General features: G+C 62.3%; 102 protein-coding genes, 4 pseudogenes and 1 riboswitch (1 of these 107 cut by a window edge). Of the genes and pseudogenes, 41 read left to right on the forward strand and 65 right to left on the reverse strand.

The features are described 5' to 3' along the window. On the forward strand, positions 1-1,100 hold the end of the coding sequence (mobF, locus tag ACFVWT_RS18495; protein WP_390250366.1) for a MobF family relaxase. Its footprint begins 3,505 nt before the window's first position; only the last 1,100 of its 4,605 coding nucleotides appear in the window; its start codon lies beyond the left edge, outside the window; the stop codon is at positions 1,098-1,100. Positions 1,101-3,093: 1,993 nt separating this feature from the next. On the opposite strand, the gene ACFVWT_RS18500 is transcribed toward mobF, so the two are convergent. Further along, complete coding sequence (locus ACFVWT_RS18500; RefSeq protein ID WP_390250368.1) at positions 3,094-3,261, reverse strand: hypothetical protein; 168 nt, start codon at positions 3,259-3,261, stop codon at positions 3,094-3,096. 298 nt (positions 3,262-3,559) lie between these two features. Here ACFVWT_RS18500 and ACFVWT_RS18505 point away from each other — a divergent pair, with 298 nt between their 5' ends. Both ACFVWT_RS18505 and ACFVWT_RS18510 read left to right on the forward strand, forming a co-directional pair. Continuing rightward, positions 3,560-4,549, forward strand: a complete 990-nt coding sequence (locus ACFVWT_RS18505; RefSeq protein WP_390250370.1) for a hypothetical protein — start codon at positions 3,560-3,562, stop codon at positions 4,547-4,549. Then, on the forward strand, positions 4,536-5,759 hold the full coding sequence (locus ACFVWT_RS18510) for a hypothetical protein (RefSeq protein WP_390250372.1): 1,224 nt from the start codon (positions 4,536-4,538) through the stop codon (positions 5,757-5,759). Before ACFVWT_RS18505 ends, ACFVWT_RS18510 begins: the two co-directional genes overlap by 14 nt. 48 nt (positions 5,760-5,807) lie before the next feature. On the opposite strand, the gene ACFVWT_RS18515 is transcribed toward ACFVWT_RS18510, so the two are convergent. The 6 genes from ACFVWT_RS18515 to ACFVWT_RS18540 all read right to left on the reverse strand — a co-directional run bounded on the left by ACFVWT_RS18515 (position 5,808) and on the right by ACFVWT_RS18540 (position 11,643). Then, a complete protein-coding gene (locus ACFVWT_RS18515; protein WP_390250374.1) occupies positions 5,808-6,554 on the reverse strand; it encodes a hypothetical protein in 747 nt (248 codons plus the stop codon). Between the two features lie 135 nt (positions 6,555-6,689). Then, entirely contained in the window at positions 6,690-7,838 is a 1,149-nt protein-coding gene (locus ACFVWT_RS18520; RefSeq protein ID WP_390250376.1) for a tyrosine/phenylalanine carboxypeptidase domain-containing protein, read from the reverse strand. A 106-nt stretch (positions 7,839-7,944) separates the two neighbouring features. Then, entirely contained in the window at positions 7,945-8,265 is a 321-nt protein-coding gene (locus ACFVWT_RS18525; protein WP_390250378.1) for a hypothetical protein, read from the reverse strand. Between the two features lie 15 nt (positions 8,266-8,280). After that, entirely contained in the window at positions 8,281-9,009 is a 729-nt protein-coding gene (locus tag ACFVWT_RS18530) for a hypothetical protein (RefSeq protein ID WP_390250380.1), read from the reverse strand. 211 nt (positions 9,010-9,220) lie between these two features. Then, a complete protein-coding gene (locus ACFVWT_RS18535) occupies positions 9,221-10,621 on the reverse strand; it encodes a hypothetical protein (RefSeq protein WP_390250382.1) in 1,401 nt (466 codons plus the stop codon). A gap of 59 nt (positions 10,622-10,680) precedes the next feature. Continuing rightward, the gene (locus ACFVWT_RS18540; protein WP_390250384.1) at positions 10,681-11,643 is read right to left on the reverse strand and encodes a hypothetical protein; all 963 of its coding nucleotides are present in this window, start codon (positions 11,641-11,643) and stop codon (positions 10,681-10,683) included. A 677-nt stretch (positions 11,644-12,320) separates the two neighbouring features. Between ACFVWT_RS18540 and ACFVWT_RS18545 the strand changes: the two genes are divergently transcribed. After that, on the forward strand, positions 12,321-12,803 hold the full coding sequence (locus ACFVWT_RS18545) for an HAD domain-containing protein (protein WP_390250386.1): 483 nt from the start codon (positions 12,321-12,323) through the stop codon (positions 12,801-12,803). A gap of 1,193 nt (positions 12,804-13,996) precedes the next feature. On the opposite strand, the gene ACFVWT_RS18550 is transcribed toward ACFVWT_RS18545, so the two are convergent. Then, positions 13,997-14,179: a hypothetical protein gene (locus ACFVWT_RS18550; RefSeq protein WP_390250388.1), complete on the reverse strand. Its 183-nt coding sequence runs from the start codon at positions 14,177-14,179 to the stop codon at positions 13,997-13,999. A 553-nt stretch (positions 14,180-14,732) separates the two neighbouring features. On the opposite strand from ACFVWT_RS18550, the gene ACFVWT_RS18555 reads away from it, so the two are divergent. Further along, positions 14,733-17,177 carry a hypothetical protein gene (locus ACFVWT_RS18555; RefSeq protein WP_390250390.1) on the forward strand — a complete coding sequence of 815 codons (2,445 nt, stop codon included), beginning with the start codon at positions 14,733-14,735 and terminating at the stop codon, positions 17,175-17,177. A gap of 1,045 nt (positions 17,178-18,222) precedes the next feature. Next, positions 18,223-18,543, forward strand: a pseudogene (locus tag ACFVWT_RS18560) (helix-turn-helix domain-containing protein); the annotation flags it as partial. A 335-nt stretch (positions 18,544-18,878) separates the two neighbouring features. Here the strand turns inward: ACFVWT_RS18560 and ACFVWT_RS18565 are convergent. Both ACFVWT_RS18565 and ACFVWT_RS18570 read right to left on the reverse strand, forming a co-directional pair. Then, a complete protein-coding gene (locus tag ACFVWT_RS18565; RefSeq protein WP_390250392.1) occupies positions 18,879-19,052 on the reverse strand; it encodes a hypothetical protein in 174 nt (57 codons plus the stop codon). A gap of 51 nt (positions 19,053-19,103) precedes the next feature. Then, entirely contained in the window at positions 19,104-19,406 is a 303-nt protein-coding gene (locus ACFVWT_RS18570; RefSeq protein ID WP_390250394.1) for a hypothetical protein, read from the reverse strand. Positions 19,407-20,283: 877 nt separating this feature from the next. Between ACFVWT_RS18570 and ACFVWT_RS18575 the strand changes: the two genes are divergently transcribed. Next, a complete protein-coding gene (locus ACFVWT_RS18575) occupies positions 20,284-20,994 on the forward strand; it encodes a hypothetical protein (RefSeq protein ID WP_390250396.1) in 711 nt (236 codons plus the stop codon). 375 nt (positions 20,995-21,369) lie between these two features. On the opposite strand, the gene ACFVWT_RS18580 is transcribed toward ACFVWT_RS18575, so the two are convergent. From ACFVWT_RS18580 to ACFVWT_RS18625, 10 genes are all read right to left on the reverse strand, one after another. Then, on the reverse strand, positions 21,370-22,140 hold the full coding sequence (locus ACFVWT_RS18580; RefSeq protein ID WP_390250398.1) for a hypothetical protein: 771 nt from the start codon (positions 22,138-22,140) through the stop codon (positions 21,370-21,372). 442 nt (positions 22,141-22,582) lie between these two features. After that, positions 22,583-22,855, reverse strand: coding sequence for a hypothetical protein (locus ACFVWT_RS18585; protein WP_390250400.1), 273 nt, complete (start codon positions 22,853-22,855; stop codon positions 22,583-22,585). A 69-nt stretch (positions 22,856-22,924) separates the two neighbouring features. Continuing rightward, a complete protein-coding gene (locus ACFVWT_RS18590) occupies positions 22,925-23,950 on the reverse strand; it encodes an ATP-dependent 6-phosphofructokinase (RefSeq protein WP_028271809.1) in 1,026 nt (341 codons plus the stop codon). A 94-nt stretch (positions 23,951-24,044) separates the two neighbouring features. Further along, a complete protein-coding gene (locus ACFVWT_RS18595; protein WP_043438973.1) occupies positions 24,045-24,296 on the reverse strand; it encodes a hypothetical protein in 252 nt (83 codons plus the stop codon). Between the two features lie 20 nt (positions 24,297-24,316). Continuing rightward, on the reverse strand, positions 24,317-25,339 hold the full coding sequence (gene galE / locus ACFVWT_RS18600) for a UDP-glucose 4-epimerase GalE (RefSeq protein ID WP_028271808.1): 1,023 nt from the start codon (positions 25,337-25,339) through the stop codon (positions 24,317-24,319). Then, positions 25,336-26,313, reverse strand: a complete 978-nt coding sequence (locus ACFVWT_RS18605) for an aldose 1-epimerase family protein (RefSeq protein WP_321201500.1) — start codon at positions 26,311-26,313, stop codon at positions 25,336-25,338. The genes galE and ACFVWT_RS18605 overlap by 4 nt, the downstream gene beginning before the upstream one ends. Then, a complete protein-coding gene (locus tag ACFVWT_RS18610) occupies positions 26,310-29,441 on the reverse strand; it encodes a glycoside hydrolase family 2 TIM barrel-domain containing protein (protein WP_390250403.1) in 3,132 nt (1,043 codons plus the stop codon). The genes ACFVWT_RS18605 and ACFVWT_RS18610 overlap by 4 nt, the downstream gene beginning before the upstream one ends. Beyond that, entirely contained in the window at positions 29,438-30,343 is a 906-nt protein-coding gene (locus ACFVWT_RS18615; RefSeq protein ID WP_028271805.1) for a carbohydrate ABC transporter permease, read from the reverse strand. Before ACFVWT_RS18615 ends, ACFVWT_RS18610 begins: the two co-directional genes overlap by 4 nt. Then, positions 30,340-31,299 carry a carbohydrate ABC transporter permease gene (locus tag ACFVWT_RS18620; RefSeq protein WP_028271804.1) on the reverse strand — a complete coding sequence of 320 codons (960 nt, stop codon included), beginning with the start codon at positions 31,297-31,299 and terminating at the stop codon, positions 30,340-30,342. The genes ACFVWT_RS18615 and ACFVWT_RS18620 overlap by 4 nt, the downstream gene beginning before the upstream one ends. Then, complete coding sequence (locus ACFVWT_RS18625; RefSeq protein ID WP_028271803.1) at positions 31,296-32,636, reverse strand: ABC transporter substrate-binding protein; 1,341 nt, start codon at positions 32,634-32,636, stop codon at positions 31,296-31,298. The genes ACFVWT_RS18620 and ACFVWT_RS18625 overlap by 4 nt, the downstream gene beginning before the upstream one ends. Before the next feature lie 122 nt (positions 32,637-32,758). On the opposite strand from ACFVWT_RS18625, the gene ACFVWT_RS18630 reads away from it, so the two are divergent. Further along, on the forward strand, positions 32,759-33,418 hold the full coding sequence (locus ACFVWT_RS18630; RefSeq protein ID WP_028271802.1) for a TetR/AcrR family transcriptional regulator: 660 nt from the start codon (positions 32,759-32,761) through the stop codon (positions 33,416-33,418). Positions 33,419-34,580: 1,162 nt separating this feature from the next. On the opposite strand, the gene ACFVWT_RS18635 is transcribed toward ACFVWT_RS18630, so the two are convergent. From ACFVWT_RS18635 to ACFVWT_RS18645, 3 genes are all read right to left on the reverse strand, one after another. After that, a complete protein-coding gene (locus ACFVWT_RS18635; RefSeq protein ID WP_390250406.1) occupies positions 34,581-35,378 on the reverse strand; it encodes a carbohydrate ABC transporter permease in 798 nt (265 codons plus the stop codon). A gap of 88 nt (positions 35,379-35,466) precedes the next feature. Then, positions 35,467-36,417, reverse strand: coding sequence for a carbohydrate ABC transporter permease (locus tag ACFVWT_RS18640; protein WP_390250408.1), 951 nt, complete (start codon positions 36,415-36,417; stop codon positions 35,467-35,469). Then, positions 36,410-37,696, reverse strand: coding sequence for an ABC transporter substrate-binding protein (locus ACFVWT_RS18645; protein ID WP_390250410.1), 1,287 nt, complete (start codon positions 37,694-37,696; stop codon positions 36,410-36,412). Before ACFVWT_RS18645 ends, ACFVWT_RS18640 begins: the two co-directional genes overlap by 8 nt. Before the next feature lie 662 nt (positions 37,697-38,358). Between ACFVWT_RS18645 and ACFVWT_RS18650 the strand changes: the two genes are divergently transcribed. From ACFVWT_RS18650 to ACFVWT_RS18700, 11 genes are all read left to right on the forward strand, one after another. After that, a complete protein-coding gene (locus tag ACFVWT_RS18650) occupies positions 38,359-38,646 on the forward strand; it encodes an antibiotic biosynthesis monooxygenase family protein (protein ID WP_390250412.1) in 288 nt (95 codons plus the stop codon). A 13-nt stretch (positions 38,647-38,659) separates the two neighbouring features. After that, positions 38,660-39,292 carry an NADPH-dependent F420 reductase gene (locus ACFVWT_RS18655; RefSeq protein WP_390250414.1) on the forward strand — a complete coding sequence of 211 codons (633 nt, stop codon included), beginning with the start codon at positions 38,660-38,662 and terminating at the stop codon, positions 39,290-39,292. 24 nt (positions 39,293-39,316) lie between these two features. Continuing rightward, positions 39,317-39,733 (forward strand): cupin domain-containing protein, encoded by a 417-nt coding sequence (locus ACFVWT_RS18660; protein ID WP_390250738.1) that lies wholly within the window; start codon positions 39,317-39,319, stop codon positions 39,731-39,733. A gap of 41 nt (positions 39,734-39,774) precedes the next feature. Beyond that, on the forward strand, positions 39,775-40,581 hold the full coding sequence (locus tag ACFVWT_RS18665; protein ID WP_390250416.1) for an amidohydrolase family protein: 807 nt from the start codon (positions 39,775-39,777) through the stop codon (positions 40,579-40,581). Between the two features lie 11 nt (positions 40,582-40,592). Further along, positions 40,593-41,717, forward strand: coding sequence for a Gfo/Idh/MocA family protein (locus ACFVWT_RS18670; protein ID WP_390250418.1), 1,125 nt, complete (start codon positions 40,593-40,595; stop codon positions 41,715-41,717). A 2-nt stretch (positions 41,718-41,719) separates the two neighbouring features. Then, entirely contained in the window at positions 41,720-42,523 is an 804-nt protein-coding gene (gene tpiA / locus ACFVWT_RS18675) for a triose-phosphate isomerase (RefSeq protein WP_390250420.1), read from the forward strand. Between the two features lie 22 nt (positions 42,524-42,545). Next, entirely contained in the window at positions 42,546-43,373 is an 828-nt protein-coding gene (locus ACFVWT_RS18680; RefSeq protein WP_390250422.1) for a phosphoenolpyruvate hydrolase family protein, read from the forward strand. A 2-nt stretch (positions 43,374-43,375) separates the two neighbouring features. Continuing rightward, positions 43,376-44,623: a Tm-1-like ATP-binding domain-containing protein gene (locus ACFVWT_RS18685; RefSeq protein ID WP_390250424.1), complete on the forward strand. Its 1,248-nt coding sequence runs from the start codon at positions 43,376-43,378 to the stop codon at positions 44,621-44,623. 26 nt (positions 44,624-44,649) lie between these two features. After that, on the forward strand, positions 44,650-45,141 hold the full coding sequence (locus tag ACFVWT_RS18690; protein WP_390250426.1) for an RpiB/LacA/LacB family sugar-phosphate isomerase: 492 nt from the start codon (positions 44,650-44,652) through the stop codon (positions 45,139-45,141). Positions 45,142-45,888: 747 nt separating this feature from the next. Beyond that, positions 45,889-46,920, forward strand: a complete 1,032-nt coding sequence (locus ACFVWT_RS18695; RefSeq protein ID WP_390250428.1) for a LacI family DNA-binding transcriptional regulator — start codon at positions 45,889-45,891, stop codon at positions 46,918-46,920. Positions 46,921-47,007: 87 nt separating this feature from the next. Continuing rightward, positions 47,008-47,205 carry a hypothetical protein gene (locus tag ACFVWT_RS18700; RefSeq protein ID WP_390250430.1) on the forward strand — a complete coding sequence of 66 codons (198 nt, stop codon included), beginning with the start codon at positions 47,008-47,010 and terminating at the stop codon, positions 47,203-47,205. Positions 47,206-47,698: 493 nt separating this feature from the next. Here ACFVWT_RS18700 and ACFVWT_RS18705 read toward each other — a convergent pair whose 3' ends face one another. The 14 genes from ACFVWT_RS18705 to ACFVWT_RS18770 form a co-directional block, all read right to left on the reverse strand. Next, the gene (locus ACFVWT_RS18705) at positions 47,699-47,941 is read right to left on the reverse strand and encodes a hypothetical protein (RefSeq protein ID WP_390250432.1); all 243 of its coding nucleotides are present in this window, start codon (positions 47,939-47,941) and stop codon (positions 47,699-47,701) included. 41 nt (positions 47,942-47,982) lie between these two features. Beyond that, the gene (locus tag ACFVWT_RS18710; RefSeq protein WP_390250740.1) at positions 47,983-48,165 is read right to left on the reverse strand and encodes a putative quinol monooxygenase; all 183 of its coding nucleotides are present in this window, start codon (positions 48,163-48,165) and stop codon (positions 47,983-47,985) included. Between the two features lie 233 nt (positions 48,166-48,398). Beyond that, a complete protein-coding gene (locus ACFVWT_RS18715) occupies positions 48,399-49,421 on the reverse strand; it encodes a carbohydrate kinase (protein ID WP_390250434.1) in 1,023 nt (340 codons plus the stop codon). 296 nt (positions 49,422-49,717) lie between these two features. Beyond that, complete coding sequence (locus ACFVWT_RS18720; RefSeq protein WP_390250436.1) at positions 49,718-50,809, reverse strand: glycoside hydrolase family 172 protein; 1,092 nt, start codon at positions 50,807-50,809, stop codon at positions 49,718-49,720. 39 nt (positions 50,810-50,848) lie between these two features. After that, entirely contained in the window at positions 50,849-51,736 is an 888-nt protein-coding gene (locus tag ACFVWT_RS18725) for a carbohydrate ABC transporter permease (protein WP_390250438.1), read from the reverse strand. After that, on the reverse strand, positions 51,733-52,638 hold the full coding sequence (locus tag ACFVWT_RS18730) for a carbohydrate ABC transporter permease (RefSeq protein WP_390250440.1): 906 nt from the start codon (positions 52,636-52,638) through the stop codon (positions 51,733-51,735). Before ACFVWT_RS18730 ends, ACFVWT_RS18725 begins: the two co-directional genes overlap by 4 nt. 83 nt (positions 52,639-52,721) lie before the next feature. Then, a complete protein-coding gene (locus ACFVWT_RS18735; protein WP_390250442.1) occupies positions 52,722-54,035 on the reverse strand; it encodes an ABC transporter substrate-binding protein in 1,314 nt (437 codons plus the stop codon). 96 nt (positions 54,036-54,131) lie between these two features. Then, positions 54,132-55,244: a LacI family DNA-binding transcriptional regulator gene (locus ACFVWT_RS18740; protein WP_390250444.1), complete on the reverse strand. Its 1,113-nt coding sequence runs from the start codon at positions 55,242-55,244 to the stop codon at positions 54,132-54,134. A gap of 668 nt (positions 55,245-55,912) precedes the next feature. Next, entirely contained in the window at positions 55,913-56,917 is a 1,005-nt protein-coding gene (locus ACFVWT_RS18745) for a LacI family DNA-binding transcriptional regulator (protein WP_390250446.1), read from the reverse strand. Between the two features lie 362 nt (positions 56,918-57,279). Next, a complete protein-coding gene (locus ACFVWT_RS18750; RefSeq protein ID WP_390250448.1) occupies positions 57,280-58,629 on the reverse strand; it encodes a hypothetical protein in 1,350 nt (449 codons plus the stop codon). 113 nt (positions 58,630-58,742) lie between these two features. After that, positions 58,743-59,792 carry a ribose ABC transporter permease gene (locus ACFVWT_RS18755; protein ID WP_390250450.1) on the reverse strand — a complete coding sequence of 350 codons (1,050 nt, stop codon included), beginning with the start codon at positions 59,790-59,792 and terminating at the stop codon, positions 58,743-58,745. Further along, positions 59,785-61,317 (reverse strand): sugar ABC transporter ATP-binding protein, encoded by a 1,533-nt coding sequence (locus ACFVWT_RS18760; protein ID WP_390250452.1) that lies wholly within the window; start codon positions 61,315-61,317, stop codon positions 59,785-59,787. The genes ACFVWT_RS18755 and ACFVWT_RS18760 overlap by 8 nt, the downstream gene beginning before the upstream one ends. A 70-nt stretch (positions 61,318-61,387) precedes the next feature. Continuing rightward, on the reverse strand, positions 61,388-62,350 hold the full coding sequence (locus tag ACFVWT_RS18765; RefSeq protein ID WP_390250454.1) for an ABC transporter substrate-binding protein: 963 nt from the start codon (positions 62,348-62,350) through the stop codon (positions 61,388-61,390). 346 nt (positions 62,351-62,696) lie between these two features. Continuing rightward, on the reverse strand, positions 62,697-63,752 hold the full coding sequence (locus tag ACFVWT_RS18770; protein WP_390250456.1) for a LacI family DNA-binding transcriptional regulator: 1,056 nt from the start codon (positions 63,750-63,752) through the stop codon (positions 62,697-62,699). Between the two features lie 592 nt (positions 63,753-64,344). Between ACFVWT_RS18770 and ACFVWT_RS18775 the strand changes: the two genes are divergently transcribed. After that, on the forward strand, positions 64,345-64,485 hold the full coding sequence (locus ACFVWT_RS18775; protein ID WP_390250458.1) for a hypothetical protein: 141 nt from the start codon (positions 64,345-64,347) through the stop codon (positions 64,483-64,485). A gap of 136 nt (positions 64,486-64,621) precedes the next feature. Here the strand turns inward: ACFVWT_RS18775 and ACFVWT_RS18780 are convergent, their stop codons facing one another. Then, the gene (locus tag ACFVWT_RS18780) at positions 64,622-65,188 is read right to left on the reverse strand and encodes a recombinase family protein (RefSeq protein ID WP_390250460.1); all 567 of its coding nucleotides are present in this window, start codon (positions 65,186-65,188) and stop codon (positions 64,622-64,624) included. Positions 65,189-65,595: 407 nt separating this feature from the next. Here ACFVWT_RS18780 and ACFVWT_RS18785 point away from each other — a divergent pair, with 407 nt between their 5' ends. From ACFVWT_RS18785 to ACFVWT_RS18815, 7 genes are all read left to right on the forward strand, one after another. Further along, entirely contained in the window at positions 65,596-66,651 is a 1,056-nt protein-coding gene (locus tag ACFVWT_RS18785) for an SIR2 family protein (protein ID WP_390250462.1), read from the forward strand. 47 nt (positions 66,652-66,698) lie between these two features. Next, positions 66,699-68,372, forward strand: coding sequence for an ATP-binding protein (locus tag ACFVWT_RS18790; protein WP_390250464.1), 1,674 nt, complete (start codon positions 66,699-66,701; stop codon positions 68,370-68,372). Between the two features lie 383 nt (positions 68,373-68,755). Then, positions 68,756-69,709, forward strand: a complete 954-nt coding sequence (locus ACFVWT_RS18795) for a tyrosine-type recombinase/integrase (protein ID WP_390250467.1) — start codon at positions 68,756-68,758, stop codon at positions 69,707-69,709. Continuing rightward, the gene (locus ACFVWT_RS18800; protein ID WP_390250469.1) at positions 69,706-69,879 is read left to right on the forward strand and encodes a hypothetical protein; all 174 of its coding nucleotides are present in this window, start codon (positions 69,706-69,708) and stop codon (positions 69,877-69,879) included. Before ACFVWT_RS18795 ends, ACFVWT_RS18800 begins: the two co-directional genes overlap by 4 nt. Beyond that, positions 69,872-70,225 carry a helix-turn-helix domain-containing protein gene (locus tag ACFVWT_RS18805; RefSeq protein ID WP_390250471.1) on the forward strand — a complete coding sequence of 118 codons (354 nt, stop codon included), beginning with the start codon at positions 69,872-69,874 and terminating at the stop codon, positions 70,223-70,225. Before ACFVWT_RS18800 ends, ACFVWT_RS18805 begins: the two co-directional genes overlap by 8 nt. Then, positions 70,218-70,892: a hypothetical protein gene (locus tag ACFVWT_RS18810; protein WP_390250473.1), complete on the forward strand. Its 675-nt coding sequence runs from the start codon at positions 70,218-70,220 to the stop codon at positions 70,890-70,892. Before ACFVWT_RS18805 ends, ACFVWT_RS18810 begins: the two co-directional genes overlap by 8 nt. Then, a complete protein-coding gene (locus ACFVWT_RS18815; RefSeq protein ID WP_390250475.1) occupies positions 70,889-71,692 on the forward strand; it encodes a hypothetical protein in 804 nt (267 codons plus the stop codon). Before ACFVWT_RS18810 ends, ACFVWT_RS18815 begins: the two co-directional genes overlap by 4 nt. Positions 71,693-71,746: 54 nt before the next feature. Here the strand turns inward: ACFVWT_RS18815 and ACFVWT_RS18820 are convergent, their stop codons facing one another. After that, a complete protein-coding gene (locus ACFVWT_RS18820) occupies positions 71,747-72,025 on the reverse strand; it encodes a hypothetical protein (protein ID WP_256247976.1) in 279 nt (92 codons plus the stop codon). A gap of 683 nt (positions 72,026-72,708) precedes the next feature. Then, entirely contained in the window at positions 72,709-75,078 is a 2,370-nt protein-coding gene (locus tag ACFVWT_RS18825) for a SulP family inorganic anion transporter (protein WP_390250477.1), read from the reverse strand. A gap of 450 nt (positions 75,079-75,528) precedes the next feature. Between ACFVWT_RS18825 and ACFVWT_RS18830 the strand changes: the two genes are divergently transcribed. After that, positions 75,529-78,216, forward strand: a complete 2,688-nt coding sequence (locus ACFVWT_RS18830; protein WP_390250479.1) for an AMP-binding protein — start codon at positions 75,529-75,531, stop codon at positions 78,214-78,216. A 115-nt stretch (positions 78,217-78,331) separates the two neighbouring features. Here the strand turns inward: ACFVWT_RS18830 and ACFVWT_RS18835 are convergent, their stop codons facing one another. The 4 genes from ACFVWT_RS18835 to ACFVWT_RS18850 form a co-directional block, all read right to left on the reverse strand. Beyond that, the gene (locus ACFVWT_RS18835) at positions 78,332-78,556 is read right to left on the reverse strand and encodes a DUF3188 domain-containing protein (RefSeq protein ID WP_390250481.1); all 225 of its coding nucleotides are present in this window, start codon (positions 78,554-78,556) and stop codon (positions 78,332-78,334) included. A 408-nt stretch (positions 78,557-78,964) separates the two neighbouring features. Further along, positions 78,965-79,387 (reverse strand): DUF3105 domain-containing protein, encoded by a 423-nt coding sequence (locus ACFVWT_RS18840; protein WP_390250483.1) that lies wholly within the window; start codon positions 79,385-79,387, stop codon positions 78,965-78,967. Between the two features lie 50 nt (positions 79,388-79,437). After that, complete coding sequence (locus tag ACFVWT_RS18845) at positions 79,438-79,779, reverse strand: hypothetical protein (protein ID WP_390250486.1); 342 nt, start codon at positions 79,777-79,779, stop codon at positions 79,438-79,440. A gap of 37 nt (positions 79,780-79,816) precedes the next feature. Continuing rightward, positions 79,817-80,251 (reverse strand): DUF305 domain-containing protein, encoded by a 435-nt coding sequence (locus tag ACFVWT_RS18850; RefSeq protein ID WP_390250488.1) that lies wholly within the window; start codon positions 80,249-80,251, stop codon positions 79,817-79,819. 801 nt (positions 80,252-81,052) lie between these two features. Here ACFVWT_RS18850 and ACFVWT_RS18855 point away from each other — a divergent pair. Continuing rightward, complete coding sequence (locus ACFVWT_RS18855; RefSeq protein ID WP_390250490.1) at positions 81,053-81,490, forward strand: hypothetical protein; 438 nt, start codon at positions 81,053-81,055, stop codon at positions 81,488-81,490. Positions 81,491-82,018: 528 nt separating this feature from the next. Here ACFVWT_RS18855 and ACFVWT_RS18860 read toward each other — a convergent pair. Next, positions 82,019-82,321, reverse strand: coding sequence for a DUF4193 domain-containing protein (locus tag ACFVWT_RS18860; RefSeq protein WP_390250492.1), 303 nt, complete (start codon positions 82,319-82,321; stop codon positions 82,019-82,021). Between the two features lie 246 nt (positions 82,322-82,567). Here ACFVWT_RS18860 and ACFVWT_RS18865 point away from each other — a divergent pair, with 246 nt between their 5' ends. Together ACFVWT_RS18865 and ccsB are read left to right on the forward strand one after the other, a co-directional pair. Next, on the forward strand, positions 82,568-84,277 hold the full coding sequence (locus ACFVWT_RS18865) for a cytochrome c biogenesis protein ResB (RefSeq protein ID WP_390250494.1): 1,710 nt from the start codon (positions 82,568-82,570) through the stop codon (positions 84,275-84,277). Then, positions 84,277-85,377, forward strand: a complete 1,101-nt coding sequence (gene ccsB / locus ACFVWT_RS18870) for a c-type cytochrome biogenesis protein CcsB (RefSeq protein ID WP_390250496.1) — start codon at positions 84,277-84,279, stop codon at positions 85,375-85,377. Before ACFVWT_RS18865 ends, ccsB begins: the two co-directional genes overlap by 1 nt. A gap of 198 nt (positions 85,378-85,575) precedes the next feature. On the opposite strand, the gene ACFVWT_RS18875 is transcribed toward ccsB, so the two are convergent. Beyond that, the gene (locus ACFVWT_RS18875; RefSeq protein WP_390250498.1) at positions 85,576-86,205 is read right to left on the reverse strand and encodes a hypothetical protein; all 630 of its coding nucleotides are present in this window, start codon (positions 86,203-86,205) and stop codon (positions 85,576-85,578) included. 103 nt (positions 86,206-86,308) lie between these two features. On the opposite strand from ACFVWT_RS18875, the gene ACFVWT_RS18880 reads away from it, so the two are divergent. Both ACFVWT_RS18880 and ACFVWT_RS18885 read left to right on the forward strand, forming a co-directional pair. Next, positions 86,309-86,563 (forward strand): hypothetical protein, encoded by a 255-nt coding sequence (locus ACFVWT_RS18880; RefSeq protein WP_390250500.1) that lies wholly within the window; start codon positions 86,309-86,311, stop codon positions 86,561-86,563. A 134-nt stretch (positions 86,564-86,697) separates the two neighbouring features. Further along, positions 86,698-86,928 (forward strand): type II toxin-antitoxin system Phd/YefM family antitoxin, encoded by a 231-nt coding sequence (locus ACFVWT_RS18885; RefSeq protein WP_390250502.1) that lies wholly within the window; start codon positions 86,698-86,700, stop codon positions 86,926-86,928. A 310-nt stretch (positions 86,929-87,238) separates the two neighbouring features. On the opposite strand, the gene ACFVWT_RS18890 is transcribed toward ACFVWT_RS18885, so the two are convergent. The 3 genes and pseudogenes from ACFVWT_RS18890 to ACFVWT_RS18900 all read right to left on the reverse strand — a co-directional run bounded on the left by ACFVWT_RS18890 (position 87,239) and on the right by ACFVWT_RS18900 (position 88,664). Continuing rightward, positions 87,239-88,141 (reverse strand): cytochrome c oxidase assembly protein, encoded by a 903-nt coding sequence (locus ACFVWT_RS18890; RefSeq protein WP_390250504.1) that lies wholly within the window; start codon positions 88,139-88,141, stop codon positions 87,239-87,241. Between the two features lie 65 nt (positions 88,142-88,206). Further along, positions 88,207-88,350, reverse strand: a pseudogene (locus tag ACFVWT_RS18895) (c-type cytochrome biogenesis protein CcsB); the annotation flags it as partial. Between the two features lie 140 nt (positions 88,351-88,490). Next, positions 88,491-88,664 (reverse strand): hypothetical protein, encoded by a 174-nt coding sequence (locus tag ACFVWT_RS18900; RefSeq protein WP_390250506.1) that lies wholly within the window; start codon positions 88,662-88,664, stop codon positions 88,491-88,493. Between the two features lie 168 nt (positions 88,665-88,832). Here ACFVWT_RS18900 and ACFVWT_RS18905 point away from each other — a divergent pair, with 168 nt between their 5' ends. After that, positions 88,833-89,060: a hypothetical protein gene (locus ACFVWT_RS18905; protein ID WP_390250508.1), complete on the forward strand. Its 228-nt coding sequence runs from the start codon at positions 88,833-88,835 to the stop codon at positions 89,058-89,060. 417 nt (positions 89,061-89,477) lie between these two features. Here ACFVWT_RS18905 and ACFVWT_RS18910 read toward each other — a convergent pair whose 3' ends face one another. After that, positions 89,478-89,630 carry a hypothetical protein gene (locus tag ACFVWT_RS18910; RefSeq protein WP_390250510.1) on the reverse strand — a complete coding sequence of 51 codons (153 nt, stop codon included), beginning with the start codon at positions 89,628-89,630 and terminating at the stop codon, positions 89,478-89,480. A 29-nt stretch (positions 89,631-89,659) separates the two neighbouring features. Beyond that, positions 89,660-89,875: a hypothetical protein gene (locus tag ACFVWT_RS18915; protein ID WP_390250512.1), complete on the reverse strand. Its 216-nt coding sequence runs from the start codon at positions 89,873-89,875 to the stop codon at positions 89,660-89,662. A 195-nt stretch (positions 89,876-90,070) separates the two neighbouring features. Between ACFVWT_RS18915 and ACFVWT_RS18920 the strand changes: the two genes are divergently transcribed. The 4 genes from ACFVWT_RS18920 to ACFVWT_RS18935 all read left to right on the forward strand — a co-directional run bounded on the left by ACFVWT_RS18920 (position 90,071) and on the right by ACFVWT_RS18935 (position 94,209). Then, the gene (locus ACFVWT_RS18920; protein WP_390250514.1) at positions 90,071-90,808 is read left to right on the forward strand and encodes a ZIP family metal transporter; all 738 of its coding nucleotides are present in this window, start codon (positions 90,071-90,073) and stop codon (positions 90,806-90,808) included. A 79-nt stretch (positions 90,809-90,887) separates the two neighbouring features. Next, positions 90,888-91,328, forward strand: a complete 441-nt coding sequence (locus tag ACFVWT_RS18925; protein WP_390250516.1) for an ArsR/SmtB family transcription factor — start codon at positions 90,888-90,890, stop codon at positions 91,326-91,328. After that, complete coding sequence (locus ACFVWT_RS18930) at positions 91,325-91,633, forward strand: zf-TFIIB domain-containing protein (RefSeq protein ID WP_390250518.1); 309 nt, start codon at positions 91,325-91,327, stop codon at positions 91,631-91,633. The genes ACFVWT_RS18925 and ACFVWT_RS18930 overlap by 4 nt, the downstream gene beginning before the upstream one ends. 68 nt (positions 91,634-91,701) lie before the next feature. Beyond that, complete coding sequence (locus ACFVWT_RS18935; RefSeq protein WP_390250520.1) at positions 91,702-94,209, forward strand: heavy metal translocating P-type ATPase; 2,508 nt, start codon at positions 91,702-91,704, stop codon at positions 94,207-94,209. A gap of 238 nt (positions 94,210-94,447) precedes the next feature. On the opposite strand, the gene ACFVWT_RS18940 is transcribed toward ACFVWT_RS18935, so the two are convergent. The 10 genes and pseudogenes from ACFVWT_RS18940 to ACFVWT_RS18985 all read right to left on the reverse strand — a co-directional run bounded on the left by ACFVWT_RS18940 (position 94,448) and on the right by ACFVWT_RS18985 (position 104,810). Beyond that, positions 94,448-94,810, reverse strand: coding sequence for a hypothetical protein (locus ACFVWT_RS18940; protein WP_390250522.1), 363 nt, complete (start codon positions 94,808-94,810; stop codon positions 94,448-94,450). A gap of 312 nt (positions 94,811-95,122) precedes the next feature. After that, entirely contained in the window at positions 95,123-95,947 is an 825-nt protein-coding gene (locus ACFVWT_RS18945; RefSeq protein ID WP_390250524.1) for a M23 family metallopeptidase, read from the reverse strand. A gap of 1 nt (position 95,948) precedes the next feature. Further along, positions 95,949-96,191: riboswitch (cyclic di-AMP (ydaO/yuaA leader) on the reverse strand. A gap of 536 nt (positions 96,192-96,727) precedes the next feature. Further along, positions 96,728-97,522, reverse strand: a pseudogene (locus ACFVWT_RS18950) (IS5 family transposase); the annotation flags it as partial. Positions 97,523-97,587: 65 nt separating this feature from the next. Beyond that, a complete protein-coding gene (locus ACFVWT_RS18955) occupies positions 97,588-98,082 on the reverse strand; it encodes a DUF3093 domain-containing protein (RefSeq protein ID WP_390250526.1) in 495 nt (164 codons plus the stop codon). 652 nt (positions 98,083-98,734) lie between these two features. Beyond that, entirely contained in the window at positions 98,735-99,268 is a 534-nt protein-coding gene (locus ACFVWT_RS18960; RefSeq protein WP_390250528.1) for a hypothetical protein, read from the reverse strand. A 64-nt stretch (positions 99,269-99,332) separates the two neighbouring features. Beyond that, a complete protein-coding gene (locus ACFVWT_RS18965; protein ID WP_390250530.1) occupies positions 99,333-100,838 on the reverse strand; it encodes an alkaline phosphatase in 1,506 nt (501 codons plus the stop codon). Between the two features lie 235 nt (positions 100,839-101,073). Continuing rightward, a pseudogene (locus ACFVWT_RS18970) lies at positions 101,074-102,068 on the reverse strand (arsenic resistance protein). Between the two features lies 1 nt (position 102,069). Further along, a complete protein-coding gene (gene lgt, locus ACFVWT_RS18975; protein WP_390250532.1) occupies positions 102,070-103,026 on the reverse strand; it encodes a prolipoprotein diacylglyceryl transferase in 957 nt (318 codons plus the stop codon). Between the two features lie 391 nt (positions 103,027-103,417). Next, positions 103,418-104,044, reverse strand: a complete 627-nt coding sequence (locus tag ACFVWT_RS18980; protein WP_390250534.1) for a TlpA family protein disulfide reductase — start codon at positions 104,042-104,044, stop codon at positions 103,418-103,420. Between the two features lie 16 nt (positions 104,045-104,060). Continuing rightward, a complete protein-coding gene (locus ACFVWT_RS18985; RefSeq protein ID WP_390250536.1) occupies positions 104,061-104,810 on the reverse strand; it encodes a cytochrome c biogenesis CcdA family protein in 750 nt (249 codons plus the stop codon). Positions 104,811-104,946: 136 nt separating this feature from the next. Here ACFVWT_RS18985 and ACFVWT_RS18990 point away from each other — a divergent pair, with 136 nt between their 5' ends. Together ACFVWT_RS18990 and ACFVWT_RS18995 are read left to right on the forward strand one after the other, a co-directional pair. Beyond that, positions 104,947-105,333: an ArsR/SmtB family transcription factor gene (locus ACFVWT_RS18990; protein ID WP_390250538.1), complete on the forward strand. Its 387-nt coding sequence runs from the start codon at positions 104,947-104,949 to the stop codon at positions 105,331-105,333. Further along, positions 105,330-107,279 (forward strand): heavy metal translocating P-type ATPase, encoded by a 1,950-nt coding sequence (locus tag ACFVWT_RS18995; protein ID WP_390250540.1) that lies wholly within the window; start codon positions 105,330-105,332, stop codon positions 107,277-107,279. The genes ACFVWT_RS18990 and ACFVWT_RS18995 overlap by 4 nt, the downstream gene beginning before the upstream one ends. Positions 107,280-107,566: 287 nt before the next feature. On the opposite strand, the gene ACFVWT_RS19000 is transcribed toward ACFVWT_RS18995, so the two are convergent. The 4 genes from ACFVWT_RS19000 to ACFVWT_RS19015 all read right to left on the reverse strand — a co-directional run bounded on the left by ACFVWT_RS19000 (position 107,567) and on the right by ACFVWT_RS19015 (position 108,648). Then, complete coding sequence (locus ACFVWT_RS19000) at positions 107,567-107,806, reverse strand: PLD nuclease N-terminal domain-containing protein (protein WP_390250542.1); 240 nt, start codon at positions 107,804-107,806, stop codon at positions 107,567-107,569. Between the two features lie 167 nt (positions 107,807-107,973). Then, positions 107,974-108,189 (reverse strand): IS3 family transposase, encoded by a 216-nt coding sequence (locus ACFVWT_RS19005; protein ID WP_390250544.1) that lies wholly within the window; start codon positions 108,187-108,189, stop codon positions 107,974-107,976. Positions 108,190-108,220: 31 nt separating this feature from the next. Beyond that, the gene (locus ACFVWT_RS19010) at positions 108,221-108,439 is read right to left on the reverse strand and encodes a DDE-type integrase/transposase/recombinase (protein ID WP_390250546.1); all 219 of its coding nucleotides are present in this window, start codon (positions 108,437-108,439) and stop codon (positions 108,221-108,223) included. Continuing rightward, a complete protein-coding gene (locus tag ACFVWT_RS19015; protein ID WP_390250548.1) occupies positions 108,421-108,648 on the reverse strand; it encodes an IS3 family transposase in 228 nt (75 codons plus the stop codon). The genes ACFVWT_RS19010 and ACFVWT_RS19015 overlap by 19 nt, the downstream gene beginning before the upstream one ends. 1,474 nt (positions 108,649-110,122) lie before the next feature. Between ACFVWT_RS19015 and ACFVWT_RS19020 the strand changes: the two genes are divergently transcribed. Further along, positions 110,123-114,886: a DUF4082 domain-containing protein gene (locus ACFVWT_RS19020; RefSeq protein ID WP_390250550.1), complete on the forward strand. Its 4,764-nt coding sequence runs from the start codon at positions 110,123-110,125 to the stop codon at positions 114,884-114,886. Positions 114,887-115,343: the final 457 nt, after the last annotated feature.

The following is a 115,343-nucleotide window of genomic DNA, read 5'->3' on the forward strand; positions in this document are numbered from 1 at the left end:
CGGCCGCCAAGGCCCGCTGGCTCGCCGGGTCCCTGGAGAAGGAGAAAGCGTTGCGTGAGCTGATGCCCGGGCCGGTCCGTGCTGATGAAGCCTACGAACGCGGAGCTGTCACCAACTACCGCCGCGACGAGAACGCCCCCCGGGTACGTGCAGCTGATCAGATCCTCCGCCGGATCGAAGCAGAACAGATGCTCCGCCGGCGCCTACCCGAGCCCGTGGCACAGGCCCCGGCCCCGGACGGTCTGCCGGCATGGATGGCACCGGCCGATGTCATCACCCACCAGGACACCCCCGCCCTGTGGCGCACGGAGCTCGAAGGACGCCGCGAAGTCATGGCCCAGGAGGTCAACCGTCTCGGTTCCCAGCTGGCCGCCGCCCCGCCGGCATGGGCCGAAGCTCTTGGGCCTGTGCCGTCCGACACCGTCAGGCAGCAGCAATGGCGGGACCTTGCCGTGGAGGTCAAAACCTTCCGCGACACCTACCGGATCCCGGAGACGGAGACGACGGTCCTGCCCGCCGGGTACACCGAAAAGGGAACCGGCGCCGAACTGTCCGCCCGTGTCACGGCCATGCACAAGTACTCCGCACAGACCGCGAAGGAACCCCTGTCGGCCGCCGACGCGGCACTCATGGCAGACGCCGCCGACGTCGGGGCAACAGTGACCACCGAACCTACCCCGGCAGAACAGGTCGTGGACCGGCTGCGTGAAGAACGCTCACAGGACGTGACCCTGACCCCGGAGCAGGACCGGGCCGAACGTGTCGCTGCCATGGTCCGCCGGGTCCGTGAGAACCGCGAAGCCCGTCAGGGGGCGCCAGCCCAGGAGCAGGCTCCGCAGGCTGTCAGCGAGGCACTAAAGGACATCGCCGCACGCAGGCAAACCGAAGAATCCACGGCCGGGCAAGCCCAGGAGTCGCTGAAGGAACGCCTGGCAAAAGCACGCCAGGAACGCGAATCAGCCCGCACCGCTGCACCAAACGCCGGGGACGAGATCCAGGCGGCACAGGAAGAAAAGGCCGCGCAGGAAGCCAAGCGACGGGCAGAACGCCGCGGCCCCAGCGCCGCACCCGACCACGGCCGGCGGGGCCCGAGTCTGTGACCGGGCCCGGTCACGAGGAAGGGCACGGAACATACGTTCCGTGCCCTTCGGTTTCCTCGCGCGAATGAATCAGTTCCCTGACGCGGGTGCCGCTGTGATTCGCGGCCGCTTCCAGAGTTCCTGCTCCATTCGCCCTCCATGAGAACTCCGGCCGGTTTCAGGATGAATCCCGTGAGCTTTCCGGCAACAAAGCTTTCACGCATCGCATCGACTGGTAGACGGTTGTGTGTGAACTTCACGGCTTCGGTGAGCTGATTGTCCTGGTTGTCGCCATGGGCCACCGGCGGGACATCTACCAGCACTAGCCTCGGATGGACCAGCCCATCAGCCTGCCTCGGCCCGGCCGGCGCAGCTGCGGTTCGCACGGGCACCTCACGATGGGCGCCGTCGCGCCTCGAAGAAGGTTGCGGTACGTGGAACTTGCTGGGAACTTAAGGGAGGCCGGACAGCAGAGGACGCTTGGCTGGAGTGTCCGGCCAAGCGTCCTCTGGGGTTTTTGGCGAGGTGCCCTGTTAGCAACGTGAGTATTGACCCCACGTGGCTGCACGTACCAGCCAGGGAACCTTGCAGTAGTAGTTGAGGGCCCAGTTCACTGCGTTCCTGCCCCAAGGTGTCTGAAGGAACGACCAAGTGGGGCAGTATCCAAGTGCAAAGGCGGCGACGTAGACGCTCGCCCGGCTACCGTTGATGGCGCTAACGCAGAGCCCTGAGCCGGGGGTTATCGTGCTCACGTGAACGGTGGTTGGCTGGACGGCTGAAACCGCTGAGTGCAGAGGCTGTGCGGCTGTGGCCGGACTGCTGACTCCGACCAGCAGGAGCGTCGTGACTACGAGCGCGGTCAGTGCTGTCTTGAACTTCAAGTACTTTGTGGAATGCATTTTGGGCTCCTTAGCTGTTCGGTTTTTCATCGTGATCGTCCGGGGTGGGCCGTCCACTTCCACTATTTGAACGCTGCTAAGGCGGCCTAGGTGGTCGGCAGTCAAAAGTACCTATTTTGAGCGGATAGCCAGACTCGATACCGCAGAAATCGGGAAAATCGAAGCCACCTGAAACGCGGGTGCGGTGCACCTACGTGTGAGATCGGCGGCTGTCTTTCAGGGAGCGCTTTGCAGCCAACCCGCACACTTCCCGCAGCCGATGATGACCTGCCCGGGGCGGGAGCTCATGCCTTAATTTCACGAAGTGGGCGCGATTATTCCTTGACGATTGCTGCGGCGGTGGTGGACCCCGACAATTGCCAAGATCAACTACTTTCACCCCCGCAGCAACCCAGTTCAGCAGTGCTTTTCTCTGTCCGGGAGGCGCAGCGGAGGGTCCAAGGCCGTGTATCTCTCATGAGAGAGAAGTGTCCTTTCCCCGCACGGAACCATGCTCACAGCATGGCATTTCGGGCCGTGTGAGCACGGCACTGACAACTTCCCCTCAGGAGAAGTGAGATCGCTGCGGTCTGCCTTCTTAGTCGTAGCGCAATCGTTTTCTCTGTCATAGTGGCCACCGTCGACAGTCACACCGATATGAGGGTCTGGAACCGTAAACGTCGTGCCGGCTGAGGCACGTGATGCGTTGGCTGTGAAGGTGCGGGGTTGTGCCGCCACGTGCAACCGATTACCGGGTGGGTGGATCGGTCTGGCTCTGCTGTGCCCGAAGAATGATGCGCCAGGAGCGACTGTCTCGCCCGAGGGGACCGTGCTCTCGTATCAAAGGTGGAATTGGTTGTCGAGCAGGTGTCGGATGCGTTTGGTGTGCGTTCATGCCTAGGGCACGGCGGCGACCGATCATTCCGGATTGAAGACGAGTTCGGAACGCTTCATCTGCCCCTGGCCCGACGACGTGATGGCTGGCGTAGGCCCCACTGCTCTGAGCCGCTTTGACCCATGGATGTTGACCCGGCCAAGGTGGTGTGTGGAGACCGTGAATCCAACTTGATCGTGGCATAAGTGGGGGGTGCTCCAGAGTCTCTGGAGCACCCCCACCTTGCCGAACTAGGGCTCAGCTACTTCAGTTGCTGAGTTTGCGCAAGCTTTCGACGGTTTTCTGCGTCAATCTGCCTCTTACGTTCTTCTTCGGCCCTCTTGCGGAGGCGCTCCTGTTCTTTGATGTAGCGTTCCTGGACCTCCTGGGATGCCTGGATGATCTGGGCCGGGGGCGGGGTATCAAACATTGTCGTCTCCTTTGGTTCAGGCCGTGTCGGGTGCGGCTTGATGTCTCCATACAAACCCCTCTCAGGGGCCGGTTGAGAAGCAGTTTTGATTTGATGAATTTTTGCGGAAGACAAGCGTGAATTCCGCAAGGATTGGTGTTGCGGGGCTGCGTTGCGGGACTGGTTTTCATCCTGGCAAGGCCGGCAGGTCATCAAAGCAAAAATGACGGGATTGTCAAGTCACACAGTCGCGCGGGCACGGCAAACCTGACATTATTCCGCTAGGACCTGGGCTGGTTCGGAAATGGGGTACGGCTGAGTGCACAAGCTGTTGGATGACAATAAGGATATAAAAGTGCTCCGGGAGAAGGAGTCAGCGCATTTATTTCCGCACTTTCTGATGCTGTCGTATCTGGGCCGCCTGAGACTTCGGGAGCATCTGGAGAATAAGAGAGCGTTCAGCATGCCTTCGGCAAGCAGCGTCAATACTCATCTTCGGGAGCTCAGCGGGATGGGGATGCTGGGCCTTCCCGATTTTGCTCTGGATGACAAAATCAATTCCAAGTCTCCTTTTGTAGCTGAAGGGAGCGCCGTCGGTCATGTCGCCGGTGCCGGGCCGACGACGAAGTTGCTCGTGATGGCCCGACGGGGAACATTCCTGCTGTATCGTGACGGGCTCAAAGACCAGTTCGCCCGGCTGCAGCCCGGGGTGGATTCGATGGTCCGGGGATACCTTCGAGCGTTGCTCCGCTGGGCTGACGACTGGCCGGAGTTGGCCCGGGCGACGAATGAAGAAGCGCGGGCAGGGAGGGGTAACGGCTCGGCTGTATTCGACGCCGCGCAGACCCTTCCCAGGGCCTTGGCGAAGTCGATGTCAGAGGTGAGGTTCCCTGACTATGCGGTGAACGATGTTGCATCGATTATCGACAGCGGTGAGCGGGAGTCGTCGAGTCCGGCGAGGAAGGCCGCTGCGGGTACCGCGAAGGTCCTCGTCGACAGCCTTTCGTTGGCGGTCGCTCAACGGCGCCGTGATCCGACGCTGAGCGTTCTTACGGCCTACAATTCGATCCGTCCCCACCAGTCCAAGGCTCTGGCGCAACATCTGAGGATTTCGGCGCAGGGCCTGGAAGGAACGGATCACGAGCTTTCGATGTATTACCGGCTGGCCGCGGACATACTCGCCAAAAACGTGAAAGTGGACCCGGCAGAAGTGCGTGCCATGTACGAGAGGATCGGCGTCATTTCTCAGCACCTCGAAACCATTTTGAAGCTGAGCCAGCAGGGGGAGAGCCAAAATGAGTTCGTTTGATCCGAAACTACTCAGGGAAATCCAGGAGACATACAAACTCGGCCGTGTCGCCGGCCGAACGGAGGCTATCCAAGGAACCTGGAAGAAGGAACCCGGCAAGTCCGAACTGGCTTTGCGGGACGCACGCGGCCTGTTGTCTGAGATCCTGCCCTCCGATGTGGACAACAGCGGCGTCGTCGAAATCTTTCTGCCGGACCATGCCGGACCGTTCAACGGTGATTCGCCGGTTTCCCGTGCCCGTGCGCTCCTGGTATTGGATCTCCTCAACGTCATTGGAGAAGGGCCTGGATACCTTGGAAAAGAGCAGAATGTCGCCCGTCGAAATCTGATGTTGAGCTGGGCCAGGGAAGCTGGACTCCGTGATAACGACCCGCGAATGCTTCGAAGAATCGACCAAGCCTTAGTATCTGCGGCACACTTTCTGGATGCTGATGCCCGGGTGGCACGACTTAAAGAACATATTGCACAGAACCATCCGACCGAAGGTTCATTCGCGACCACTATCGCTCAGCTCAACCTCGCCAGCGCCATGCGCGAACGCGGTTCGGACTCGGACTACGACGAAGGCGCCGAGATCATCTGCCAGGAGCACGAGTTCCGGAAGAAACGGTATGGTGCGAGACATCCGCTCACCCTGGTTTCGGTACAGCACTTCCTCTGGCACCTGGTTGCCTTCGTTGAACGGGGCAAAAGGCCGGCGGCCGGGGATGACTCGCCCGGGGCGCAGCTTTACCGTAAGCGGGAAGGTCATCTCACGGACGCGAGTATTGGCCGCATACGGCTGAGACCGGGATTGGATGGTTTGGAGGATCACCCGAGCGCCCTCGACCTGATCGTGAAGCTGCATCAAGTGCGTTCCGAAATTTTCGGCGAAATATCCCGTCCTGTTGCGGCCGCGCTGTGTCTCCGGGCACGAATCCACTTAGCCCTCGGCAAGACAGACCAGGCCGATCTCATCGCCAGGGCATGCATCGATGCGGCAAAAGGGTTCGCTGGAACCTCGCCGGATGTCTATCGGGCACGGAGCAGGGTCATCATCGCCGCGACGGCCAAGCATCCACCGCAGACGGGGGACTACCAGTTCACACAGCGGGACCTTGATGTACTTCTGAAGGAGCATGAAGCGTATTGGGTCCACATGGCACTCGATTTAAATCTCCCGGCCGTTCCAGAGCCCGTCCGGGCGTCCAAATGGCTTGGCAGAGGATAGAAGTGGGGGACCGAAATTTCTTTGGGCCGCAACCGTGATTGGCGGTGACTACGCCGAAGAAGCGTCCGGGCTTTGACCACGATGGGCGGGGGAAGCTTCCGGCGGACCTTTGAGCATCTCAGAGGCGTCCAGTGCTTGGCGCGTAATTTCGCGTCCAGATGCATCTCTGTAGGGTTCGCATGACAACGGGTATGCATTGGCCCCGCGGGGTCCCCAGGCTACTGAAATGTAGGCGGGACGTAGGACACCACCGGCACCGTAGTCTCGGTTGGCGTCGTCGTTCCCTTCGATCCATCCACCAGTCCCCGCGGTCCATTGGACTTGCCGGAGAGCTGCGAAGAGGGTTCGCGCGATGGAATGGCGGTGCGCCAACTCGGCTGCTTCGCGCCCCGCCGGGACACTCCAACGGACGCCAACTAGTGCCGGGTCGAAGACGATCTGCGCGCGCCCGACATCAAAGGCATTTGTATCTTCCGTGGGGTAGTCCATGTCAGCTCGGAGCAAGCTACGGGGTTGTTCCTGCCCCCACAGGCTGGTCCTCTCAAAGCTGTCGTCGAGGACTTCCTGTGCAGTTCCGGATTCTGTGGCCTGTATGCGGAAAAAGTCCCGTTGCGCCCTGAAGTACGCTGAACGGTCTGTTGTTTCGAGGTCGTCAAGGGTTCGCCAGAAGTCACGGGCGATACTCAACACCTTGTCTTTGTGCGTTTGGTCGGCGCGCATGACTTCCTGGCGGACGCGCGCGTAATCAGCTGCCGGAAGCCTTACCGAGCCGTCTTCCCATTCAATCCAGACCATTACCCTCCCTCCGGCGGTGTCCGTGCCAGGGCAGCATCGTTGCGTCGCCGACTGCGACATGGGCGTCGACGCCGACTGTCCCTCCTTGGTCGGACTGATGCGGACAGCCGCGAAGCCCACGATACGCCCGCCTGCTCAGTTTTCAAGTCGCTGCCTATTGCCGAGGGGCTGCTGCCCCAAGGCCAGCCGATTGGCGTCCGCGGCAAATCGCGGTTCGGTCAGAAGTCCTTCCTCGCGCAGGGATCTGGCCAGGTCGAGATGGTCGACGGACCATTTCGTCACGCGCAGGATGTCCAGAGTTTCGCCACCGGTTCCCAACACTTCTCCGATTTTGATCAAGCCGCCGAGGTAGGCCCAGTCTTTGGTGAGCCCGCCGGGGGCATTCGGGTTCCGGAGCCCGCGTTTGACCCGAAGGGCTATTTCGGCTGCGGCCGGCAGGCCGACGGCCGGTTCGACCAGTCTGGCGACATCGAGGATGCCTTGGGTCTGGGCGGCGTCCACTGCAATGGCACGGGCGGCATAGAGCCGCTCCATGTACGGATCACTAAGCCCTGCGCGGGTCTCTTCCCAGAGGGCCAACCCTTCATCCGTCAACGTCGAAGTTCCTATGCTGAGCCCGGCGAGGGGCTCCGGCTGGATTTCCGCGTTGGCCCATCGAAGAACGTGTCCGCCGATTTCGTGCACGATCAGACGATCAACGGCTCGTTCGCTCAGAACGATGCCTTGACGGATACGGAGACGCTTTCGCGTTCCGTTGACGCTCGCTTTGGCAGCCATTGACTCGTTGATGTCCACAGTCCACTCCTGCAGTCCGTAATTATCCAAAGCTGTTCGCATCCGCTCAGCAATGGTTTCGGCGCTGACAGTCCCTTCGTCTGCATCTGTGGCGTCCTCCACCGGAACGCGAAGCAGCGCCCGGGCTCGTTCGAGGACTGTCTCGTCGGGCAGGCCGTCGATTGTCGGGGCGGCGCGCGCGTACGCCAAGTCCCCTTCGCTGAGGGAGGTGGCGCGTGCCGCCATTCTGGCCAGATCGCTGGACAGCGCAGACCGAAAACGCTCCGGAGCTTCAGCGTCGATGAACTCTTTCACCTCTGACAAGTCCCCCAGGTAGGCGCGAAGGTCGAACTCCGGATAGTCGAAACGCTCCGGGTACTCCTGTTGGCCTTCTTCCAGGCACCTGGTCAGTATGTGCCGGTGCTGGGCCGCGCGGGATGGGTTCGTCCAGTTCGCCGCGCTATGGCGTTTTGCGACGCCCCGCAGGGCGTCCACAATCTTGTTCTGCATCGTGCTCTCCTCGTTGTGACCATCAGGCCGCTTCTGGCCTTCGCGACCGGGTCAATCACGCCATTTTTGAGGCATGATGTGTCAGATGACCGTATTCCACATGGCGTTAGCGTTTCAGGTGCTCGTACCTGCCGTGGAGTTCGACGATGGCGCTGTAGATGGCACGATTCGCCGCTCCGTCGGGACCTGCATCCATGAGGAATTTCGGTGCCAGCGCATAAATGGCCCACTCCATGAGGGGTTTGATGAGGGGCTCGTACACGTTGTTGTTGCCGCGTGCGACGAAGTATTCGGCCACGGCGTCGGCTCTTTCGCAGATGTCCTGACCCGTGGCGGAGTGGAAGCTGCCTGCTTCGACTTGCCGCTGGAGTTGTCCGATTTCTTCGAGAACGACGCCAGCCTTGTCGTCAGAAAAGATAAGAATCATTGTTTTGCCTTCCTGTCAGGGTATCCGGGTCCAGACCACGGACGGGTTTTCATTGGGCAGTGAGGTAGTCATCGTGATGGGCAGTTGGTCCCCGACCGCCCATCCGTGCGTTGCCTCATGCCTGGGTTCGGGCAACGGCCCCAGATCCTGCAGGATGAGACGAGGCCGGGGCCAGCGCCGTGTCAGGCGGTGGGTGAAGCCGCCGCGGTGCGCGGCCGCGAGAGCCAAGAATCGTGCCTGCCATGACTGCAGTATCGCTGCGGCCCTATCGTGTACGCGGTGCCGACGCGCAATCATTTCAGCCAAATCGGCGGAGAGGGTTTCTAGCTTCCGCCGTTGCGCGCTTTCGGCGGCCATGGCACCTGAACTTGCCGCACCATGGTCCCTGCGTGCATTTCGGGCGCCGGCGCTCCCGTCGGCAGGGTCATAGCCTGTCGGCTGCGGTTGCGCGGGGGCCGGGGCGGCTCCGATGACCCGCAGCTCGGCCTCGCCACGGGAAATTCGGGTGTCGAGTCGGGACACTTCATCGACGAGGGCGGCATGGATCAAGGCTTCGATCCTGTCGACTTCGGCCGCGAAGGATCTCGTCGCGGAGTGGTGGCCATGGCGGTCTGGCACCGACCGGGCATCCGATTTTCCTCGTCGTCGGGCCGATTTGGCTTCACGCGCCGACAGTGCCGGCGCCATGGTGGGAGCGCCAGGCAAGAGCTCCGGGGTGCTTTCGATGTCCTCAAACATGTTCATCAGTCCTTTCAGGTCTTGCTAGTTGAGAATCCAGAACTTGTGGCACGAGCTGCAGAGAAAACCTGCACGGCAGGACGTGCAACCAAGCGTGCGCCAGTCGCCGTCACACTGTTCACAGCCCTTCAAGGTGCCGGTACAGCCCGGACAGGGGGGACCGGCGTCTGCTGATGTTGCTGGTTCCGGTTTGGTGCGCATGAACCACAGCCACGTCCTAGGCATGGTCTGTTTCTTCCCGTGGGGACTGCGAGGCCGGTGTCTTCACCCGGGTGAACCCGTCGTCGTCGACCCAGATGCGAAGGGGGTCCGGCATTTCGTAGGTTGGTCGGAGGAAGCCGAGCTGCTCCTCGACGAGTTTTTCCGCCTTTAGCTGGAACCGCTCCAGGAACGCCTCGCTGCATTCTTCGAGGCAGGAAGTGACGGCAGGGTTCGCCATGCCGCGCGCCATTCCGGAAATACGGGACAGGTAGTTTTGAGCGACGAGGGCGGGCAGAGTCCTGAGATAGTTTTCGGTGGCCTCGCGGATGACCTCAAGGTTGTGGTGAGCGACCGCTGCCTTGCGCTGAGCCTTCACATTGATGGCCGTGAGCTCATCCAGCTCGGCTTGCGCAATCGCGGCCTGAATGCGGCGGTAACGAACGTCTGCGAGGGCCGAGGTCTTGTCGCTGAGCTCCGCGAGCAGGATGATCATGGACATTGCCAGCGGCACGGCGATGGAGAAGACGAACAGGATAGCGATGACCCAGCCGGACAGCTGGGGGGCAGTCTCGACGGGGGCGGTGGGGGAACCGTCGACCTGGATCGTCGGAGTTTGCACGACGATGTCGTTGCCTTCTGCGTCCGCCGATAGTTTCAGAGCGACTTTTGGTTCCATTTTGACGTACCGCATCCATGCCGCGCCGAGAATGACGAGGGCCAGGAAGCCCAAGGAAGCCCAGGCGGCTGACCGCTTGGTCTTGTCGGCCGAAGGGTCGCGAAACACCCGGCCGGCGTATATCGGGATGAAGACCGAGACGAGCGCTACCGTGATGGCCAGTGACGAGGTGATACCCATGTCTTCGCCGAGAACTTGAAACGACCACACGGCCAGGGCGCATTCAACCAGCAGTCCGAGTACGATCAGGGCACCGATGCTCTGCCACCACTTAGGCTTGAGTCCTGCTTCGCTCGAGTTGGGGTCCGTTTTCCGGTCGGCGCCTTCGACGTAGGCGGGGCTGGCGGGGTTTGTGAGTGCCGCAAGCCCCTCTTCGGCATGCTTGCCGGCCTTGAACGAGTGTTCCCGTCCGGCCTCATACGCCGACGCAGCCATGGCGGCTGAGGCATGGATCGAGCTGATGATGTCAGCGGCTGACTGTTCGTCGCGGCGCTGACGGTTCAGGGCGGCCCCGCTGTCTTCCTGCAGTGTTGTCCAGGCCTTCAGCTCAGTTACGAGTGCCCGGTCCTTGGCGAAACTGTGTACGTCGTAAACGTTGCGTTGGGCGTCTTCCAGGCCGTCCTGGTACCAGGCGTCGTTGATGCGGGCCTGGTCCATCCGTTCGTCCAGTGTCGGTCCTTGGATGGCGTTCATGTCAGAGATGTACGGGTCATTCCTCAGTTTCTCGAGGGTGCTATCCACGGCTATACCGTCCTTTCCGGCGAAGGGGGTTGTTCTGCGTTTCGTGATGTCCACGACGGCTACTTCGCTTCTTCGCGGTCGATGTCCTCGGTCGTGATGAGAACTTTGCGGTTTTGCGCCTGGGCTTGGGGAATTCGCCCGCCGTCCGGGCCAATATCGGGGATACGCCCCGGGCAATGCGGCCCGTATCCCCGTGTTTGTATGTTGCCGACACCAAGGGCGGTTAGCTGGTTGCCCACGGCAACGGCGCGGTCTGTTGCCACGTCGATCATGCGTTGAGGGTCGGCTCCTGGCGGCAACGCCGTGCAGCCGGTCACGTAGAGAGTGCCGTGCGGGCGGCCGGCGAGTTGGTCTGCGACACCTTTGAGGGCCGCCTTCGCAGCAGCCTCCTCGACGAACACACTGCTGTCCTCCTGGAAGGCGACCTGTTCGTCCGAGATGACCAGCGCGATCGGTTCGGCAACGGCTTCATTGAAGAGTACGGGTGTCACAGCAGGCAGGTCCGGGGGAGGTGAGCCGGGAGGAAAAGGGTCATCGTGGAATGTGACGGTACCGCCACCGGTTTCGATGATTTGGGACCAGAGGTCCCGAAGCTTGGCCTGGGCCCATCCCGGTGGGGTGGTCTGGGGGCTGGCTGTTTGGCCGATACCGAACCAGTGAACAGATACGCCTGCCAGAGTCGGGATGCTCCCAGACTCCCTGAGCTGCTGGACGATTTGGGTCGGGTTGGTAGCGGTTCCGATGAGGCCATTTTGTGCCATGAGGGCACCGGCGGTGGGAATCCCTGAATCGGCGATCACTATAGTTGCGCCGGAGACTCCGGTAAGGGCGCGCCCGGCGAGCCCGAGGGCGGCCAGCTGGTTCGCCTCGGGTACGCGTGACTTAGCTGAGAGAACTGCTGCTGCAAGCTTGGGCGTGTTGTGCCGGATCGAGGTGTCAACAGTCGTCGGATTGGATTCGTCCACGTCAAGCTTCAACGACGCGGACGCTTTCGGGTCCCCGTCTGCGGGGACGACCGACACCTCGACACTTCTCGATAGACGTTCCTTAAGGGCCGAGGCCAACGACGGGAGCGCCAGGGCCGATGCTTGGCCGGACCGGGTGAACAATGGGGGAGTTCCCTCCCTCTGCCCGGCAATGATCACCAGCTTTTCAGGATCCTTCGGCGGGGTGCATGCAGAGGCGCCTAGGGAGACGATCCCAACGATCACCGTGCCGGCCAGAACCCGCACGAAGCGCGAAACTGGGGGAGTGCCTCGACCCGCGGGGGCCATCTTCGGACTGCGGAACAGTCCCGAGTGGTCTAGTAGTTTCACAGTGTCCTCCTGGGGTGGGGTGCGAACCAGGCCGGAGAACCTCCGACACCTGTGACCGTACAGACCGCAGGGCAACGCAAAATCGTTTTCGGAGTTTCTGCGGATTTGTGCGGAAACTCGCTCACAAAGCCGCTCAAATTTATCGATCTCGGACAGTTCCACCCGGCGACATCCGCGGATCGAATGCGTCTTTGACTAGCGGAAAGGCCGAGCTCGGCCTTGAAGATCGCGGCGGACGCACCCTCGAAGGCGTACGTGAGCGGGGCGGGGTCAGACTTTGGCCTGCGCCGCCATCCCGGCTGGGGCATCAACCCAGACCGCAAGCTTTAACCCATCGCCTGCACATCTGAAACTATTAGGACTTAGTCAGCTAGGGTCACCTCATGAACCCGATCATCCTCCTCGACATCGACGGCGTGCTCAACCCGGTGGTACGAACTGTTGTCCGCGGAGACCGGCCTGAGCTATCTCTGCATAACGCCCGGCTCGCCCTCGTCAGAAGACTTGCCCGATGTGGCCGGATCGCATGGGTGTCTACGTGGCCGGCGGATCTGTTGGCCGACCTGGAATCACAACTTCACCTTGAAGTGACACCCTTGCGCGTAACGCTGGCGCTGCGTAGCGGCGACGGCGATGAGCGCACTCCGAAACTGCGGTCAGTGGTCCGCTGGCTGACCCGGATGGAGGCCCTCGGCGAGGCGGACTGGGATGCTGTGGTTTGGGTCGATGACGCCCTCGGTCCTGACGTCCGGGAATGGGCCCACGATTCCCGCGTGCCCGTCCACCTCGTTAAGCCTTCGCCGGAGGAAGGCCTGACCCGGGAGCAGGTAGCATCCGTGGAGTCCCTCGTGGGTGGCGGCCGGTAGGCAGACCGCCGAGACCTGCAGCCCCCATAGGGAGTTGGTTTCGACGCCGTGCGCACACTCGATTTCGCTCCAGATGACCGAGGTTCCGTGAAACCAGGTCCGGCCGACCCGATGGGTACCGATGACGAGCTTCACCGCTGGCAGTACGTGCAGTTCCTTTTCAATTGCTTCCTGCAGTCGGATGGGACGTTGGCGGTCATTCGGCGCGACGGGCGCTTCGTGGACAGACCCCAGACTGCCGCTAGCCAATGAAGCCGGCGGGCTGCCGATGCCATCCATCATGAACTCCATGGATATGCCGAGAGAACTCCTGCGGACAGTTCTAGCAGTCAGCTCAGTCGTAGTCGAAGCTGACGAAGTTCCGCGGCCACGTCGGGGAGCCTCCGTTACGCACAAACCTATTAAGGGTCGTGCTGGTCCCTTTACCATCTGTGTTCTGGTTGGTGCCCGGGCGCCACTTGTCAGTGAACCGAATCGATTGGCTAGTGAGTTGCAGCCCGTAGGCCTTGAGGTCGTCTTGGGGATACCGTCGCCACCTGCCCGAATTTCCCCAACCCCAGTCAAGGGATTGCAACTGCCGGAGATCGACGCCAATATCACGGAAAGAGATGTCCATTTCGTGGTCGCGAACCCCGCCTTGTCGGGTCAGGAAGCCCTCCGCTTTGGCGGTGCACAGCATCCCGGATGCTGTCAGTAGAAGTGCAGGGCCGTTGAATCTGCCGACCATGTCTCCTTCCGCCGGAGGCGGCGGGTGCCCCTTCGGCGATTCGTTGACCCGGTGGATGACGTGTTCGTTCCAGGATCGGTCCGCCCGTTCAACGTCCACGGCAACCAGCCAGAAGGCATTTACAAATGTGTCGGCCCCACCCCGTGGCCACTCCGATCTGAACTTGGGTACTTTCGCGTCCCGCAGCTGGTCCGCGCACTTCCGGGCATAGGCGTGAAGCCGCCGTTCCCAATCGGTTGACGGCGGGGCGGACCGGGGGTCTGACCATTCAGCAAAGGAGAGCGCCAGATTTTTCGTATCCTCAGTCAGTGAAGGCCTTAGTGCCACGGGAGTATCCCGGCCGGTTAGTTGCTCGGCAGTCGATCGACCAAGAAGCCGACTAAACCAGGCCATAGCGCCTCGAAATTCCTCTCATCGCGGTCCAGTTACCCTTTGCGGCGTCGGCCATGCAGATCGGTACATTGCGCTAGTCCTTCGCGTTCCGCAGCGCCGTTTCCAGATTCCGTATCTCGGTGCGGTTGAGCTCAAGAAATTTCTGCTGCTGTGAACGCTCGTGCGCGGTCTTCGCTGACGCGAGGGCATTCTCCTGCTCCGCCACGATTCCCTTCAGGCTGCGAATCTGCTCGTTGATTCTTCCCTTGTCCGACATAGCTTCCCCCTCAATTGACCTGCGACCGCGTGTTGAACTGCAGACTAGCCGCAGATCACACGCCTCGAAAGCGAATTGCTCAACATGGCCGTAGGTTACGAAAAATGATCGAACGCTGCATCTTTGCGACAGAAACGAAGCGCGGATTCTTTCACGACTGCCTGTGCTCTAAAAGGCCTGCCGTTGTGGTTGTTATTAGCTGAGCCAAAGATCCTTACCTCACTTCCAATTTGAGGGTCTTTCATCACGGGGTATCAGAACTTTGCCGCCTAAAAGGCCCTTGTAGGTGTTATTGCCCAGACTCTCCCCGGTCAAACGAGAACCTCGTTTATCCTCACTTCAATGAATCCGGAGCGTCATATCCGAGAGTGGTGATCCGTTTGGATCAGACCGGAAGGACTACATAAATCAGTTACTACGGTCATTTCACATCTTTTCCTAACTACGCGCCATGACTATGTGCTATTAGTCACTTACACGCTTTCGCTAGCAACTGCTGGTCAGTAGAGGGTGGGGGAAACTGCAGGCCATAAAAGAGAGTGGGGCGAAGGCCATGGGATTTTTTAGCCGTAAGAATCGTTCGGAACCACAACCTTCCCAGAAAGCACAACCAAGTCCTGAGCCACAACCTGTCCACCGAGCGGCAGAAGCCGACGAGTCTGTGCCATTTCGTAGCCCCGGCTTGGCAGCAGATGATCCGCGCCAACTTCTCTATGGGCTCCTGGAAGCTACAGGCTTGTGCATAGTTCTCAGCGGACAGGTCCCGGTTGAAGTTCTTCTGCACGAAACGGCAGCTCTTGCGCCGGTCCTCGGACGCTCGAGTCATGCCGGGCGTGGCTTCGCCAGGTTAGATCAAGACCCGGAGACCGTTTGGGCTGCGGTGGACGGTCCGTTGGGGTCGGCGGTCATTGTTTTTGGTTCTCCCAGTTCGGATGTCAGCCTGCTGATGGAAGCTGTTTTGCAGCCGTTTGAAAGGGCGCATTCGCCGTTGAGCCGCCAGTTGGTGTCCCGGGGGTCCGGAAGCCCGGAACTCGTTGCGCTTATCGAAGCCGCTGATGTGGCGCCCGTATGGGAAGTTCAAGAATTCAGGCACATCGCCGATGCTGATACCTTTCCCACAATCCCCGCGTCGGTCCGGCGCGCCGCGCGTGCGTGGCAACGCACGGGGCTTGATCTGTACAAGCAGGAGTTTCAAGACATCGACGGAGACTCTGTGGATGTCTTCCTCGGCCTTAACGAGGGATTTCCGGTTCTCGTCACTACCCTTGGCGGCGTCTCAGGTGGCGACATCGACCGGCTTCATTCGCTGGCGGCGCGAGGTCCCTATGCCTTGGAGCGCTGGGACGAAGCCGTGGTGTTTACCAGGTCGTTGCGACCTGGCACCGAGGAGACAGAGCTCCTGGAACACGCCCAGTTGCTGGTTGATGATCTCGCTGCGGGCCTCGCCGAGCTTCGCCAAGCCAATGCGCCCGGCCTTCCGCCGGAACCCGATGGCCGGTCCATCTGGGACAAGCTGGCAGCAGGTCCGGGCGGAGGCGTCGTCCTGCGCGGAATCAATTGGCCGGTGACCGCAGCGGAGTTCACGACAACCGAACGTGTCCGCGAATCGATTGCTGAGGGCGAATCAACCTTCGATTCGGTAGATCGACTCGCCCGTGAGTTGAAGGCCGAGCGCGGATCGGGGTTCGAGTATGCGTGGAGGGCATCTGGAGAAGACCTCATCTCCTCGACATGGCTCACGGTCAAGTCCGCCAGTGTCGACACCGAGTCCGGCCGCGTCGTCGCAACCGGCCACCTCACTCACGAAGTATGGGACATGCCGCCTGCCCATGACCTGGGCGCGATTGATGGCCGAAACGCCTTCAGCTTCACCGAACAAGGACACGCGGGAGGACTCTACTGGCCGTCAGACAACATATATGTGGGTTCGCTGACCACAGGCGCTCTGGCACCCCTCGATGCCAGCACAAATGTCAACTCCGTCGACCTGGACGGTGCCACCGGAACAGTCGCCGCTCTTGAATTCCTGGGCGGTTCCACCGGGGCAGTTTCAATTTACGGCCCGGACGGACAACGACAATTGCTTACCGTTGTTGAACACATCAGCGGGGCAGAACCAATCCGTTTCAACGCCGACGGAACATGGGTGCTGATCAGCGACAGCCGCGGATCCACGCTCGTGGAGACCGCAACCGGCAAGTCGCTCCGCCTGGATGTCGGCAACGCCGACTGGTGGCCCGATGGCCAGTCGTGCCTGCTCACCGTCGAACACAACAACGGATCCGCCACGCCACGTCTATTCAGCCTGGCACTCAACGCCTACGTTCGCTCATTCGCCCCGATATCCCTCGATGTTCCGGTCCTACCTGAGTACCCGTACACGTGGAGTCCTCAAGTATCACCGGATGGCCGCGAAATACTGGTCAGCACGCCGGCCGGAGTCACCACCGAGTACCAGCAGAAGCATGGGGTAGGAAACCGCGCCGCAAGAGTCAGACTCGAAGATGGCAATGGGACTCTCGTGCACGACGTCTTTCTGGACACCGGCAGGTCCCTGGAACGCGACGTCCGCGAAGCCCGGTGGCTGGGCCGCCCACCCGTTCACCCCCTTGCACTACATCCTGAGCTCAGCGCCAGACTTTCCGACCCCGTCACCCAGCACGAACACCTGAGCCCCGGCCGATGGGCCGATGATGCTGAGAGGATCCTCGTCCTTACGCTCAACAAAGCCATAGAACTCACCCAGGCCGGGCACGATGCATCTGCCCTCATACCGGAAATTCTCGCGGCACTTGTCGCTGTATCCCATAACGAGGAAGTCTGGGGCAGACAAGCGGCGTGGCTTGAGGGGCTGCGCAACACGACTAGCAATCTAGTCGCAAATGGAACAATCACGGGAGATGCGGCAACCGCGTGGCTCCGTTACGGCTCAGCCATTGCCGCAATCGAGAACGGGCGCCCTGAACTGATCGATCCCGTCAGCGCAACCTGGCGGTAACTTCGTCAAGAACATCTAAGGGGGTGCAGCCTCTTCTGACATCTGATCCCCTGCTGCTAGAAGCTGCAGGAGGACACACGGGCCAACCTGACATCGGCGGACCCGCCATATCAATTAGTAGGCCTGCCCGCCGGCAGGTGAAAAGAGGAGCTCCACATGGCCAAAGCATGTCCTCAGTGTGCAAAGAAGACCGGAATGGATATCGGAAACCCTGACAGCCAAGGCTGGTACAAGTACGTTTGCCAGCTCTGCAAATACGAGTGGAAGAGCCCTGAAAAACCCTGAATGGCGCAAAGACCAAAAGCCGGACGCCGCAGCTTCCCGGTGCAGCAGTCGGCTTTGAGTCGATAAATCACATCGTCGATCGACCGCAAAAGGACCTCGAAAGGAAAACTTCATGGAAGTGACAGCCGCATCTAACAGAAGTACCGAGTACACGGAAGCTCACCGCTGCAGATCATGCAACCGTACGTTCTGGGGAAAGCTTTCGTGGAACGGAGTGAGCGTCAAGTGTCCCCATTGCGCATCCGTGAATTAGATTCCCTTTCGCAAGTTCTACAACCGACCGCATAAGTGGGTTCCCTTCAATGTGTCGAAAGAGCCGACTTGAGGGACATGTCCGGCTGTAACACCAGCCGGGACATTGGCCATTGAATCGGATCCCTCGAATGAGTGGGAAGCCTCTGCGATTCTATGAGCTATAGCTGGCCGGAACGGAACTATCAAAAGAATGCTTGGATGGGGTCATTAGGATCGATGATTTCTTGGTCATGTTAACCATGGACCGAGACGTTTTCTGCAGCAGCAGTGACTTGCCGCCACCCCGCGCGCCTCAGCTTCAATGAATGACCTTGGTATATCAATTTCAATACGAGATGAGGGAATCATGGATTTTACCCCAGAACAAATCAGGCAAACTATCGCTTCTACTACCAGCTGGATAGGGGAGAAGGAAGCCGAAGGGGATAGCCACGCCGTTTACAGGCTCACCGGCATGCGAGATGCGCTCGTCCAAAAGTTGAAGGATGCCGGCTACTCGGCATAGGCAGGTTCTCTTGTCCTGAACCTGGGCGGCGGGAACGTCGATACCGTCTCCCCGATGGGCGGCATGGCCTTTACCGTGATGGCCGCGCTGGCGCAGATGGAGCTGGAGATCAAACGGGAACGGATCAACGACAGCGTTACCAAACGCCGCTCCGCGGGCAAGGACCTTGGCGGCCGCCGCCAACAGTTCACCAGGAGCCAGATCCTGAATGCCCGGCGGTTGGTCGACGGCGGCGAACCGGCGGTCCAGGTCGCCTAGGACCTGGGGATGTCCCGGGCGACCCTGTACCGGCGGATTCACGAACTCGAAACCCTCCACTGAGAAATGGCTTGGCGCCGAAGAAATTTCATCGCCGCACGCCAAAGCGCCTGCAGCCGCGAGCTCATTTCCCTGCTGCGTCGAGATTGGAGGGCTGGGGAGTGGTCTCGTATGGGGTCCAATACAGCGGGAGCTGGGGAGTCAGGTCGTACCTGTCCCTGAGGAGGTCATCGATCGACAGCTGACCGGCAAGGGGATGACGGGCTCCCGGCTCATTTCCCGCTCTTCCCCGTGGCATGCCTTGAGAGTACGAACATTGCCCGCAAGATGCGGGACAGACACGCTGAACCAGGTGTAAGGAGCGGCGTTAGTTCTGCTGTCCCAAGGGTTGAGTGTTCCTACGTCCGGCGTCGTCGCGTGATGATGCGGCCGGTCCAGGCCAGGAGGCTGAGGGACCCGGCGAGGACCAGCAGGGCGGTGAATACGACGGCCTGTCCGAGGAATATCAGCAGGGCTACCCCGAGAGTGCCGGCATAGGTCAGGGAGAGGCTCAGCGTCGAGAGGTCGTTCACGGCTGTTCTTCTTCCTGAGCGGCATGGGATTCGTGCGTGGGTTGCGGGATATCAACGTCCCTGGCGTGCGGTCGTAATGATGTCGAAGAATGTTTTCGGATCCTCGGAGCCCAGAAGGTCCCGGTGGAATGTGATGGCGTCAACCGGGTCGGTGTCGATGAACAGGATGGCCACTGCCGTGGAGTGCACCACCGTGTACCTGGTCGGGCCATCCACCCAGGACGACATCCCGGTGTAATCTCCGACGTCTAGGCCTTCGCCGAGTAGCCCCTTTGCCGCAAGCAGTTCGTACACTGCGTGCCACGCCCAGTCCAAAAGGTCGTTGATCGCTGCATCCACGGTAGGAGCGCTCATATATTGATGGTGGCACTGCCCGCCCCGATCGGGGTGCGCACACGGTGCGCGTGTCGAGCAAGACGCAGACGTGGATGCCAAACGAATCCGCCAATTGTCCAAAGAACTTTGGACAATTGGCGATGTTGCTTCCGAGTGCCCGGGGTCTTTGTGACTCGTTCCGCCAGATTGCGGGGAGTACGGATGGGTACAGCCCCCCAAGCCCGGAAGACCGGTGGGGTCGGGAAGCGCAAGCGGAGGGGAGCGCCGGAAGCTCCGAAGTTCTTCCCTCCAATTGTCCAGACGTCGTCTGGACAATTGAGGGGTAAATGGCATCGGCTCCGGGTAATGGAGGAGAGGACCGTCACGGGCGAACGGGAGCCGGGATTCATCCTGGGCGCCCGCCCGGCGCCCCTGCTCATCGTCCGAGCACTTCGAGCACGTCCAAGACTGTGCGAAGTAGGGCTAGTGCCAGGCTGGAGGCCGCTATCCACAGTCCCGCGACCTGGATCCGGGTCGCCTTGCCACTGCCTTGTTCGTTCACCTGAGACCACCTGTTCCTTCAACCGGGATCCATCGTAGGGCGCGGGGCCGACACACCGGGGAGACGAAATCAGCCCCGCCGGCGGCTGCACACAGCGTGTCCACCGGCAACACCGGGCGCGGTCAGGGGCCTGTGAACAAGTCCCGTACCGTTGTCCACCGGAAATCACCGGAGTGTCCGCTCAGCCGGGAGTGTCGCCAACTAGAGGTTCCGCTTCGGCGGCCCTGGAGCCCCGCATGAGCACGCCTGTTGTGCAGACATTGTCTGCACAATCGGAGGAGCGGCGGTAATCCCACCAAGCCCTGTTCCGGATGCCTGCAGGAGCCGTCGGTGTGGACCTGTAGCATCAGGCGCATGAGTCCGGAGCACGAGAACTATGTCGAGTACCTGATCCACATCGGTGAGGAACTGACCGGTATCAGACTTGAGGAGTTGGGGTACGAGCCGCGTCCTGAAGACCTCAGTGCCGGTGAAAGGGACGCTCTGGAGACCTGGCAACTGGAATGGATGGACTCGGTCCCCCCGGAGCAGCGGGACAAAAGCCTTGTCCATGCAAAGCTTCTTGCTGGTGCGCTCTGGGAAGCGTCGGCCGTCCTGATTGACCAGCTATTCGAGGACATCGCAGAGCTGCGAAGCCTCGTCCAAGTCACTCGGCAGGACATTGCCGGCAGCTTGGTCCTGTCCGGGCTGCCGCCCAGGCACGCCGAGAAATACGATGTCCGGTTTGCCCAGAGGTTCCTGGTCATTGCCGCCGACATGACCGGTGCGCTGGTCCGCGGCTGGACCCATCCGTCCTGCGTGGCCCAGGAACTGGCCGTCCGGTGCCTGCTGGACCAGGTGGAGGTCATCCAAGACCTGTACGGGCTTGACCTGGATGATGGCTGGCGCGGCCGGCTGGAAGAACGCATGCTCGAAGACACCGACAGCGAAATGCTCTACCAGAACGCTATGGATGGCTTCGAAGGCGACGTCGAACTCAACATACAGCTCGGCCTCGCCCCCATGGAACTCAAAGACTGGTTCGAGCCCTTCAACGACTCCTTCGTTCCGGCCTTCGTGCACTAGCCACCTACGCTCGCCATCCGACTTCTCTTCACGGCGTGAAAGTCGGCGGGGAACAGCGACAGACGGACTCTCAGCAGACGTTTCCTAGGGCCGTCGGAGAGAGGGCGGGCACGTGCGCATGTTTGGCCCAGACCCCAGGCGGCCGCTGGGATTCCTTTCACTTGCATTCCCAGCGAAACCGAAGGTTCGGCTGGGCATAATGAACCGAAGCTCCGGTCAACCGCTATTTGACCGGAGCTTCGCCAGTTGAGGAACACCTCAGTCCTTTATGAGCGTAAGCCGACGTAATCATGGCTTTCGGCCTGCGGGGTGGAGGATTCACAGCCTCCCGTAGCCACGGTTTCCGAGTCTTATGCTCATCGGTCAACCCAAGGCCTAATCGATGACCGCCACAGAATTGGAGGCAAGGCCACCCGAGTGCCATTTGATGGCTTGGGCTACGCCATCAGCGGTCCGGTGGAGGGACGCAGCGATGCTGGAGGGGAGACCCGATAGAGCACTTTTCTGTCGCATGACAATGGTGTAGATCTCAGACCAGGTTATCCATGCGAGACAGAACGGAATTGAGGCCAACAAAACCTCATAGTCTTCAGCGGTCATTCCCGCGCGGGCGCACAGGGACTCAAGGCCCACGGCAACACCAGGGTCGACCTCGTGGAGGCCGCTGCCGGCGAGCCTGATGGGTGGGGGAGTGGTCAGGACCAGCAGGAGCAAGGGTGTGCGGTTGCCGCTGTGCGCCTGTAGGCAGAGCAGCTCCCGAGGAAGCTGCTCGACGTTGAACGTCGCGCCCCGCCTAAAGCCTTTGGCCTCCACTAAAAGTTGAACCGCGGGGCCGGTTACCCACACGTCCGGCTGGACATCAATTTTGAGGGCAGGTAGCTGGAGACTGCCCGGCAGTACGTCAAGGTCAGCATCTTCAGCCTCCTTGGCGGCCGCAAGTCGGGTTTGGTCGGCGCCATGGGCACAACGCAGGACTTCCCCGAGGAAAAGGTCTCGCGGGAGGTTAGATAGGCCCTGAAAGACCTCTGCAGTCAGCGGGTTTTCCATGCCGCGGCCGCCGTCCCTGTAGCGCTTCACGTTGCTGCCCTCCCACGACACCTCGTCCAGGAGCCGGCTGATAACTGAGGGCTTGTGACCAGGTTCCATACCCACACGGTAGTACCTGCCATCAGCAATCGTCCGCTTGTACGGAGGCTGACATGTCGGGCGTCGCTCTCCTGCGGGAGAAAGGTGCCAATGGCTGGCGGTTAGTGCGGTCAACGGGCTATCTGGTGATCGAGCCTCAAAACCGGTAAGTTTCAGCCTGCCGGGCTCCCGTACAGGAACAAGGGCAGAAACTGTAGCGCCCGCTGAGCTGAGCGAGCTGCGTTCGGCCGGCGATCGTCCGGTTTGGTTCTGAGACCTTCTCTAGCAATTGTCAGAATGGCCCAAATCAACCCTATTCTGACAACGTTTCGGCCATCTGCCTGATGTCAGGTTGGGGTGTGCCCTTCACTGACGAGAAGCCCTCGGAGTTACACCATCCGAATGCGCCGCGGGCGGTTGAAGCTTGAGTGCGCAGATCTAGTTCCCCCCAACACGATCGCCGTCAGATCCAGGTACGGCGGATGTACGTTCCTGGTTGTTGTTCTACGACGCGCCGGCTGTGGGCTCCGTCCTGCATCAGCCACAGTAGAGATCCGTCGGCCATGACAGCTTCGACGCGGCCGCGGTCGGTTACGCTGCCGCGAATGTGAACTTCGACGTCTTGGCCGGTCAGCACAGTCCAGTCGTCAATAGGCTGCCACGATGCGAAAGAGTGGATGTTTGTTTGGTCTTGATTCGGCGTCATGCTTGTTGGCATCTCGTCCTCGAGCTTCATAGCAGCAGGATGCTGAGCAAATTTGTGACGGGTAGCAAAGCGTTCGGATGATGTTTGTATTTTGAGCGCTTAGCCGAACAGGACGGCTGCTTCGTCGTAGCGGTTTTGTGGGACGGTCTTGAGCTGGCCCAGGGCCTCCTCGAAGGCGACATGTTGGATGTCTGTTCCCTTCAGGGCGACCATGGTGCCCCAGTAGCCTTCGACCACGGAGTCGATGGCGGCCATGCCCAGCCGGGTGGCAAGGACCCGGTCGAAGGCTGAGGGGACGCCGCCGCGCTGGATGTGGCCAAGGATCGTGGCACGGGTTTCGATGCCGGTGCGGGCTTCCAGCTCCGGGACCAGCTGGTCCGCGATGCCGCCAAGCCGGGGGCGGCCGAAGGCGTCCAGGCCCCGTTCAGAATGGGCCTCATCCATATGCTCGGGAACGAAGCCTTCGGCGACGACCACCAGGGGTGCGCGGCCGCGGTGGTGGGCTTCCTTTACCCACTGGGTGATTTGCTCGATGCTGACTTTTTGTTCCGGGATCAGGATGGCGTGGGCGCCTGCGGCCATGCCGGCGTGCAGCGCGATCCAGCCCACGTGGCGGCCCATCACTTCGGCGATCATGCAGCGGTGGTGGGATTCGCCGGTGGTGCGGAGCCTGTCGATGGCCTCCGTGGCGATCTGCACGGCGGTGTCGAAACCGAAGGTGTAGTCCGTAGCGTCCAGGTCGTTGTCAACGGTCTTGGGAACACCGACGATCTTCAGCCCGGCATCCGTAAGGCGCTTGGCGGCCGCCAGCGTGCCCTCACCGCCGATTGCGATGATGGCGTCGATGCCCAGGCGGTCCATGTGGGCTTTGATGACCTCCGGGCCGCCGCCGTTGTCGAAGGGGTTGGTGCGGGACGTGCCAAGGATGGTGCCGCCCTGCTTGGCGATACCGCGGACCATGGTGCGGGGGATGTCGATGATGTCGCCCTCCACCACGCCGCGCCAGCCGTCGAGGAAACCCACGAATTCGTGGCCGTGGATGGCGATGCCCTTGAGTACGGCGCCGCGGATGACCGCGTTCAGTCCGGGGCAGTCACCACCGCTGGTGAGGATTCCAATTTTCATGCGTGATTCCTAGGTTCAGTTGCCATGTTGGAAAGGGGCCATCAGAAAAGCCCAAGACAGGCATGAGGCTGATTTCGCCTATCGCCTTCGTGTACTACCAGGTTGTTCGTTCGTAGCTCATGCCGTAGGGAACATTTGGGTCAAGGCTTACGATGACCGTTCCCGGAGCCGTCCGGGTTACCAGAATTCCCTGCTTCCGGTACCTCGCACGAGCAGAGAGTTGTTGGACGGCGGCCTCCACGGCGGCCTCCAAGTGGGATCGCGTGTGGACGTGGATGGTGATGGAATCGTGCTGCGTGGGTACATGCTCGTGGAAGTCGGTGCAGGTGGAATTCTCTGTCTGCATTTATCCACTGCTCCTATTGTTCATTCGGGGTTGGATATATAGCCTTGGGGGTTGTTCTTTTGCCAGCGCCAGTGGTCTTTGCACATTTGGTCCACGGTCTTGGTGGTGGACCAGCTGAGGTCGGCCAGCGCGGAGGTGGCGTCGGCCCAGAAGGCAGGGAGGTCTCCGGCGCGGCGGCCGGTGATGTCGTAGGGGATGGGCTTGCCCACGGCCTTCTCAAAGGAGCGCAGGACCTCTAGGACGGAGGAGCCCTTGCCGGAGCCGAGGTTCCAGCGGAACACGCCGGTGGTGTCCGCGATATGGTTCAGGGCCGCTATGTGCCCTTCCGCGAGGTCCACCACGTGGATGTAGTCGCGCAGGCAGGTGCCGTCGGGGGTGTCGTAGTCGCCCCCGAAGACTATGAGCTTGTCGCGGCGGCCCACGGCCACTTGGGCGATGAACGGCACCAGATTGTTGGGGATACCCTGCGGGTCCTCGCCAATCCGTCCGGATGGGTGTGCACCCACCGGGTTGAAATAGCGCAGCAGGGCTATGTGCCAGCGCGGGTCGGCAGCGCCGAGGTCGGAGAGGATGTCCTCGATCTGTTCCTTGGTGCGCCCGTAGGGGTTGTTGGCCCCGATCTCCATCTTTTCCACATAGGGGATGGGGTTGCGTTCGCCGTAGACGGTGGCGGAGGAGCTGAAGACGATGGAGCGGACGTCATGCCTGTCCATGACGCGGATCAGGTTCAGAGTGCCTACAAGGTTGTTGTAGTAGTACTTCAACGGCTCCCGCACAGATTTGCCCACCGCTTTGAGGCCAGCGAAGTGGATGACGGCGTCGATGGCTGCGCCGGCAAAGACCTTGTCGATGGCTGCCTCGTTCACGAGGTCGACGTGGTGGAACTCTGCGGTCTTGCCGCTGAGTTCCGCTACGCGGCGCAGCGATTCCTCGCTGGAGTTGACCAGGTTGTCGATGACGACCACGTCGTGGCCGGCTTCCTGCAGGGAAAGAACGGTGTGGGAACCGATGTAGCCCGTGCCCCCTGTGACCAGGATTTTCATGAGCGGGTGTGGGTTGGGTTGGCTGGTATCGCTTCGATGTTCCAGCTCGCGGTATGACTCTGCCCCGGGAGGAGGACTATGAGGTCTGTCCTGGTGTTGAAGGCATTAGGCGGACAGGTCATTGGTTCTACTGCCAGGCCGGCTCTGCTGGATTCCGCATCTGGGAGGTCGGCTGTGTGTATCTGCACCCAGGGGCAGTCCCGACCCCATGTCATCGAAGTTCCGGACCCGTCCCATGTAGTCAGGCGTGCGGTTGAGTAACCTTCGTTGTCACGTACGAGATCAGTGAAGGCATGGTCGAGTGTTATGGAACCGATGGGGCGGGGGGCAACAAAGTCGTAGTGTCGGTCCTCTGAAACGTCGCTAACTCCTGTAGGTATCAAAAGGTCCGGGGTGACTTGCTGCACTTTTCGTGCGGGCAGCTCGAGAATCCAGTCGTCGACCCGGCCCTCCCCGGCGACCAAGTATGGGTGCCCGGCGGCCCCGTAAGGTGCTGAGCCGGGGCCGGTGTTGGTGGCTGTAACAGTGGTGTGCAGCCCGGAAAAGTCCAGCTGGTAGGACACCTGTACGTCCAGGCGGAAGGGGTAACCGCTCCTCGCTTGAACGACGGTGGACAGAATGGCCGAGGACTCGTCGGATTTAACCGGGCACCAGTCTTCCCAGGCCAATAGGCCATGAAGTGCGTGGCCCCGGCTCGGTTCGTTGATACCGAGCTGGTATTCCACGCCTTCGAATTCATACCGTCCCGCGATAACCCTGTTAGGCCAAGGCACCAATACTGCCCCTCGGTAGGCGGGGCGGACCTGATGTTCCGAAAAGGGGAGAATCAGGTCCCTGCCGTTGTAGCGCAAGGAGCGTAACGATGCACCGACGCTGGCTATTTCGGCGGTGTAGGGGCCGCAGCGCAGCGTGGTCTGCCTACCTGAGATCGGAACGGTATCGGCGCTCATCCTGGACATCACGAGGCTGGTCATTCGGAGGCCGCCAGGCGGAAGGTGAGCGTCCGCGCCTCCGGCGCCAAGGCGGACTCGGGCCAGACATCCGGGCCACACGAGCGAGTGCCGAGCCCGTGCTGGGCCGCGTCGAGGTATAACCATGAACGCGTGGCCGCGGGCAGCTCATGCGGGTGCCGGGCCGCGGCGAGCTCCTGGGCCGTGTACCGGCTCAGGGTGAAGCCCGGCAGGCGGCCCCGCGAGTCCGCGAACGCGTCTACCCGTACCCACGGCTCCGAGCCCCGGAGCAGGTCGAGGGAGCGCATACCTCCGCGGTGACCGGTCTCCTGCGGGCACGCATACGGCACGGCGAGCTGATCGATCCCGGCTGCGTACCGTCCCACAAGCGCGGCTTCGAGGCTGTCAGGGTAGGACTCGTGCGGTCCCAGCCCGAACCATGACGCCGCGTCCACGTCGGCGGGCAGCCCGAACCGCACACCGACACGGGGCCACACACCGTCCCAATCGGAGGATGGCAGAATGTCCACCCGCAGCCACAAACCTTCGGGGTCGAGAATCCATTGCTCCTCGACGGTGACGGTGCGCACCTGGTCCGCCGCGGCGTACCGGGTGCGCACGCGGAGGGCACGGTCATCGAGCACTTCGACTGCCTCAACACGCCCGTGCAGCCGGTCCAGACCGGCCGCGTGCCAACGCGCTGCCGACGAAGGCCCGGGAGCTCCTACACCCGGGATGCCGTCTGCGTCTGGTGCCCAAGGGTCGGTGTCGATGTATCCGCCCCGGGATTCGCCGCGGTCATTGTCCGTGGGCGCCCGGAACAGCTCAAGCCGGGGCCCATCCACAGGGAGGCCAGCGAGTGTAACGAGCCGCCCTTCATCGAAGACTGCCGGCCCGAGCTCCAGGAGCCCGGCGCCTTCTCCCGGCCGCCAATTTCCGCCCAGGAGCCCGGCTGCAAACGGCAGCGGGCGCCTCGCGGGCGACGCGAGGCGGCCCTGCGCTGAGGCGACTTCGTGCCCGGAATGCGCCCACCCGGCATCCTGCTCGAGGACCGCCTCGACGGTCACCCATACCTCTCCAGTGCATCCCTCGGCGGACACCGGAAGGGGGACCGCGGCCGAGGCGCCAGGGGTGAGTGGGCCGCCGTCGAGCCCATCGACGGCGAGCTCACCGGAGGCGACTGGTTCGCCGTCGTCCTCGATCCGCCAGCGAAAGACCATGTCTCCCAGATCCGCGCTGTGTCGCAGGTTGGTCACCCGTATAAAGGGCTTGCCGCCCGGCTCGAGCCCGTCAAAGGCAAGTCTCACGGGCGCCACGACGGTCTTGAACTCATATAGTCCCGGCGAGGGCGTGGAGTCGGAGAGGATGAGGCCGTCGAGCACGAAGTTGCCGTCATGGATTTCCTCGCCGAAGTCGCCGCCGTAGGCGAAGTATTCGGTGCCGTACGCGGTACGGGCGGCGATACCGTGGTCGCGCCACTCCCAGACGAACCCGCCGTGCAGCCGCGGGTATTTCGCGATGAGGTCCTCGTACAGCGATATGTTCCCGGGCCCGTTGCCCATTGCGTGGACGTACTCGCACAGAATAAACGGCTTGGTCCGCTGCCGCGCCCCCTCGGCAGGGGAGCAGCCCAGCAGCGGTGTGGTGTCGCCGTCGCGGCCGATTGTCTCCACCTCGGGCAGTGTCGCGTACATGCGGGAGTACACGTCGGTGTACGCGCCGGCGTAGTCGTTCTCGTAGTGGACTGGTCTGCCCGCATCCCGTGCATGCACCCACGCGGACATAGCGGCGAGATTCTGTCCTGTGCCGGACTCGTTGCCGAGGGACCACATGACGATCGAGGGACGGTTCTTGTCCCGCTCCACGGTCCGTTCGATCCGGTCAAGGAGCGCCTCGCGCCACATCGGCTCGTCGCTCGGGTTCCGGGCCCAGCCGTGCCGCTCGAACCCGTGCGTTTCGAGGTCGCACTCGAGGATTACCCAGAAGCCCATCTCGTCCGCGAGCTCGAGCAGTCGCGGGTGGGGCGGGTAGTGGCTGGTACGGATTGCGTTGACGTTGGAGCGCTTCATGAGCGCGAGGTCCTCGCGGGCGAAGTCCTCGTCGAAGACGCGGCCGAGCGTGGGGTGGGTCTCGTGGCGATTGACACCGTGGAACACCACTTTGCGTCCGTTGACCAGAAATTGGTCTCCCACGATTTCTACGGTGCGGAAGCCGATCCGCAGTGACACCGTCTCGGCCTTGCTGGCCACGGTCGCATCGTAGAGCCGCGGGGTTTCGGCGGTCCAGGGCTCGACGGCAGAAACAGGTACCGGTGCAACATCACCGGGATTGGCCCACTCGACGTCGATGCCGAGCTCGGGTACGCGGAGGCGAACAGGGTACGACGATGCCGGCGCTTTCACTTCCGGTTCCAGGGTCCCCGCCCCGTCGTTGTAGCCGGTCCGGAGCCACACGTCCTCGATGCCATCGGCCGGGCGGGACAAGAGGGTCACCGATCGGAAAATTCCCGGCAGCCACCACTGGTCTTGGTCTTCGAGGTAGCTGGAAGCGGACCATTGATGGACGCGGACTGCGATGGTGTTGGTACCTGTGCTGACGGCGTCGGTGACGTCGAACTCCTGGGCGAGGCGACTTCCGGCGCCCCATCCGATCTCTGTGCCGTTGACCCATACCTTGTACCGGGATTCGACGCCGTCAAAGCGCAGGACGACGCGGCTCTCGCCGCCTGTGTCGTCGGCCTTCCAGCCGTCGGGCAGCTCGAACGTACGGCGATAGTCCCCGGTGGGGTTTTCGTCGGGGACGAACGGCGGGTCGATTGGGAACGGGAACTGCACGTTCGTGTAGATCGGGCGGCCGTACGATCCGTCGCCCTGGAGCACCCAGTGGGAGGGTACGGTCAGCGACGCCCACGAAGAGTCGTCGTACTCCGCAGCGGCCATCGCCTCCGCGGCCTCCCCCGGGGACAGCACCCCACGCCCGCCGGGTGTTCCGGGGACTCCCTTGAGGAGTCGGAATCGCCATTGCCCGTCGAGGGACAGGGACGGGGCGTCGGTGTGAAGCCAGGAACGGGCCGGTTCTCGCCGTCCTTCTCCCGGGCCCGGGTCGGTGACGTAGGCGGTGGAGGCTGTGGCCTCCGCTGGACGGGGGCTCATTTGACGGCTCCTTCTGTGAGGCCTCCACGCCAGAAGCGCTGAAGGACGATCATGGCGATGGCGAGCGGGATGACAGACAGCAGTACGCCGCCGGTGGTCAGCTGGTAGAACTCCGGGAGCCGGTCTGCCTGGCTAAGCCAGTTATTCAGACCTACCGTGATGGGGAACAGCTTCGAGTCGGAGAGCATCACCAGCGGCAGGAAGTAGTTGTTCCAGATGCCCACGAGCTGGAACAAGAACACCGTCACCAGGGCGGGAGTGAGAACCCGCAGCCCCACGGAGTGGAAGATGCGAAGTTCGCCCGCGCCGTCGATTCGCGCAGCCTCCAACAGCGCCGGATCCACTGTTGCCTGCGCATAAACCCGACACAGAAACAGGCCAAACGGCGAGACGAGTGAGGGCAACAGGACGCTCCAGTACGTGTTGGCGATGCCGAGCTGGCTGAAGAACAGAAACAGGGGCAGGGCTGTGGCGGTGCCGGGGACGAGGACGCCTCCGAGGACGAGCCCGAAGATGAGACTGTTGCCCCGGAAGTTGTACTTGGCCAAGGCGTAGCCGCCAGCAGCGGCGAAGTACGTCGCGGCCAATGCGCCAACCCCTGCATACAGAATTGAGTTGAGGAACCAGCGCACAAAGACGCCGTCCCCGTAGGAGAGGACGTTCGCCAGGTTGTCCCATAGGACGAAATTAGGCGCGAACAAGAAACCGTTGGTCGCGAACAGGTCTCCGCTGGTCTTGGTCGCAGCGACCACCACCCAATAGACCGGGACCAGGAAGTAGAGCGCGGCTACGACAAGCAGCCCCGTGACAAGAATCGTTGTGGAGCCCGGGCGTCGGCGCCGCGTCACAGGTGGCTCCCCGGCGACGCTCTGGGGCCGGCTAAGGGTGGGAGTGGCAGTCATGAGGACTTCCTGTTCGTGAACCGGAGGAAGGTGAAGGAGAGGATGAAGGCCGCGAGGGCAATGAGCACGGCCTGGGCTGCGGCGACGTTGTAGTCGTTGTATGCAAAGGCAGTGGTGTAGGCGGAGAGGTTCGGGGTGTATTGGCTGTCGACGGCCGGAGCCACAGTCTGAAGGACTTGCGCCTCGGCGAAAAGTTGAAGCGTGCCGATGATCGAGAACACCGTTGTGAGCACGAGAGCGGGCCGGATAAGCGGCAGCTGAATGGTCCACGCGACACGGAAGGGCCCGGCACCGTCCACGCGCGCAGCTTCATATATCTCGCCGGGGATCGACTTAAGCTGGGCTATGACGATGAGCATGTTGTAGCCCGTGTAGCTCCACGTAACGATGTTGGCGATGGACCACAGCACGGTGTCCGGGCCGAGGAAGTTCACGGTGAGGCCTACGGACGTGGCAGCGTCCACGAGCGGGCTCAGGCCCGGGACGTAGAGAAAAGACCAGAGAATGGTCGCGATGACACCCGGCACGCCGTACGGCATGAAGTAGGCCGCGCGGAAGAACCCGGGCCACTTAGCCGAGGCCGACTCCAGCAGGAGCGCAAGGACTGTACATAGGGCGATCATGACAGGAACCTGGACCACGCCGAAGAGCAGTACGCGGCCGATCGAGGCGAGGAAGCTACCGTCCCCGAGGGCGCGGGCATAGTTCTCGAACCCCGCAAACCCGGAGTGGACGCCCGTCTCGCCGAAGAGGCCACTGCGGGTCACTTTCGTAAAGCTCGAACCGACAGCAGCGATGATCGGGAAGATGAACGTGAGGGCAAAGAGCGCCAGGAAGGGCGCGAGCAGTATCCAGGGTGCACGGGTGACGACGCGGCGCTGCTGCCTTGCCCGTCCGTGCCCCTCCCGCTGGACTGCTGACGGATGTGCTTGTGCGGTATCTGCCGTGGCGCTCATGCCTGCTCCTTCCTAATCGTCAGACCTTTGTTCCTGAAGGCGGTCATGATCTGCTGCTCGGCGGCTGCTACGGTGTCGACTAGGCTCGTGCCCGATGCCTTACGGCGGAACCCGTCGCCCAGGATGTTGAAAGACTGCGTGGTGACGGGCCACCAAGACCAGTCCATGTTCTGCGACTTACTCGCCGGCACGATCACGTCCTGGTTGTAGTTCTGCCCCCCGAAAAAGTCGGAGGGCCTCTCGCGCTTTGCACCGATGATGCCCGGCACGGGCGACCATCCGATGCCACTGTTGGCGATCTCGGCGTCGATGCCGGCCTGCGTGGACGTCATCCAGACAGCGAACTCGAGGGCCTCGCGGGGGTGCTTGCTGTTAGCCAGGACCGCCGCGGTGGAGCCGCCGAGGTAGCTTGAGCCATACCCTCTGGGGTCCCAAATGGGCATGGGCGCCACGCGCCACTTGCCCGCTCCGCCGCTGACGCTCTGCACAAGGGCATCGGCCCAGCTGCCGCTCGTGAGCGACGCGAGCTCCCCCTTCGCAGCCGCCGCGTACCAGCCGGGGGTGAAGGGTCCATAGGCGGTGGTGACGATGCCGTCGTCGATTGCCCGGTCAAAGAAACGCGCGACGTTCAGCGTTGAGTCGTCGGTCATGTTGATGACCCATCCGTCCTCGGCTGGGCGCAGCCAGGAAGCGCCAGCCTGTGCGGCGAAAGAGACGAAGTAGGAGGTGTCCGCGAGAGAAAAGCAGTCGATGTAGGCGTTGGCACCGCGGAGTTCCTTCCCAACGGCTGCCCACTCCTCCCAAGTCACCGGTGCCGCCGCGCCTACCTTGGCCAGGACGTCGGGGCGGTAGAACGTGGCCATCGGCCCCGAGTCCTGGGGGATGCCGTAGACGCCCCCGGAGAAGCTCACCTGGCTCCAAAGTGCGGGGTCATAAAGGTGTGCGTATTCACGGGCACCGTAGCGCGAGAGATCCACGAGCCCGTTGACGAGCATGAACTCAGGAACGGTACGCATTTCAACCTGCGCTAGGTCAGGGCCGCCGCCCGCCGCTAGCGCGGCGTAAAGCTTGGAGTACCCACCACGGTTGCCGCTGGGGATCCAGACCGTCTCAACCTGGACATTGGGGTGGCTCGCGTTCCAGATATCGGCGACCTTCTGAACATTCTTGAGCCAAGACCAGTACGTGAGTGTCACCTTCTCACCGGTACTGGCCGCAGGAATGGCAGGTGCGGCATTGACGGAAACAGTGCCCGGAGTGGCGCATCCGGTGAGAAGGGCAAAGGCGGAGGCGCCGAGTCCACCGCAAAGGAGTTGTCGTCGTGTCAGAGATGGCATGAGTCCCACTTCGTTATGGTCAGCGCCGCGGACACGGCGCCGGGGCCGTGCGGCCCGACGTGACAAGGCTAACACAAAAGCTGAGTGGATGCTCAGTTTTTAATGAAACTAGACTGGATTCCATGACTAAGAAGGCGAACGCACGCTCAGGCCCGCGCGGCCCCTACGCCAAGACCGCTGAGCGCCAACGGCAAATTCTTGAAGCCGCCGTAGAGGTCTTCGGGTCACGGGGCTACAACGGCGGCAGCATCCAGGACGTCGCGGACCGGGCAGGGATCAACCAGACCACGCTCCTCCACCATTTCCCCACCAAGGCTCAGCTGCTCGTGGCGGTGCTCGAGTACCGCGACCGGATCTCCACGAGCACCCCGGGCACACGGGAGCGGTTTGCCGAAACCATCGTGCGGCAGGCGAAACACAATGAGCGGATTCCCCACCTCGTAGAGCTCTACTCCGTCCTCTCCGGAGAAGCCACGACTGAGGACCACCCGGCCCGTAACTACTTCGTCCAACGCTTCGCCCGGCTTCGGAAGGAATACAGTGGGGAGCTGCGGTACCTCGCGAGCATTGGCCGGCTTCGGCCGGGCGTCGACCCAGATGTCGCGGGCCCTACCATCGTGGCTCTATGGGAAGGAATTCAAACCGAGTGGCTCCTCAATCCTGACACCGTGGACGTGCCCGGCATCCTCAAGGGCTACCTCGACCTGATCCTTGTGCCGGAAGAAAATGCAGGGTGGTCATCTGGTACCGAGACCCCCGTGGAAGCGCTGAATACACTTTGAAGACGATGCTTCACTAATCGGTTCCCGATAGAGGCGGCCGCCGTTCCCCGCCACGGGGCCACGGCAACGCCGAGAATGGATATTCGGTCAAGTAGCTATCGGGTAATGCCACGAAGCAGGAGCCGTGTGAGGGTTCCCGCACGCCTTGCCCGTAAAAGTTTCTCTGAGGTCGCCTCGCCCTAGAGCAACGTTGGACAGGGTGACGGGGAGCGCGGGCAAGTTGCGGCGCCGGTCTGGCGTCAGAATAGCGCGAAATTCCGCATTGTTGACGGTGGCTCATGATGTTCTCAGATCCCACCCTGACAGTTGGAGGGGCAGGAAACCGAGCTGCGGTAGCCCGAGAACTATCAAAATAGTCCGAAGAATCAGGTCTTGATGGAAGTCGCTTAGCGAAGGGGCGGGTGATGTCACCTCCTGCGGTTCGTCAGGTGTCTGAGAACCAGGCCGGAGCTCCACCTACGGGGCAAGTCTTCCCACGTCAGGCGCCCCGACGTCAGGTTGGGGTGTAGTCGGATCTGACGGAGGTCCAAGATGAAAGGCGCGCTGGCGTGTGGCCGATGAATGCCAGGACTCGCCGGTACGGGCCTACTACGGGGCCAAACCTGCCAACGACTTATCGATGCTGATTCGCAGAGTCTCCCCGACCATCATCTCCTGTTTTCTGGACTTGAGACCCGTCACCCTCGTATAAGAGGACTCTTCCTCTCCCTTCGTCCAGTTGCACCCAGAAAATGCTAGCTTCGTCGTTGATCGCGTCGACATATCCGGTTCGGTAGTAGTCGTTAGTACGCTGGACTGACACTCGATCACCGATGTCCAAATACACCCAGTCGTCACTGCTCATTTGTTGAGAACATTGGTTCGGTGACAATTAGCACTCCGGATATGTGAGGTGGTCTGGCGATCAGCTTTGCTCTTCCAGTGCTGGCCTCGGAGCCTGTGATTTCCCGCTGTCATCAATGTGCACGTGGCGGGACAGCAGACAAGTTCGGTGCCGCCAGAGTGGCGGCACCGAACTACTGTCGTGAGTCATCAGCTTGGTTGGAGCAACAGAGGCGTGGAGACCTGAGAGGTTGTTGTCCTGAGTCCTATCGATGCATCTTGTTAATCAGGGCTTCTTCAACCGGGCTGCCCTAAGTCGGCCTCTCAGCACAGGTGCTTACTAGCCCTTTACTCCTGATTGGGTAAGGCTTTCAATGATCCACTTCTGGGCGATGACGTAGACGATCAGGGCTGGCAGGATGGCGAGGGCCGTGGCAGCCATGATGATGTTTACTTGGCCGGTACTAAACGGGCCCCGCATAAGGACGAGGGCCAGGGGTAGGGTGGCCGAACCTTGGCTGTTGAGAAAGATGGAGGGCAGGAAGTACGCGTTCCAACTGGCGAGGAAGGTGATGACGCCCAGGGAGCTCAGGCCGTTTTTGACCAGAGGGAGCGCGACCAGCCGGTAGGTCTTCCAAGGCCCGGCTCCATCGATTTTCGCAGCTTCGATGAGCTCCTTGGGGATGGTGAGGAAGAACTGCCGCATCAGGAACACGCCGAAGGCTCCTGTCACGTAGGGAAGGATGAGGCTCCAGGGCGTGTTGATAAGTCCTAGGTTTCTCATAATAAGAAACAGCGGAATCACCGTGACTTGGATGGGCACCATCAGAGATGCCAGCAACATGACGAAGAGCCCGTTCTGACCAGGAAATTTCAGCCTGGCAAAGGCATAACCTGCAAGCGGCGCTGTGATGAGGAGCCCAAGAGTAGTGACGATAGCGATAAGTGAACTATTAAGCATGTTGGTTAGCAGGGGCAACGGGCCGTTGACCGCTTGGGAGTAGTTGTCCCACCTAAACTCAAGGGGTATCCAGTTTGGCGGCAGGTCATAGGCGTTTTCCGGCGACTTCAAGGATGTAACAAACATCCAGACGAACGGGGCGATCATGCCGATTGCTCCCAATGCCAACACAGTCATGGAAAAGATGCGCCCTACAGGGAGTGCGCGCCTTTTATCCGGCCGTGGCGGGGCCGAAACGTGTGGCTTTGTGGCCGTCTCGAGTGTCCTACTCATAGTGCACCCACCTCTTTCGGAGTCGGAATTGAACCAGCGTCACCAGAAGGATGATCACGAATAACGTCACGGAGATCGCTGATGCATACCCGATTTGGAAGTCGTTGAAGGCCCGTTCGGCGATGTACATGACAATGCTTCGTGTTGAGTCCCCAGGGCCTCCGGCGGTGAGAACGATGATTGATTCGTAGATTTGAAACGCGCCGATGACAGTGATGGTGATATTGAAGAAGATTGCTTGGCTGATCATGGGCAGGGTTACTTTGCGGAAGATTGTTATTGGTCCCGCGCCGTCGATCTTGGCAGCTTCTTCAAGCTCGCCTGGCACTTCCTGAAGGGCTGCCGTGTAGATGAGCATCGCGAACCCGATGTTCCGCCAGACGTCCACGATGATTACGCTCCACCGCGCTTGGGCATCATCTGTGAGCCAGCTCAGAGGTTGCCCTCCGAGCGCCTGGATGTAGTAGTTGATAATGCCTGTATCCCGTTGGAAGAGTGCCTGCCAAATCAGGGCGACGTAGACAAGTGAGACGAGGGATGGGAAGAAGTACACGGACCGGAAAACGACGGTCATGAAGCGTGGCATTCGCTGGTTGATGAGAACAGCGAAGATCACGGCCAGCACGTTAATGAAGACCACGGCTGCGATCACGTAGATGATGGTGTTGAAGTAGACGGTCCCAAGACGGGCATCGGAGAAGAGTCGTACGTAGTTCTGAAAGCCGACGTAGGTCGGACGCGAGATCACATCGTACTTTGTGAAACTGAAGTACAACACTGCGGCAAGGGGCCCGAGTACAAAGATCAGGAACCCCAGCACGGACGGAGCCACGAACCAGTAGCCGGTAATGGCTTCCCTGCGGCTGGACGGGCTTCCTTTCCGGATGGTGCTTTGGGCCCGGAAAGGAAGCCGTGTGCGGACGGTGGAGATAAGGTCAGCCATTCCCGACCGTCGCCTCGACCTCGGAATTGGCTTTCTCAAGTTCGGACTTCACGTCTCCACCGGCCAGGATGGTGGCAAGTGCCCGCTGGAAGGCCGGCTCAAGCGAGGTGAAGAATGCTGGGGCCGCGACAGGCTTGGCGTACTCAATGGTGTCGTACAGGTACGTGGCGTCGCGGTGCCGGCCGAGGAACGCTTCTGAAGTTGCCGCGGTGCGAGTTGTCGGATTTGATGTGCCGAGCGTTGCCCACGACTTCTGAACGTCTTGGCTTCCCAGTTCTTTGAGGAGTTCCCACGCGAGGTCGCGGTTTTCTGTGTTTTTGTAAATGGAGAATCCTGCTGCTCCGAAAACAGTAGCCTTTTCGGTTTTGTTGGGCATGGGGAGAATACCAAACTTCAGGTTCGGGGAGCCCTTGATCAGGGTTGATGAGAGGTTTGCCGGCGCGGCCACCATGGCCACTTTTCCGGCCGTGAAGAGATCGTTGGCCTCAGTTCCTGCCGGTTCCGGTGCTACGCCATCCTTTACCAGGCTTTGAAGGAACTTCATGGACTCGATCGTTTCCGGGGAGTTCAATGTGGCTTTGGTCAAATCGTCGGATGCTAGGGACGCCCCGTTGGAGTAGAGCCACGGAATGTAGGCAAATGTGTAGTTCTGCAGGCCAAAGCCATACGTTTTTTCGCCACCTTGTCCACTGGTCAGTTTTTTAGACACCGCGAGGAACTCGTCCCATGTCCAGTCATCACCTGGCCGTTGAACGCCCGCCTTTGCGAACATGTCTTCGTTGTAGTACATGACCATGGCGTTCCAGTTATTGGGCAGCAGGTAGGTGTCTTCGCCCTTGGTGAAGCCCTCAAGAAGGTTCGGGTCGATGTCGGCCACGAGGTCTTTCACGGATTCATCCTGCTTGACGTAGTTCGTCAGCGGGAGGAAGAGGTCCTTGCTGAGGCCGAATTCGACCCCCTCGGTGGCGATGTTGATGATGTCAGGTGCGTCGCCGGAGGCCACCGATGTCAGGATTTTGTTGATGTAATCACTCCAGTTGACGACCTGGGTGAAGTTGTTCGTGACCTTGACGTTGGGGTACTTCTTGTTGAAGCGTTCAATGGCCGCCTCGTAAACGGCCTCATCACCTGGATTTCCCCAATTCGAGATGGTCAGACTTGCCTGGACGCTGGATTCCGGGGCCCTGTAGTCCCCCGATGGGCCCTCGCTCGTCCCGCCGGCATCTCCGCCGGCGCACCCGGCCAAGAACAGGGAGGATGCGGCTGCCAGCGCCGCCATCCGAAATAGTGCATTTTTTTTCATTCCCACATCGTGCTCCTTTGCATCGTGCCCTCTCCGCGGTCAACGCGGATCTGTCACGTCATTGTCTGGGACAGTGCTGGTCGTTCTGGGCAGGGCCTCGTGTTCCCGGCGAACGCCTACATAGACGAGGCTTCATGGTTCCAGACGTACATTTGGCCGGGCCGCGCGGTGCTAAATGCATTTAGCGGCGAGAATGAGTGAACCAGCTCACGTCTTAGGTTGTCAAGAGATTTCGGTCCGCCTTTTCAGTTCCGAAGTAGTACGGCAGGGAAGCGCCGCCGAGCCCTCTTCCGAACACTGAGGCGGGTTGAAAGGAGCTCGAGGAAGTTTGGCGGAATCGGGGCCCTGGAGGGATAGGCAGGACGGGGGTTGCTTGGGCCTCCGGCCGGTTTGTAAGGCGGGGGTGCGGAGCTATCGGCCCATTATGAAAGTTTCCTGCCAGCCTCTTGACCCGCGTTCGGGGACCTGCTTATAGTCGGCTAAATCCATTTAGCACAGCGATGGATCGAGCGTTGCGAACGAAGAAGGCGCTACAGGGCCTGTGGGCTTTGAAGTCATTTATGCCTGCGTTCTAGAGGTTACGGAGCCTGCGCCTTCCGTTTCACCCCCTACTTATCACTTGCCCTGAGGAGGGTTCATTGAGTGTTTTGGAAGTTGCCCAACTGTCGACCAAGGACGGTTCAGGGGCTGCATTCGAGTCGGCATTTTCGGAAGCGAAGCTCCTTATTGAATCGGCTCCCGGCCACATCGAGTCCTCGCTGACGCGGTCAACTGTTACCGGCGAATATGTGTTACTCGTCCAGTGGCGGACGCTCGAGGATCATGTCGAGAAATTTGTGTCATCACCTGACTTTGCGAAGTTCCAGGGCCTCATCGGTGAGTACCTCGCCGGAGAGCCGACCGTCAAGCATTTTCAAGAACTCTGAAAGGAACACTTACGTGAGCACTATTGCGATCATGGGCACCGGACTCATGGCAAGCGCCCTCGGCGAGGGCTGGACCAAAGCAGGGCACCAGGTCCACATTGGATCCCGCTCCCCTGAAGAGGTTAAGAACGCAGATCTCGGCTACGAACCAGCGGTGATCGGCGATTACCGTACTGCCCTGGCCGATAGCGACACGGTCGTCCTGGCCATTCCCTTCACAGCAGTTGCCCCCTTCGTTGAGGAGCACCGGGAAGCCCTGGCAGGAAAGACCATCATCGACATATCCAACCCCTTCGATGCCCTGCCGAGCAATGAGCTGGCCGGTGCCGAGTACACGGCGAAGGCGCTGGGGACTACCGACGGTCTCGTTGCAGCCTTCAAAGACAACTTCGCGGCAACCGTCAACGCACCTGGCGCAGCGGACGGTAATCGCCCGGATGTGAAAATCGCTGGCGACGATGACGAAGCTAAAGCTGTAGTTGCAGCACTCGCCGCCGACTTGAACCACCGTGTACTTGATTGCGGACCACTCCACAATGCGCGGCTCATCGACAGCATGGTCTCACTCATGCTGATTCTGGACCGTACGTACACCGGTTTCACGATGAAGACCGGCTGGCGGTTCACCGGTCTCACCGAGAACTGACCACTAACAGACACGAGACAGATGATGAATAGTTCGAACAGCGCAAACACCGTAGAGTCCGTAATCCTGCCTTGGGGGGTTGCGAAATGGCTGATCACGGCCGACCAAGGGGCAAAGATGTCACTGGGCGAGGTCATCGTGCTCCCGGGCCAGTCCCATGAGTGGCACAATCACGAGGACAGCGACGAAGTTGTCTATGTCGTTTCCGGGCATGGTGCTTTCACCGTCGGCGAAGGAAACCGGATTCCGATCGGCCCGGGGGACGCGATCCATATTCCCGTAGGCGTCTTCCATGACTCACATAACACCGGGTGGGCACCTCTGCACCTGCTGGTGATGTACAGCCCGGGCGGGCCCGAAGGCTTTACCCCAGAAAACGCCCACGAGCTGGCACCCGCTGGAGCACCCCTGACCATGCGGACATCAGTTGAAGAAGCATGACCGCGGCTGAGGCGCGCGGCAGTGAACCAGCAGGAGAAATCATGATGCGCCGAAGCATCGATGTACACGCACACATCGGCAAAACCGTGGCGAACAATATCGGCCAGACAGTGGAGCAGATGATCCAAAGCATGGACGCCGCCGGGGTTACTGAATCCTTGTTGTCCCCGGCCGCCGCCGACCGTCAGGCGGAAGGCATCGTGAACACGCGGCGCATGAACGACATTGTCGCGGAGGCTGTCAGGAATCACCCTCAACGGTTCCCTGCCGGGCTTGGCCTGGTTGAACCCAGGCACGAGGAACTGGCCGTCGAGGAGCTCGTCCGATTGCTGGATGACCTGAATTTGGCAGGCATCTCTGTCCATCCAATGCTGGAAGGCTACTACCTGGACGTCCCCCTGCGGGTAGATCCACTATTTGAGGTCCTGGACGACCGGCGGGCTCTTTGCCTCATGCATTGCTCTCCTGATCCCGGCTCAGGGGAGTCACCACGTGCCGTGCGCGTGGCTGCCAGCAAGTTCCCAAACGTCACGATCTTTCTCGGCCACGCGTTCCTCACCCCCCAGCAGCAGGCCGAGGCGGTGGAAATAGTCAGAGATTTGCCCAACGTATTCTTCGACGTGGCCTACCAGTCAGATCCGCGGATGACTGAGTCCCTTGTCTCCGCGGTGGGCAGCGAACGCGTCGTTTTCGGGAGCGACGCACCTTTCTACGACCTTGGCAAGGTATTGCAGTCTGTCCTTGACGCCAACATCACGGACACGGAAAAAGACAACATCCTTTTTGGAAACGTCCAAAAAGTCCTCGACACGCGTGCACAGCTGCACCGCGGGACACTGATCAAGTAAGAGAGACAACCATGTCAGAAAAAAACCCAGTCCGGCTCGGGGTCATCGGAGCCGGCTACATCGCCGGTGTTCACGGCGTCGCCGCAGCGGGCATCCAGGAAGAACTGCAGATCGTAGCGGCGGCGGATGAAAACTTCCAGGCAGCCGAAGCGATAGTTGCCAAGTACGGGTGGGGCAGGGCATACGGCAACGTTGCAGCGATGCTCTCTTCCGAACAGTTGGACGGCGTCATTATCGCCACCTGGCCCAGCACACACCTGGAACTGATCCGCCAATGCGTTGCAGCAGGTATCCGATACGTCCTTTGCGAAAAACCCTTCGTCCTCACGGGGGCGGAAGCACTCGAAGTCTGGAACCTGGCCAAGGAATCCGGCGCCACCATCACCGAAGCCTTCATGTACCGCCACCATCCTGCCATCGGACGAATCGACCGCATCCTGGCCGCCGGCGAGCTGGGCAAGCTTGACCACGTCCGTGCCAGCTTCACCTACGTGAATCTTGCATCTGAACTGGGCATCGATCCGAACGACCCGAACCGTCCATGGCGGTTCCGCGCGGACCAGGGGGGCGGTGCACTGTACGACATCGGCGCATACGCCATCAATGCTTGCACGCACGTAGCAGGTGCCGTACCAACACGTGTCGCGGCCTTCGGACGCGCGAAGAACGCTTTCGGCACCAGCGACAAGATTATCGGCCTCATCGACTACGCAAACGACACCGTTGGAATGATCGAGGCAAGTGAGATCTCCGATTCCACCCAGGAACTGCAGATCTCAGGGGACAAGGGGACGCTTTATCTGCCTTTCACCTGGACGATCTATGACGAGACAGAAATCTCGATCCGCAGGGCCATCCCTACCAGCCACCGGGACCCCGAACGGATTTTCAGGACCCTTGAGGACCGGTACGCCGTCGCGAAGTCAAACGCCTTCCAGGATCAGTTGCTCAACGTCGCCGAGGTCGTGCGTAATGATGTGAAGCCCCGCGTGGGCCTGGCTGAGACCGTCATCAACACGGTCACGATGGAAGCCCTGGCCCGTAGCCTGAACGAGCGGGAAGAAATCGACGTAATGGTCCCCGACGATGTAGCCGAAGCCTTCCTGAAGGCCAAAGCGGGGCAGCCGGGCATCTGACGATGGGGGATAAGGAAGTATTGCCCTTCTGGCTGGGCACTTCTTGGAAGATGAACAAGACCCTGAGCGAGTCCGCGCGATACGCGGCACATCTCAGGGAGTACGTGAGCAGTTCCGCCAAGAGGGGAAGGGAATACTTCCTTATCCCACCCCACACCGCGATAGCGACAGTGGCCGCTCAGCTTGACGGCAGCAACATTCACATCGGTGCTCAGAACATTCACCATGAGGAGAACGGAGCGCACACTGGTGACATATCTGCAGGAATGGTCGCTGACGCCGGCGCCGTGATCGTCGAAATTGGCCACCAGGAACGTCGGCGGGATCACGATGAAACCGATGCCCTCATCAACGCAAAAGTACTTCGTTCCCTCGCCTGGCGGCTGCGGCCCCTGGTTTGCATCGGTGATACAGCAGAGGACCGCCACTACGGAACTCACTTGGAGGCCGTGCGCCGACAGGTGAAAATCGCACTCAACGGTCTGACCGCAGATGACCTGGAGAGGCTCCTCCTCGCCTATGAGCCTGCGTGGTCGATAGGGATCAACGGGGTTCCTGCGGCGCCTGAACAAATCGCGGAAATGCACTCCACGGTGCGTGACACGCTGACCGAACTCTACGGTCCTGCGGCCGGGCTGGTTGTTCCCGTGCTCTACGGCGGAAGCGTCACCGCCGACAACGCAGCGGACCTCGCCCTGGTGCCCGGAGTACATGGTCTTTTCGTTGGTCGTGCAGCACTACAAGTTGAAGACTTTATCGAAATCAGCAATGCCGTGAGCTCCTCCATGGCCTCTTCTCAAAGTTAGGCAGATAAACAATATGGCCGTTATGACAAGACAGCAGATCCGCGACCGGTTTAGTGCCAAGGTCGCCCAACGCAGCCCCCTTATCCTCGGTGGTGCCGGAATCGGGCTGGTAGCGAAAGCAGCAGACCTGGCAGGCATTGACGCAGTGATGGCCTACAATACCGGGCCGTTCAGGATGGACGGACACGGGTCTCTTTCCGGATACCTCGCTTATGGGGACTCAAACGGCATAACGCTGCAGCTCGCGCAGCACATACTTCCCGTCGTGAAGAACGCCCCCGTGGTTGCGGGAATAGGGGCCGCAGACCCCTATCGCAACATCGATCAACTCATTACCGCCCTTATGGAGGTCGGATACTCCGGTATCACGAATGTGCCGACCGCGGGCATCTACGACGGGGTTTTCCGTCAGCACATTGATGCCACGGGTCTTGGCTACTCCAAGGAAATCGAGCTGATCGCCGAATGCAACCGCCGCGATATTTTCACGATTGCTTATGCCTTCACACCGGAGGAGGCCGCCGCCATGGCCACCGCAGGCGCAGATGTCATTGGGGCTCACGTCGGTCTGACCATGGGCGGGTTCATCGGCGCCGGCGACGTGCCGGACCTGGTAGAGGCCAGTGAACGTGTGGCGGCGATGACCGCGGCAGCAAAGGCGGCACGGCCTGACGTATGGGTCGTGGCACACGGGGGGCCCTTTGACGAACCGGAAAACGTTCAGGCTGTTTATGACCGAGTCGATGTCGACGGGTTCTTGGGAGCATCGAGCATTGAGCGTTTGCCGGTAGAAAAGGCCATCACGGAGACAGTCGAGGCATTTCGGTTGCTGAAGCTTCGAGAGCGGTGAGCATGCCAACGGCAGTGCTCATAGGCACGCTCGACACCAAGGGGCGCGAATACGCTTTCGTACAAGAGCGGCTCCATGGGGCGGGAATCGACGTTGTCATCATCGATGTCAGCATCCTGGGAACAACCCCGGGCTTTGCGCCCGACGTCACCGCCGAGGAGGTCTGCGAAGCCGGCGGTGCCAGGCTCGAAGACCTTAGGTTCGCCCGGGAAGGCACCGACACGCGGGCTGTCGCCATCGAGACTATGACCCGCGGGGCTGCCTGTCTGCTCCGAAAGCTCGTCGACGAAGGTCGCTGCGACGGCGTGCTGGGTCTTGGGGGCTCGGGCGGCAGCGCTCTGATCAGCGGCGCCATGCGGGCACTACCCCTGGGAGTACCCAAGATTCTCGTTTCGACAATGGCTTCCGGCGATGTCAGCGCCTACGTGGGGTCGAGCGATCTTTGCATCATGCATTCGGTCACCGACATTGCCGGTCTGAACCGCATCTCGAAACCCATACTAGCCAACGCCGCCGGCGCCCTGGCTGGAATGCTCACTTCCAAAAAGCACTCGGTGCTGACCCAACCCGAAAAACCGGCCGTCGGTGTGACGATGCTCGGAGTCACGACACCGGGGGTGCTACGCGTCATTGAGCGTCTTGAAGCCGCCGGCTTCGAACCAATCGTGTTCCATGCAGTGGGCTCCGGCGGAAAAGCGCTCGAAAATCTCCTGGAACAAGGAGTAATTACCGGGGTCGTGGACTACACAGTGAAGGAACTGACAGACGAGACATACGGAGGCATTTTCCGCGCCGGCCCGGACCGTCTTCGGACAGCGGGGCGAAAAGGGTTCCCCCAGGTCGTAGTACCCGGGGCTATAGAAGTGCTGAACTTTGGTGCCCTTGCGAACGTACCCCCGGAGTTCAGCGACGGCAGTCGCCCGATAGTGCAGCACAACGCAGAGGTCACAGCCGTGCGGATCAATACCGACGAGCTGGTAAATGTTGCTGGAATACTGGCACAACGCCTCAACCAATCCACCGGCCCTACCTGCGTAGTCATCCCGTCAAAGGGCTTCGACAGCTACGCGGTGGAGGGAGGACCGTTTGCCGACCCCGCCGCAGACGAATCTTTTATTCACGAGCTTGAACGCCGCCTGCGCCCAGACATCGAAGTAGCAACGGCTGCTACACACGGGAATGATCCGGCATTCGCGGATCTCGTCGCCGATGCATTCATCCGCATATCGCATCCAGCACAACAGCAGTGACCCATCCATCTACTGAAAGGAAAGCCATGGTTGACAAGACTGGTTGGCGAGTAATCGTTGGGGCAGATGAGGCAGGAGTCCAGTACAAAGATGCAATTCTTCAGGACCTCAGCAATGATCCACGCGTGACGTCCGTCGTTGACCTCGGCGTCCATGAGGGTCAAACAACCCCTTACCCCGAAATAGGCATAAAGGCCGCCAGTGCCATCCTGGATGGAAAAGCAGACAGAGCAGTGCTCGTCTGCGGAACCGGCATAGGGATGGCCATCAGCGCAAACAAGGTGCGGGGCATTCGCGCAACCACCGTAGCGGACAGCTTCAGTTGCGAAAGATCCGTCCTGTCCAACGACTGCCAGGTACTTGCACTCGGCCAGCGCGTCCTTGGACTGGAACTGGCCCGCCGACTTGTGTCCGAGTGGCTTGGTTATAGGTTCGACAACTCCAGCTCCTCCCGACAAAAAGTAGCCGTCATCGAAGATTTCGAAGCATGTGGCGACAGCAGTGCAACTACAAGCTAGTCCCGCACTGGGGAAACAGGATGGCGCCCGCACGTGGGACCGATGAGTCCTTTGCAATGTGCAGCCGCCAGCAACCATGATCATCGACCCGCTTCACCCCCTTCAGCGGCTGCAGAAGCAAGCGACCGCTCGGGTCAGTGTCCAAGCCTCTCTCGCGCATCTGGTGTCGTCTGCCAGGACAAGCTGATCTCACGAACGACGAGGTGTAACCAGACACAGAATTCCGGCTGAATGTAAAGCTGAAGTGCTTTGGTGGCCGTCGCAGTGGACCTTGTCGCTGCACACAGCAGGGGCAGAAACGCAGGGATGTCGGGGGGAGCCGCATCGGGGCTTAGCCCCCAAAAGGGCTCTTTGCCATGATTTAAGGCCGTTCGAAATGCGCCAGATCGCCGTCGTGACGCCAAATGGGACTGCCCTTTGTTACGGGTGCGGAACCGGTTTGGGCGAAAGCTTCCCGAGGCGCCCTACAGCAGTCTCACCCCGAGGTGACATTCCCGGCCGTACTCTTCAGCGCCCGGAAGCAAATTCACCATGGTCAAAAACACGTTCCCGTCTACACGTAGTCCAGGACCGCTCTAATCGTTCATGGCTATCTCTCAGTAGCGGGGGAGCGCGTACGAAGAGCAGCCACAGTAAACATTGCCTTGATAAATGCGTTTAGCATACACTGGGCTGGGTCCAGCGTATGGCGCAGCGTGAAACGAAGTCGTTTTCACGATAGGACGGCTCGAGGCCGCACAGGAGACTATGAGAATGAACGCACGTCGGCGGCCAAGTATCAGGGATATCGCGGATGCGGCCGGGGTTTCGCCCGCGACAGTGTCACTCGCCCTCAACAATGTTCCCGGTGCGAGGATCGCTGATGCGACTCGTCTCAAGGTTGAGCAGATTGCGGCTAACTTAGGTTATGCCCCAAATGGCCTCGCACAGGCATTACGAACGAATCGCTCCCATACTCTGGCGCTTATCAGTGAGGAAATCGCTACCGTTCCATATGCCGGTCGCCTTATCCGCGGCGCTCAGGAGGCAGCTTCTAAGCACGGCTGGCTCATGCTAATCATGAGTACGGGGGGAGCAAAAGACGTAGAAGACAGAGAAATCGAAGCTGTCTGGCGGCACCAGGTCGACGGGGTGATCTATGCCGATACAGCGCATCGCATTATCGACATACCTGACGCTTTGGACGGGAAGCCCATATTCCTAGCGAATGCAGAGGCCAGCCATGGTGACTACTGGTCCGTTTTTCCTGACGAAATCCAGGGCGGGTATATAGCAACCCGCGAACTTATTGATGCGGGTCACACGGAGATTGGATTCGTAAGCACTGCCATGGACATACCGGCGCGGATGGGCAGACTCCAAGGGTACCGAACGGCGCTGGAGGAGTTCGGCATTCGTTTTGACCCAAACCTGGTTATGGAAGAGGCGTCCTCCTTCGCTGAGGACGGCTACCGGGGCGCTCACAACCTTCTCGCCAGGAGTAAGAGGCCGACCGCGATCTTCTGCTTCAATGACCGCATGGCTATGGGAGCTTACCGTGCGGCCGCGGAATTGGGGCTACTGATCCCCAAGGACTTATCCGTCGTTGGGTTCGATAATCAGGAAATAATAGCTGAAGCCCTGTCGCCGCAGCTGACTACGGTGGCCCTTCCGTACTATGAGATGGGGGCAATGGCTGTGGAAGCAGTGATCGCGGAACTTCAGGACGGCAACACCAGCAAAAACCCCGGAGCGATCCCAAACTCTCTCATCAATCGTGACTCCGTGCGGTTGCTCTGATAAGCCACGGACGTCGGCTGCGGACTCAGTCCCGCTGGTCCTGAGGACGGGCTGCTCAAACTGCAGATCGTCGTCAACCATTACTCAGTGGAGGTATTCGCGCAGGACCGCAGGGTGGTCCTGACTGACCTCACCTTTCCTGAAGCCAAGCGAGCTTCGGTGTGTTTGTTGTCGGTGAAGCATGAGACATCATGGTCTTTCCGGGAGCCTGTAGAGCACCCTGGTCGATCACCCTCCACCGTCGCCTATGGGCTGAGGCGCCTGAGTGTAACCACGGGTTGCTGACCTCGATCGGTCGCGACCACTACGCCTTGGAAAAGAAACACCTTCAGAGCACCGGTGTTCATCTCGTTCCCGGTGCCAGGGCCGTTGGCCGGCCTAAGCCTGGAGAAGTTAGGATTCGAACCCGGCTGGAGGATCTGACTGAGGGCCAGCGAAACCGGCTGGGTGCGGATGACCTTGAGAGAAGGGTTCGATCACGCCGGAGCAGCGCGATCAGAGCTTGTTCCAGGCAAATCTGCTGACCGCCCTTCGAGCATCTTAACGGCCTACGGAAGCTTGACCGCATCGACCGCCAGGACGTCTTAACCTTCGTCCTGCCTGGGACGCCACCCCGACAGGACGATAAATACGACGTCCGCTTCACCCAGCAGTTCCTCGTTATCGCTGCGGACATAGCCGTGGCGCTGCTCCTCGGATGGACTCGGGCATCATGAGTGGCCCAGGAACTCAGGACGACTGGGGGGCATGCTGAACGAGTTGGTTTCGGTTGAGCCACCTAAGGTTGCGTTAAGTCGCATTCCTGGACCTGGCCGTACGGGACGTCCTCACTGAGGGATACCGAAAATCGCCAGAAGTCGTGCCGGGTTACCAGAATCCCTAGCTGGGCGTCGATGGAAGCCAAAGTGTGGGCGAAGGACACGGCGCTGTCGAGTTTACTATCGCGCTCCTCAAGGGTTGTTACAACGAAGTCTGCAACGAGCTGTTCATCTTTTGCAGTTAGGAGTTGCTGAATTGCCATGATTTTCCTTTACTCGTAAAAACTCGACTCTGACGCAAGTCTCAGAGCGTATTTAGCCATGTGAGTTGCGACCCGTCTTCAACAATCAAGGGTCCGAGCGCTTCGTTGAACTTCGCCCCATAGCTCGCGTTGATATGAGCTTCAAAGGAAGCAGCGTCCGCGTATTCCTCGTATACAAAGAATCGCTCGGGGTGTTCGGTCTCGCGATGCGTGATGAAGTGGATGTTTCCCGGTTCTGGCGCACCTGGTGCGCCAGGTCATTGAGGAGACTCTGCACTGTGTCGCCATTTCCTGGCAATGCTGTGAACTCGGCATAGAGGACTGGGCGCTCCTGGCCAGCGGGCATGGTCGTCGATAGATTGATCTCCTTACGATTTGTTGTCTTCCTGATTGGGTCTGAAAGGCGCCTTACCTGCCGCTACGCTGTCCTGCTGTTAACTGGACTAGTATGCTCCGCTCATTTTTTGGAGCCGGGAATTGCCTGTGGAGCGGTCGCTTTTTGGGATGAGGCAGGGGCTTTTACCGTTCCTAGCTCGGCCAGCTGTGGAGGATTGGCCCCGGCACGGGAGCATGTCATTCCCGATGCCCGTATCGCGTAGCGCAACACCGCTACTAGCTGCTCGTGATCAAGGTTCATAAGGCGGTCACGCCTAGACGGGCCAAGAAGATCCAACTGGTTCAGCGCAGCGATCAGTGCGGCCATGAATGAATCACCGGCCCCTACGGTGTCCGCCACGACTATGGAATCTGCGGGGAGTTCGAGGCGGAATTGATGGGTGAGGGCAATAGGCCCGTGAGCGCCCCGGGTAACGACGACAAGCGCTGGCCCTCGTTCCAGCCAGTGCTGCATGGCCAGATCAACGCTCTTATCCGGGTACAGCCAGCGGAGGTCCTCATCACTGGCCTTCACGACGTCGCTGATGCCGACAAAGAGCTCGGCCTGCTGTCGGGCGAAGCCCACGTCCTGGATGATACTTGGCCGGCAGTTGGGATCGTAGCTGATGGTTGCCATGTCCTTGGCGTCGTGTAGCAGAGTGTACGCTGTGTGGGCGCTTGGCATGAGCATTGTTGCAATGGAGCCGGTGTGTAGATGGGAGGATGTTTCGATGCTTGCCCATGCTGCAAGTGAGGCGCTTGAAAGGTCCCAGTCAAGGGAAAATTTGTAGCTGGCACTGCCATCGGGGCCAAGGGTGGCTGTAGCGGTGGATGTGGGCGCAGTTCCACCGGTGACGATTTCCACGTCGTTGTTGGCCAGGTGATCGAAAATAGACTGACCGTGGTGATCTTTGCCGACATGTGTAACCAGACGGGTCTGCACTCCCAGTCGCGCGCAGCCCACGGCAACGTTAAGGGGACTCCCACCGACGTGGTCGGCGATGGGAGTGCGTTGCTCTGACTGAATTCGATCGATGAGTGACTCACCTATTACTGTGAGGACGTTGCCCCCTCGGTCGGGCTCGTGCAGTCCTGGGAATGCCATGGTTGGGACAATCCTTCTTTGTTTGGCGGGCGGGATGATTAGTATTGCGGTGCCGGGCTGCCTTGCATGCGTTGAAAGTACCTCTCGTTTGCGTGCGGTCTTATCGGCAGCCCGGGAACGAGAGTCGCTGGACGTGACCGGGGGAAGCATCTGCGAGCAAAACGCGAGTGAGTTGGACGGATGCGGCGACGATTATCGCTCGCATCCGTCCAACGGGGTTTAGGACGTGCGTCAGGTCGTATGCTCAGGCGGAAAAAGAACACCTGCCTGGGAAAACCTTTGCCTGGTTGGGGTTTTTACCTTGGCCAGCGCTGCTGGGCGCCGGGAAGCTGCGGAACCTTTTGGTTGACGCTGTCCTGGTACCAGTATGCCGTCGTTGAGATGTCGTCGCTGCGTTCGAACAGTCCTCCGTGGTCCCATGTACCAATTTGCTGGACTGTCACACGGAGCCGTTCCTGGAAGTAGATGGGGTCCGGGATATGCCAGCGGTAAAGGCCGTGCAGCGGCGGCATTCCGGGATGGAAGGGGGCGGCCTTGGTCCGGTCGACCGTTTCGTGGAATGGGTACCCGAAGTAGGGGGCGTTGAAAGTTAGAACTTCAGGGTCCGGTACGGTTCGCAGCTCGTCCTGGAATGCCCAGGCGCCGCCGGCATAATCTTCGAGGCCTGTGCTGCAAAGGGTGGGGTGGTCGGTGTCGCCATCGACGTAGAACTTGACCTCACCTTCGCCCCACCAGTACCGCTGCAGGGATGCAAGGGCGACGTAGGTGCCGAGGTAGCTGCCGCGGCCCTGCACGCCGTCGAGAATGACGTGATCCTCGCCGTGCGGAAGATTTCCGTTTGATCGGCGCCATTGGGCGTGGAAGTACATCGCGTCTGCGATATCGTCCCCGACGGTGTAGTCGATTTGGTAGAAGAAGTGGGTGACTTCTCCGCCGTGCTGGTTCTCGATCGTGATGCGTGCCCCTTGGCGGAACGGCATGGGTATGAAGCTGTTCATGCCGCCGGTTGGAGCAACGACAATGGGCTCGGAAGTTACCAGCGCCCGCTGTGCAAAGCCGTTGCAGAAGAAGTCTCCCAAGGGGACCTCGACGCTCGGGATTTCTGAATTGTCCCAGTACATCCGCAGGACGAGGTCGCGCAGGACGAACGGGCCGGCATCGGTTTTGTGGTCAACCGTCAGCCAGATGTGGCGGATTACTCCGGGTCCTTCGATTTCGGCCAGCGTGGCCGTTTCACCTGAAGGGATGTTGATCCAGGCGGATCCCTTGCGGCCGGGGCCGAGGTTAGAGGAGGCTTTTGCGCCCTGTCCTGGCATGCCGGTGAAGTTTTCGGCGTTGATGGAGCGGCTGCTGACGCCCGGAGGCATAGTGGCCCATTGGATGGTCACGTGGGTTCCTTTCGGTGGAATTTTCGTAGCCGGAATGGCTTACTTGACGGCTCCGGCTGCGACGCCACGCACTAGGGTGCGCTGGAAGAGCAGGAAGAAAACGAGGGTTGGCAGCAATGACAGGAGCGATCCGGCGTTGAGGACGGTGATGTCGATGTTGTGCTGGCCTCGGAGTGTGGCCAGTGCGATGGGGATGGTCTGGGACGACTGATCGGCGAGGAGTACGACGGGAATGTAGAACTCGTTCCAGGTCCAGATGAAGAAGAACACCACCAGGACGGCCAGGCTCGGTCGCAGGATGGGCACCAGTACCTTCCAGAGGATTTGCCACCGACTGGCCCCGTCCAGTTGAGCTGCCTCGATCAGTTCTTTGGGGATGGCGCCCATGACGCTGGCCAGAAGGTATGTTCCGTATGCCGCCTGCAGGACGGAGAAGACAATGATGACGCTCCATACGGTGTTGAAGGTTCCTGTGGCTTGGGCGCCGTAGAACAGCGGGTAGATCAGGGCTTCATGCGGGAGCATGGTGGCAACCAGCAGTACCGCCAGGACAATCCCGTTGGCTTTCACGCGGCCCACTCCCAGCGGGTAGGCGCTCATCAGGGAGAGCACCACTGCAATCGCTGCCACCAGCAGTGAAGTGATGACCGAGTTCCAGAAGGCCTGACCGAAGTTGACCCGGCCCAGGTAGTTAACGAAGGCGTCTACTGAAAAGGATGTCGGCCAGCTCAGCGGCCCGTTGCTTGAATAGTCCTGCGTGGATTTGAAGGCATTGAGGATGATCAAGCCAAAAGGCGCGAAAATCGCGATGCCCGCGATGACCGCCACGGCAAGCAGCACCCACTCGCTGGGCTTGCGGCGCTGAGTTCGGTTGTGCGCGGGCTTAGGCGTGAAACTCACTTTTTCCCGGGTTTGCGTGGTGCTCATTGTGCTTCCTGCCTGCGCTGCCACCACAGCATGAGCGCTGCAATGGCAAAAATAACAAGGGCCATGACGGTGGAGATGGCCGAGCCGTATCCCACCTGGGACAGTTCGAAGAAGTTGCGGTAGGCGTAGTAGGACGGGACGACGGTTGATCCTTCCGGCCCGCCCCCTGTCAGGATCAGGATGGGGGCGAAGACTTTTAGCGCGGCCACGGTGGCTGTCAGCACGACGATGAAGATCTCGGGCCGGATAGGGGGCACAGAGATGGCCAGGAATTGGCGCCACTTGCCGGCACCATCCAAGGCAGCGGCCTCGTAAAGCTCGGGGTCCACCCGGGATAGGGCTGCCATGAAGATGACCAGCGGGTAGCCGATCTGCAGCCAGATGAGCATCAACATCACCGCGTAAATGGCGAGGTTAGGGTTTCCCAGCCAGTCCGGACCGGATACCCGGATGGACTGCAAGAACGTGTTGATGGCGCCATTGGATGGGTCCAGGATCCAGCTCCACATGAAACCGGCGACGGCGATCGGCAGAATCTGGGGAAGGTAGTAGGTGGCACGAAGAAAGCTGGCGATCTTGGGACCAAAGCGCCGGCCGATTGTCTCGGTCAGCAACGCCGCCAGGAGGAGGCCGATGATGGTGGGGATCACGACGATGGCGATCACCATGAAGATCGAATTGCGGAGCGATGTCCAGAATTCGACGTCGGCGAACAGCGTGACGTAGTTGTCCAGACCGTTCCAGCGCATCGGTGCTGCCCCTCCTTTCCAGCGGAAAAGGGAGAAGTAGACATTGGTTCCAAAGGGGATACCGACCACGGCCAGGAAACCGATGAAGATCGGTATGAGGTATAGCCAGTAGCCGCTCGGTCGGCGCAATCGCGGCGCCAGTCCATTGCTCACGGCATAATTCCATTCGTTGAGGGGGATTAGGTGTTGTCCGGGACGGGGCACAGCTGGAGATGCTGCACCCCGTCCCGGGAGTGCTAGTTCTTCGTGCCCTTGTCGTAGAACGTCTGCAGGGCATCCAGGTACTGGGAGGCCGTTTCGTTCTTGTTGGACATTGCCTGCATGTGGTTCTGGATGAAGTCCAGGAACCCGGGAACGGGGTAGTCCGGGTAGAACGAAAGGGTGTCTGCCTTCACCACTTCATTGAACTTTTCGGTCAGTTCCTTTGTAAGAGGGTCAGAAATGACATTAATGTCTCCTGCCAGCGGCAGGCCGCCCTGCTCTCCGATAAGGTTCTGGACCTCAGGGCTGAGCGTGGTCTCGATCCAGTCATAGGCGAGTTCTTTGTTCTTGGACTTGGCAGGAACGCCCCAGAGATGCCCGGAGGAGCCCATGGAGAGGTTGGCGCCAGGCATGATGAAGAAGCCCCAATCGAACGCGGCGTCCTTTCGGATGCGAGCAAACATGCCGTTATTCCACGGCAGCATTGCGGCCTTTTCCGAAAGGAAGTTCACTGTGGCCTGCTCGAAGGAAAGGCCACCCAGCTGGTCACCCACATATCCCTTGTCGATCCATTGCTGGAAACGCTCCGTTCCGGACTTCCAAGGACCGGATTTGAAATCGACCTCGTCTCGGATGAACATGAAGTCGTCGATGTCTTCACGCGTGGCTTCTGCAGAGACCAGTGAGTACCAGACCCACATCTGGTTGAAGCCCTGGCTTGTGCTGGCCGAGCTGGAGATGGGCACTTCGCCTGCCGCTTTCAACTTGTCCATGGCGGCTTCGAACGAGGCGAGGTCGGTTGGCAGGTCGGTGATACCGGCTTTCGCGAACTTCGCTTTGTTGTAGTAGAAGTACACGTATTCGCCGACATTCGGGATGCCGTACCAGTCGCCTGAACCGGCTTTGCCTTCCTCGTCGTACTTGGCGAACGCGGCCATGGAACCGGAGACTTTCTTGTCCCAACCAAACTGGCTGACCGCGTCGTTGAGTGGCTCGAGCAGACCTTGGGAGGCGAGCTGGCCGCCATCGGCGTTGCCTTTATTGAATTCAACGACGTCAGGGACGTCGTTACCGCTCAAGAGAATTTTGGCGTTCTGCCGGAACGCATCGAAGCTCGTCTGCTGAACGTCAACGGTCACATCCGGATGCTTCGCCTTGAACAGCTCGACCGCCTTCTGCCAGCCCTGTCCCTGCGGCGTGGTGGGATCTTCGTACTGCAGAATTTTGAATGTACCGCTACCGGATGACCCACTCTGCTGGCCGGACGGGTTGCATGCGGTAAGAGCCAAGGCGCTGACGCTGAGCGCGCCAAGGCCAGTAAGGACCTGGCGACGGGAAATTGCTCGCATGGTGCGAACTCCTCTCTGAGTTGTTAGCAGATGCCCCTAAGGGCAGGACTGCATGTCCGTAGCAATAAGCTCGGATTCTTTGTGTTAAAAAGGGGGTTAGGTCCGTGGTGGGCCGACGGACGCCCGTTCTACTAACGGGCAATGGGCAAGTTGTGAGGTGACAGGGCCGGGTTCCCCGGTTCCCTGGCTGCGCTCAATAAGGCGCCTTGCTGCCCAGGCCCCCATGTCGTGGTGAGGCAACTGGACGGTGGTCAGCCCGGGCAGAAGGCTCTCGGCAACAAAGGCGTGGTTATCGAAACCAACGATGGAAAGGTCTTCGGGAATCCGCAAACCCAACTGAGCGGCGGCCTGGTAAACGCCGAAGGCCAATCTGTCCGAGAAGCAGAAGACGGCGGTGGGCCGATTTGGCCTCGATAACAGTTCCAGCGCTGCTTCCTTTGCCGCCGCGGCTGTAAGTTCCTTGGCGAGCACATGAAGAGAAGGATCCGGCACGATGCCTGCGGTGCGCAGAGCCTCTTCGTAGCCCCGCCTGCGTAAAACGGTTGCTACGTACCGCTTGTCGTCCAAGTTGCACATGGCAATGCGGTGATGGCCTGCCTCAATAAGGTGCCGGGTTGCGGTAAAGCCGCCTCCCGTTTCATCAGGCACGACCCAGTCCGACATGGAGGGGTCTTCGGGGCGGCCGTCCAACACCACTATTGGCAATGAACGAGGCACACGCGGCAACGTCACTATGGCGTGATAGTCAGGCGCGATGATCAACCCTTCAATGTTCCGCTGAAGCAGGGCCTTCACAGCAGGAGCTTCGAGCCCGGTCATTCCTACTGTGTCGATGAGCATCAGTAAGTAGCCGAATTCGGCAGCGACTGTTTGTGCGCCAGCGACCATCGGTCCTGCAAAAGCCGTAGAAGCCACACCATCGGAAAGCAACCCGATAGTCAGTGACTGCTTGGTTTTCAGGCCCTTGGCCAACAAGTTCGGGACATAGCCGAGCTCCTCAGCAACGGCTCTGATTCTTGATGCAGCCTCTGCGTTCACGCGACCATCACCACGGTCATTGAGTACGAGCGAGACGGCAGAAATTGATACCCCAACTTCTTTTGCAATGTCCTTCAGGGTCACCAACGACATCGTTCTCGCTCGCCTCCTTTCGAAATGTTGTGTCAATCGTTTGATTCTTTCCATCAATCGTTTGATCCAATACTTCAAACGATTGATGTAACTGTGGATTCGTCAAACGCGTTGACGCAACGGCGTTACCAAAGCGTTACCTGAATCGACGCCGCGCTGGGAGAAGTGAGGGGTGACAAAGGGAGGGCGTGATTCCTGTAAAGACTGCGACCGCCACACTATGGTCGCGCGGTTCGGTATAAAGGCGACCGGAGGTTGCGAAGCCTCCCTGTCGACTCACCCGCTTGACTGCCGCTGATAATTGATATTCCGTCACGCTAGGAGGCGACGAGCGGGGAGGGGCCTCTTCGCTCTTCCAAGTCAGGCCGAGCGTCTGAAAGGCGTGCTTGACTGCCTTCACTGTCTTGGTGTACTTCCTCTGGCGTGCTGAGGCTTCGGGCTGACAAAGCTGTCGCTGCCGAACCTGCGGTACAACATAATGAAGTCCTCGCCTAGTCGTTCGAAAATGACCCACCGGCCTGGGAACCATTCCCGGCCGCCATGCCCAAGGTCCGGACGGAATCCAGTCCGCCATACCTGGTTATCCGCAACCCTCAATGTCAGCTGCTCCAAATTCACCCGTAGGCCTGCTGCCGCGAATGCTCTGGCGGCGACAAGGACCGTCTGTGCTGCGTCCTCAACCTGACCTCTGCGCAGCAGCACGCCGGCGGTACGTCATCCGGTCCGGGATTCATCCTTGGACCAGCTCACCGGTCAAGGCGGAGAGGCGGAACTTCCCCTGACCCCCTGAGGATCAGTTCACAGGGGACGATGTAAGTTCGCGGTGCCTGCTGGTGTCCGTTGATACGGGCAAGAATGCGTTCTGCGGCTGCCCTGCCGATGTGCTCGGGGTGCTGGGCGACAACGGTTATACCAGGGTTCATCATGTCCGCGAGGGTGAAGTCGCCGAATCCGACCAAGGCTACAGCCCCGCTCAGCCCCAGTTCCTGCAACGCCCGCATTACACCGAAGGTCACCAAAATCTGTGCAGAGAAGATGGCCGTCGGCGGTTCAGCCCCCGTGAGTAACTCTCTTGCCGCCTTACGTGCTAATTCCTCACTGCGGAGTCCTTCCAGGAAGTGAACGGAGTCGGTCGAAATACCTGCGCGGCCCAACTCATCAATAAAGCCGCGGCGTCGCTCCCGGGCGGTCTGGATGTCCGTGCGACCACCTAGGTACGCGAGTTTGGTGTGGCCTTGTGAAATCAGGTGCGAGGCGGCCTTGGCCGCGCCAGCGGCGTTATCACTCACCACTGCATCGGCATCGATGCCGACGGGCTCCCTGTCGATGAAGATCATCGGAACGTCCTTGGAATGTTCCGGCAGGTACCCCTGGCTTTTGGCGACCGGGGTCAGAACCAGTCCATCCACGCGCCTCCGGAGAAACGCTTTGACCAGCTCCGCTTCACGTGCAGCGTCATCATCCAAGCTTGCCGCGAGGACCGCCAGGCCGTGGCTCGCCAGAACATCACTGAGGGCACGATGGATTTGGCCATGAAATGGGTTAGCGACGCTGGGAAGCAGCAGCCCGACGGACAATGTTTGTCGGCTGGCCCGGCGTAGGCTTTGGGCCGTCATGTCCAGCTGGTAGTTCAGTCCTTTTGCCGCCTTCAACACTTTCTGGCGGGTGACTTCAGAAACACCAGGCTCGTCATTGACGACCCGGGAAACCGTTTTGATGCCTACTCCGGCCAAAGCAGCCACATCACGCATCCTCGGCCTAGCGGCTCCTACCGCATCCGAAGACGCGCTGACGCCGTACTCTACGATTTCCGTTGTCTCAGCCATGGTTCTGCCGGTCTGGCGCACCTCAATTCATATCCTTGTCGGGCGCTGAATGCGTCCCTGTTGAGCTCCCGGGTCCATGGGCGCATTAGCTTGGCCAGGACCAGGAGATGGCCCGGCGCCTGGTTGCATAGTCGTGGTTGCACAGTCAGACAGGTTCCGGAGTTCCTGGAGACAGATCTCTCAACCGGGCGTGGGTGCCGGGAATGGCACCACGAGGCTTCGGAGAAATGCATCTGTGGGATTGGGCTGGCGGTCTCTGCCATGTCCAGAGGCCCAATGACCAGCCTTTAGGCCTGGTGAACCGTAGGTGCAGTCTCAAGCTGGTCGGCCACGTGCTGCCAGCCGTCGCTGAACATGCCGTATGCGGTTTTGATCTCGACACCAGCGGGAAGTTCGGGGCATTCGTTTTCGCCGTTGGTTCCCCAGTTGACCCAGCCAGATTGGCGGCGCTGGACGATCTGGAAAGCACCGGAGGGTTCGGAGGTCCACCAGACCATGGTTCTGTCGAGTTCTGAATGGAATTCGGCGGTTTTGGAGGCCGGCCCGGCGAAGATGGTTTCGTGCGGCACGGCCGAGACGTCGAGGGGGGCCTCTGTTATCGTCCAATGCCGCTCGGGCAGGTCAGCGAGCACGTGCGAGGTTGCCCTGACCCGGGCAAGACGTGCGCGGATTTCCTCTTCACCCAAGGCACCTTCCCAGCTGCAGAACAGGCGCCAGTACAAGTCCCAGTGCGCGGCTTCGATATTGCCGGTGAGCTGGCGGCGGAATTCCTGGAACTTGGCAGTGCTCGAGGAAGAGGTTGCAATGGTTTCATTGACCATGTGTGCGAGTTCAGCCGCGTAGGGGTCCCCGGCGCGGTATCGTGTGCCGCCGTATGCTTCGAAGCGGTCAAAGACCACATCGCCCTGGCCGGCCTCAAATTCATCGCCGACGGTGATCTTGTTGGTTATAGAGCGGCCGTTGATTACTGTCTGGAAGTCATCCACCCAGTAGCTGCGGGTGAAGTAGGGGGTGCCGTGGGTGAATTTCCAGTCGATGGAAAACGTCTTGCCCTTGAGCTCCTCGAGCAGGCCGTCGGGGATGATGCCGTGCATCCGGTAGTGGTGCAGGATGGGACCGTGTTCAAGGGTCTCGATGTCGACGGTGGTGTGTTCGGGCGGGTTGATAAGGCCGTTTTCGGGGGTGAAGAAGGGGCCGTAGAAGCCACCTATGGCGTTGTTGCCCGAGGGCAGCAGGTCGATGCCTTCTTTCAGAGTTGCGAAGTGACGAAGTCCCCACTTTGAGGATCCGGTGCCCTCAGCCGTGCCCGAGCACATTTCGAGGTCGAAGTACCCTGTGTCCAGCCGGACGAAGGCGTCGGACTCGACAGGTTCCCGTTCGCTTATCCCCTCCACACGCCCGGTGACCGGTGCGGCAAGGGTGAGCTCCAGGTTTCCCTCGAAGGTCACTACGGTGATGAACGTGGTTTTACCCGCTTCGGGCTGGGCATTCAGCCGCTGGCAGATAACGGGCTCTCCGGCACTGGTAGTTGCCGTCCAGAGGTTTTCCGTGAATTCTCCGTCGACGGTGAAGGTCACTGGTTCGTTGATCCGGCGGCCGGGAAGGCCGTCCTTGATGGCGATAGTGGGCAATGCCACGGACTTTTTCCTCTCAAGTTATGGGCGTGGGGCTACAACCCGACCACTTCTGGGAAGTGGCCGGATCGTCCCGTGCGGCAGGCAGGATGTGACTGCCGGCAAGGGGAGTGCTCTTATGCAGGTGTCTGGGCGGCTATGGCCCTGGACCACGGCAGGCGCAGGGTGCGTTGTTTCAGGCTGTCGATAGCCACCGCGAGGATGATGACGAGGCCCTTGATCAGCAGCTGTGTGAAGAACTGGACATTCATCAGGATCAGCCCGGTGCTGAGGACACCGAGAATGATGGAGCCGATCAGGGTGCCGTAGATCCGTCCGCGTCCGCCGACAAGGCTCGTGCCGCCCAGAACAACGGCGGCGATCGCATCCAGTTCATAACCGGTGCCGGCTGTCGGCTGGGCGGAGACCACTCGAGCGGAGAAGATGACACCGGCGAGTCCGGCGCAGACTCCGGCGATGACATAGACGGAAGTGATGACACGTTTGACGTTGATGCCTGCCAGCCTTGCGGCTTCTGCGTTGCCGCCCACTGCGTAGACGTGCCGACCGTAGCGGGTGCGCTCGAGGACGAACCACGCCGCGACGTAGACGATGAGCATGATCACCACCGGCACTGGAATTCCGGCCAGATAGCCGTTGCCAATGTCCCGGAAACTGAGTGTGTTCGAGACAATAGGCTGCCCGTCCGTCATGGTGTAGGCCAGGCCTCGTAGGAAGGTCATGGTACCGAGGGTGACGATGAAGGCGGCCAGTGCCAGGTAGGCGCTGAGCAGTCCGTTGATTAGCCCTGCGACCGCCCCGGTCAGGACGCCGACGAGGATCGCAACGGGTGCCGGCAGCCCTGCAATACCAGCCATTACCGATGAGACTCCGGCGACAGCCAGGATGGAGCCGACGGAGAGGTCGATTCCGGCTGCGAGGATGACGAATGTCATTCCGGCAGCGAGAATGGCGTTGATCGAAATTGACCGGGCGATGTTAAGCAGATTGTTGACGCTGGCGAAGTTCGGAGCTATGACCATCATCAGCGCCACGAGTGCGATGAGGACTACGAGGATTCCTACCCGGTCCCACCAGTAGGCGAAGTCGAAGCTGCGTCCGGGCTTAGGTGCCGTTTCTGCCAGGACGTCCGCGTCCTGTGGGGGGTTGAGGGCCTGGTTAGTCATGGGATTCTCCGTTTGTCTGTGCTGCGGTACCTGTGGCGTGGGACATGATGTCCTCTTCGTTGGCGGTGCGTGAGTTAAGTTCGTGAACGATCCGCCCGGAGCGCATTACGAGCAGCCGGTCGCTGATGCCTATTGCTTCGGGCAAGTCTGACGAGATGACCAAAATGGCCTTGCCTGCCTTGGCCAGGTCATTGATGACTTCATAGATCTCGCTTTTCGCGCCGATGTCCACGCCCCGGGTGGGCTCGTCAAGGATCAGCACGTCGGATTCGCGCATCAGCCACCGGGCCAGAACCGCCTTCTGCTGGTTGCCGCCCGAAAGGGCGCTGACCGGCAGGCGCAGGGCGTTCTGCCGCAGGTGCAGGCGTTCCATCTGCTTTTTCACGGCATTCCGGATTTTCGCCCGTTTGAGTACCCCGGCGTTCACGTGGCCCCCGAGGGAACTGATGGCAATGTTGTCCTCAACGGTGTGGGACACGAACAAGGCCTGGTCCTTGCGGTCTTCGGGGACCATGGCGATTCCATGGGCGATCGCCTGAGCCGGGCTAGATGCCATTGCTGTCTTGCCTTGCACAGTGACGGTGCCGCCGCGGGGCCGGTCGGCGCCAAAGATCATCCGGGCCGCTTCCGTACGGCCGGCTCCAATGAGCCCGGAAAGGGCGACAACCTCGCCTGAGCGAACCTGAAAACTGAGCGGCCCGATTCCGGCTCCATCGGTGAGTTCCTTGACGTCCAGCATGACATCCCCAGGGCTGTGCCGGTCATGGTGGTAGAGGTCCTCAAGGTTACGTCCCACCATCATCCGCACAACATCAGGAGGGCTGATTTCGGTCTTCTCGCGGGTTCCGACGTACGTCCCGTCGCGGAAGACGGTCACCCGATCTGCAAGCTCCCAGACCTCTTCCATACGGTGGGAGATGTACACGAGTCCGACGCCAGCCTCGCGTAATTCGTTGATGATGGCGAATAGGTGGAGCGTTTCGCTCCGTGAGAGGGCCGCCGTCGGTTCATCCAGTACCAGAATCTTGGCGTTTTCACTGACTGCACGGGCAATCTCCACCATTTGTTGCATGCCCACGCTCAGCTGGCCGAGCTCGGTGCGCGGGTCGATCCGTGCACCGACCCTTGCCAGCTTTTCACGGGCCTGGGCGATCATGGTGCGGCGGTCCAGCGCCCCGAATCTGGTCGATGGCTCTCGTCCGAGGGCCAGGTTCTCGGCCACTGTCATCGCCGGTACGGTGTTCAGCTCTTGATGAATGATGGCTATGCCGTGTGAAACGGCCTCGTGAGGGGAACGAATGTCGATTTCGCCGCCGTCAATCAGGATCCGGCCGGAATCGCGGACAACGTTTCCAGCCAGGATCTTCATCAAGGTGGATTTGCCCGCCCCGTTCTCGCCCATCAGGGCATGGACTTCACCGACACGCAGATCGAAGTGGACGTTGTTAAGCGCTAGGGTAGCGCCGAAGCGCTTCGTGATGCTTTCCAGCTGCAACAGCGGCTGGCGGGAAGGTGTTCTGGTCATGGCGGCCTATTCTCGGTCCGGCTGTGTGGGGCCGCTGCGATAGCGGCCCCACACGGGCAATGGGTGAGCCTTACCAGCCTGCGTACTGGTTGACGTTCTCCCGGGTCACGAGCTCACTGGGGATCAGGATCGTGGTTTCCGCCGGGGGCTTGTTGTCGATGATGTTCTGGGCAACCTCTACCGCCTTGCGGACCATCTCCGCCGGGTTCTGCGTTGCCGTCCCAATGAAGGGCGATCCGGGCTGCTTGAGTTCGGCCACTGCTTCCGGACTGCCGTCAACGCCAGTGACTTTCACCGCGCCGTTCTTACCGGCCTGCTGGACCGCCAAAACTGCGCCCAAAGCCGACGGGTCATTCATGCCGAAAACACCCTGCACATCGGGAGTGGCGGTGAGCATGTCTGTGGTTACAGCCAGGCCGGAAGCACGGTCGTTCTTGGAAGCCTGCTGCCCGACCACTTTGATATCAGGAAAATTCTTGACAACGTTGTTGCAACCGGTGATGCGGTCCCGGATCGTCTGGAGCGGCGTTCCGTCCACCAGGAGGACATTGCCCTTCCCTCCCATCTGCTCGAACAGGTACTCGCAAGATTTTTCGCCGGCCTGCACCGCGTCTGTCATCACGACGGCGTCGGCGCTCTTTGCCGGAGTGTCCACGGCAATGACAATAATGCCCGCCTGCTTCGCCCGCTCGATCGCCGGCTGAATGCCGTCCTCGTCTACAGCACTGATGACGATCAGGTTCACGCCCTGCTGGATGAAGGTGTCAATCTGAGTATTCTGATTGGCCAGGTCAAGCTGGGCGTCCTGGGTGTTGGCGGTGGCGCCGATCTTCGCGGCAGCGTCCTTGGCGCCCTTATCCATGGCCGAAAAGAACGGGTTGGACATGTCCTGGACCATGAGGCCGATTTTCTCGATCTTTGTCGGCTTGCTGGCGCCAGGCTGGCTGTCACCAGAGCTGCAGGACGTCAGGCTGAGCGCGGCCATTGTTGCAGCGGCTGTGAAAACTGCCGACTTCTTGATGAGCTGATTCATTTTCGGGTCTCCTTTGAACCGGAACCGGCGGGCCGTGACGGCCGCCAGGTCCGTGAAAAACGTGGTCGATTTTTGGTGCTCGGTGTTACCCTTGGCTCGCTTCGCGAAGACAGGGATTTAGGGTCAGTTCTTCCGGCGTGACGTAGCTCTGCGGTGTTGCAGTCTCTGCCGAATTAGGCCTTAACGGGACGTGCCGGAGGGTAAAGCAAGTGGTTTGTGCCGGGCCGGCAGGTGCGTCCTTGCCGTGCCAGGCGTGTCGTAGGGGACAAGTGATGACGCCAAGGTCGCCGTGAGCTGAACCCGGTCGGTAACCTTGGCTGCTACTTTCGGTCGGGGAGGGGCTGGGTCAGCACCCGCAAGACTGTCGCACGATTAAGTCCGCGTTCACCTCCCGGCGGTCCTCGGGACGGTAGTCCGGCACGGGGGAGTAGCCTCGCCGTTCGGCTTCCAGCTGCCCATCGAGGATTCGGGTTAGCGTCTGCGCGGCCAGCACGCCTATCGATTCGCTGTCCTCATCCACAACTGTCAGCGGCGGAGCCAGCAGCGGCGCCCAGGCAAACTCGTCGAAAGCTATGAGTGCCACCTGGGCGGGAACAGCAATGTCACGTTGCTGGAGTACTGTGAGGACGCCGTGGAGCAGGGGGTTGTTACCCGCGATAATCGCCCCTGGCAGGGCCCGGCCGGGGGCATCCAAGTAGCCGGACAACGCCTTATGCGCCGAGTTTGAGTCGTTCTCCGTCTCTAGGACGTGCAGGACCGCCCCATGCTTGGTCGCCGCTTCACGGAGGCCACGCTCCCGTTCGGCACGCGTGGACCAGCGGCCCGGATAGGCCAGAAAGAGCCAATCCCTAAGCCCGTGTTGGGCCAGGTGCGCTCCGGTTTTCATGCTCGCCGCATAGTTGTCCGTGAGGAAGCTCGGTACCTGGGTGGCTTCTTCCGGCGGTGCTGAGTCAACGAAGACCACCGGGATGTCCCAGCTTTCCAGGAGCTTGATGTTCTCCATGCTCAGCGTGAGGGTGGTGATTATGCCCGCGGTGCGCGACTGAATCAGATCCTGAACGATCGCATCTTCGACCTCTGCGGTGTAGACGCCTTCCGCGGCGATGTCAGCCACAACAGCATTCCGGCCAGAACCCCGCAGGACTCGCTGAATGCCCTTCATGAGGTCCAGATAGTAGTAGTTCGAAGTGCTCGCCGTGATGACCGCGACCGAACTACGCGACTTCTTGCGAAGTTCCTGTGCAGCGCGGTTCGGGACGTAGCCCAGCTCCCGTGCAGCCTTTAACACAAGCTTCCGGCTCGCATCCGAGACATCGGCACCGTTGCTAAGGGCGCGCGAAACGGTAAAGGAAGAGAGACCGGTCACTTCACTCAGGTCCCGCAACGTGGGCTTCTTTGCCATTATCGCGACCACTTTCTAATCGTTTAGGGAAAGGTATCGCGAAATTCCCAATGCGTTACCTAAAGGATTAGGGTTAACCATAGATGTGACTGCACACACACGTCAATAGTGCGGGTTGACTCATGGGCCAGGTTCGCAGATATAGAGGGCGGTCACGGTCTAGGATGTGTTCGCCGTGCCTCAAGCCTTCACGCTTGACTCCGGTAACAGGACTCGGCTTCAGGTCCGGGGAGCCCAATACGCGACCTTCCCCTGCCCATCGCCGAACGCCGATAATGAAGATTCCGTCAACCTGCAGGACGGTGGCGGGGACGGGACAAGAGGGATTCCGATGCGGACCGGTGCACCTGGTCCCGATGTTTTGGAGTGTTAGCTTTCCTCAAACGCGGAATACCGAGACTTACGCAAACAGGCTTTTGCCAGAATCCCCGGTAGTAAGAGCCACCGCACGGACGGTCAGGGGTCATCGCCTAGGTCGTCAGTGAGGAGCCCTGGTGTCGCGCTTGAGCACATTTGAGCCCATCAGCCCCTACTGTCTTCTGTAGGCGCCCAGGAAGGGCTCCGTAGATCTGCAAAGGAATGAAAGAACTCCATGAAGGCTTACCCAACGGTCCACAACAAGCACGACAGGTACGCCCTGCCGGCGTACGAAATCCGGGGACAGGAGCTGTACCCGACGGTTCACAACAAGCGCGACAGCTACGCCCTGCCGGCGTACGAAATCCGTTGCTGACGCATAGATGAACTTTGATCAGGTCCTCTTCCCGGGTATCCCGAGTGCCGAGGACGGGAAACTTCGTTGCGGAGCGGCCGATCTTCAACGATGACGAGTACCACAAGCAAATGCCTGCATTGGGCGCGGAGGCCTTTCACGCAAGCTTGGCTTGGCGCAGGTATTGGTAGACCGTTTCCCGGCTGATGCCGTAGTCACGGGCAAGAACAGCTTTCGGAACACCGATGCCGGCGCGCTGGACCATCTCGGCCGCCCGCTCCGGCGTTAGGGTCTTCTTCCGACCTTTGTAGGCGCCGCGCTGCTTAGCCAGAGCGATGCCTTCCCGCTGCCGCTCCCTGATGAGGGAGCGTTCGAATTCGGCGAAGGCACCCATGACGGAGAGCATGAGGTTGGCCATGGGGGAGTCTTCACCGGTAAAGACCAGGCTCTCTTTGACGAACTCCACCCGGACGCCCTTGCGGGTCAGGCCCTGAACGAGGGCACGCAGGTCATCGAGGTTTCGGGCGAGCCGGTCCATGCTGTGCACAACCACGGTGTCCCCGTCGCGGGCGAACCGCAGCAGTTCATCCAGCTGCGGCCTGGCGGTGTCCCTGCCGGATGCCTTGTCCATGAAGACCTGATCCAGGACCTGGCCCTCGAGCTGGCGTTTCTCGTTCTGGTCAAGCGTGCTCACCCGCACGTACCCGATCCGCTGTCCATTCACCCGGGCTTCCAAACCTCCTCCTGTCAGATTGAGTTCTAAACCCGCCCCACAAGAAAGTCAAGACCGGACCGGCTCGTCAGCTTGGGGTTACTTCGTCCTGCGCTCTTGGGGATCGATGCGATAAATTCGCCGGGCGGAAGGCAAGTAAGTTGCAGCCCTCGGAACACTAAGATTCAGGGGTGGGACTACGCCCACTTGAGTTGGGGATTAGCGCATTGGACGACATTAAGTACGAAGGCAGCGAAACTACTGACGCTGGGACACTGCCCATGCCAGGTGTAGCGCTCCGAGACGGTATTAAGGGTGGAATGACAGCCGCCTTGAGGGGTCGAACGGGGGAGTGGGTCGCACTGCCGAACCTCGTGGGTTCTGGGGAACAATCCTTGCTAGGCGGGGAACGACAAGAAGTGAAGGATGAACTTCTTCGTGCTCTGACAAGTGACTCGCTGATCGTCCTCACGGGGCTGGGTACGTCGCTAGGGATTCCACCCGTCGCCGAAAGCAAAGCTCCGAACATGTGGGACTTATGGGAAAAAGTCAGCGTTCTCGACGGTTTCGCCTTCGCTTCAGGTGATGTACCCGCAGAAATCCTTGAAGCCCAAAATATCGAACACTTTCTCTCGCACATCCAAGCCAAGCTGAGCATCAACGATGACTGCGAGCTCAGTGATTTCTTGGCCAAAGCTCAAGACGTTATCTTGGATGCCTGTAGTTTTGTGGGCCCCCAGAGCGAACTGGATATTCACCAACTCTTCCTCCGGAAGATTGGCCGCCGGTCCGCAAGACTTCAGCGGACGAAGCTATTCACGACCAACTACGATTTGGCCTTCGAAGAGGCCGCTGCTCGCGCCCGGTTCCACATCATCGACGGATTTGGTTTGGCCTCCCATCGAGATTTCGAGGGGGCCCTGTTCGATCTCGATTTCGTCCGGCGAGGGACCAATGATCGTCTGATCTTGGAGGGCAACGTGCTGCACTTACTGAAGCTTCACGGGTCTGTTGATTGGGAACGCAGCGGCGCCTCGACTCGCCGGGTTTCGGGGAAGCCGAAGGATCCAGTCTTAATCTACCCGTCAGCTAATAAGTACCAACTGAGTTTTCGCCAGCCCTACCTTGAGATGATGTCCAGATTCCAGATGGCGTTGCGGCTCCCGGATGTCTCGCTTCTGGTTGTCGGGTTTGGGTTTAACGACGAACACATCGTCGCGCCCATCGAGGCAGCGATTCGCGGCAACGTTGGCCTACGACTCATCGTGGTCGACCCTGGCATCCGAGCTGAGTCAAAGCGAAGCAAGTCACTGACCTGGCTTGAGAGGTTGGCTCAGGATGGCGACCACCGAATTTCCCTCCTGGAGGGACGGTTCGACGACTTGGTGAGAATGATGCCTGACGCCTCCGAGTTTGATGAACGGCAAGCGCACGCCGACAGGATCTCCCGTCTGGACGATCGAGGGACGGGCTAGTGTTGCACCTCTTCCCACAAGATCGACACGTTGGAACAGTTAGCAGAGTGGAAGGGTCATTCATCACCGTTGACCTACCGTCTGCAGGAGCACTTCCAGGAAATCACTTCGGCCAGCGTTTGGGACAGGGCGAAGTTGGCGAATTTCTGGTCGTTGAAACCGGCGGAAGAGGCGTCTTCGGTCGACTGATCGAGGTGACTCGGACAGGCCCGGAGCGCGATCCTCGAGAGCATGAAAGAACGCCCCGCAGTGAGGGCCGCGTCCAGCTCCTCTCGACATTGGACAGTTCTGGCAGTGCACAGCGTGGGATCGCCGTCTACCCGCGGCTCGGTGATCGTGTCTTCGCGGCCAGCGAGGAATCGGTTCGAGCGGTCATTGCTGGCGGCGAACCGGAGCAGTCGTTTCAGGAAATCGATATGGGAATCCTGGCCGTAGGAAATGGAATTGGGGTCCGCGTTTCTGCTCAGAAACTATTCGGACGACATACCGCGGTTGTCGGTGCCACGGGCTCGGGCAAGAGCTGGACGCTGGCACATTTAGCCTCCAGCACTCTGGAGCTCGGCGGGCGGATGATCTTGGTTGATGCTACCGGGGAATTTCGGAGTCTCGGAGCAACAGCCACGCACCTCGCTCTGGGCTCGACCGAGAACGAACCTCTCGCGAAGCTCGTAACTGTTCCACATTGGCATATGCGAGAATCGGATAGAAACGCCTTCATATCGCCCTCCAGCGGGTCTCAGTTGCCCAAACTTCGAGCGGCGACGAGGTCCCTTCGGCTTCGCCATTTTCTGGATAGCTCAGCCCCGGCTTGGCTGGCTTCATCCGGCTTCGGCCCACATCTTGGCACTGAAGGTCTATTCAGTAAGGCTGGGCATAGTCGCGAAGCTTTCGATAAGGCTCAGCAGATGCTGGCCCCGACGATCGAGTCGCCGTTTTCACCCTTTAGTTTGCGTCATTTGGCCCGCCAAGTACTGGAGGAGTGCGTATACCCTACCGATACGAACAGGCCCAGCCATTTCGGGAGGGTGGATCCGAATGCGCAGGGCTATGCCAGTAGCTTGGTTAGTCGCATCGAGGATTTGACCCAGACCCCTGAGATCATGTCTGTTGTCGAAAGCAATTCAGGAGGGAGCCTGCTTACCGAAGTTCATAACTGGCTGAAATCAGAGGAAGGAGGAGTGCTTCGAATATCCCTCCGAAACCTCACATTCAGCCACAACCTGAGGGAAATCGTAGTCAACGTCCTCGGGCATGCATTGCTCACAATGGCCCGGCGTGGAGACTTCAGATCCAATCCTGTCGTAATCGCACTCGATGAGGCGCACCAATTTTTCGACGTTACGATCGGGGATGAAACGACGGCGCACCTCGATGGATTCGATCTCATCGCGAAGGAGGGCCGGAAATATGGCCTGACTGTTTGTCTGGCCACCCAACGCCCAGGTGACTTGCCATCCGGCGTTCTGAGCCAGGTCGGTATGCTCATCGTACACAGGCTCGCCGATGGGCGTGACCGTCAACGAGTAGAACAAGCCGCTGCCGAACTGGACCTGTCTGCCATGAGGTTGTTGCCAGGTTTAGTTCCCGGAGAAGCGATATTTATGGGTGTGGATTTTCCGGTTCCAGTGAGCGTACGAGTTCGCAAGCCAACGTATCCACCGGAGTCTGACGGGCCGCAGTACGCCACCGGTTGGAAACCCCATACAGCTAGGTCAATCTAGAAAGGCCGCATAGACCCTGAGGAGTACCGAGAAGTAGGGGAACGACCTTTCCAGATGGAGAACTCACTGTGGTGCTTAGAGCAATTCACGATGGATCCGGAGCGCCTGTGCCTCAAATAATGCCACGCATGTAGCCTGAAATAGGCGTCGTGAGCAACTATCAGCCTACTTACTTTACGTAACGTCCGTTATCGGCGTTAAACCCACGGGAGTAGAAGTAGCTGCGAATACTCCCGCGCGTAGACGAACCGGACGTCTTCGCAGGTCAGAAGCGCTTTGCATGCTTGAGAGTCTTCGCCCGTGACATTTGGATTTGCCGCGTTGAGCCTTGATGCCATAGGTTTCCTGCATCTAATGCATGTTTCCATGGTTTAGGGGTTGCAGTGAGTGGTGCCGTTCCGGGTTTCGTCCCGCGGATGCTGGTGGATCCGGATGTCGGGCTTTTCAGGGCCGATGAGCGAGCTTTCACTGCGATGCTGGACGGCTGGCGGGCGCAGATGCTTGCTCGTGGGCTCACAACAGACACCATCAAGAAGCGCTGCCAGCTGCTGGAGCGGTTCCAAAGGTTCACTGGTGAGTTCCCGTGGCAGTGGCGTCCGGCGGACGTTGAGGATTTCCTGGCTGACCTTCGGTCCGGTGAGAAGCCGATCAGCCTGAAGACGCTGCGCTCGTACAGCAACGCCGTGGCGATGTTCTGCTCCTACCTGACGCATCCTGGCTATGGCTGGGGCGAATTCTGCGAAAGCACTTTCGGCGATATTCCGAGCCAGATCTGCTTCGAATGGAACACGCCACGGCACACGACCGATGACGCCGTCCCGGCGCAGAAGCGATCGTTCACCAAGGCGGAACTGCAGCGGCTGTTCGATCACATCGACGATCTCATTGACCGTGAGTACGCGGCCTGCACCAAGCGCTGGCTGCCCCTGTTCCGCGATTCCGTGGCTTTCAAGGTTTGCTATGCCTACGGGCTTCGCCGGCGGGAAATGACCATGCTGGATCTGGAAGACTTCGGTCCAAATCCCCACGTCTCCGACTATGGGCGCTTCGGTGCCCTCCAGGTCCGTTTCGCCAAAGGTACTGCAGGCTCCGGTCCCAGACGGCGCACTGTCCTCACGGTTCCGGAGTTCGACTGGGTGGTGGACCAGCTGAAGACCTGGACGTCCGGCGGGATGCGGCAGCGGTTCGCGACGGCTGATCGGTCATCGGCTCTTTGGCCAAGCGAGCGGGGCGCCCGGATGTCGCTTGGTTCTTTCGGGGATGCCTTCGCAGCTGCACAGGACGCCGTTGGACTGCCAAGGAACTCGGGCTGCACTGCCTTCGGCATTCCTATGTGACCCACCTGATAGAAGCAGGCTACGACCCGGCGTTCGTGCAGACCCAGGTCGGCCACTCGTACGCCTCGACCACCGGCCTCTACACGTCGGTATCGTCGGACTTCAAGCAGAAAACCGTGCAGCAGATGATCGCACGCCGCATCACGAACTTGGAGGACCCAGATGCCTGAACAGCGCCGGATCGGCTACCGCTGGAACTTGCGTTCCCTCATGGCCAAACGCAACCTCTGGAAGACCACAGAACTGATGCCTCTTCTGAAGTCCCGCGGCATCAACCTCTCCGAAAGCCAGGTTTACCGGCTGGTCACCGCAGCGCCGGAACGCATCCCGGCCAGGACCTTCGCGGCTCTCTGTGACATCCTGGACTGCACTCCCAACGACCTCTTCGAACCGTTCGTTGAAATGCGGGCCGCGGCGACAGCCAACGCACCCCAGCGCAGCGAAGACCTCGGAATCCAGCCAGGAAACCCGATCGCTAAGCGCATCCGCCTTGTCAGTCCCGAGGACGGTGAGTAGGCCGCGCAAAGCAGAGGACCCGATCCGCTGGCCGGTCCCCTGCGCCCGCTGCGGCCAGCACCACCAAACCGTCGCACGATGGCCCGACGGCGGAGTCTGCGGCTACTGCTACCAGCAGGCCAAACGCACCCGGGGCACCTGCGCCTGCGGCCACGAAGGCGTCCTGCCCGGAATGGTCGATGACCAACCTGCCTGCCGCCGATGCTCTGGCGTCCGGCTCAACATCGACTGCGAGAGCTGCGGAGCCGAGGACGAACTGCACAGCCGCGGCCGCTGCTGGACGTGCGTTCTGGGCAACGTCGTAGACGACTTGCTTACCGATCCGGTTACGGGATCCATGGCCAACGAGCTCGTCCCGCTGGCAGCCGCGCTGAAGTCAATGAAGCGGGCCAACAGCGGCATGACCTGGATCCGCCAAAAGCACGTCACGGCATTCCTTCGGAACCTGGCAGTCGCACCCACAATCACTCATGAAACCTTCGACCAACTGCCGGACTCACGCACCCGCGAAGTGGCCTGCTCACGGAATATGGCGTGCTCCCCCGACGCGACGAACTTCGAAGGCGCTACGAGAACTGGGCTGCGGAAGCCATTGAACGGACAACCGACCCCCAAAACCGTGAGCTCATCCGCCGCTACGTTCGCTGGCACCATCAACGCCGGATGAACCAGATGAACGAGGTCACGCACGGAACCTTCCTCCGCGCCAAGCAACAAGTGACGGTCGCAATTGAACTTCTCAACTGGCTGACCGACCACGGAATCAGCCTGCGGGACCTAACGCAGGCACATCTAGACGTATGGCAGGCCGGAGGACCCACCACCCGGCGCGTCGCCGAAGGCTTCCTGAAATGGGCCATCAAGACCAAAGCCGCTCCGGCAGGGCTGGCCATCGTCCCGCACCGCCGCGGCACCAGCCCCAAGCTCGCCAAGTCAGGGCAGGATGAAGCACTCAACCGCGTGGTTCACACCCACGGACTTGACGCACGAGACCGCGCCGCCGCCATCCTCGTCCTCGTCTTCGGACAACAGGCTGAAAACATAGGGCGGCTTACCTGGGACGACGTGACGGTCACCGACGAACTCGTCACAGTCCAGCTCGGGACAATCGACATCGCCCTACCGGACCCCTTGGACAAACCTTGGCGGGAACTCGCTGCGAACCCCGGTCATAACTTAACCGCCTCGCACCCCAACACCAATTGGGTATTCCGCGGAACCTCACCAGGCCGGCATATCCACCCCGGACATCTCACAACCCGTCTCGGCAGGATATTCAGCACCCGGGCCGCACGGCTGGGAACCCTCCATGAGCTCACCAAGCTCGCCCCAGTGGCCATCATCGCCGAAACCCTCGGCTACTCCTCTACAACCATCGAACGCCACGCCACCGACTCAGCCGCCGCCTACGCCCAGTACGTAGCAGCAGTTAGCGATTCAGTCCTGCACGCAGAGCGGGGCAACTAGGACTATCTGGACGCGGTTGCGTTCGAGGAGCATCTCCCTCGACGTTATCGGGGCCTAAAGCCGCCTGCCCCGACGATCCCAGTTCTGGCGACGGGCTTCTTCCTCGTCCCAGAAATGTCCCTCGTGGTGGCGCACGTAGAACAGATAGCCAGCGAAGGCTGCGCAGATTATCAGCATTGCCAGCATGAGGTAACGAAAGGCGTCCCAGGCTTCATTCCACCGGAATGCAATTTGCACGATTGCGTTTAGGGCCATGAAGGACACCATGACCAGCTGCCAGCGAAATCCGCCCCGCGTCATACGCGGCTCAAGGCGCTTGCGACCCTCAGACATATCCGGAGCCTACAACCGGAGGAACTTTCTGTCATGAACTCACACCGGTACCACGAAGCAGGATGAGTCCGTCCCGCGGCGCGAGAATGACGGAGGGCAACTCCCGTCCCATGAATACCCGTGCATGCCAGTTTACCCGCGGGAGTAGAAGTAGCTGCGCAAACTCCCCGCTCATGACGAATCCGACGTTTCCGCAGGTCAATCGGACTTTGCTGGTGTGCGCTGAGCTGCCCGTCCTGCAGAGTCGAGCAAATCTGGCCGCGTACCGCGTCGGCGGTCGCCGTGGCTGCCTGCGAAGCGGCGTCGCTGGCGGCGCCTTTCACTGCGTACTGCCCCTGGCCCCAGCCAGCCACAAGCAGAATGAACGGGGCTCCGATGACAGCGACAAGACGAGGATTTGTGCCCTCATCGTAGTCGCGGCACCCGAGACGCACTAACGGTCGGCGCAGCTGGCCAACGGGCGGTGATGCTCCCGGGAACACCTCAGGACAATCGATTTTGCCTGGTGGCCCGCCGGACAGTGTTTCCTTCCCGCCGCCGAGCAGCATCAGGTTGCTGCCCAGTCCGACGCTTCCCGTTCGCACCACAGGGAAGGTCCCGTCGGATACGATGTGCCGCGCGAGCGGATGCCCGCGGGTTCGTGCCCGGCTGTGGCCACGTCATCCGCCCGGGGCGCAGCGGAGTCAGTTCCGCTGGCCGCGTCGGCTGCTTGTCTCCACGAATTCCCCGCCCGGCCCTGCGGGCCGCGGCACGCCGCCAAGAGTTTCGATGCCATTTGTGGTGACGCGGATGGCCCGGGCGGTGGCGATGTCGAAGAACAAGCCGGTGGCCTGCACCCGTCCCGCGGACAGGGCTGATCCAACGGTAGGGTGCTGCCGGAGTTTGTCCAGCTGGACGGCGACGTTAACCATGCCGAGCTGGTCGAGGTGGTTGTAGCCTGCTGCGGCCGCGGCGAGTGCCACCGGGTGGCCGTCCAGCAGTTCGCCGTAACTGGGCCGGGCGTGGCCGAGCCAGGCGTCGAAGGCTTCACCGAGGGCCGGGCCAGCGCCTGCAGCGTCCTCGATCACGGCTTTCATGGCTCCGCAGTTTGAGTGCCCGCAGATCACGATGGACTCCACGTCCAGGGCATTGACGGCGAAGGACAGCGCCGACTCGGTGGAGGGATCCTGGCCCTCCTGGCACAGGACGTTGCCAATGTTGCGGAGGGTGAGCAGGTCCCCGGGCCCGCTGCTGGTGATCAGGTTTGGGTTCACGCGCGAATCCACGCAGGCTATGAAGAGGGTGTCCGGGTTCTGCCCATGGGCCATGTCCTGCACGTGCCGGCTAACTTTGTCGGCATGGCGGCGGTGGTACCTGTCGACGCCCTGCAGGATGGAAGGTACCGGCGGCTGTCCTGCGCGGCGATCAACGTCTTCCGGTGTCAGGCCACCTTCCGCCGCTTTCCTGTCACCTTCGGGCAGCGGTCCGCCTGTGTGTCGCCTGTTTCGGGGCGGGAGCGGAAACTCCTGGGTTTCCTGACGCCGGGGGGCGTTTTGGGCCGCGTCCTGGAACGCCGTGTTGCCATATTCTTCCAGCAGGACGGTTCCGCCAGCTGCGGCGTGCTGCTTCTGCCAGGCCAGCACCGCTTCCCGGAAGGCGTGATCTACGTAATCGGCATTCAGTTCCACGAGCACGTCGACGCCCTCGGGAACGGCGTGCAGCACCCGGTTCAGTCGCGGAAGCGCAAAAAAGCTGCAGGAACCGGCGATCGTCACACGCCAACCGCCCTGTTCCGCCCGGGCCTGGTGGGCATCGATGGAGACGCGCAGTACCCGCCGCAGCACAAAGACCGAGGCCACGGCCAGCCCGATGAACACGCCTTCGAGAAGGTTCAGGAACACCACGCACAGCAGCGTGGCGGCATACACCACCAAATCGCCGGTCCGCGCTGCCGTCCTGATCTCTGCGACCTTGATCAGGCGCGTCCCGATCACGATCAGGAGCCCGGCCAGGACCGCCAGCGGAATCATCTGGATCAGCCCGGCGAACAGGACCGAGAACATGAGGATCCAGAGCCCGTGCAGCACCGCGGATTTACGCGTCCGGGCCCCGGCTTCCACGTTCGTGGCGCTGCGCACGATCACTCCCGTCACGGGCAACCCGCCCAGCAGCCCGGAGACAATGTTCGCCGACCCTTGGCCCATGAGCTCGCGGTTAAGGTCGGTGCGGGCCCCGGTGTGCATCTTGTCCACCGCCACCGCTGAGAGCAACGATTCGATACTGGCGATCAGCGCAACCGAGATGACAGCCAAAGCCGCTGCTCCCCAGTTACCGACGGGCAGGTCCGGGAGGGTCACGGCATCGAAAATCGAACCGTCCAGGGTGATCCGCTCGATCCCGGGTGCCAACGACACAGAGATGGCTGTGCCGGCGGCGACAGCGGCCAGCGGCCCGGGTACCTTACGGACCGCCGCGGGCAGGTACTTCCACATCACCAGCAGGCCAATGACCACAAGACCCAGCAGAGCCGAGTGGAGCTCCACCCCCGTCAGGGCCGCGGGAAGCCGGACCAGGTTTTCCACGGCAGACCCCGCCGGCTTGCCACCGAGCAGCACCTGCACCTGCTGCAGGACAATGGTGATCCCGATTCCCGCGAGCATCGCGCGGACCACCACCGGGGAAACGGCCAGCGCGGCCCGACCGGCCCTGCTGACTCCCAGCAGGAGCTGCACAAGACCGGCCGCGGCAGTGATGGCACAGGTCACCGCCCAGCCGAACTCCTGCACCAGTCCCGCGACGACAACCGTCAGACCGGCCGCCGGGCCGCTGACCTGAAGAGGAGATCCGCCCAGGCTGCCGGCCACGACGCCGCCGACCGCGGCTGCGATGAGACCGGCCATCACCGGAGCGCCCGAGGCCGCCGCGATACCCAGGGACAACGGCAGAGCCACCAGGAACACCACCAGAGAAGCCGGCACGTCGGCCCTCAACGCGTTCAGAAACGGCACTCTGGCTGTGGAAGCCGATGGCCGGGACGGCCCGGGAACGGCTGGGCGAACAGCGGATCGTGTCATGGTTTCCTTCGCGCGACATCAGGGACACCAAGCAATCTATAGCCGCCAGGTAACGGCAGGCTTACGGGTCCCTGAGTGTTCCCTGCAAATCGGTGCGCGGGGCGACAGCCGAGGCCGTGGACCGGCCTCCCATAACGGGTGTTTAGCCTGCCGCGGACGGGTACCTGGTTTCCGGTGCTTGTCCCGGGGCCGAGAAGCCGCCGACCAGCTCGCTGGCCGGGCTGCCTTCGCCCTTCAGTGATGACCAGCGGGAAACGGATGCTCGCCCGAGCCAGGGTCAGCCGGGAGCGGACCATTGAGGGTTTGGGCGGAACGGTCATTGGCCACAACAGATGGTCGAACACTCGTTTACATACCGTGCCAGCCCGGATGACCCACGCTATACGACACGAAAGCGTTTCCTAATTATTCCAGTTGAAGTTAGGCTAGCCTTCCCTTTATGGTGGCGCAGTGAATCTTCCCCTTGAAATCGCGGGGGTTGCCTTTGCCGCGGGGCTTGCCCGCCATGGTGACCGGCCCGCTATCCTTACAGGTTCCCGGGCCATCACGTACGGTGAGCTGGCCGGACGGGTGCAGGATTTTGCGCACCGTTTAGGCGCGTCCCGGCGGCTGGTCGTGCTCGCCGCCGACAACAGCATCGACTCCCTCGTAGCCTACCTGGCGGCGCTTTCCGGTGGCCATCCGCTGCTGCTGGCCCCCGCCGGCAACCCTGCGGCCCTTGCCTCGCTCGTGGCGGCCTACGATCCCGACCTCGTGATCCGCCCTGCCGCTGGCGGGCACGGGGCGGATGCGTTGCAGCTGGATGAGGTCCGGGCCGGGACCATCCACGAGCTGCACCCGGATCTGGCCCTGCTGCTGAGCACGTCCGGCTCCACGGGGTCCCCCAAGCTGGTGCGGCTTTCGCACAGCAACCTGCAGTCCAACGCCGAGTCGATCGCCGAATACCTGGGCCTCACCGCCGACGACCGGGCCATGACCACCCTGCCCATGTACTACTGCTACGGGCTCTCGGTCATCAACAGCCACCTGCTCCGCGGTGCCGGGTTGGTGCTGACCGGCCTGTCCGTGGTGGATGAGTGTTTCTGGCAGCTGTTCCGGAACCGCGGAGCCACGTCCTTTGCGGCCGTGCCCTACACGTTCGAACTGCTGGACCGTGCCGGTTTCGCGGACCGGGACCTGCCCACCCTTCGCTACATCACCCAGGCCGGTGGACGCCTGGCACCGGAGGCGGTGACGCGGTATGCGCGGCTGGGCCGCCGCGAGGGCTGGGACCTGTTCGTCATGTACGGGCAAACCGAGGCCACGGCCCGGATGGCTTACCTGCCGCCGCACCTGGCGGAGGGGAACGCCGGATCCATCGGCCTCCCGGTTCCCGGAGGAGAGTTCCGGATCGACCCTGTTCCCGGCCTCGATGATCTTGGACCAGGGCACGGCGAGCTTGTCTACAGCGGACCCAACGTGATGCTCGGCTACGCGCGGAAGCCCGCGGACCTCGCCTTGGGCCGGAGCGTGCAGGAACTCCGCACCGGAGACCTCGCCCGGCAGCGCACCAACGGGCTGTACGAGGTGGTGGGCCGGCGAAGCCGCTTCGTGAAGATTCTGGGCCTAAGGATCGACCTCGGCCAGGTGGAAAAAGTCCTCGCAGGCCTCGGCCTCAAGGCGGCCTGCGCCGGGACGGACGCCCAACTGGTGGCCGCCGTCGAAGGAACCCACGACGAGCGGATGCTCGCCAAGTCCCTGGCGCAGGAACTCGCCCTGCCGCGCGCCGCCGTCACCGTTCACGCCGTCTCCGAGCTGCCCCGCCTCGCGACCGGCAAGACCGACTATCCCGCCGTCCTTGCCCTCGCCGCTGTGTCTCCCGGAAGCCCGAAACCGCCTGCGGCCGTCATCCCGGAGTCAGGCACCGGGGCCGGCGGCACCGGTGATTCCTGCACCGCCTACTTTCTCGGAAGCGGAATTCCCAACGACGGGACGGACCCTGCGGGCGGGTCCCCCGAGGACGTGAAGCGGATTTTCGCCGACGCCCTGGAACGGAAGGACATCGGCGACGACGACACCTTCGTCTCTCTGGGCGGCGACTCGCTGTCCTACGTGGCGGCGTCGGTCCGGCTGGAGCGGGCTTTGAGCCCCCTGCCGGCCAATTGGCACGTGACGCCCGTCAAAGACCTCACCCCCCGCGGGCCAAGCAAGCCCCGGCACAGGCTCCAGCGGACCATCGCGCCGCTCGAAACCAGCATCGTGCTACGCGCCGTCGCGATCCTGACCATCATCAGCACCCACATCGACCTGATCCGCTGGCCCGGCACGGCCCACATCCTGATGGCCGTGGCCGGATACAACTTCGCACGCTTCCAACTGGACGGGCAGCGGCTTCCCCGCCTCCGGCGCCAACTGCGCAGCCTGGCGAGGGTGGTGCTGCCCACCGTGGCGTTCATCGGCGCGGTGATGCTGCTGGCCGGCGACAAGTTCCACTACACCACCGCCAACCTGTTCCTGCTGAACACGATGATCGGGCCCGCCGAGTGGACTGACGCCTGGCACTTCTGGTTCATCGAGGTGCTGGTCTATGTGCTGGCGGGGATGATCGCGCTGCTGTCCATCCCGTGGGCGCACCGCGCAGAAAAGCGCTTCCCGCTGGCGTTCCCCGTGGCACTCGTGGGCGTCGGGCTGCTGTTCCGCTACAACCTGGTGCCGTTGGACATCCTGCACACGCGCCCGGTCCTGTGGCTCTTCGCCCTGGGCTGGGCGCTTGCCCGGGCCCGGACATGGCCGCAGCGCCTGGCACTTTCCGTCCTTGCGGCCCTGACCCTGCCGGGCTACTTCGATGACCCCTGGCGCGAAGCCACCATCCTGGCGGGCATCCTCATGATCGCGTGGATTCCGGCCATCCCGTTGCCTAGGGCCCTTCACCGCGCCGTCGGCGTGGTCGCCAGCGCGTCGCTGTACATCTACGTCACCCACTGGCTGGTCTTCCCGGACTTCAAAGAGAACCAGCCGGAACTGGCCGTGCTGCTGTCCGTGGCTGCAGGTATCGCCTATTGGGCCATCTCAGTACGCATCATGGGTGCCGCGGAACGAGGCCAATCCCGGCTCTGGAGGAGCTGGAAGGCCCGACGGCGGCAAACCGCTCCCGCCTAGAAACCGCCCAGGAGGCAGTCCGTGCCGCATCCTGTCCGGCCGGTTCCCGCAAACGGATCGGATGCAGTCAGCAGGCCTGCCGCCGGCCGAAGCTACGCCCTAATACGGCGGGTGGCTACTTCCGGAGGCTTTTCTGTACCTTGTGACCGCGGATGACAACGCCTGCACTGTGAAGCACCAACCCCACGCCGATGACGGCAAGCGACGCGAAGGTCAGGGTTTCGTTCCTGAAAACTTGCCCCAAAATAGTGAGGACGATTCCAACGGCGATCGATCCCATCGCACCGAAAACAACAGCCTTGTAGGAGGCGGATGCGGTCGCCCAAAACTCATTCAACACCACCCCAGCATACCGGCTTGCCGCGGCTTCAGTTCTGCGTGGCGCCGGTCAAGACCATCACTGAAACCTCCCCGCGCCGGTCACTCCCAATGATCTGGCCCGCCCCACTACGTAATGCGGCTCCGCTGATGCGCGCTAATGGGAAGGAGCCACACCGTCCGGATCGTGGGTTGTCCGCTCAACGCCCGGCCGTTGTCATGTTCCGTTGGACCTAGATGGCGTAGGGAGAGCCGCCGTTGGGGGAATCGCGTCCGCTTCCGAAAGAGCCGAGCAACCGGGACGGCTCTCGTTGGTCCATTACCCTCGTGGCTCTGGGCCGGAACCTTCACCGCGCCCGTCCAGGCACAATGCTTTCTGACGCCCTGATACCGCCGCCCACGGCGCACTGGGGGCGGCGGCGCCGCACGGTCAGCCCTGGACGCCGCCGCTGCAGACGGCCCCGGGCTCGGGGGTCTGCGGGCCCTGCCGGTATTTCTGGATGAACGTCGCCAGGCGCTCGTCGCTGCCGCTGTCCACCGAGAGCTGCTTGCCCCAGGCGGTCACGGTCACGGGCGAGGCCTGTCCGGCGACGGGGCTGAGCAGAAGGTAGTCCTGGCTGCCAGCCAGGGAAGTCAGTTCGGCGATCTGCTCCTTGGGGAGGTCCGGCCGGTAGGAGAGCCAGACCGCGCCGTGTTCGAGGGAGTGCACGGCCTGCATCTGCTCCACCGCGACGGTGTACGTCCCGCAATTCGTCCACACCGGCGCGTGGTCCCCGCCGGTGGCCGAAGTCCGCGGGTAACTGACGGGTTCGCGGGTATGGTGCCGGGACTGGCCGGGGGAAATCCTGCTCACCCTCGACAGGCCGGGCCGCGGCCGCCTTGGCCTGCTCGTGCTGCTGCACTTCACCGACAAGCACGAACGTCACGCCACTGATGATCGAAGCGACCAAGACCGCCCGTGCCGTAGATCAGCCACGCCCGGCGCCTGTCGGCGGCGCGCTGTTTCGCCTGGATCGTCTTCAGGATGGCTGTTCGTTCCGCGGCGCTTTTCCGTGCTGCCGGCATGGTGGTTTCTCGCTTTCGTCGAAAGGGGTCAGAGTCTGCCGCGCAGTTCCTGGAGGGCGGTGATCTCCGCGGTCTGGGCTCCACGATGCGGGCGGCGAAGTCCCGGACCTTGGACGTCTCGGCGAGACGGACGGTGGCCCTGGCCATGTCGGCGCCGGCCTGGTGGTGGCGGACCATCATGTCCGTGAAGAGCCGGTCGGCTTCGGCGCCGGAGGACTCAAGGGCCCTGCATCTGTCCGGCGGTGGCCATGCCTGCCATCCCGCCGGTGCCCTGCATCCCGCCTCCGGCGTCCGGTGCCATAGTGTGCCCCGCACCGGCCTCTGCCCCCATCCACGCCCTGGGCGGTGCCGTCCCTGCCTGAGGCAGGCCCCAGTCCTGCAGCCAGGCAAACAGCTGCCCGTTCTGCTGCTGCTGGGAGGTGGCGATGTCGTAAGCGACGGCGCGGATCTCCGGGTCGGCGGACTTGTCACGGATCAGCAGGGCCATTTTCACGGCCTGGGCGTGGTGGGCCTGCATGTCCCGGGCGAAGCCTGCGTCGGCACCGGAGTCGGATACCTGCGCCGGTGCCGGGACTGCGGTCAGCCGGCCGATGGCGAAAAACGCCGCGGCCGTGAGGACCACGACTGTCGCGAAAACAATCCACAGCCGCATCCGCCGGGGGCGTCCTGCGCCCGGCCCCGGGGCCTCCGGTTCGTAGAGAAGGGACCGTGGGCTGCTGGTATCTATGCCACAGGATATCCACGCCCCTGACCGGTCCTGCGGATTCACGGTTTGACCGAACAGCACCTCTGAGTGCAGGGGGTATCAGCAGCGGGTCCCTCTGCGGGGTGAGGCCCCGTTCCGCTGCGTCAGCGCCCTCTCGTGATGGCGTGCCGACGATCCGTCATCACGTCCCGGCGCCTCAACCTGTTCAGTGGTGTGCCCACTGAGTAGCCGCATCAGCCACCTGATTATGCCGCCGGAGCCAGTGCCCCTGGACCCTGTTCGTGGCCCCCGCGCACGTGTCTGCGGTCATGCCCGCCGTACCCACGGGCGTCCCTCCTTCCGTACCCATGGCTGTCACGCCCATGACCGGCGTATCCGCTGCCGTGTCCAATGTCAGTTTGTTTTCTGCCTCCGGCCGGTTAAAGTGCCGGCGCATATGAACCGACCTGCCCGTGATGGGCAATGGCCCCTGACGGGCTGGTGGTTCCATCAAAGAGCGACTTTTTTCGGGTGAGAGCGCCAGGCGATGCGAGCGTGTGTCAGTAAGCCGCCAAGGGTGAAGGGGGTCAGGCGGCTGCAGTACGGCCCCAGCCGGCTTCCTGCCGTTTCTTGGCCGGGGCGGGTTCCTGCGAGGTAGCGAATGCCAACACGGACAAGTAAAGGTCGGGATGTCCGTCTGCACGCTTCGGTGCCCGCGCGGTATGGGAACGTGGGTGCCGGAGCTGATTGGCCGGGTAGATTGGAGGGATGGCATACCTTTCACCTCTGTTTCGGCGCGCCCTTTCCAGTGTGGCTGCGGCCGCTGTCGTGGGGGCCGTGTCAGGCTGCGCCGGGCAGGTCTCCGCGGGTAACGCTGACGTACCGGCGTGGCAGGCCGCCGCGCTTCCCGCCGGTTCGGGGACCGTAGCGGCGGACGCCGGCAGAATCCTCAACGGGCAGCCGGTGGTTCACACAAAGGACGTGCAGGCAGGCAGCTATGCGTTGACGCTGGTGTGCGAAGGCGGGGGCAAGGCCTTTCTGGGGGTGCGCTCCGGCGGTAACGAGGTGATGGAACTGGGGGCGGCCTGCAACGGCACCAAAGAGACAGCGAAAGTCAGCGTACCCGAAGCAGGCCCGCTGGAAATACGTGCGTCCAGTGTGGATGCGCCCCTGCTCTACGCCTACCAGCTGACGGTTGCCGGGTAGGTGGCTGGCCGATACTGTCAGGAGGGAGGCCGGCATTGATCTCCGGAGTGATGAGCTGCACACCCTGGATGCGCCGGATTTCCCCGGAGGTCGGCGTCGCCGCTCGCGCCCGAGATTCCCACGATCCGCCATTGCCAGTGGCTGTTCCGTGGGAGGCATGGGTCCCCGGGCAGATGGGTCGGCCACGGCCTCTGCCAGCGAGGAGCACCACCTCTTCACAGGACTTGGTTTCCGCCCGCGCTAAAACCAGTGGCGCGGTAGCCGTTGTTGTAGATGCGCTGACGACGGGGAGCCATGAGTTAACCTGCTCGGGTCCCCGACCTGCTGTGGCCCCGCAACAGCTGGCGATACCGCCAATGCAGGTCTGAACTGAACCGACTACATGGACAAAGCCTACTTTGGTGCTCTAAGGATCAGATCTTCGCCGATGAAGGGAACCGGCGCCCCGGGCGCCCGCGCAGCATAAAAGATTGCCGTGCCGGCCCCAATCGACCAAGGTACTGCTGGTTCCGGGCATTTTCTCAAGAGTCAGCCTTCGCATTCAAGGCAGGAAGCGTGCCCGTCCCTCCCGACGGCAATCTGTGACCGGTGCCGGACCAGGAAACAGGAGTAGCAGGTGAACTCGTCGTCCTTTTGCGGGATGACCTCGATGGCCAGTACCTCATCGGAGAGGTCAGCGCCGGGCAGTTCCACACCATCGGTTGTGTCAGCCTCATCCAGCGCGCTGACCACACTGCGGGCGTCCGGGGCGTTCGCGGACCGGAGGGCCTGAAGCGTGGCATTGCGCGATTCTGCAACATCGGGGCGTGCTTCGTCGTAGTCGGTGGCCACCTTGATTCTCTTTCGTTGTGCTTTCGTGGGAATGAACCGTACCTTATGGCATTTTGACGGCGAGGCCGGGCCGGTCAAGCCGACCTCGCGCCCGAGGGGCATCCGGCCCTGAAGTCAAAGGCTCCGGCAACCCGGCGAATTGACGCCCTCTTGTGATCCTATGAAGGTATACACAACCATTACTTCTACGTATTGTAGAAGATTCGGTGGAGGCCACGCACCGACGCCGAGACCTGAAAGTAGCCGATGCCTGTACACACTGCTCCGGGGAACCGAACTGTGGTTCCCCCGCCGCTGGGGCTACCCGGCATGCTGCGCTGGGCATGGACCCAGCTGACGAGCATGCGCACGGCACTGTTCCTGTTGTTGTTGCTGGCGGTAGCCGCGGTGCCGGGATCGCTGTTTCCTCAGCGGCCCGCGAACCCTGCCGTTGTGGCTCAACACATCAAGAACAACCCTGACTACGGCAGGATCCTAGACTCGCTCCAGCTTTACGATGTGTACTCCTCGGCCTGGTTCTCGTCCATCTACATCCTGCTGTTCATCTCCCTGATCGGCTGCGTTGTTCCCCGCGCCATCGCGCATTACAGGGCGGTTCGGTCCCAGCCGCCGCGAACACCCAAACGGCTGTCCCGGCTTCCCGAATACGGTACGCTCGTGCTTCCGGCGGAAGCCGGTGTCCCGGCGTCCGGCGCTATTGCGGACGCGGCGGCGGTCCTGAAGAAACGCGGGTACCGCGTAGAGATAAGGGACGACGCCGCACGGCCGTCTTTGGGGGCCGAGCGCGGCTTCCTGAAGGAAGTGGGCAACCTTGTCTTTCACTCTTCCCTGATCGGCGTCCTGGTCTGTGTCGCCATCGGGGGGATGTTCGGCCACCGGGGACAGAAGATCCTCGTCGAGGGCGACACCTTCGTGAACACCCTGGTCGGCTACGACAACTTCGCACCGGGAACCAACTTCCAGAGCACCCAACTGGACCCCTTCACCGTCACGCTGGACAACTTCGACGTCCGCTTCGACCGCGAATCAACCAAGCAGTTCGGCCAGCCGATCGACTTCACCGCCGCCCTCACCACCAGGGACGGACTGAACGCACCACCACGGCAGCAGATCCTGAAAGTCAACGAACCGGTGTACTTCGGGGAGACCGGAATGTTTCTCGTGGGCAACGGCTACGCCCCCGTGATCACGGTGAAAGACGGAAACGGGCAGACCGCGTTCAGCGGGCCCGTCGTTTCCATTCCCACCGATGCCGTCTTCACCTCCACGATCGTGGCCAAAGTTCCTGATGCCGGACCGTCCCAGCTGGGCTTTGCCGGTTTCTTCCTCCCGTCTGCGGTGAAGAACGCCGAGGGTGTCGCGTACAGCTTCGATCCGGACCCGCTGAACCCGCAGCTTAACCTGAACTCCTACTACGGCGACCTCGGCCTCGATGACGGGAAGCCGCAAAACGTCTACAACCTCGACGTACAGAAGCTGACACAGCTCAACGGACGCGGCCTCCCGGCAGGCGGAATTGTCCTGAACGCCGGGCAGACCTACACGCTGCCCGAGGGCAAAGGTTCGATCAGCTTCGATGGACTCAAACGCTACATCGGCGTGGACATCCGGACAGTTCCGGGCCAGGCCGGCGTCCTGACGTTCTCACTGCTGGCAGTCGCCGGGCTGATCACCTCCCTTTACATGAACCGCCGCCGCGTCTGGGTCCGCGCCGGCAACAATGCGGACGGGAGGACCATGGTCGAGTACGGGCTCCTGGCCCGCGGCGAAGACCACCGCCTGCCCGCCGAGGCCGCGGCCCTGCGGTCCTTGCTGGCCGGGCAATGGCGCCTCGCCCCACGGACGGATCCCAGCGGTCAGGCGGATAATGACGTGGCAGACACCCCCCGGGCACAGCCCCCAGCAGGCTTCGACCAGTCAACAGCCGCCCCTCACGAGCAAACGAAGGAAAACTAATGCCTACCCTGAACGAGACCATGGGCCAATACAGCGAACTCTTTATGCTGCTGGCCGCCGGCACGTACGCGGTGGCTTTCATCGCGTTCGCCTGGGACCTCGCCAAGAGCAGCAAAACCCTCCGCGCGGTGGATCCGAAAGCAGCCGCGGCTGCCGCGGCACCGGTCAGGATTCCGGTGGCGGCCGGACTGGGTGCCGGCGCAGCTGATCGGGCCGGCACAGATGTCAGCGGGCCCGCGGGACGGGCCGAGCGGCCGTCCTCGGCCACCGGCGGCGCGTCACACCCAGAAGAGCCAGCCGCCGGGCAGCTGGCGGACCCCGGCATGCGCTACGGCGCCGAACGCCGCGTCCCCGCCCGCGTTGCCGTGGCCCTGACTGTCCTCGGCGCGCTCATCCACGCCGCCGGCGTGATCACCCGGGCCATCGGCGCAGGCCGGGTGCCGTGGGGGAACATGTACGAATTCCTCACCACCGGAGCGTTCGTAGCCGTAGCTGTCTTCCTGGTGGTGCTGATCCGCCGCGACCTCCGCTTCCTTGGCACGTTCGTGATCGGCCTGGCCATCATCATGCTCGTGGCCGCCTCCGTGTTGTACTGGACCCCCGTGGGGCACCTTGTTCCCGCGCTGCAGAGCTACTGGCTGGTCATCCACGTCTCCATCGCTGTGCTGTCCTCGGCACTGTTCACCCTGACATTCGCCATGTCCGCACTGCAACTTGTCCAGTCTCACCGGCAGAAGACCATCGCCGCCGCAGGGGCCGACAAGCTGGGGTTCATGCGCCTGGTCCCCAACGCGTTGAGCCTGGAAAACCTCTCCTACCGCATCAACACCGTGGCGTTCGTCGGCTGGACGTTCACCCTCATGTTCGGCGCCATCTGGGCCGAGAAAGCCTGGGGCCGCTTCTGGGGCTGGGACACCAAGGAAGTCTGGACCTTCGTGATCTGGGTGGTCTACGCAGGCTACCTCCACGCCAGGGCCACCCGCGGCTGGACCGGCACCCGCGCGGCCTGGCTGTCGATCGTGGGTTACCTGTGTGTGGTCTTCAACTTCGCCATCGTGAACCAGTTCTTCAACGGCCTGCACTCCTACTCAGGGCTGTGATGACGGCAGGCTCACCGGCGGCCAACCAGATCCCCACAGCCTGGGCGTGACGGTCAGAGCGCAGTAAGTGGGGTATCGCCTTCGGGCTGCGCATCCCCGAGCCTGGGTGTGGAACGCGCAAGGCCTACCCGATCATCCTGGTCTTGTTCGCTGGTGAGCCCGATAGCAGGCCGCCGCGTACAGGGGCGCGGTAGCTGCTCAGGGCAATGGAGCACTCCGCGGGGCAGTCCGACGGCGCAGGAAAACGGCAGCCCCGCCGGCCAGCAGGCTCAGCAGGAGCAGCACCCACCCCGCAACCGTGAGCGCCGACGCGAGGGCCACGGCGCCGGCGTCGGGAACCGCGGGCGCCAGCGCCGCATCGATGGCGACGTTGCCCCACAACCGCACCACGGCAAACAGCAGCGGCAACGCCCACAAGGCCCCCCGGAGTCCCTTCTTTGCGACATTGGTGCCGATCAGCAGCAGCCAGCTTAAACCGAAGATCAAGGGGAACAGCGTGCCGGCAGTCTTGTGGACGTAGTTCAGCTGGCCGCGGGCATCGTCGTCCATGACGGCGCGCAGCTGGGCGGCATAGTCGGCAGAGAACCCGCCGATCAGCGAGTCAGGCATGGCCAGCCCGTTGGACAGTTGCGTCATCTGGTTCAGCGTCAGCAGATGCAGGTACCAGAACAGGAAGAGGCTGGCCACGACGCTGGCGATCACAATGAGGTTGCTGTTGCTCTGGGCACTCTGCGGTGTCCGTGAGGAAATCACCGGAGGCAGCCGATGCTCGGGGACCACGGCTTTGGCGCCGTGCTTCCTGATGCGCTGGGCGGGGGTCTTGGCCATGGCTCCATTATCCCGTACCTATTGCTCTGCTCTTGTTGACAAACCACATGACGGGGGCGTCGCATGGGCAATGGGTGATGATGCGCAGCGCAGGGCACGGTGGATGGCTTCCCTGGTCATGCTGATCCTGGCCGGTGCGAGCGTGGCCATCGCCCGGGTTTCCGAAGCCACCGGTGCGGTGAGGCAGTTCGCAACTACCGCCCTGATTCCCGCCATCGCCGTGCTGATCATCGTCATGGCCGGCTACCTGATCAGGGGCCGGTCCGCCGGCCAACCTATGGTCCTGACCCACCTGAAATGGAAATACCGCGTCCTGACAATCGCCGCGATAGCAGGACTGGTCAGCATGGACCGCTAGCAGGACCCATTCCGCCTTCGGTTGGGAGTTGGGCAACCATAATGAGCCAAAACCATCTATGGACCTCCTACTCCAAAGAACGCTGGTGCGAAAAAAGCGAGTACTAGCATGTCTCTTGCAACCAGGAGGTAGTCATGGCCGTAACCGCTAGCGAGGCTCGCCGAGAGCTTACCCGCCTCATCGAGCGCGTCAACCTCGACCGCACCGAGATCGAGATCGTGTCCAAGCACGGATCCACCGTTTTGATGTCGAAGGACGAGTTCGACGCTTTGGTGGAAACAAGCTACCTGCTGAGCTCCCCCGCGAACGCGCGACGCCCGATGTCCGCTTTGGAAGCCGTCCGCAAGGTCGAAAGCAGCTCCTGACGTCTTGGCGTAACCGGCATTAGTATTCCGGTGCTGGGCCCGCCCCCGAGACGGAGGCGGAGGCGGCGGCAGGAGCTCCGCCAGACGGTCGGCGAGGAAATCCCAAAGGGCGGCATCGTCGTCGTACATTTTCCGCGCAGCGGGGGTGGGCTGCAGGACCCTTCAGCGATTGTCGCGGCAACGGTTGTTGCACCCTCATTCGATGGGATGATGACTTTCATCGGTTCACGCTACCGTCGGGAGTGCCGGGTCCTCCGAGTAGATGGGCAAGCGGGGACTGATGCGCTGGCCGCGACACACGAGGATCCCGCTACCTCTCAAGGCGCCCCTGGGCCATACTTGCGAGGTATTCGTTGTATGTGTCGAGCTCTGCATCCTCGACGCGTTGTCGTTGCTTCGAGGTGCGCATCTCCCGGGTGCGCCAGCGGGAAAGGCAGACGATGAGTACCACGAATAGCGGCAGTTCTGCATAGGTCCATACCAGGGTCCCGGCGATCGCCTGATCGAGGATCGGATCATGGTCGCCGGTGGGGTTGGCGTATGCGCTGAAAAGCGGTGTCCCGGTTCGGAGCAGGATCAGGCCGAAGACGGCATGGATTTGGAGCTCGACGACGATGTCGACGAACCGCACAGCGAAGGATGGGACACGTGGCAAGGGGTCGGACGACCATAGCGGTATCGCCGAGATGACGCCGAGGACGAGGAAGATGAACAACAGGGCGTCGTGACCGAGGGGGATGCGCATGATGATGCTGATGACGTCTGTGAGATAGAGAGCTGGGTACAGCAGGATCGCGGCGACGATGGCGACCACGGGGTGTAGTGCGGCGCGCCAGAATCGTGATCGGAGTCCCGCGTGCGCGGCGCGGAGCACGAGTCGTCCGAGGCCGGTGTGCGGTGTACTGCGCAGGAGAAGACGCCCCGGCGAGCCGGCGATGAGAAGCGGCGGGACGACGGTCAACAGGGTGATCTGTTGGAACACCAGGCCCGAGACGAACTCCTCGGCCAGGCGGTTCACGCCGAACGTCGTGACGGCAAAGATCAGGACGCATCCGGTCAAGAACGATGCCGTACGGGCGATTGCCCAGCGACGGCGATGCCGCCACATCCAGATCGTCCCCCTCATGTATAGCGCCGCGAGCAGCAGGGCGGCGACGGCGATTGGCGAGCCCGCGAGGGGTTCGAACGCGACCCACTGGTCAATCGGTGGCATGGCAGGTTCCCTTCACCGAAGCGATGATACATCGTTATTCGGCCGCCGCGGTGCCGGGGACGGGGTCAGGTGCGTCTGGAGTAGGAGTGCAGGCCGGGGAAGTACACGTTGACGACGGTGAAGTTGAACACTACGGCGGCGAATCCGATGATGCACAGCCAGGCCGAGCGGTTGCCGCGCCCGCCACGTGCGGCCCGGGCGAGGATGTAAGCCGGCCTAGAGGGACGTTGCGCAACCGCTGGCGCCGCGGTGTCCTTGACTCTCGTCGAGACGTGCCCGGTCGCCCGCCGGCCCGATTCGGGACCGCCGTCGGCTGTTTCTGGTCATCCACGCGGCGCCAGCGGAAGTGTCATCTCTCGGAGTCCAGCCCTTCGTCTTGGCGGTTCATCTCGGCGATTTGGTTGGAGAACTTCACCGCATCGATCTTTCTCCGCATCTCCAGATTCCGGCCCTTCCACCGCTCATAGCCGGGGCCGCCGTATCGGCCAAGAGCGTCGCTGTCGCGGCGCTCGATCTCCTGCACACCCGCCCGGTGCTGTGGCTCTTCGCGCTCGGCTAAGCCTTCGCCCCGGCGACCGTCCCCGGCTACTTCAGCGAGCCCTGGCGCGAGGCCACCATCATCGCCGGCATCCTGATCCTGGCGTGGCTGCCCAGCATCCCGCTACCGGCCATCCTGCACCGCCCGCTGGGCGTGCCGGCCAGTGCTTCCTTCTTCGCCTACGTCACGCACTGGGTTGTTTTCCCGGACATCAGGGAAATCGACGAGGCCCTCGCCGTCGTGGCATCGCTGGCAGTCGGCGTCGCCTACTGGGCGGTCTCGGTCAGGGTCATGGGGGCCGTGGACCGCTGGCAGTCACGGCTGGCGGCGCACCTAAGGCGACGGCAGCTACGGCGACGGCGGACGGCAACCTTGGTGTGATTCCGGCCGGGAGCAGTGAGCGCGGCTGATCGATGGGTTCGCCTTCGATGCCGATACGAGGGCTGCGCAGGATATCTGCGACCGCGCTACCCTGGCCCGCGTTCGTGGACTGGGCCGTGTGCCGCGGGTCTGATCGGGCTGCAAGTCAGGTTCTGCCTCGACTACCTGAGCCTTGTTGCCGTGCCGGGACCATGGTCCGCCCTGGCACCTAGCTCTTTTCCGGCAGTGAGTCATCAAGCAACGCCCGCCGAAAACCTCGCCCGGCGTCCCTGAAGGAACGCTCGTCCGCCACAGCACGCCACAATCATCGCCGCTACCGCTACCGCTACAAGGGGCAGGAACGGGACCGTCATCCACACGCCCATCGACGCGCCCTCCACTTGAGCCCGTCCCGGGCCTTTCGTTTCCATTTCGGGTTCAGCGGCTCGGGACGGGCGGGATGCCTCGTTCGAAAAGATTGAAGATCAGGTTCGCCAGGACGGCGGGAAGGTAGGCGGCGATCAGGAATTCGTGCGGGCGGGCCAGAGCAAGAGCCCAGGTGATCGCAGCGCCGGCGACCGCGGTGATCATCAGGACACGGTATTTCCATTTCAGGTGGGTCAGTACCAGGGGCTGACCTGCTGACCGGCCCTGATCAGGTAGCCGGCCATAACCACCATCAGCACGGCGATGGCAGGGATCAGGACGCTGGTTTCGAACCGCCTCACCGGACCGGTCCCGTCCGAAGCCCGCGCAATGGCAAAGCTCACACCGGCAAGAACGACCATGACCAGGGCAGCAATCCGCCGTGCCCTGCGGTGGGTGTCGCTGCTCATATCCCATCCGACCTCTGGGCCGCAGGGTTTGTCAACGAGTGTGTCATGCGCTGTTTCGGCCCTCCGCCGGCCGGATGGGCACCACCGCAGCATTCTTCGTCTAGATTGGTCTCACGCAGATGGGAAGCCGGCGGGCTTGCGGCGTTAAAACCCCGGGGCCCGGTCACTCCGGTGCCCAAGTCCTGAGGAGAAGACATGGTGACAGGGCCGGGCGGGGCAATTGCCCAGGCTGCAGTATTCGTAGTCTTCCCCGTCGCGGCGGCCATCCTCGGCTCGGTCATGGCCGTCCTGCGTCCGCCGGGACCGAAGGCCACCAGCGCTGTCCAGCATTTCGCTGCAGGGGTCGTGCTGGCCGCACTGGCCGGCGAGGTGCTCCCGGACCTGCGGAACGAGGGGAGCCTGCCTTGGGCGGTCACCGGCTTCGCCGCCGGGACCGCGGTCATGCTGGCCCTTGGGGCTTTCGGCCGGGCACTGGAACGGAAGCAGGAATCATCGGGGACCGGGCTGCCGGTCGGCTTTCTCGTCGCGGTGGGAATCGACCTGCTCCTGGACGGCCTCCTCGTGGGACTGGGAGCGGCACTGGGTGCCCAGCAGGGCCTGATCCTGACGATTGCCCTGACCATCGAGATTCTCTTCATCGGCCTGTCCGTCACCATCACCCTGACGCGGAACGGCCTGTCGCGGATCCGCGCGGTGGCCACGACCAGCGGACTGGGGCTACTCACCGGGGTCGGGGCGCTGGGCGGGGCGGCCGCGCTGGGCGGGGCCGGACACCCGGTCCTGGCGTTCGTCCTCGCTCTCGGCGCTGCCGCCCTCCTGTACCTGGTGGTCGAGGAATTACTGACCGAAGCCCACGAGCACACCGAAACCGTGTTCCTGGGCGCGATGTTCTTCCTCGGCTTCCTCACCATCTATGTCCTGGCCGGCCTGTAGCCCCTCGGGATCTGACGTAATTTACCGGTGGCCATGGAGGTTCGACGCCTAACATCAGATCAACTGCTAATGTATTCATATGAACAGGCGGGCTTTTCATGCGGTATCCGGGACCGGGTCAGGGGACGACGAGGCGCGGGTCGATGTCCTCCGGCGTTCCTTGCCGGCGGTGGCCGACGTGGAGCGTCTGGCGGATGTGTTCCGGCTGATGGCCGACCCCGGCCGGGTCCGGATCCTCGCTGCTTTGCTTGAGGGCGGTGAGATCTGCGTGCATGACCTTGCCTCGGTGGCCGGACTCAGTGAGTCCTCGGTGAGCCAGGCGCTTCGGCTGATGCGGGCCCAGCGCGTGGTGTCGGGCCGCCGTTCGGGCAGGCACGTGTTCTACCGGCTGGATGACAGCCATGTCAGGATGCTGCTGGACCTGGCGATCACCCACGTGGGCCATTCTCCGGCGATCAGCGCACCCGTCCCGGCCGAATTCGAACCATCCACCCACCCCCAACATCAGGAGTCCTCATGAACGTTTCACCCGCCGCCCTGACCTGCCCCAAATGCGGAGCGGAAATGCGTCCCTACGAACGCAACGGCATCGTCATCGACCAGTGCCTTGGATGCCGCGGCATTTTCCTGGACCGCGGCGAGCTGGAGTCCCTGATCGACGCCGAGAGCTCCTTCTACGCCACACCGCCCGCACCGCCGGCCCCGGGCCCCGGGTTCGGCCAGCCGCAGGGCTACGGTTACGACCGGAGGGATAGCCACCACGACGGCCGCGGCTCCGGACACGGCCGCAAGCGCGGCGGGTTCCTCGGGGACCTCTTCGGCTAAACGCCCCCGACCGCAGCTCCTCGATCTACAAAATGACATCCTTGCCCCGCCCCTGAAGAACGGCAGCCATGGCCACCGACACACAACTTGACCTGAACACCGTGCTTCCGGACGCGCTGGATGAGAAGGATGCCTGCGTCCGGCGGCTGACCGCCGGCCTTCAGTCCCGGCAGGGCGTCATGGACGCCCACGTCAAAGAAGGGCAAGGGGCGGCGCAGCTGTGCGTGCATTTCGAACCCGACATCATCAGCCTGCAGCGAATCCGCGAACTGGCACTGTCCCTGGGGGCCCGGGTGGAGAGCGACTTCGGACACCTCAGCCTCGACGTGGACGGCATCTCCAGGCCCGCCCGGGCCCAGCTGCTCGAACAAAGGCTGCGCACCGCGCCCGGTGTGGCGGAGGCCCACGTCTCCGCCACCGGGTCCGTCGCGGTCGAATACCTCGCGGACCGGACCTCCGAGCAGGCAATCGTGGAGCTGCTGGAGCGGTTCGGGACACCACCGCGCACCCGCCGGCCCCGTCCCGCCGAAGCACCTCCGGCAGGTGCCGTCGAAGCGGCCCCGGCCGAGGCCGAAAAACATGAAAAACACGACCACAAGCATGAAGAGCATGCGGACCATGACCATAAGCACGGCGGGATTTTCGGAGAACGCAGCGAGCTGATCTTCGCGGTGCTCTGTGCCCTCACGCTGGCCACGGGCTTCCTGCTCGGGCTGAGCCCGGCGGTGCCGGACGCCGTTTCCACTGCCCTGTATGTCGCAGCGTATTTCTTCGGCGGCTACTACACCACCAAGGAAGCCATCCAGACGGTGATGGCCAAACGCTTCGAAATCGACTTCCTCATGCTGGTCGCGGCCGCCGGCGCCGCGGTACTCGGGGACCTGGCCGAAGGCGCCCTGCTGCTGGCCCTGTTCAGCATCGGCCACGCCCTGGAAAGCTACGCCATGGGACGGGCACGCCGGGCCATCCAGGCGCTGGCCGAACTCGCCCCGGACACCGCACTCGTCAGACGCGGCAGCGCCGAACAGGAAATCCCGGTCGAGGAACTCCGCGTCGGTGACACCGTCATTATCAAACCCAACACCCGCATCCCCTCGGACGGTTACGTCACCCTCGGCCAAAGCAGCGTGGACCAGTCGGCCGTGACCGGCGAAAGCATCCCCGTGGACAAAGCCCCGCTCGCCCCTCAGGCGCCCGGCGGCGAAAACGACATCCCCGCGGAAAGCCGAATCTACGCCGGCACCGTGAACGGATCCGGGGTTCTGGAAATCGAGGTCACCCGGCTGTCCAAGGACTCCACCCTCGCACGGGTCGTGCGGATGGTCAGCGAAGCCCAGGCCCAGACCTCCCCCACCCAGCGCTTCACCGACCGGTTCCAGCGGGTGTTCGTCCCCGCGGTCCTGACCTTGGTCGTCGTGCTGCTGTTCGCCGGCCTCGTCATTGACGAACCGTTCTCCGCCACCCTGTACCGGGCAATGGCGGTTCTCGTCGCCGCCAGCCCCTGCGCCCTGGCAATCTCGACCCCGAGCGCGGTCCTGAGCGGGCTCGCACGGGCCGCACGCGGAGGGCTGCTGATCAAGGGCGGCGGCGCCCTGGAAAACCTCGGCACCCTGCGGGCGATCGCCTTCGACAAAACCGGCACCCTCACCGAGGGCAAACCGGAAATGACCGACGTCGAACCGGCCGACGGCGTCAAGGAATCCGAACTGCTTTCCGTCGCCCTCGCCGTCGAGTCACAAAGCGACCACCCGCTGGCCGCCGCCATCGTCACCGCCGCCCGCGCCCGGCTCGACGGGACACCCTTAATCAAAGCCGGGGCGGTCACCAGCATCACCGGCCGCGGCGTCAGCGCCCTGATCGACGGTGAAGAGGTCCACATCGGCAAACAACTGCTCTTCAGCGAAATCGACGGTGCCCCGTTGACCAGGCACATCACCGAAACGACCGGCCGGCTTGAAGCCTCCGGGCGGACCACCATGGTCGTGCGCCGCGGAACCCGGTACCTGGGCGTCCTGGGCCTCATGGACACCCCCCGCACCTCCGCGGAACCCGTCGTTGCCCGGCTCCGCCAGGCCGGCATCCGCCACATGATCATGCTCTCCGGCGACAACCAGACCGTCGCGGACGCCGTCGCCGGCCAGCTCGGACTCGACGAAGCCCGCGGGGACCTGCTGCCCGAAGACAAGGTCAAGGCAGTGATCGACCTGCGCACCCGCGAACACAAGGTCGCCATGGTCGGTGACGGCGTCAACGACGCGCCCGCCATGGCCAACGCCACCGTCGGGATCGCCATGGGCGCCGCCGGCTCCGACGTTGCCATGGAAACCGCCGACGTAGCCCTCATGGGGGACGACCTGGAACGGCTCCCCTTCGCCGTGAACCTCAGCCGCCAATCCAGCCGGATCATCCGCCAGAACCTCTGGGCAAGCCTCGGCGTTGTCGCGATCCTCATTCCGGCCACCATCACCGGGACCATCGGCATCGGCCTCGCCGTCCTGATCCACGAAGGATCCACCCTGCTCGTCGTCGCCAACGCCCTCCGCCTCCTGGCCTACCGCGAACCCAAAACCACATAGCGGTCCTTCAATGTCACGGTCCGGCACAGCAGGAGTCCTGCTTTCACCGGTGATGATGGACGCGGTTTGGCTGGAGAAGAGGGCGTCGGGCCCCTCATTAGCGCCCGCTACTTCCCGTGGGGCCCGCGGCCGCAGCAAGATCCCCACAGCAGAAGACTATCGACCACGCTCCCGCGGTTTCCGCCATCGCCTTGCACGCAGGGCCGGGGTTTGCGTCCCGGCACGGGGTGCGGTGGCGCTACGTGCTCGTGGGTGTTGGGGTCGGTGTGATGCCGCACGCCTGGAGCAATGCCGTGACCGAGGCGGGCGGCACCTGGTCCCCGGCCTTGGCGATCTCCTCCAACGGAGTGATGACTTCGGCCGGGACGCCGGCGGCCCTCGCTGCAGAGAGCAGGCCTGAGAGGACCTGCTTATCCTGCGCGCTGAGCTGACCGTCCTGCAGCGGCGAGCAGATCTGGCCCCGTACCACGTCGGCGGCGGCCGTGGCTGCCTGTGAGGCGGTATCGCTGGCGATGCCTTTCGCGGCGTCCTGCACCTGGCCACAGCCGGCCATCATGAGAAGGAACGGGACACCGATCAGGGCGGCAAGACGACGCTTCATCCTCCCATCGTGTCGCGGCACCCGGGGCGCTCTATCGGCCGGCGCAGCGGACCACCGGGCATTGATCTGCTCCCGGGAACCACCTTCAGGACACTCAATTTTGCCTGTTTGGCCCGGTACTCCTGTAGCTGTCCCTACCCCACAAGCGTCGCCGCGTTCACCACGCTAAGCACCGGCGGGTCGGGGACAAACCGCCAATGCCGACCGTCCCGGCGGGTCCACTTCGCTGCGGCCCGTGCGCTGGTGTTCTTCCTGGCCTTGCGGGCAGATAGCACCGTCAATGGTTTGAGGAGGCCTGGGCAACAGTTGACTTTAGAGCCAGCCGTTCGGGTCGACAACTTCGCCGTTGACTTCCACCTCGAAGTGGAGGTGGCAGCCGGTGGAGGCGCCCGTGGTCCCGCTGAAGGCCACAACGTCCCCCCGGGACACTGTCTGTCCCTGGGTCACGTTGAAGGAAGACAGGTGATTGTATGTGGTTTTCAGACCATTGCCGTGATCCACGACCACGCGGTTCCCTCCGCCATACGGGTGCCAACCCGCGAAGGTGACTGTGCCTGTAGCAGCGGCCGCGACGGAAGTGCCGCACTGCGCCACGAGGTCCTGGCCCCGATGGAAATCCCCTGAACCGGCCGTGATGGGACTGACCCGGTACCCGAAAGGCGAAACCGTGGTCATCGCAGCCAATGGAGCGACAAGAGTTCCGGCGGAGGCTGCGCGGGTGATGGAACCGGCCGATTGGGCACTGAGTAGCTGTTTCAGCTTGCGGTCCGGGTCCGCCTGTGTGCCAACGGCGGAGCGGCTGAAGCTTATCTCGGCGCCGGCGGCGGCGGAAATTTCAGGCTGGGCGTCGGCAAAAACGGCGGACGCGCCCTGGCCAGGTTGTTGCGATGCCATCACCGGGCCGGTCACCGGAACGCTCACGGTGAGTACCAGGCCCGTGGCTGCCAACGCGATGCCGGCCTTCTGGCCCATGCCACTGGCACCGGCGAAATCAGTGATCTGGCGGAAGGGCCCCCGGCGGCGGCGTGCTTCCCTGTGCGGATCGCGGGGCCTGGCCGCGGTAAACGCCTCGATCGTCCGGAGCGCCGGAACGGGGCCTGTCGCGCGGCGACGGCCCCTGGGGTATTGCGTGGCCAAGTTTTCCTCTCTGGATAGCCTGCGAAGTTAGCTGTCGGATTCGGGTCAGAGAGTTCAAAGACCCGGTCCGCCGTAACAAGCACCCTGCGCAAAGATGTCCATGAGGAACGTTGCTCGAAGAGGGCTTGCTGCTGACGGACTTCACCCCAAGGCAGTCCCGAGACTGCCGATTGTGGTTCCTCCGCCTCTGCCAGTTGATGACTCGTGCACCTGATCCGCTGGCAGAGCTCGGCTCCGGATCAGGTAACGCTTTGGTATCGATGCTTGAACTCAAATACTAGTCGACAAATCCGACGGTAATAAATCCGTTATCTTCCGGAACGGCACGTCACTGCGCCCGGTGGGAAGAGCATCTGGCGCGAACGATGCGCCGCGGACTACGCCGAAGGGTTGGCTCAGGCACGGAAGCGACCTTGGAGTAATCGAGTGGTCGTTCGGGATGGGTTGAGTGCATCCTGTCGTCCGTGACAATCAATCCCGATGTTGCGAACGCCGTCATTCGGAACTGGGATCCATGGTCTGTCGACGCCGGATCTGTTGCTTGGAACAGTTGTCAAATGTAGGACAGTGTGCTGCTTCTTCCCGTGTCGAAGAATGTTGAAGCGATCTATAAGTTCTCGGAGTGGCAGCTCACTCCGATCAGGTCGACCCAGCTGGCGGCCCGTCTCAAGGTCGCCAACCCGTCGGCCTCGGCATAGTCAGAAAGCTGCAGGACAGCGGGCTGGTAATCCACAAGCCCTCCGGGGACATTGAGCGAACCCAGGGCTAGGTCGTTTCTCCCTATTGACGCAGCCAGATAACGACGACGCACGACGACTCCAGCACGGTAGGTGAGAGCGAGTCGTAGAGGGTTGCGATTGCTCGACATTGCTTGAAGAGGCTGAAGGACCGTTCGACGCTGTTGCGGCCTTTGTAGGCCTGGGAGTCGAAGTGCACGGGTCAGCCGCCGCGGGAGCCGCGACGCTTTCGGTGCCCGATCTGACCCGAAGGCTCCGGGATCACAGCTTTGATGCGTCGGGTCCGCAGCAGAGTCAGGTTCGCGCGGGACGAGTACGCATACCGCGTGCATAAGAGCAGGGAACATCGGCGAGTCTACGCCTGGCCGGTGCCAGAATCGCCAGGGGTCGACCTTTCCCGTCACAGGCACGATGGATCCTAGTACTCAGGCCTCCGCGGGAACGCCCGATGGCGTGGTCCAGTGGTTCTTCAAACAGTTTCTTGTAATTCGGAAGTTCCCCCCTGTGGCACGGGGGAAGGTTCGTCCCGTGTTGGTTGGGCCCGATCAATGGTCGAGGCGACAGGGACGGTCCAATCGATCAGCCCTGCGGCGTCGGCCTCCGCCAGGACTCGGCTGAAAATCCGGTCCCAGATTCCGTCCGCGGCGAAACGGCGATGCCGCTTCCAGACCGTCTGCCATGGGCCGAACTCCGCGGGCAGGTCCCGCCACGCGATCCCACCCCGGTATCGGTAGATAATTCCTTCGACGACCTGGCGGTGGCCCCGGAACGGCCGCCCTCTCCGCCCCTCCGAGCTGGGAAGTAGAGGCTCGATCCGGGACAACTGATCATCACTTAGGGAGAGCTGTTCGTGACACCCTCAAAGGATTCCAGCCACCGGCCCGCGTATTTAGGAGACACGCCCTAGTGCCGCTGGGCTGACAGGGCCGCGATCAGCTGGTCGGGGTGCCGGGTGGACGCCAGCCAGTACGGGGTCCGGTCGGAGGGATCGGTGATCTCGATCCGGACCACCGGATCCACCCAGCCACGGATGCACAGAAACGCCAGGCCATTGAGACGGGTGCCGCGTTCCGCCGTCGCTTCGGCGCGGCGGAACGCCGTCGTGGTGCCGACGAAGCTCCGTTCGATCGTGGCCCGGCCCACACGCAGCGTTGACCCGGTCACCTGGATTGTCGGGGTGGAGCGGACCAGCACTACGAAAATGATGGCGAACAGCACAATAGCTCCGGTGATCCCGGCCGCGATGCTGATGGGCGCCAGAATCAGGATTCCGGCGCTAGAGAAGCCCGCGGAGACCAGCCAGATCCAGAAGTTCGGCCAGAGCTTCTCGGTGTAAAGAACGCTGGCGTCACCGGGTGCGCTCTTTTGGGCAGGCGCAGCTCCACTGGATTCAGGCATACAGCCAGCTTTCCACTTTTCCCGGGCTATTTCATCTTGGCGGCGGCCGTGGCGCCCCGTGCGCCACCGGCCCCGCGCCCGGGGCCGGGGTTACGTCCATTAGCGTGGTGTAAAGGCCCCGGTCACCTACACCTTTACCGCCCAACCCACCCAATAGAGGACAACCCCAAGCTGGTGCCCCTCGCGAACTCAATGACGGGTCCGTGAGCGTGAGTCCCCGCCGTCCAGGACCAATGCGCACAAAATCTAACGCTTAGTCATTGTTGGCGTCCGGTAACGATCGTTCGCAATACACTCAAAGTCGAGTTCGAAGAAGGGCGGAAGCACGGAGCCTCATTTGTAATGCTTCGCGTGTACCCTCCTATGTAACGTCCAGCCGGGTTACTGATACATCTTTGGGGACGCGTATCGGATATGTGCGGGTCTCCACCCATGACCAGCACCCCGAAGCCCAGCACGACGCCCTAACAGCGGCCGGCTGTGAGCTTGTTGCAGGCTTCGTCTTGTTCGGAACCTGCCCGGCATGCCCGGAGGCAGCCGGCCCAGACTTCTGGTTGTCCGGCGTCGCCCGAGCAAAGATGCGTTCGGCCGGACCCGAATTTCCACGGCCGGCCGCAGACCAGCATGGCCGGCCTCCCGTGGCAGGAGCTCGTTATTCGTTGACGAGGACGGGCACGCCGACCGCTGCGGAGACGGCCGCGCCCTGGTATTGGGCGGGAACGGAGATGGCGAACTCCTGGTGTCCTTCGGGGGCGTCGGGGTGCGTTTCTTCGCTTCCGCGGTGGTGGACGAAGCGTGCTGTGCCTAGCAGGCTGCCTCTGTCATCGTAGAAGCCGGCCAGAACCTGGAGGTCGAGAAGGTCGCTGAGGGTGCCGGTTGTCCTGACGGTGCCGCTGACCGCGGAACCGTTGAAGGCCAGGCCTTCGAGCACGAACCTGTCATCGAGCGGTCCAGGAATCTGTACGACCTGGCCTGTCCCCGGCCCCGGGGCGTGAAGACCCGGCAGGTCCGGCTCGCCGCCGGCCGCCGCCAACCCGGGAAAGCTGGTCCTGGCTGCCGCGGATACCGGGCCGGGGACGGTTACCGCCTGTCCGGAGGGTTGCTGTGCTGTGATGAGGACGAACGTGGTCAAGGCCAAAGCTGTGATGAGCAGGCCGGCAGGCAGAATGAATCGGCGGCGGAGCATAGTTTTTAGTCTCATTCTCCGGGGGTCCGGGAGGATTCCCGGACCCCCGAGGGTGCTGGTCAGGTCAGCGCGGGACGCGCAGGGCGTTGCCCACGATGTCGAACAGGTCGGTGTTGTCCACGCTGCCCTGGAGCTGGCCGGACCCTGGGCCGTAGGCGTAGACGGGAACGTCGGCTCCGGTGTGGTTGCCGGACATGTAGGTCAGCCACAGGCTGGCTTCCTTGGAGCCGTCCTTGACCTCGGCCGGATCGTTCGGGGTGCGGAAGGTGGCCGGGGCGAAGTTGCGCGGGTCCGCTGCGCCGATGCCGTTGATGATGCCGGTGGAGCGGGCCGGGTCCTTGACGTTCCCGCCGGACCGTGACGGGGTGGAGTTGTTCGCGGTGTTGCCGCTGTCCACATTTGCCGGGGGCGCGGCTGCTTCGGCGTTGGTGAAGGAGCCCTTTTCGATGATGTTGAAACCGGCGGTTTCGTGGTCTGCGGTCACGATCACCAGGGTGTTGCCGTCCTTCTTGGCGAAGTCCAGCGCGGCAGCCACGGAGTCGTCGAAGGCCTTGATTTCCTCCAGGGCCTGGGCGGCGTCGTTGGCGTGGGAGCGCTTGTCGATCAGTGCGCCTTCGACCTGCAGGTAGAAGCCGTTGCCGTTGGCGCCCTGTTTTTTGTCCAGCAGTTCAATGGCCTTCCTGGTCATTTCCGGGAGGGCGGGTTCCTGTGCCTGGGGAGCGGACGGGTTGTCCTGCTTGGTTTTTTCCACGGTGAGGTTGCCCTTGTTGAACAGGGCGAAGACCTTATCCCCGGACGCTGCGTTCAGGTCGGTGCGGGTGGCAGGAATCTGGCTTGCTGCCGAACCCAGCACCGAGTAGCCCTGCTCCTTCAACGCGGTTTCGTCAGCGGCGTCGAAGCGTCCCAGTCCGCCACCGAAGATGACATCGGCGGTGCCGTTGCGGGCGATCTGATCGGCGATCGGGGTAACCCGGGCGTCACTGGTGGGCAGGGCCGCCCCGGTGAGGGCGGTGTCCTGGCAAGCCGCCGCGGAGTAGACCGGGCCCTGGCAGCCGCGGGCCAGGGCGTGGCTCATCTGGCTGGCGGGGGTGGCGTCGGTGATTTCGGCTGTCGAGACGTTCCCGGTGCGGTAGCCGGCCTTTTTGGCCAGTTCCATCGCGGTCGGCACGACGGTGCCCCTGGCGTCCACGCCCAGGGCGGCGTTGTAGGTCTTCACACCGGAAGCCCAGGCGGTGGCCGCTGATGCGGAGTCGGTGACGGCGTAGGGTGTGAACCCCGCTTCGCCGGGCTGGCCGGAGTTCTTCTCCACGGCGTAGGTGCTGACGTAGCCCTGGGCCGGGAGTGTCTCCATGACCAGTTTGCCCCCGGCCCCGTAGAAGCGTTCCCGGGCGGCGGTGACGTGGGTGCGGCCCATGCCGTCACCGACGAGATAGATAACATTCTTGGTTCGGCCGTTGTTGCCGTCCGGGGCTGCCGTGGCGGGGCCGGCAGGGCCGGCCAGTACCGTGACGGACACGGCGGCGGCCAGGATGGCGCCGGCGGAGCCAAGCAAAGGAAGAGTGCGTCGCATCAGGTGTCTCCAGGAAGAGGTACGAATGTGTGGTGGCGTCCGAAGACGCCACACGGATCCTAGGAGCGAACGGCGGCCCAGGTGCGACCTTTAGCTGGCCCTCACATGACCGCAGGGTGAACAGCCCGGAAACGGCTCGTGGTGTCCGCCGGGAACCGCGGATCCTGACCCGGCCAACCCGGATCCACGGCCCACGGTTTCAACTCAACCGGCGCTCCGGAATGGACCCGGCACTTCAGATCAGCCGCGGGCCGGGATCCGCGCGGACGATCAGGGGCAGGACCCGGACGTAGAGGACCATGCCGATCAGTTCGATGAGCGTCTGGGTGACAACGACCAGCGCGGCCAGGGACAACGGGCCGGGAAGGGCCAGCGCGAGCGGGAGCACGACCAGGGAGTTGCGTGTCGCGCCGCTGAAGACGACGGCCCTGGTGGCGGCGACATCGAGACCGGCGGCCCTGGCCGCCAGCAAGCCAAGCGGCGCCATCACCACCAGGAACACCACATAGAGAGGAACCACGGTGACCAGCGTGCCCAGTTCCTGGCCCACACCGGCGATCTGCGAGCCGACCACCACTGCCAGGGTGGCCATCATCAGCGGAACCATCAGGACCTGCATTACGGCCGTGACGCCCCGTCCCAGGCTGGTTCTGTCGGCCAGCGCCTGGGTCAGCGCCGCTGCGGCCAGTGGGATGATGATCAGAACGATCAGGGCCTCAACGAAGGGTGCCGGGTCAATGACCGACACCACCTCCGGGCCCGCGAAGACCATCAGGTACACCGGCAGCAGAAGCATCTGGGCCAGCATCAGCACCGGCGCCGCGGCCAGCAGCCGGTCGCTGGACCCGCCGGCCAACCCGGTAAACACGATGACGTAATCGATGCACGGGGTCAGGAGCACGAGCAGGACCCAACCAGCAGAGCCTGGTCCCCGGCGATGAACCGGGACAGGCCGAACACCACTACCGGAACGGCCACGAAGTTCAGAACCAGCACCGTTGCCAGGAACCGCAGATCCCGGGCGGCCTTGCCGATGGAGGCAAAGGGGATGCCCAGAAACGTCGCGTAGAGCAACAGCCCGAGGACCGGATAGATCCATTGTTCCAGCGCCCCGGCGGATCCCGGGGCAAGGACACCGGCACCACAGCCCAGCGCGATGGCGGCCAGATACAACCCGATCTGATGGTGTTCCATCCAGGCAGGGAGGTCCCGTTTCTTCACAGTGCCCATGCTAGGCGGTGGGATCCATCGCATCTGACCTGTCGTTTCTTCCGGGTTGCTTGTGAGGCTTCCCATCAGGCAGGTCGGCGGAACCGTCGATGGGCGTTATGTCTTCTGCCCCCGCCGTGGACCGCGGGCGGGATCTGAGCGCCAGGAAGGCACCGAGGCCGGCGAGAAAGAGCAAAGCGCTTACCCAGGTGTTCACGCGCAGGCCCAGAATCGTGTTGGCGTAGTCGGAGCGCATCAGTTCGAAACCAAAACGGCCGGCGGTGTAGAAAACGACATAGAGGGCGAAAACCGATCCGGCTCCGAACCTGTACCTGCGGTCAAGGACCAGCAGCGCGGCCGCGGCCGCCGCACACCACAGCGACTCGTAGAGAAATGTCGGCTGGAAGTATCCCAGGACCTCCAACCTCCCGTCCGGAGCCCTTACCGTCTGGCCCGTGGCGGGATTCATGGTGTGGATCTGGAGTCTCCATGGCAGGTCCGTCGGCTCCCCGTACAGTTCGTTGTTGAACCAGTTGCCCCACCGGCCCAGGGCCTGGGCCAGGAGCAGGCCAGGGGCGGCAGCGTCGGCGAATACTGCAAGGCGGATCCCGCTGCGCCGCGCCCCGATGGCGGCACCGACCAGCCCCAGGGCGACGGCGCCCCAGATCCCGAGCCCTCCTTCCCAAATACGCAAAGCCCCCCAAGGGTCTTTGCCTGGCCCGAAATACAGCTGGTTGTCCGTGATGACGTGGTAAAGCCTGCCGCCGAGAATGCCGAACGGAACAGCCCACATGATGATGTCCAGTGCCTGTGCCGTCGTGCCGCCGCGGGCACGGAGACGGCGGGCCGTCAGCCAGGTGCCGAAGACGATTCCCGCCAGGATGCAGAGGGCATAGAAACGGATCGTCAGCGGCCCGATTTCGAAGGCGCTGATCGTGGGTGAGGGTATGTAGAAACCCGGCAGTACTGAAGGTCGCATGGGAACCTGTCTCTTAAAGGGGGAAGGGGACTTCGCCCCTCCAGGTGGCGGCCCTACGGCCCCGGATGGGTCGACCGCAGGAAAGGAGCCGTCCGGCTCATCGGCATGCTCCGGGAACCCTGAACGGATGACCACGGACTATGAATCCCACGGTGAGCGGGCCCGGGCGTAGGCGACCATGTCAGCCAGCCGGCTGCGCTGCCGGTGGGAGATCGCCCCGCTGCCCTGGTGCCGGGCCGTGCGGGCATCGAGCAGAAACCGAGGAAACCCTCGCTCATGAACGGTCCCCGGGCGGGGATCCGATAGCTTTCTGGCCCGCCCGCACGGGAACGCCGCAGCTCTCTGCCGACCCGCGACGGGTCGGCATCGACCTCATCGTTCCTGTCACGGCTCAGGCCTCCTTCAGCGCGCTGCTGATGAGGGCTTTGAGCGTGCTCTTTTCCGCGAGGCCAAGGACCCGGGCCGCGACCCTGCCCTGCCGGTCCAGGACAAGGGTCGTGGGCACCGCCCGCGGCGGCACGTGGTCGGCCAGGGCCAGCAGTACACGGCCGTCGGCATCGTTGAAGCTCGGATAGGTCGTGCCGAAGGTGCGCTCGAACGCTGCCGCGGTCGCGGCGGTGTCGCGGACGTTGATCCCGTAGAAAGGCACGCCCTCGCTCTTGAATTCCTGGTGCAGGGCCTCCAAGTCGGGGGCTTCCTTCCGGCAGGGTGCGCAGGCGGCGTACCAGACATTCAGGACCGTGACGTTCCCTTTCCAGCCGGCAGACTTGATCTCTTCGCCGTCGAAGAGCGTTCCGATCATCTCCACCGGGGCTCCCCGGCCGTCAGGGGCGTATTCGGAGACGGAACCGTCCCCGGCGATGTAGTTCTTGTTATCCCCGGCCCTGGCCTGGGCGGCCAGAGTGTCGGGGGCGGCACATCCAGCCAGAAGAAGGACGGCGGACGCCGCACCGAGCAGCAGTCCGCGCCGTCCCGGGAGCGGGGCTGCCGGGGCAACGGCGGGGTCGTTGGTGTTCATGTCCTGGTCTTCCGGGTCAGACGGGCGTGGTGATGGTGGCGGCGAGGTTCTGTAGCTGGTAGATCCAGAGCATCCAGATCCCGGAGACCATCAGGACCCCGACGAGGATGAGCAGGGAACCGCCGATGATGTTGAAGGCACGGATGTGCCGGCGGACGAAGCCGAGCGTTCTGGTCACCCAGTTCAGGCCCAAAGCCACCAGCACGAAGGGGATCCCCAGGCCCATGCAGTACAGGAATCCCAGCAGGGCCCCGCGCCAGGGGTCACCGGTGCTGGTGCTCAACGCCAGGACGGCGCTGAGGGTCGGACCCATGCACGGGGTCCAGCCCAGGCCAAAGACAATCCCCAGCAGCGGGGCGCCCGCGGCCCCGCTCCGGGGTTTAAAGGACAGCTTTCGGGTGGTCTGCAGGAACGAGAAACCACCGACCAGGACCAGGCCCATGAACACGACAAAGACGCCCAGGGCACGGATCAGCGTGTCCTGCCACTGCAGCAGCCAGCCGCCGATCACCCCGAACGCCGCCCCGTAGAGCGTGAACACGGCGGCGAATCCGAGGATGAACAGCCCGACGCCGGTCAGGACCCGGCGCCGGTTGTCCGGCCGGCCGGGATCGGTCAATCCCGAGACATACCCCAGATACCCTGGCACCAACGGCAGGATGCAGGGCGAGATGAACGAGACGGTGCCCGCGGTGACGGCCAGCGGCATCGCCACCAACAGCGCCCCTGACTGCACCATCTCGGCGAAATACCCGCCAATGCTCAACAGGGTCTCCTTAGTTCATGTCGGAAAGTACCCGGCCGTCCGGCCGCGGCCGCACGTTCGGGCCGGGCCTCCACGACCCCCATCGACAATACGGGAAACCGGCGATAACATCAAAAATATGCGGTATCATCGTCAAATGACGATTCAAAGTGACGTTGCGACGGTGGAGTGCGGGGAACTGACGCCCGCCGCGGCGTTGTTCCGTTCCCTCAGTGACCCGACCCGGTTGAGCATTGTGAAGCGGATGGCCGGCGGGGAGCTGCGGGTCAGTGAGCTGACCCGCGAGCTGGGCCTGGCCCAGTCCACGGTCTCGGCACACGTGGCGTGCCTGCGCGACTGCGGCCTGGTGACGGGCCGGGTCCAGGGCCGCAGCGTGCACTACTCACTAGCCCGCCCGGAACTGATGGACATGCTGGCCCAGGCCGAGGTCCTGCTGGCCGCCACCGGCAACGAGGTCAGCCTGTGCCCGAACTACGGCACCGGCAGCACCGTTACGACATTGACGAAGGAGAACACCCGATGAGCGACGCCTGCGGCTGCAGCGACGACAAGCCCGAAACCGAATCCGAAGAGGCAGAGGAAGCCCTGGGGTTCTGGCAGGTCAGCGAGATCCAGGCCGCCGCGGTCTCCGGTGTGCTGCTCCTCGCAGCATGGATCACCTCCCTGACCGGCAGCCCCGAATGGCTGCGCCTGCCGCTGGAAATCGGAGCGCTGCTGATAGCGGCGTGGACGTTCGTCCCATCCACCCTCCGGCGCCTGGTCAAGGGCAAAATCGGCGTGGGCACCCTGATGACGATCGCCGCGGCCGGCGCCGTCGCCCTGGGCCAGTTCGAGGAAGCAGCCATGCTCGCCTTCCTCTACGCGATCTCCGAGGGCCTGGAGGAATACTCGCTGGCGAAAACCCGCCGCGGCCTGCGCGCACTGCTGGACCTGGTCCCCGCCGAAGCGACCGTGCTGCGCGACGGCGCCGAAATCACGGTCGCGCCGGCCGAGCTGGTCCCCGGGGACCGGATGATCGTCCGGCCCGGTGAACGGCTCGCCACCGACGGCACGATCATCACCGGGCGCACCTCCCTGGATACCTCCGCGTTGACCGGGGAATCCGTGCCGGTGGAGGCCTGCCCGGGAACCGAGGTCTACGCCGGATCCATCAACGGCACCGGCCCGCTCGAGGTCGAAGTCACCAGCACCGCGGAGAACAACTCGCTGGCCCGCATCGTGCACATCGTCGAGGCCGAGCAGTCCCGCAAGGGACCCGGACAGCGACTGGCCGACAACATCGCCAAAAAGCTCGTCCCCGGCATCCTGATCGCCGCCGCCCTGATCATCGCCTTCGGCTTCATCATCGGCGAACCCCTGCTCTGGTTCGAACGCGCCCTCGTTGTGCTCGTCGCGGCCTCGCCCTGTGCGCTGGCCATCTCAGTGCCCGTCACCGTGGTCGCGTCCGTCGGTGCCGCCAGCCGCATCGGCGTGCTCATCAAGGGCGGCGGCGCCCTGGAAACCCTCGGCAAAATCCGCACCATCGCCCTGGACAAAACCGGCACCCTGACCCGGAACAAGCCCGCCGTGATCGACGTCGCCGCCACCGGCACCAGCACCCGGGAGCAGGTGCTCGCCCTCGCAGCCGGGCTGGAAGCGCGCAGCGAACACCCCCTCGCCCGCGCCATCCTCGCCGCCACTCAGGACCGGGCCGCTGTCACCGACGTGGACACCATCCCCGGCGCAGGCCTGCAGGGCCTTCTCGATGGAAAGACCGTCCGCCTGGGCCGTCCCGGTTGGATTAACCCCGGGCCGCTGGCCGCAGAGGTTGAACGGATGCAGCACGCAGGCGCCACCGCTGTCCTCATCGAATCCGACGGCAACGTCATCGGCGCCGTCGCCGTCCGCGACGAACTGCGCCCCGAAGCCCGCGACGTCATCGCCCGGCTCACCGCCTCCGGCTACACCACAGCCATGCTGACCGGTGACAACACCATCACCGCCACCGCCCTCGGCAAAGAAGCGGGCATCACCGAAGTCCACGCCGACCTCCGCCCGGAAGACAAAGCAGCAATCATCCGCACGCTCCAGACCCGGCAGCCCACCGCCATGGTCGGGGACGGCGTCAACGACGCCCCGGCCCTGGCCACCGCCGACACCGGCATCGCCATGGGCACCATGGGCACCGACGTCGCGATCGAAACCGCCGACATCGCACTCATGGGCGAAGACCTGCACCACCTCCCCCAGGTCCTGGACCACGCACGCAGGACCCGGTCCATCATGCTCCAGAACGTCGGCCTGTCCCTGCTGCTGATCGCGATCCTGATCCCGCTGGCACTGTTCGGTGCGCTCGGCCTGGCCGCCGTGGTCCTCATCCACGAACTCGCCGAAATCGTCGTGATCGCCAACGGCGTCCGCGCCGGACGGATTAGTCGGCCCGCTCTGCAGCCTGCGAAGCCGGCACCGGCCCTGGAACCGGCAGCATGAGCGCCCAAACCCCGGCAACCCCTTCGGTGACGCCGCCGGCCACCGTGACAGCGAAGCGAACCGGGATTGCCCTACTCGTGAGGCCGCGGACCTTCTCATCGAAGCCCTGGCTGAGGCGACGCTCTCCACTGAGCTGGTCCCCGAAAGTTGGACTCGAGAGTATTCGAGGCAACTCTAATGACTAGTGATCGGCCGCACACAGAGAAGGCCCTAGCCCTCTTGGGATAGGGCCTTCTCCGCATGCTCTCGTTCAGCTGCTCAAGTTATGCGCATCGGGCGCTTGGTCATCAAACGGTACTAGCAGTTTGGGATGACCTGAGTCCGGCAAGGAACCAGAGCAGTGGACCGAGGACAGGCACGGCGAACACGACCAAGATCCAGAGCACTGGGCTTAGGGGCGGTTGCTTCCTATTCCGTATGATGCTGACCAGCGCGGCTATTACTAAGCCTGTCAGTACGGTGATGGCTTCCCACACCGTAGGTATGAGCGGGTTTGCATTTTCGGGTTCAGCTTGCGTCAACAACATATATTCCCCTATTTTGTAGCTTTTGCGTCCCTGATTCGGGCCTTCGGTTTCGGAAACCCTGCCGCTAGCGTCCCTTTCGGGACAGTCACGGCTGTTTCGCCGTGCGCATGCTTGGAATGCTTCCGTCTAGGACTTGGCGCTGGTTGAGAAAGTCTGCGCGGGCGGGACTATGACGCCGGCCTCTGGGCGCGGTACTCGGCCGGGTTAAAGCCGTTGAACTTTGTGGGGATTCTTTCGGTGTTGTACCAGTCGATATGTTCGTGCAGCGCCTTTGTCAGCGCTTCGGTGTTGTGGAATCGGACGCGGTGGAAGAGTTCTTCTTTGAGGTGGCCGAAGAAGTTCTCCGTGATGGCGTTGTTGTAGCAGTTGGCTTTGCGGGACATTGATTGGACCGCGCCGGCGTTCCGCAGGAGCCTACGCCAAAAGGTCCAGGGCACCGCGCAGCGAGGCGTTGGCAAGCTCCAGATTGGGAGAGCTTCCGATTGCGTAGGAGATGATCTGTCGGTCGAAGAGGTCCATGACCGGTGAGAGGTACAATTTCCCGTCGCCGACGCTGAAATCGGTCACATCAGTCACCCATTTCTGGTTCGGCGCATCCGCTTCGAATTGGCGTTTCAACAGGTTCGGGGCCACGATCCTTGCTCGCCTTGGCAGGAGTTGTAGCGCTTCTTCCGTTGGACCTTGCCGACCAGCCGCAGTAAACGCATCAGCTTCAGCAGGGTCTTCTTCGCGATCGTCCCGCCTTGCTTGACCAGTTCGGAGTGGACGCGGCGGTGCCCGGCCGCGAACGAGAACGTCCCCTCGATCGGATAGGAATTAGGAGACACCGCGCGCCAGATCACGGTGTACTGCCCGCAGGAGCGGCAGCCATCATCGCCTGCGAGATATGATCCTCAAGGAATGGCCACCGGACCCTCCGCCTGATTCATGCCGCTCTCATCCGTTACCAGGTCCCACGGTGGTCCATGAACACGTAAAGTGACCCCTAAGGCAGCGGTGCCGCTTACCTCGTGGGGATAGCGAAGGGCCGCGAGCCATGTGCCAATTGCGGAACGTTCCGGCAGGCCAGAAGTCGCCTGCGCCTGATCCGGTTCCGGGGCTATTACGAGCTTGATTTTGCTGATTCGCTCCGTCCACTTGTCGGCTGGGTGACCGAGTGGGAGGACTGGAGTCCGTCCTGGAACGTGGAGCGCGATCACTATCGGGGGCTTATCGTCGCTGAGGCTAGATGGCTTGTCGACGGGCCGGGGCCAGCCACGTGATCCGACACAGGTGCTGCCGCGAGTTTCGGCCGGGCCGAATCGGGCGTGAGGCATGGACCAGCCGGTCACCAGGCGCTTCACAAGGAGTTGGATGTTGAAACGGGCCCGCCGGGCCATTTCGTCGCATACAGCGTGCGCCTCAGCCAGTACACTCGGATCCCGCACACGCAATTCGGTGCTTACCCGACCAAACACGCTTGCCATCGCCGTTCCGTATCTCTCGACCAACCCTCAAACCTTCATGAACGACGATTATCCACTAAGCAAAATGGCGCCAGATTTCAAGGTATGCAAGGAATACGTACACATTTGATACGCAGAGGCGCCAGTAGTCGTCCGGAAGGCTACTTTTCCCCGAGGTGAGATGCCGGGGCGCCACCAATCCACGGGCGGCCGCCAAGGCACGTAGGACGTGCCGCCACTTAATCGACGAAGCTCCGGTCAAATAGCGGTTGACCGGAGCTTCGGTTCATTATGCCTAGCTGAACCTTAGGGTTTGCTGGGAAGGGGGCGTCGGGAGGAAAGTATTGTCCAGGACGGATCGGGTCCCTCAATGGCGATGACCGCCGTTATGTCGTGTTGAACACTGATGCGCGAACCCTCTGGTAACACCACCGTGGCGATTCGAAGACCCGCACGGCGCGTCTAGTCCTGTGGTGGTTGGGACGGCCTGACCGTACCGGCTGAGATGTGACACTCACGGCTGCCTGAGTGCAGATGATCGTCGGGACCGGTTGCTGCTCCTGCATCAATTCATCTGCTGCCCTTGGATCGACGTCCTTCGGCCCAGACACTTGCCTGCCTTCGCTGAGGCCCATACAATCGCGTCTAAGGGTTGCTTGACGCTGCTCGAGCCGGTGGTCTCACACCGGTTCGACTTGGCGGGATCCAGCGGAGCTGGGTTGGCCATGATGCAGTGAGGGGCGTTAACAGCACAACCCTGCTTTAAGGAGTAACTGAATATCTTGGTTTGGCTGCGCCCGGGGGCGGCATGCAGGGCTGTGCGTTGAGCGCCGCCTGGTTCCGCAACTGCGCACTCACTCCAGGAGTTCACATGTCCGTATCCTCAGCCGATCGCACGCTGAAAGCCTTCAGGCGATTGGTCATGGTGATGGCCGTCGCCATGGTTGCCGCGCTGTTGCCGGTTGCGGCCCCTTCCGCGCTCTTACCGTTCGCTTTTGCGGCGGACTCGTGTGCCCCGCTCGTGAACGTTATTGCGTGTGAAAACTCCAAACCGGGGAGCCCCTCATCGGAGTGGGACATCAGCGGCGCCGGCGATTCGGGCATTCAGGGATTCGCGACGGAAATCAGCGTCAACGCCGGCCAGCCGATCAACTTCAAGGTCGACACCAACGCGTCCGACTACACCATCGCCGTCTACCGGACCGGCTGGTACCAAGGGCTCGGTGCCCGCAAGATCGCCAGCGTCACTCCCCTCGCTTTCCGGCAATCACAGCCTCAGTGCCTCAGCGACATCACGACAGAGCTCTACGATTGCGGCACTTGGGCGGTCTCGGCCACGTGGCAGGTCCCGGCCACAGCAGTTTCCGGTGTGTACATCGCACTGCTGACGAGGCCGGACACCGGCGGCCAGAGCCATATCACCTTCATTGTCCGCTCCGACGGCAGCCGATCGGACGTGGTCTTCCAGACATCGGACACCTCGTGGCAGGCCTACAACACCTACGGCGGGGCTGACTTCTACCAGGGAGCCGTCAACGGCAGGGCGTACAAGATTAGCTACAACCGGCCCTTTGCCACCCGCGGCGATTCCTTGGGCCGAGACTTCTACTTCAGCAATGAGTACCCGCTTGTGCGTTTCTTGGAGAAGAACGGCTACGACGTCAGCTACATCAGCGGGCTGGACACCGACCGGAATGGCGCGCAGCTCCTAAACCACAAGGTCTTCCTCTCCGTGGGACATGACGAGTACTGGTCCGGTGCGCAGCGGGCCAACATGGAAGCCGCCCGCAATGCCGGGGTGAACCTGCAGTTCCTGTCCGGCAACGAGGGCTACTGGCGGACCCGCTACGAGCCCTCACCTGTCGACGGAACCGGGTACCGCACCATCACCTCCTACAAAGAGACCTGGTCCAACGGCAAGGTCGATCCCAGCACGGAATGGACCGGCACGTGGCGCGATCCCAGGTTCGCCGCGCAGTCCAACGGCGCAGGCCTGCCCGAAAACGCCCTCACCGGGACCATCTATATGTCCAATTACACGGACCTGCCCGTAACCGTCAACTCCGAGGAAGGAAAAACAAGACTCTGGCGCAACACATCCCTGGCATCACTCGCCACCGGCGCCTCCGCCGAGCTTGCCCCGCACACCGTCGGTTACGAGTCCGACGAGGACCTCGACAACGGCTTCAGACCCGCAGGACTTATCCGACTGTCGACCACGACCGGTCCCGCACCCCAGTACCTGCAGGACTTTGGCAACACGGTCCTGCCCGGCACCACCACCCACAACATGACCATGTACCGCGCGCCCAGCGGGGCCCTGGTCTTTGGCGCCGGCACCGTGCAGTGGACCTGGGGCCTGGACCAGCAACACGACGGCGACGGCGCACCCGCGGATCCGCGGATCCAGCAGGCCCAGATCAATCTCCTCGCGGACATGGGCGCCCAGCCCGCCACCCGGGACGCCGCACTCGCTGCGGCCACCGCCAGCAGCGACCTCACCGGGCCTTCCGTGGCGCTCAGCTTTCCCGCCGATGGTGCGACCATTGCGCAGGGTAGCTCCGTCACCATCACCGGTACCGCCTCGGACAGCGGAGGCGGTGTTGTGGCCGGCGTCGAGGTTTCCACCGACGGCGGCACCAGCTGGCACCCGGCGCAGGGCAAACAGACCTGGAGCTACACCTATCTCCAAAGGGGACTCAACACGGCCAGCGTCAAGGCGCGCGCGGTGGACGACAGCGCCAACATCGGCGCCACGGCCAGCCGGGATCTGGTGCTGACCGGCCCGTACAGCGTATTCGGTCAGACTGTGCCGTCCTTCCCCGATGCACAGGACGCAGGCTCCTACGAACTGGGGCTGAAGTTCACCCCCAGCGTGGACGGCTTCATCACCGGCGTCCGTTTCTACAAGAGCGCAGCCAACACCGGAACGCACACCGGGTCGCTGTGGAACTCTGCCGGTGAGCGCCTCGCCGCCACAACGTTCGGTGCGGAGACCGCCTCCGGCTGGCAGGAGGCGCTGTTCAGCCAGCCCGTCGCCGTGACGCAGGGCCAAAAATACACTGTGTCATACTGGGCGCCGAACGGGCACTACGCCGCCAAGGAGAACCAGTGGGTCTATGCCGGCTTTGCGGACGCCCCGCTGACGGTGGCCGGCGGGTTCGGCACCGAGCCTGCCGGCGTCTACGGCGGTGACCCCGGCTACCCCAGCTCCAGCTTCGGCAACGGCAACTACTTCGTTGACGCGCTCTTCAGTACGGTGGACAGCACCCCGCTGACGGCCTCCGGGCACTGGCCCCTGGGCGGTTCCTCCAGCGTCCCGCAGGCCACCACCGTCGGAGCGGTCTTCTCGAAGCCCGTTACCGCGTCGAGCGTGCAGCTAACGCTCAAAGCCGCTGACGGCACGGATGTCGCAGGTGCCACCAGCTACGACTCCACGACCCGCAAAGTCACCTTCACACCGGCCGCCGAGCTCCCCTTGGCGACCACCTACACCGCCACGCTCAGCGCCACCGCGACCAGCGGCGGGACCCTGACCGGCGGAGGAACATGGTCATTCACCACGGTGGTGTCACCGCCTTCGCCCGGATCCTGCCCGTGCAGTTTCTTTGATGACTCCGTCCTCCCCGGATTCCAGGAGATCAGGGACGGCGTTCCGCTGACCCTGGGCATCCGTTTCTCGAGCACGGCCGACGGCACCGTCACGGGCATCCGCTTCTACAAATCAGCGGGGAATACCGGCACCCATACCGGCACACTGTTCACGGCCGCAGGGCAGCAACTGGCAACGGTGACCTTCGCCAATGAGAGCACCGCGGGCTGGCAGACCGCCTACTTCAACCAGCCCGTCGGGATGTCCGCGAATACCGAGTACATCATGGCCTACAAGACCACGACCGGAGCCTACTCGGCGACGGCGAACGGCTTCGTCCCGGGCCTGAGCGTGGGCAACCTGCGGGCAAACTCGGATGCCGGTGCCTACTCCTACACCGCCGACTTCCCCAACGCCCGCTCCACCGCAAGCTATTTGGTGGACGTCGTGGTCCAATACCCTGAACCGGCATTCGTCGCTGGCGGGCACGCACCGCTGGCGGGCTCGTCCAGTGTCGTCCCGGGCACCACGGTCTCCGCGACGTTGTCCCAGCCGGCGACGGCATCGACTGTCGATCTGACGGTGACCGGCACGGGCGGCACCAGCGTCCCGGGCACCACAAGCTATGACCCGCCCACCGGCAAGGTGACTTTCACGCCCGCGGCGCCCCTGGAAGCAGCCACCAGCTACACGGCTACCTTGACCGCCACGTCGACCACGGGCCAACCGCTCAGCACCGGCGGAACCTGGACCTTCACTACCGTTCCGTCCCCGCGGACCGAAGGCGTCTGCCCGTGCACGCTCTACCAGGACACCGTGACCCCTGGCGTGCCGGAATTCAATGACGGTGTTCCCCTGACCCTGGGCGTCCGTTTCGCCAGCAGTTCATCAGGCCAGATCACCGGAATCCGCTACTACAAAGCCGCCGGAAACACCGGAACCCACACCGGAGCGCTCTACGACGCCGGCGGACAGCAATTGGCCAGCGCGACCTTCACCGGAGAAACCACGGCCGGATGGCAGACGGCGACATTCAACACGCCGGTGAACATCGCCGCGGACACCGAATACATCGCCGCCTACCGCAGCCCAACCGGCACATACTCGGCGACCCCTGGCGGCTTCAGTTCGGGAACCACCAGCGGACCCCTGCGTACGGCGCCTGGTGCCGGCGCATACACCTACAACGGCGACTTCCCGTCGTCCTCCTCCAACGCCAGCTATCTGGTGGATGTGGTCTTCATCGCCCCCGTTCCCACGCTCACCGTCGTCTCACAGACGCCCGGCCCCGATTCGACAGGCTTCCCGCTGGCGTCGGAACCGTCCATCACGTTCTCCGCCCCGATCCAGGCCGGCCACACGTTTGCACTCTCAGCCAACGGTGCCGCAATCCCCGGCACCTCTGCCTTGTCGGCTGACGGCAGCACCATCACCTTCTCGCCCGCACAGCCACTGCCACCCGCGACACTGATTACGGCAACCACCAGTGACATCGCATCAGCCCAGGGTGCCTCCCTCGCTTCGGTCACGTGGCAATTCAGCACAGCCAACCCGGCCGCCACGCAACAGACAATATTCGGCTCGCTGATCCCGGAAGTACCCGCCGCAACCGGAGACACCTCGTCCATTGAGTTAGGCACATCATTCACCGTCTCCGCGGCGGGCAACGCCACCGGCATTCGCTTCTACAAAGGTGCCGGCAACACCGGAACCCACCTCGGATCGCTGTGGAATTCAGCCGGGGAGAAGATAGCCCAGATAACGTTCACCGACGAAACTCCAACAGGTTGGCAAACAGCGACCCTCTCCGCCCCTGTCCCCCTCGAACCCGGACAGACCTACGTGGTTTCGTACCTGGCGCCCAACGGCACCTACGCCTACACCTCCGCATTCTTCGCACAGACATGGACCAATGGCGTCTTCACCGCGGCCGGCACCGCCAATGGCACCTTCCGATACGGATCGGGCGAAACCGTCCCAACCAACTCCTGGAACTCCACCAACTACTTTGTGGACGTCGTCTTTGCCCCCGCCCCGGGCTAGGTGCCGACGGAACTGACCAGCCGCCCGATGTGCCGCGATGAGCAGCCGGACACCCTGTCAGAGACCGCCGTCCGCTCGTCGCAGTTTAGGACAGGATTCCGGGTTCCGGCCGCACGGTGCTTGGCACGGGTCCAGCGGGCTCCAGCGGTCGCTGCAACCAACCCCTATTTTTGGGAGTTGCCAATGACCACCCTGGTGACGATCCTGCGCACGGTGAGGTCCTGTGATCGCACGTAACCTAAAGGTCTCCACCGGAATCCCCTCGCTCTACCCGGCCTTCGCTGCGTTTCGGAGAGGACGCAGCAGCCACATTACTGAGGCCACCCGCGATCCTTTTCCTCCTGCTGCCTCCGGGATCGGCGTACTAATACGTGCTCATGTGTGCACTTATTGAATTTTGCGTGTCTGCCCAGAGGAGACCCGATTGATTGAAGTCCTGACTTTCCCGCCTACCGGA

This window comes from Arthrobacter sp. NPDC058288 (genome assembly GCF_042880995.1).
In the GTDB taxonomy this organism is placed as follows: domain Bacteria; phylum Actinomycetota; class Actinomycetes; order Actinomycetales; family Micrococcaceae; genus Arthrobacter.

Excerpts from the sequence above, each read along its gene's own strand:
- ACFVWT_RS18500 (WP_390250368.1), bottom strand. The coding sequence starts at position 3,261 with ATGTTTGATACCCCGCCCCCGGCCCAGATCATCCAGGCATCCCAGGAG.
- ACFVWT_RS18510 (WP_390250372.1), top strand. The coding sequence starts at position 4,536 with ATGAGTTCGTTTGATCCGAAACTACTCAGGGAAATCCAGGAGACATAC.
- ACFVWT_RS18515 (WP_390250374.1), bottom strand. The coding sequence starts at position 6,554 with ATGGTCTGGATTGAATGGGAAGACGGCTCGGTAAGGCTTCCGGCAGCT.
- ACFVWT_RS18520 (WP_390250376.1), bottom strand. The coding sequence starts at position 7,838 with ATGCAGAACAAGATTGTGGACGCCCTGCGGGGCGTCGCAAAACGCCAT.
- ACFVWT_RS18525 (WP_390250378.1), bottom strand. The coding sequence starts at position 8,265 with ATGATTCTTATCTTTTCTGACGACAAGGCTGGCGTCGTTCTCGAAGAA.
- ACFVWT_RS18530 (WP_390250380.1), bottom strand. The coding sequence starts at position 9,009 with ATGAACATGTTTGAGGACATCGAAAGCACCCCGGAGCTCTTGCCTGGC.
- ACFVWT_RS18545 (WP_390250386.1), top strand. The coding sequence starts at position 12,321 with ATGAACCCGATCATCCTCCTCGACATCGACGGCGTGCTCAACCCGGTG.
- ACFVWT_RS18550 (WP_390250388.1), bottom strand. The coding sequence starts at position 14,179 with ATGTCGGACAAGGGAAGAATCAACGAGCAGATTCGCAGCCTGAAGGGA.
- ACFVWT_RS18555 (WP_390250390.1), top strand. The coding sequence starts at position 14,733 with ATGGGATTTTTTAGCCGTAAGAATCGTTCGGAACCACAACCTTCCCAG.
- ACFVWT_RS18570 (WP_390250394.1), bottom strand. The coding sequence starts at position 19,406 with ATGAGCGCTCCTACCGTGGATGCAGCGATCAACGACCTTTTGGACTGG.
- ACFVWT_RS18575 (WP_390250396.1), top strand. The coding sequence starts at position 20,284 with ATGAGTCCGGAGCACGAGAACTATGTCGAGTACCTGATCCACATCGGT.
- ACFVWT_RS18580 (WP_390250398.1), bottom strand. The coding sequence starts at position 22,140 with ATGGAACCTGGTCACAAGCCCTCAGTTATCAGCCGGCTCCTGGACGAG.
- ACFVWT_RS18585 (WP_390250400.1), bottom strand. The coding sequence starts at position 22,855 with ATGAAGCTCGAGGACGAGATGCCAACAAGCATGACGCCGAATCAAGAC.
- ACFVWT_RS18590 (WP_028271809.1), bottom strand. The coding sequence starts at position 23,950 with ATGAAAATTGGAATCCTCACCAGCGGTGGTGACTGCCCCGGACTGAAC.
- ACFVWT_RS18595 (WP_043438973.1), bottom strand. The coding sequence starts at position 24,296 with ATGCAGACAGAGAATTCCACCTGCACCGACTTCCACGAGCATGTACCC.
- galE (WP_028271808.1), bottom strand. The coding sequence starts at position 25,339 with ATGAAAATCCTGGTCACAGGGGGCACGGGCTACATCGGTTCCCACACC.
- ACFVWT_RS18605 (WP_321201500.1), bottom strand. The coding sequence starts at position 26,313 with ATGACCAGCCTCGTGATGTCCAGGATGAGCGCCGATACCGTTCCGATC.
- ACFVWT_RS18610 (WP_390250403.1), bottom strand. The coding sequence starts at position 29,441 with ATGAGCCCCCGTCCAGCGGAGGCCACAGCCTCCACCGCCTACGTCACC.
- ACFVWT_RS18615 (WP_028271805.1), bottom strand. The coding sequence starts at position 30,343 with ATGACTGCCACTCCCACCCTTAGCCGGCCCCAGAGCGTCGCCGGGGAG.
- ACFVWT_RS18620 (WP_028271804.1), bottom strand. The coding sequence starts at position 31,299 with ATGAGCGCCACGGCAGATACCGCACAAGCACATCCGTCAGCAGTCCAG.
- ACFVWT_RS18625 (WP_028271803.1), bottom strand. The coding sequence starts at position 32,636 with ATGCCATCTCTGACACGACGACAACTCCTTTGCGGTGGACTCGGCGCC.
- ACFVWT_RS18630 (WP_028271802.1), top strand. The coding sequence starts at position 32,759 with ATGACTAAGAAGGCGAACGCACGCTCAGGCCCGCGCGGCCCCTACGCC.
- ACFVWT_RS18635 (WP_390250406.1), bottom strand. The coding sequence starts at position 35,378 with ATGACTGTGTTGGCATTGGGAGCAATCGGCATGATCGCCCCGTTCGTC.
- ACFVWT_RS18640 (WP_390250408.1), bottom strand. The coding sequence starts at position 36,417 with ATGGCTGACCTTATCTCCACCGTCCGCACACGGCTTCCTTTCCGGGCC.
- ACFVWT_RS18645 (WP_390250410.1), bottom strand. The coding sequence starts at position 37,696 with ATGGCGGCGCTGGCAGCCGCATCCTCCCTGTTCTTGGCCGGGTGCGCC.
- ACFVWT_RS18660 (WP_390250738.1), top strand. The coding sequence starts at position 39,317 with ATGAATAGTTCGAACAGCGCAAACACCGTAGAGTCCGTAATCCTGCCT.
- ACFVWT_RS18665 (WP_390250416.1), top strand. The coding sequence starts at position 39,775 with ATGATGCGCCGAAGCATCGATGTACACGCACACATCGGCAAAACCGTG.
- ACFVWT_RS18670 (WP_390250418.1), top strand. The coding sequence starts at position 40,593 with ATGTCAGAAAAAAACCCAGTCCGGCTCGGGGTCATCGGAGCCGGCTAC.
- tpiA (WP_390250420.1), top strand. The coding sequence starts at position 41,720 with ATGGGGGATAAGGAAGTATTGCCCTTCTGGCTGGGCACTTCTTGGAAG.
- ACFVWT_RS18680 (WP_390250422.1), top strand. The coding sequence starts at position 42,546 with ATGACAAGACAGCAGATCCGCGACCGGTTTAGTGCCAAGGTCGCCCAA.
- ACFVWT_RS18685 (WP_390250424.1), top strand. The coding sequence starts at position 43,376 with ATGCCAACGGCAGTGCTCATAGGCACGCTCGACACCAAGGGGCGCGAA.
- ACFVWT_RS18690 (WP_390250426.1), top strand. The coding sequence starts at position 44,650 with ATGGTTGACAAGACTGGTTGGCGAGTAATCGTTGGGGCAGATGAGGCA.
- ACFVWT_RS18695 (WP_390250428.1), top strand. The coding sequence starts at position 45,889 with ATGAGAATGAACGCACGTCGGCGGCCAAGTATCAGGGATATCGCGGAT.
- ACFVWT_RS18705 (WP_390250432.1), bottom strand. The coding sequence starts at position 47,941 with ATGGCAATTCAGCAACTCCTAACTGCAAAAGATGAACAGCTCGTTGCA.
- ACFVWT_RS18715 (WP_390250434.1), bottom strand. The coding sequence starts at position 49,421 with ATGGCATTCCCAGGACTGCACGAGCCCGACCGAGGGGGCAACGTCCTC.
- ACFVWT_RS18725 (WP_390250438.1), bottom strand. The coding sequence starts at position 51,736 with ATGAGCACCACGCAAACCCGGGAAAAAGTGAGTTTCACGCCTAAGCCC.
- ACFVWT_RS18735 (WP_390250442.1), bottom strand. The coding sequence starts at position 54,035 with ATGCGAGCAATTTCCCGTCGCCAGGTCCTTACTGGCCTTGGCGCGCTC.
- ACFVWT_RS18745 (WP_390250446.1), bottom strand. The coding sequence starts at position 56,917 with ATGCGTGATGTGGCTGCTTTGGCCGGAGTAGGCATCAAAACGGTTTCC.
- ACFVWT_RS18755 (WP_390250450.1), bottom strand. The coding sequence starts at position 59,792 with ATGACTAACCAGGCCCTCAACCCCCCACAGGACGCGGACGTCCTGGCA.
- ACFVWT_RS18760 (WP_390250452.1), bottom strand. The coding sequence starts at position 61,317 with ATGACCAGAACACCTTCCCGCCAGCCGCTGTTGCAGCTGGAAAGCATC.
- ACFVWT_RS18765 (WP_390250454.1), bottom strand. The coding sequence starts at position 62,350 with ATGAATCAGCTCATCAAGAAGTCGGCAGTTTTCACAGCCGCTGCAACA.
- ACFVWT_RS18770 (WP_390250456.1), bottom strand. The coding sequence starts at position 63,752 with ATGGCAAAGAAGCCCACGTTGCGGGACCTGAGTGAAGTGACCGGTCTC.
- ACFVWT_RS18775 (WP_390250458.1), top strand. The coding sequence starts at position 64,345 with ATGAAGGCTTACCCAACGGTCCACAACAAGCACGACAGGTACGCCCTG.
- ACFVWT_RS18805 (WP_390250471.1), top strand. The coding sequence starts at position 69,872 with ATGCCTGAACAGCGCCGGATCGGCTACCGCTGGAACTTGCGTTCCCTC.
- ACFVWT_RS18815 (WP_390250475.1), top strand. The coding sequence starts at position 70,889 with ATGAACCAGATGAACGAGGTCACGCACGGAACCTTCCTCCGCGCCAAG.
- ACFVWT_RS18820 (WP_256247976.1), bottom strand. The coding sequence starts at position 72,025 with ATGTCTGAGGGTCGCAAGCGCCTTGAGCCGCGTATGACGCGGGGCGGA.
- ACFVWT_RS18825 (WP_390250477.1), bottom strand. The coding sequence starts at position 75,078 with ATGACACGATCCGCTGTTCGCCCAGCCGTTCCCGGGCCGTCCCGGCCA.
- ACFVWT_RS18845 (WP_390250486.1), bottom strand. The coding sequence starts at position 79,779 with ATGATGGTCCGCCACCACCAGGCCGGCGCCGACATGGCCAGGGCCACC.
- ACFVWT_RS18850 (WP_390250488.1), bottom strand. The coding sequence starts at position 80,251 with ATGCGGCTGTGGATTGTTTTCGCGACAGTCGTGGTCCTCACGGCCGCG.
- ACFVWT_RS18855 (WP_390250490.1), top strand. The coding sequence starts at position 81,053 with ATGGCATACCTTTCACCTCTGTTTCGGCGCGCCCTTTCCAGTGTGGCT.
- ACFVWT_RS18865 (WP_390250494.1), top strand. The coding sequence starts at position 82,568 with ATGCCTGTACACACTGCTCCGGGGAACCGAACTGTGGTTCCCCCGCCG.
- ccsB (WP_390250496.1), top strand. The coding sequence starts at position 84,277 with ATGCCTACCCTGAACGAGACCATGGGCCAATACAGCGAACTCTTTATG.
- ACFVWT_RS18875 (WP_390250498.1), bottom strand. The coding sequence starts at position 86,205 with ATGGCCAAGACCCCCGCCCAGCGCATCAGGAAGCACGGCGCCAAAGCC.
- ACFVWT_RS18880 (WP_390250500.1), top strand. The coding sequence starts at position 86,309 with ATGGCTTCCCTGGTCATGCTGATCCTGGCCGGTGCGAGCGTGGCCATC.
- ACFVWT_RS18885 (WP_390250502.1), top strand. The coding sequence starts at position 86,698 with ATGGCCGTAACCGCTAGCGAGGCTCGCCGAGAGCTTACCCGCCTCATC.
- ACFVWT_RS18890 (WP_390250504.1), bottom strand. The coding sequence starts at position 88,141 with ATGCCACCGATTGACCAGTGGGTCGCGTTCGAACCCCTCGCGGGCTCG.
- ACFVWT_RS18910 (WP_390250510.1), bottom strand. The coding sequence starts at position 89,630 with ATGATCACCGCGGTCGCCGGCGCTGCGATCACCTGGGCTCTTGCTCTG.
- ACFVWT_RS18915 (WP_390250512.1), bottom strand. The coding sequence starts at position 89,875 with ATGAGCAGCGACACCCACCGCAGGGCACGGCGGATTGCTGCCCTGGTC.
- ACFVWT_RS18920 (WP_390250514.1), top strand. The coding sequence starts at position 90,071 with ATGGTGACAGGGCCGGGCGGGGCAATTGCCCAGGCTGCAGTATTCGTA.
- ACFVWT_RS18925 (WP_390250516.1), top strand. The coding sequence starts at position 90,888 with ATGAACAGGCGGGCTTTTCATGCGGTATCCGGGACCGGGTCAGGGGAC.
- ACFVWT_RS18930 (WP_390250518.1), top strand. The coding sequence starts at position 91,325 with ATGAACGTTTCACCCGCCGCCCTGACCTGCCCCAAATGCGGAGCGGAA.
- ACFVWT_RS18935 (WP_390250520.1), top strand. The coding sequence starts at position 91,702 with ATGGCCACCGACACACAACTTGACCTGAACACCGTGCTTCCGGACGCG.
- ACFVWT_RS18940 (WP_390250522.1), bottom strand. The coding sequence starts at position 94,810 with ATGAAGCGTCGTCTTGCCGCCCTGATCGGTGTCCCGTTCCTTCTCATG.
- ACFVWT_RS18955 (WP_390250526.1), bottom strand. The coding sequence starts at position 98,082 with ATGCCTGAATCCAGTGGAGCTGCGCCTGCCCAAAAGAGCGCACCCGGT.
- ACFVWT_RS18960 (WP_390250528.1), bottom strand. The coding sequence starts at position 99,268 with ATGCTCCGCCGCCGATTCATTCTGCCTGCCGGCCTGCTCATCACAGCT.
- ACFVWT_RS18965 (WP_390250530.1), bottom strand. The coding sequence starts at position 100,838 with ATGCGACGCACTCTTCCTTTGCTTGGCTCCGCCGGCGCCATCCTGGCC.
- lgt (WP_390250532.1), bottom strand. The coding sequence starts at position 103,026 with ATGCGACCTTCAGTACTGCCGGGTTTCTACATACCCTCACCCACGATC.
- ACFVWT_RS18980 (WP_390250534.1), bottom strand. The coding sequence starts at position 104,044 with ATGAACACCAACGACCCCGCCGTTGCCCCGGCAGCCCCGCTCCCGGGA.
- ACFVWT_RS18990 (WP_390250538.1), top strand. The coding sequence starts at position 104,947 with ATGACGATTCAAAGTGACGTTGCGACGGTGGAGTGCGGGGAACTGACG.
- ACFVWT_RS18995 (WP_390250540.1), top strand. The coding sequence starts at position 105,330 with ATGAGCGACGCCTGCGGCTGCAGCGACGACAAGCCCGAAACCGAATCC.
- ACFVWT_RS19000 (WP_390250542.1), bottom strand. The coding sequence starts at position 107,806 with ATGTTGTTGACGCAAGCTGAACCCGAAAATGCAAACCCGCTCATACCT.
- ACFVWT_RS19005 (WP_390250544.1), bottom strand. The coding sequence starts at position 108,189 with ATGTCCCGCAAAGCCAACTGCTACAACAACGCCATCACGGAGAACTTC.
- ACFVWT_RS19020 (WP_390250550.1), top strand. The coding sequence starts at position 110,123 with ATGTCCGTATCCTCAGCCGATCGCACGCTGAAAGCCTTCAGGCGATTG.